Source organism: Bartonella chomelii (assembly GCF_014138465.1).
Lineage (GTDB): Bacteria > Pseudomonadota > Alphaproteobacteria > Rhizobiales > Rhizobiaceae > Bartonella > Bartonella schoenbuchensis.
The window spans coordinates 1-115,343 of sequence record NZ_JACJIR010000001.1 but is presented as its reverse complement, the minus strand read 5'-3'; the positions used below and the strand labels follow the sequence as shown (position 1 = coordinate 115,343).

Here is a 115,343-nt window from a genome sequence, read left to right as displayed (position 1 = left end):
GGCAGATACAGGCACCTTTGAAGGTATTGCTTTTGAATTTACTGAAGTTTGCTGACTATTTGCTTTCGTTTCCATACGAAGCTGAGCTTTGTTTAAAATACTAAAAAGATCTTTATTATTATCGCTCATAGCATTCAATTATCTATCTAAATTTTAAGTTATTTAAAATAAACGTTTAATCAAGATAAGTTTTATGCCCGTTTTTCATTTAAAAATCAACGCACTTAAGAAACATCAATTGTTGGACCAAAAATTTGTTCAAATGCCTGTTTTAGAGCAATGTCAACATCATGTATTGTTATAGGTAAACCTAAATCAATTAAACTTGTTACACCATAATCTGCAATTCCACATGGAACAATTCCTGAGTAGTGATCTAAGTTAGGATCAACATTAATAGCAATTCCATGAAAACTTACCCATTTACGTACACGGATACCAATAGCAGCGATTTTATCTTCACAAGAAGTGCCTTTTATTGTTTGTGGACGATCTGGTCGTGTAACCCAAACACCAATCCTATCTTCACGGCGTTCACCTTTAATATTAAATTGTGCAAGCGTTTGGATAATCCACTGTTCTAATGCACTAATAAAAGCGCGTATGTCTTGTTTTCTGCGTTTCAGATCAAGCATAACATAGGCAATACGTTGTCCTGGGCCATGATATGTAAATTCACCACCACGGCCAGCTTCATAAACAGGAAATAAATTAGGTGCTAGAAGATCCTTTTTGTTGGCACTTGTACCAGCTGTATAAAGGGGAGGATGTTCAAGAAGCCAAACTTGTTCATGTGCGGTTTTTGCAGAAATATTTTCTACGCGCTCTTGCATATAACAAAGCGCTTCAGGATATTCGACTAAACTATCACTTATTTTCCATTCAATTGGAGAGGTGGGAGAATCTGTTTTAAAATCATACGATAAATGATCACGATCAGTGCGTTTCAATTTAAATGTCATCAGAAATATTTATATTAATAAGGATTATATTTTTTGCTATTAGTAACATTGCGTAGCAAGATATGGGTTTGTTCATTAAAATCAAAATAGAAAATGAGTAATATCAATATTTTTTATATATTAGTGAAAGCATTTAATTATTTCTATCATTTTAGTTGAGTAGAAAGCCGTTAGTTAAATATAAGTAATACATTATTATGTTGAGTTTAAAGCTTGCAATTTTTAAAGTGTAGGTACAATAAATTAAAATTTGATATGGAACCAGCAAAATTACCAGCTGAATATCTTTCCAATCTTCCGTCAAAGTGTTTTTTATTACTAAACTAAAGCGTGAAAACTATATCCATCCAACGATATTTTTGTAGACCTACTTTTTTATAAAAAAATCATTACAAAAATTAGCAAACCAACTACTAGAAAAAAGATAAAAAAGAAAATAGTATTTGCTATCATTTCTTCTTTTTCAGTTTGTTTACTTTGCGCTTCAATAATTTTAGCTTTTGCTCTCATTCTAGACATAACATTGGAATTACTTCCTGTAATAACTTCAGTAATTGTGTTAACTGATTCAATGATCCCTTTTTGATAATTTCCTTCATGAAAATTAGGAAAAATAAAATTGTCAATAATGACTGCAGAAATCGCATCTGTTAGCTCTTTTTCCAAATCATATCCCACCTCAATACATACTTTGCGCTCGTTTGATGCAACAGCAAGCAATACACTATTATTGATCTTTTTTTACCAAGCTTCATGTGCGAAGCAGAGAATTGCTGTAAGTTTCGATATCGATTTCCGAAAGGGTAGGGACGGTCACAATGACAATTTGATCTCCTGTTTTTTTAGTGTAGATAGCTTTTCTGTCAGACTTTTTATCGTTGTTGTGTCAAGCAAATGAGCTATATCATTAACATTAACTTATTAAGAGAAGAAATTGGATTTTCAGTTCTTTCTAATTGTGATTGAAAAGTAAGAAATTTTGATTTGCTTTGAGATCAGGGTAGTTTTCAACAACAGCCATAAAACGTGAAAGTGCACTCAACAAATTAGCTTGGCTATTGAGGTATCGTTACATAGTTTGTGGGTTATTCAATATATCAGCATTAATGGTCATTTGCGTCGCTTTTGCACGTTTTTCCAATAACACCAGTAAGAATAGTTTGCTCATGGGATGCATAAGCTTTGACAATTTCTATGAAATTAGGGATGAGATCCGCGCGGCGCTGATATTGATTGAGAACATTACTCTATGCCGCATATGCTTTTCCTTGATTTGTTGGTATTGTATTAAATCCACAATCAGTTAAAAATGTTAATACAATGGTACTTGAAAATCATCTTAACATTTTTGTTATAGAATAAGCAGGTGAATTTAATACATCTAGTATAAATATCCCCAAAGCTATTTTTGCAAACTATGTTATATAAAGTATATTTCACTTAGGAAAAGTATTTAAAATTTTGCAGCCGATTTATATTTATGAAATAGTTTATTTGGGGCTCATTACGCATTTCAATCGTTTGAATGAATCACCAATGCATAACATAATTTACACTCGTTATTTCATAGGTTTATATGGTAGCATTTAATTCTGGCCATATTGGTCAGTTACAATTTTTAAAATGAATAATTTCATAATCCAGTTTGAAAAATAGGATAACGAATTCTATTCGCAATGCATTTTATTGCTAAAATTAATAAAACACATTGTATTATTATTATGAATTGTTGTTATATATAGTAAAATTATTGATACAAATTTGTATGAGAAAGCCAATACACAGGCTAATTATAGCAAAAATTATGGTTTAGTTTTTGGTATAAGAATCGTTTTATTGTCAGCATTTTGGGAAACTGTAATAAAATTTCCCTTCACTCACAAGTTCCTGCCTTATAATCAAATTCATTATTTCAAGTTCTATAGAACTTATTTTTTATGATTGTGTCATTTTTATTATAGCTCTTTTTGAAAAGATTATGTAATGAGGATAATGTATCATTATGTGGTTCTCAACATTATCTTCGGAGTAACTCATGAACACAAAATGTTTAATCAGCACATCCATTATCGCTCTATTTACAGCTTCTGTAGCACAGGCTGCAGATATTACGATACCTCGAGAGTCGAGGCCTGTTGTTTCACCTCCTCAAACATCAGGGCAAATTTCACCACCTGTTGAAATGAGTTCTAATTCTAATGTTCCACCAGTCATTTCTGCACCTACTTTTTCTTGGAATGGTTTCTATCTTGGAGGGCAGATTGGTGGCTTTTCAGGAAAAACAGGGATCAGTTTATACGCTAAAAAAGGTCCTGGTACGAGAGAATGGACAGCGGTTGAGAAAGACACGTTGCCTCAACTTTCCGGTTTTATGGGAGGGCTTTATGCAGGAGCCAATGTTGATCTAGGGAACAGTCTTATTCTAGGCGTTGATACGGATATTGTTTGGTCTAATAAACAGGACACAAAAATTGTTTCTAAAAAAACATTTGAAGTATTAAGCCTAGAAGGAATAGAAGAGGAAGAGCAAGTACAAGAGAGGGTAGAGCGTGATGTAATACCGCGAGAAACTGATGCTCTATCAACTCAATCTGCTCAAATAGAACAAAGAGAAAGAGTAAGGAGGAGTAGTGTTTCCTCCCATAATGAAGAATTTACTAGTCAACAACAAATGCTAACAATCTCAAGAAGTACACGTGATGGTAGGGAAACGGAGGAATTCACCCAAATAGCAGAAATTGTTAAAACGTGTAGTTATACTTTAAAACAACAATGGTCTGGTGCTACACGAATACGTATAGGTTTTGCAGTTGATCGTATTATGCCTTATGTTGCTGGCGGTATTGCTTATACACAGCTTCAAAGTATTTTTTCGCGATCACTTGAGATGGAACATCGGAAAGAAAATTTGTCTGACTTACTGGATAAAAAAATGATGGTGGGTTATACCGTTGGTGGTGGTATTGATTTTGCGATGGCTGATAATGTTATTTTACGTGCGGAATATCGTTATTCAGATTTTGGCAAGCAGAAATTTTTTAAGGACAAATTAGAACTTAGCTACCAAACCAATGATTTTCGGGTTGGTGTTGCCTATAAATTCTAATTTGTTCTACAATTCAAGTTATTTAAAAAGCTCTATCATATGATAGAGCTTTTTATTTTTATCTGTTGTTGTGCTTTTCCAAATTCAGGAATTCAGGGAAGAAGAATTATTATAATTACAACAAGAAGAGAACTGAAAGACTTTAAACTTTGACTTTATTATCTTGTCTTTAAACTTAAAAATAATAATGAAATAAAAAAATGTAAGAAGATAAAAATATATGGTGGGCAATGAGAGACTCGAACTCCCGACATCCTCGGTGTAAACGAGGCGCTCTACCAGCTGAGCTAATCGCCCAATCAATGTTTTGTCATTGAATGAAAGCTTTTTAAGGAAAATTTTATTTAAACGCAAGAATAAAAGATATTTTTATTTGATATTTTTTAAAGGATGTTAAATTTTTATTTTTTTTGAAAAAAACGCATTAAGAATGCTTGACAGAAACGAATGAACCTCTTACACCAGCTAAACAATTGGTTCGAAAGAAGTGCGCGGGTGTAGCTCAGTTGGTTAGAGTGCTGGCCTGTCACGCCGGAGGTCGCGGGTTCGAGCCCCGTCACTCGCGCCATTTTATAGTTTCTTTCCTAATTTTCTCTTGTTAGTATATACGTTTCATTCGCAAAGTACTAAATTTAGTATTGGCTATAAAATTCTTTTTAACATTTCAATTTTTTTCCTTTATTTGTATAGTTTCTGAGAATAGGGGCTTGCGTCTTTTTTCGCACTGCTGTACCTATATCAATAAGAAAAAATTGCACGGCATGCCTTTTGAAGCTGTACGAGCGGGAGTAGCGGGACAATTATGATAATTTATGTACTTATCTAGACAATATCGAATAATTACGTTACTTCAGGCACTTTATTAAAGCGGAAGAAGATGATGACTCATTTGTTGAGTTCTTACTTACCAGTGTTGATTTTTATTATTGTTTCAGCAGTTATTGCGGGGGCTCTTTTAATTACGCCTTATATTGTGGCTTATCGTGCCCCCGATCCGGAAAAATTATCAGCTTATGAGTGCGGATTTAACTCTTTTGATGACGCTCGCATGAAATTTGATATTCGGTTTTATTTGGTTTCAATTTTGTTTATTATTTTTGATCTTGAAATTGCTTTTCTTTTTCCTTGGGCTGTTTCGTTTGGCTCAATAGGTATGTTGGGTTTTTGGTCAATGATGATGTTTTTAGCAATTTTGACGATTGGATTTATATATGAGTGGAAAAAAGGGGCTCTTGAATGGGATTAATATTAAATAATCCAACAGTTATAACTCCAAAGTCTAAAGAAATGGCGGGGCTGAGTGCTGGTGAATTGGTAAGTTCTCATGATAAATTTTTTCATGATATAAATGCTGAGTTGTCTGATAAGGGTTTTTTAGTAACCTCAGCAGATGCTTTGATCACTTGGGCGCGTACTGGCTCATTGATGTGGATGAGTTTTGGTTTGGCTTGTTGTGCTGTTGAAATGATGCAGTGCTCAATGCCTCATTATGATAATGAGCGTTTTGGATATGCGCCGCGCGCTTCACCTCGTCAATCAGATGTGATGGTGGTTGCTGGTACTTTAACCAATAAAATGGCGCCTGCTTTACGTAAAGTTTATGATCAAATGCCTGAGCCGCGTTATGTGATCTCTATGGGGTCGTGTGCAAATGGTGGTGGCTATTATCACTATTCTTATTCAGTTGTGCGTGGGTGTGATCGTATAGTACCGGTAGATATTTATGTTCCAGGGTGTCCTCCGACAGCAGAGGCGTTGCTTTACGGTATATTGTTGTTGCAGAAGAAAATCCGTCGTACTGGATCTATAGAGCGATAGAGGCTTTAGGGTGATGTTTGAATCATTAAATGAGCTTTCTGCCTATTTGAAGAATCAATTAGGGGATAAATTAGAAGAAAGTGTTCTTGCATTTGGTGAATTGACGATTGTGTCACGTCTTGATGTAATTACTGATGTCTTAATGTTTGTGCGTGATGATTCTCGCTGTCAGTTTGTTAATATCACAGATATTAGCGGCGTTGATTATCCTTCTCGAGATAAACGCTTTGATGTCTCTTATCAATTATTGTCTCCTCGTCATAATTTACGCTTACGTGTTAAGGTGCGGACTGATGAAAATGTGCCGATTCCATCTGCGTGCTCAGTTTATCCTGGGGCAGAGTGGTATGAACGTGAAACGTACGATATGTATGGTATTTTATTTTCTGGTCATCCAGATTTGAGGCGTATTCTGACCGATTATGGGTTTGAAGGGCATCCTTTACGTAAAGATTTTCCGGTAACGGGGTTCGTAGAATGTCGTTATGATAATGAAGTTAAGCGAGTAATTTATGAACCTGTTGTTTTGCGGCAGGAAATGCGTAATTTTGATTTTCTTTCACCCTGGGAAGGTGCTGAATATATTTTGCCGGGTGATGAAAAGATAAACGACGAGAAATGATATTAAAACTGACAAGAATAACACTGAAACAGGCAGATTTTTAGATGATTGAATACTTTTTAGTAGGGAGGGTGTAAATGTTTGCATGTAGTAAGTCGTTATCTTGTGTTTTACGATATGGTAAACAAAATTTTATTGGCGTTCAATTGGGAGCGTGTTGTGAAAAAGCAAGGGGTTGATTGTGGCTGAGGTCAATGTCCGAAACTTTAATATTAATTTTGGTCCTCAACATCCTGCGGCGCATGGTGTTTTGCGTATGGTCCTTGAATTAGACGGTGAAGTTGTTGAACGTGTAGATCCGCATATTGGGTTATTGCACCGTGGTACTGAAAAGTTGATGGAGACAAAAACGTACCTTCAGGCGTGCCCTTATTTGGATCGTTTGGATTATGTTGCTCCTATGAATCAAGAGCATGCTTTTGTGCTTGCTATTGAAAAAATGTTGGGTATTGAGGTCCCTAAACGGGGGCAGTTAATCCGTGTTCTATTTTCTGAAATCGGACGTATTCTTAATCATTTACTTAATGTGACAACGCAAGCAATGGATGTTGGTGCTTTAACGCCACCACTTTGGGGGTTTGAGCAGCGTGAACGTTTGATGATTTTTTATGAACGTGCATGCGGTGCACGGCTTCATGCTAATTATTTTCGTCCTGGTGGTGTACATAGAGATTTGCCGGAATCTTTAATTGAAGATATTGGTAATTTTATTGATCCATTTCTTGTTGCTCTTGGTAAGCTTGATGCGCTTATAACGCCAAATCGAATTTTTAAACAGCGAAATGTAGATATTGGAGTGGTAAGTAGTGATGAGGCCTGGGCGCGTGGTTTTTCTGGGGTAATGATTCGCGGTGCCGGTGTGCCGTGGGATTTGCGTAAAAGTCAACCTTATGAATGTTATGATGAAATGGAATTTGATATTCCAGTCGGTAAAAATAGTGACTGTTATGATCGTTATCTCATTCGTATGGAAGAAATGCGTCAATCAGCAAAAATTATGCGTCAATGTGTGAATCGCTTGCTTAGTACTGAAAGAAATGGACCCGTTTCAAATTTAGATCATAAAATCGTTCCTCCAAAGCGTAATGAAATGAAAAATTCAATGGAGGCGCTTATTCACCATTTTAAACTTTACACGGAAGGGTTTCATACTCCTCCTGGCGAAGTTTATGTTGCTGTGGAAGCTCCAAAGGGTGAATTTGGTGTTTATCTTGTTTCTGATGGAACAAATAAGCCTTATCGGGTTAAATTGCGTGCTCCTGGTTTTGCTCATCTTCAAGCTATGGATTTCTTGACTCGGGGTCATATGCTTGCAGATGCAACAGCTATTTTAGGTTCAATTGATATTGTTTTTGGGGAGGTTGATCGCTAATGTCTGTACGTCGTCTTGCAGATGATGCTCACCAACCATTAGAATTTTCTTTTACAAAAGAAAATCAAGTGTGGGCGCAAAATACTATAGCAAAATACCCTGTAGGGCGTGAGCAGTCAGCTGTAATTCCCCTCTTAATGCGTGCTCAAGAGCAAGAAGGTTGGGTAACACGTGCTGCGATCGAGTATGTTGCTCAAATGCTTTCAATGGCTTATATCCGCGTTTTAGAAATTGCTACTTTCTATACTCAGTTTCAACTTAAGCCGGTTGGAACAAAAGCGCATATTCAAGTTTGTGGTACTACTCCTTGTATGTTGCGTGGTTCTGGTGAGTTAATTAAAGTTTGCCAAAAGAAAATTCATTCTGAACCTTTTGTTACTAACAAAGATGGAACTTTGTCATGGGAAGAGGTAGAGTGTCTTGGTGCTTGTGTTAATGCTCCAATGGTTATGATTTTTAAAGATACTTATGAAGATCTTACAGCGGAACGTCTTGAAGAAATTATAGATGCATTTGAGGCGGGAAAAAATTCTGATATAGCTGTAGGGCCTCAAAATGGTCGTAAATCATCGGAACCTATAAATGGTTTAACTTCTTTAGTTGATGAGAGTGAGGGGAAGAAAAAATCATCAAAACTTTCAAGAAAAAAATAATAAAAAATAAAAACAGAGTAAATAACGCTTCATTAATAGAGTGTTTATTGTTTGTTTATTTGGAAATATTTTAGTAGAAGTAACAAATCTTTTAAAAATACTGAAAAATTATTGGATTTAGGAAAATGTTGAGAACATATTCGATGTTAGAGAAAAAAGGTGGGGTATGCTAACTGATAAAGATCGCATTTTCACTAATATTTATGGTTTAAAGGATAAATCATTAAAAGGCGCTATGCTGCGTGGGCATTGGGATGGTACTAAGGCAATTGTCGAAAAAGGTCGTGACTGGATTGTTGATGAGGTAAAAAAGTCAGGTTTGCGTGGTCGTGGTGGTGCTGGTTTTCCTACTGGTATGAAGTGGTCTTTTATGCCAAAGCAAAGCGATGGTCGACCACATTATTTAGTCGTGAATGCAGATGAATCGGAACCTGGAACGTGTAAAGATCGTGACATTTTGCGCCATGATCCTCATACTTTAATTGAAGGATGTGTTATTGCTACTTTTGCAATAGGAGCAAATGTCGCTTTTATTTATATCCGTGGTGAATATATTCGTGAGCGTGAAGCGCTTCAAGCTGCGATTGATGAATGTTATGATGCTGGTTTGCTTGGTAAGAAGACCAAATGTGGGCATGTTTGCGATATTATTGTTCATCATGGTGCTGGAGCGTACATTTGTGGTGAGGAAACGGCTCTTTTAGAAAGTCTTGAAGGAAAAAAAGGGCAGCCTCGGCTTAAACCGCCGTTTCCTGCTAATATGGGGGTTTATGGTTGTCCGACAATAGTTAATAATGTGGAATCCATTGCAGTTATTCCAACAATTTTGCGTCGGGGTGCTTCATGGTTTTCATCAATCGGTCGCTCAAACAATGTTGGAACAAAATTGTTTATGATTTCTGGTCACGTCAATGCCCCTTGTACATTTGAAGAAGCTCTAGGTGTTTCTTTCCGTGAATTAATTGAAAAACACACAGGGGGTATTCGTGGTGGGTGGAATAATCTTTTAGCAGTTATTCCAGGTGGAGCTTCTTGTCCGGTTGTTCGGGGTGAAGATATGATAGACGCAATCATGGATTTTGATGGGATGCGTGATGTAGGGTCTTCTTTTGGCACAGGTGGTGTGATTGTTATGGATAAATCAACGGATATTATCAAGGCAATTTGGCGTATAGCGGCTTTTTTCAAACATGAAAGTTGTGGGCAGTGTACACCATGTCGTGAGGGTACTGGTTGGATGATGCGCCTTTTAGAGCGCATGGTTGAAGGAAGAGCTCAAAAACGTGAGATTGACCTTTTGTTTGAAGTTTCTAAACAGGTTGAAGGGCATACTATTTGTGCACTTGGTGATGCTGCAGCGTGGCCTGTGCAAGGATTAATACGCAATTTTCGCTCAGAGATTGAGCAAAGAATTGATGATTATACGCGAAACGTGGTTCAAAGCAGAAATGTTGCTTTGGAAGTAGTAGAGTGAAAATTTTATTCTAATGAATAATAAAATGTGAGTTTAGGTAAATTATCTGCGGACTGGATTAATGATGATAAGTATCAAAGTTGATGGTAAAGAGATTGAAGTTCCTGACTACTATACATTGCTTCAAGCCGCTGAAGCTGCTGGTGCTGAAGTGCCACGTTTTTGTTTTCATGAAAGTTTGTCAATTGCTGGAAATTGTCGCATGTGCTTAGTTGAGGTCAAAGGTGCTCCTCCAAAACCTCAAGCCTCTTGTGCGATGGGGGTTCGTGATTTACGACTGGGTCCTAATGGTGAAATACCTGAGATATTTACCAATACAGAGATGGTTAAAAAAGCACGTGAAGGTGTTATGGAGTTTCTCCTTATTAATCATCCGCTAGATTGTCCTGTATGTGATCAAGGTGGTGAATGTGATCTTCAAGATCAAGCAATGTTTTATGGTCGTGATTGTTCTCGTTATACGGAAAACAAGCGTGCTGTAGAAGATAAATATATCGGTCCGCTTGTAAAAACTGTTATGACACGGTGTATTCATTGCACCCGTTGTGTTCGTTTTACGACAGAAGTTGCAGGTGTTTCAGAGCTTGGTTTAATTGGTCGTGGTGAAGATGCTGAAATTACGACCTATCTTGAAAAAGCAATGACATCTGAATTACAGGGGAATGTTATTGATCTTTGTCCGGTAGGCGCTTTAACCTCAAAACCTTATGCATTTCATGCGCGTCCATGGGAATTAACTAAGACAGAATCAATTGATGTGATGGATGCGCTTGGTAGTGCCATTCGTATTGATAGTCGGGGGCGTGAAGTTATGCGAATAATACCACGTACGAATCAAGACGTAAATGAGGAGTGGATTTCTGATAAGACGCGTTTTATTTGGGATGGGCTGCGCACTCAGCGGCTTGATAAACCATATGTTCGCAAAAATGGAAAACTTCAGCCTGCAAGTTGGTCAGAAGCTTTTGCGAGTATTAAGACCGCAATATCTAAGACATCAGCAGAAAAAATTGGTGCAATTGCAGGAGATCTAGCATCTGTTGAAGAAATGTATGCGCTTAAAGTATTGCTCACTTCACTAGGGTCAAAGGTATTTGATTGTCGTCAAAGAGGTATGGCTTTGTCACCTGAGTTAGGGCGCTCAAGTTATATTTTCAATCCAACTATTGTAGGTATTGAGCAAGCTGATGCATTGCTTATTGTGGGGTCTAATCCACGTGCTGAAGCTGCTGTTTTAAATGCGCGTATTTTAAAACGTCAACGGATGGGGCAATTTCCAATTGCATTAATTGGAGAACAAGTTGATTTGCGTTATCCATATTCTTATCTTGGGGCTGGTACTGAAGCGTTAAGTGCACTCATTAGTGGAAAGAATGCGTTTTTTGATGTTCTGAAAAAAGCTAAACGCCCGCTTATTCTTATCGGGGAAGCTGCTGTTTCAGGTAAAGAGGGGTTGTCTGTTTTAAAAAATCTCGCAAAATTATCTGATGTTGTTGGTGCTCTTAATAAAGAGTGGAATGGATTTGGTGTGCTTCATAATGCTGCCTCGACTGTTGGGGGATTAGATATTGGTTTTGTTTCTAATATTGGAACTGAAAATATTGTTAAGACCTGTGAAGTTTTATTTTTACTTGGTGCAGATGAAGTGGAATTAACCCATAAAAAGGCTTTTACAATTTATATTGGTAGCCATGGTGATAATGGTGCACATGCTGCTGATGTAATTTTGCCAGCATCAGCTTATACTGAAAAATCAGGGCTTTATGTTAATACAGAAGGTCGTGTTCAAATGACGAATCGAGCCGGTTTTGCTCCGGGTGAAGCAAAGGAAGATTGGGCAATTTTGCGCGCTTTATCTGATGTTTTAGGAAAAAAGCTTCCTTTTGATTCTTTATCTCAATTAAGGCAGAATTTATTCAGTGATTTCCCACATCTTTGCGCAATTGATGATATAGCACCTGCATGTGTAAGTGATCTCAAAGCGCTCGGTTCACAATTAATTGTTCTAAGTAAGCAAACATTCGCTTCTATAATTAAGGACTTCTATTTAACAAATCCAATAGCGCGTGCTTCTGCAGTTATGGCTGAATGTTCAGCTCTTGCAAAGAGTCATGCTGCTGGATCTGTAGAGTAAGAACAGAAGGGAAAAAGAATATTATGTATGATTTCTTTATGACCGGGCTATTACCGCTGCTGATTATAGTGGGTAAGACACTTCTCCTTTTGGTTGTTCTTTTAGTTTTAATTGCTTATCTTCTTTATGCAGATAGAAAAATCTGGGCCGCTGTGCAATTGCGGCGGGGACCGAATGTTGTTGGTCCATGGGGGTTGTTTCAATCTTTTGCAGATTTAATTAAATTTGCGGTTAAAGAACCTATTATCCCTGCTGGTGCCAATAAAGGTGTTTTTCTTTTGGCTCCTTTTGTTTCTGCTATGCTTGCGTTATCAACTTGGGCTGTTGTACCTGTTAATGAGAATTGGGAAATTGCTAGTATTAATGTTGGTTTGCTTTATATCTTAGCTATTTCATCTCTTGAGGTCTATGGTGTTATCATGGGGGGGTGGGCATCAAATTCAAAATATCCTTTCTTGGGAGCTCTTCGTTCAGCAGCGCAAATGGTTTCTTATGAGGTTTCAATTGGATTTGTTCTTGTAACTGTTATCTTAGTAAGTGGTTCATTAGATCTCGCAACAATCGTTCGTGAACAAAGCAGGGGGCTTGGAATGAATCTTGGTCTACCTTTTAACAGTTTTTTGGATTGGAATTGGTTGGTTCTTTTTCCAATGTTTATTATATTTTTTATTTCTGCACTTGCTGAAACAAATCGTCCTCCTTTTGATTTAGTTGAAGCAGAATCTGAGCTTGTTGCTGGTCACATGGTTGAGTATTCCTCAACTCCTTATATGCTTTTTTTTCTTGGTGAATATGTTGCTATTGTTTTAATGTGTGCATTAACAACCATCTTGTTTTTAGGTGGTTGGTTGCCCCCTTTGGATGTTTGGTGGCTTAATTGGGTTCCAGGCGTCATTTGGTTTGTTTTGAAGGTTTGTTTTGTATTTTTTGGTTTTGCTATGGTTAAAGCATTTGTACCGCGTTATCGTTATGACCAGTTAATGCGGCTTGGTTGGAAAGTATTCCTTCCTATTTCATTGGCAATGGTTGTGATAACTGCTGCTGTCTTAAAATGTATTAGTTTTGCTTAAAGAAGGGGGTGTTTCGTATGTTAGGTCTTATTCAAGCGGCAAAATCACTGCTTTTATTAGAATTTATAAGTGCCTTTTTTCTGGCGATGCGTCAGTTTTTTTCGCCAAAACCTACGATTAATTACCCTTATGAAAAGGGTTTTGTTTCTCCACGTTTTCGTGGTGAACATGCTTTGCGTCGTTATCCGAATGGTGAGGAACGGTGTATTGCATGTAAATTATGTGAGGCAATTTGTCCTGCGCAAGCTATTACAATTGAAGCGGGACCACGATGCAATGATGGTACACGTAGAACTATTCGTTACGATATTGATATGGTTAAGTGTATTTACTGTGGTTTTTGTCAGGAAGCTTGTCCAGTTGATGCTATTGTGGAGGGGCCAAATTTTGAGTTTGCAACAGAAATGCGTGAAGAACTTTATTATGATAAAGAAAAGCTTTTAAGTAATGGAGATCGTTGGGAGAGAGAAATTGCTCGTAATATATTGATGGATGCACCTTATCGTTAGGTGTATCGTCAATAAGGAGTCGGATGATTCTATCTGGCAAATTATAGCTGGGTATGAATTTTATGCTAATTAGTGGTTATTAATCGAAGGAAATCCTATGCTAACAGGTTCAGCGGCGGTATTTTTCTATATATTTTCTTTTATCATGCTCGTGAGTGCAGTTACTGTTGTTGCTGCACGTAATTCAGTGCATTCGGTGTTGTTTTTAATCTTGGTATTTTTTAATGCAGCGGTTTTGTTTGTGCTTTTGGGAGCTGAATTTTTAGGGCTTATTTTACTTGTCGTTTATGTTGGTGCTGTAGCAGTTTTATTTTTATTTGTGGTTATGATGCTTGATGTGGACTTTGCTAAATTGAAAAGTGGAGTGCTTCGATATATTCCTGTTGGTGCCTTTATTGGTGTTGTTATTGTTGTAGAATTGATTTCTGTTTTTATTAGCAGCCACTTTTCTCCTGTTTTAAGATCTTATGTTACGCAACCGATGCCAGATTTAGCGCGGCGAACCAATACGCAAGCATTAGGGGATATTCTTTATACAGATTATATTTTCTATTTCCAAATTGCTGGAATGATTTTATTAGTTGCAATGATTGGTGCTATTGTTTTAACGCTCCGTCATAAGTCTGGTGTCAAACGACAATCAATTGCAGTGCAAGTTGCTAGAACAGCAAAAAGTGCAATTGAAATCAAACAAGTTGAATCAGGTAAGGGTATTTAGCGGGGAAACGACTATGCATATTGACATTTCTCATTATCTCACTGTTTCTGCGATAATGTTTACAATTGGCATTTTTGGTATTTTTCTAAATAGGAAGAATGTGATTATTATTCTTATGTCAATTGAGCTTATATTACTTTCAGTCAACCTTAATTTTATTGCGTTTTCAGCATTTCTTCATGATCTAGTTGGTCAAATATTTGCTTTATTTATCTTGACAGTTGCAGCCGCTGAAGCAGCAATTGGTCTAGCAATTCTTGTTGTTTTTTTCCGTAACCGCGGTTCTATCGCAGTTGAAGATGTTAATGTGATGAAAGGCTGATAATAATGTATTATGCAATTGTCTTTCTGCCACTTTTGGGCTTTTTAATTGCTGCTGTCGGCGGAAAAACTATAGGGGCTCGTGCAAGTGAAATTGTGACGTCTAGTTTCATGATAATTGTTGCTGCATTGTCATGGATAGCTTTTTTAAATATTGCTATTGGTCATGCTTCAGCGGTTAGTGTTCCGGTTTTGCACTGGGTAACTGTTGGTAGCTTAGTTTTTGATTGGGCCTTGTATATTGATACATTAACAGCCGTCATGCTTGTTGTGGTTAATAGTGTTTCAGCATTAGTGCATATTTATTCAATTGGTTATATGCATCACGATCCTTCAAGATCTCGGTTTTTTGCCTATCTTTCTTTATTCACATTTATGATGCTTATGCTGGTGACAGCTGATAACTTAATCCAAATGTTTTTTGGCTGGGAAGGTGTTGGGCTTGCATCTTATTTACTTATTGGTTTTTGGTTTCAGCGAGCTTCTGCTAATAAAGCGGCGATGAAAGCTTTTGTAGTTAACCGTGTTGGTGATTTTGGTTTTCTTCTAGGTATTTTTAGTATTTTTGTTTTGTTTCAGTCAGTTAATTTTGCATATATTTTTGCAAAGACTGCAGACAGTAGTTTTGTAGAAAATATAACATTTTTAGGTTGGCAACTTGATGGACAAACGGCAATTACTGTAACGTGTCTTCTTTTATTTATTGGTGCCATGGGTAAGTCAGCACAGTTTCTGCTGCACACATGGCTTCCTGATGCAATGGAAGGGCCAACGCCTGTATCTGCTCTCATTCACGCAGCAACAATGGTGACCGCTGGCGTTTTTATGGTTGCACGTATGTCACCAATTTTTGAACTTTCTTCAACGGCTTCCACTGTGATTATTATTGTTGGAACGATGACTGCATTTTTTGCGGCAACTGTGGGGCTTGTACAAAATGATATCAAGCGCGTTATTGCTTATTCAACATGTTCACAGCTTGGTTATATGTTTGTTGCTTTAGGTGTTGGAGCTTACGGAGCAGCTGTTTTCCATCTCTTTACACATGCTTTTTTTAAAGCTCTACTGTTTCTCGGTGCAGGCTCTGTAATTCACGCAGTATCTGATGAGCAAGATATGCGAAAGATGGGGGGGCTGCGTAAACATATAAAAGCAACTTATTGGATGATGATTATAGGAACTATTTCATTAACAGGTGTTGGAATACCTGGTACACTTTTTGGTACAGCTGGTTTTTTCTCAAAGGATGCAATTATAGAATCCGCTTTTGCGTCACATAGTGTTGTCTCAGAATACGCTTTTTGGCTTCTTGTTTTGTCTGCTTTACTAACGAGTTTTTATTCATGGCGGCTTATATTTATGACATTTCATGGTAAGCCACGTGCAACTGTTGATGTTATGCATCATGTTCATGAATCGCCTCCGGTTATGTTGATTCCTCTGTTTGTTTTGTCTGTTGGGGCATTATTTGCAGGTATGGTTTTTCAGCCTTATTTTTTTGGTGATTTGTATGATACTTTTTGGAAAGGTGCATTGTTCACAAGCAACCACAACCATATTCTTCATGAAGCACACAGTGTACTAAATTGGGTAAAATGGTCACCATTTACAGCAATGGTTCTTGGTTTTGCTTTGGCTTGCCTGTTCTATATTTTTATTCCGTCACTTCCCAAAAAACTTTCTGAATTTATGCCTGCATTCTACCGTTTTCTTTACAATAAGTGGTATTTTGATGAGCTTTATGACCTTTTGTTTGTCCGTCCTGCTTTAAGAATTGGTTGCTTTCTTTGGAAGATAGGTGATGGTAAAATTATTGATGGCTTGGGACCAAATGGTATTGCTGCACGTATTGTTGATATTACAAACAAAATTATCCGATTGCAGACAGGTTATCTTTATCACTATGCGTTTGCGATGCTTATTGGCGTTACAGCGCTGATCACGTGGATAATGATCGGGAGTTTAAATTGATGACCGACTGGCCTATTCTTTCTACAGTTACATTTTTACCGCTTGTTGGTGTGTTTTTGATTTTATTAATCAAAGATAATACCGAAGCTGAAAAACATAATATACGCAATGTAGCATTTTTTACATCTGTCTTTGTGTTTGTTATTTCTTTAATTATTTGGGTAAAGTTTGATAACACAAATTCTGACTTCCAAATGGTCGAGAAATTCGATTGGTTAGGTGGTGGCATTAGCTATTATATGGGTGTTGATGGCATTTCTATCCTTTTTGTCGTCCTTTCAGCTTTTTTATTGCCATTCTGCATTTTGGCAAGTTGGGAGAATATTAAAGACAGATTAAAAGCTTATATGATTGCTTTTCTTCTCCTTGAAGTTGCAATCATTGGAGTTTTCTGTGCCCTTGACGCAATGCTATTTTATGTTTTTTTTGAAGGTAGTCTCATTCCAATGTTTATTATTATTGGTGTTTGGGGTGGGGCGCGCCGTGTTTATGCAAGTATGAAGTTTTTCCTGTATACTTTGCTTGGTTCAGTACTCATGTTAGTTGCTATTATGGCTATGTATTGGGAAGCGGGAACACTTGATATACCGACTTTATTGACCTATCAATTTTCTACACATATGCAGATGTGGTTATGGCTTGCGTTTTTTGCCTCTTTTGCAGTTAAAATGCCAATGTGGCCAGTCCACACATGGTTACCTGATGCACACGTAGAAGCGCCAACAGCAGGCTCTGTTATTTTGGCTGGAGTGCTACTCAAGTTGGGTGGTTATGGTTTTCTTCGTTTTTCTTTACCAATGTTTCCCATCGCTTCAGCTGATTTTGCTCCTTTAGTTTTTGTGTTATCGCTTATTGCAATTATCTATACATCGTTAGTTGCGCTTGTTCAAAATGATATAAAAAAGCTTATTGCCTATTCGTCAATAGCTCATATGGGTTACGTAACAATGGGTATTTTTGCTATTAATGAGCAAGGTATTCAAGGTGCTATTTATCAGATGTTATCACATGGGATTGTTTCTGCCGCTTTGTTTCTTTGTGTTGGAGTTATATATGATCGCTTGCACACGCGTGAAATTTCGGCTTTTGGTGGTTTAGTAAATAATATGCCCAAATATGCGGTTGTATTCTTGATCTTTACTATGGCGAATGTCGGTTTACCTGGAAGCTCAGGGTTTTTAGGTGAATTTTTAACTTTAATAGGTGTCTTTCAAATTAGTAAATTAGTTGCAGTTTTTGCTACAACTGGTGTTATATTATCTGCCGCTTATGCACTTTATCTTTATCGACGTATGATTTTTGGCCCCTTAGATAAGGAGGGTCTGAAAGTGCTCCATGATCTCTCTCTAAGAGAGAAGATTATCCTTTATCCAATGGTTGTTCTTACAATATTTTTTGGTGTCTATCCAATGCCGATTCTTAAAACGACGGCGTTTACAGTAGAAACCCTTATTAACCAGCTGCACTAAATAAGAAATAAATACTCATGCAAACTGATATAATAGCTCAATTAATATTAATTTTTCCAGAAATTTTGATGGCACTGGGGGGCATGGTGCTCCTTTTAATCGGTGTTTATTCCGGTGCACGTTCATATTTAACTATCACTGGTTTAGCAATTGCTCTACTTGTTGCAACTATTATTACTATGGTCGTCTTTCCGCAAAATGGCGTTTTCTATACAAATACGCTCATTATTGATTCCTTTAGCCGCTATATGAAAGTTTTGACTCTTGTCGGTGCACTTTTTGCTCTCATTATGTCCGTTGGTTTTGCATGTGCTCAGAAATTTGATATATTTGAGTTTCCTATATTAGTCCTTTTTGCGACTTTGGGTATGATGTTAATGATTTCAGCTGGGAATACGCTGTCTCTTTACATGGGGTTAGAATTACAATCCTTAGCTCTATATGTTCTTGCTGCAATCAATCGCGACAATATAAAATCTTCTGAAGCGGGTATAAAATATTTTGTTTTAGGTGCATTGTCTTCAGGGTTTCTACTTTATGGTATTTCATTGCTTTATGGTTTTACTGCTCAAATTGGTTTTCGCGAAATTGCTTTTACTTTAAATAATGAAGCTTTACAGCTAGGTATTATTTTAGGCATTGTTTTTATTCTAGCTGGTTTAGCTTTCAAAATTTCTGCAGTTCCATTTCATATGTGGACACCTGATGTTTATGAAGGAGCACCAACACCTATTACAGCATTTTTTTCTTGTGCTCCTAAAATTGCAGCAATGGCATTAATTATCCGTATCATTATTGTTACCTTTATTCCATTAGGCAGTTCTGATGGTTCTATGCCTGCATGGCAGCAGATATTAATTTTCATGGCAATTGCGTCAATGATACTAGGTGCATTTGCTGCAATTGGCCAAAGTAACATTAAGCGTTTAATGGCTTACTCATCCATCAGTCATATGGGATATGCACTTGTTGGTTTAGCTGCTGGAAGTATGCTTGGGGTAAAAGGTGTTATTCTTTATATGACCATTTATCTTGGCATGACTCTTGGTTCATTTGCATTTATTCTTGGAATGCGATCCGGTGACGGAAATGTTGAAAATATTTATGACCTTGCAGGATTGGTGAAAACTAATCCATTTATGGCTATTACGATGACGATACAGCTTTTTTCTTTAGCAAGTATACCTCCTATGGCTGGTTTTTTTGGTAAATGGTATACATTTTCTGCAGCTGTTCATGCAGGTCTTACTCCACTTGCTGTCATCGGCATGGTTGCTTCTGTTATTGGTGCTTTTTACTATTTACGGATTATTAAAATTATGTGGTTTGACGCTGTTAAAGATAATTTTATTGTTTTATCAAGCGAACTTAAGCTTTGTCTTGGGCTTTCTACATTATTTATTTTATTTTATGTATTTTTCGGAATTTGGTTTGCTGAATTTGCAGAAAAAGCAGCAATATCATTATTTTAATAAGCATGGTTTATGCGTTATCAGATTTTGCTTTAAAACAAGGGTATGTTCTTGAAGCATATGAAAGTGTAGATTCGACAAATCTTATTGCACAACAAAAAGCAAATGCTGGTCATCGTGGTTATCTTTGGATTGTTGCGGAAAAACAAACGCAAGGAAGAGCTAGAAGAGGTAGGACATGGTATAGCCCGAAAGGGAATTTGTATTCTAGCCTTTTATTAATTGATGATATTGTTTGCCAAACTGCTTCTCAACTTAGTTTTGTTGCTGGAGTAAGTATAGTAGAAGCTATAAGGCACTTTATAAAAGATAAAGAAGATAGCATTGTTAGTTTAAAATGGCCAAATGATATTCTACTTAAAGGGATTAAAAGCTCTGGAATCTTACTTGAGCTGTTTACATTAACCCCACAAAAATATGCATTGGTTATTGGTATCGGTGTGAATGTAAAACATCATTTTAAAGATGCACCATATTTAACGTCAAGTATAAAGAATGTTGGATTAGATATTGATAAAGAAGAATTATTTATGGTTTTAACGAAATGTTTTGCTGAAAATTATCTTCTTTGGAAGCAGTCGGAGGGGAGCAGTATAATCCATAAGAAATGGCTTTTATATTCAGCTCATCTTGGACAGCCTATCAAAATAATCAATGGTGAAAAACTTACTGAAGGTATTTTTGATGGTCTTGATCATGATTTTAACTGCATTGTCAAACAAAAAGACGGTCAGAAAGCAATTATAACCGCTGGAGATGTTTATTTTGGTTTAGCTGCTTCTCTTAATACAAATCATTATTAACGTATAAATTTTATTTCACCATGAGATTATCTTAATAGTTTAGGAGATATTTATGGTTTCTACCAATGAAAATGAATTGGTTTTTCTGCCTTTGGGAGGGGTAGGGGAAATAGGAATGAATTTGGCTGCTTATGGATTTGGTCCAAAGGATTGCCGGGAATGGCTGCTTGTCGATATGGGGGTCAGTTTTGCTGGCCCTGAATTACCAGGAGCAAATCTTATTTTACCAGATATTCATTTTCTGGAAAATGAAAAACATAATGTGCGTGGTCTTGTTTTGACACATGCTCACGAAGACCACTATGGTGCTGTCCTTGATTTATGGCCAAAACTTCAGGTTCCGCTTTATTGCAGCCCTTTTACAGCAGGGTTATTGGAAAGTAAAAAGAAATCAAATTTCAAATTTCACAAAATTCCATTAAATATTTTTCAAGCTGGTGATTGCTTTCAAATCGGTCCATTTACAATTGAAGCTATTGCTGTCAATCATTCAATTCCAGAAGCTGTTTCTTTGGCAATTACAACATCTTTAGGAAATGTGATCCATACTGGAGATTGGAAAATTGACCATACACCTTCACTTGGACCCGTGACAGATGAAAAAAGATTACGGATTTTAGGAAACAAAGGTATTTTAGCATTAGTATGTGATTCCACTAATGCCCTTCAAGATGGTATATCGCCATCGGAACAACAAGTTAGGGATAGTCTTTCTGAAATTATTTTAAAAGCTGAAGGCCGCGTTGTTATTGCAACTTTTTCATCGAATATTGGTAGAATACGTTCAATTGCTCTTGCAGCAGAATCTGCTGGGCGCCAAGTTCTTTTGGTGGGGCGTTCTATAAAACGTAGTGTTAGTGTGGCACAAGAACTTGGTTATTTGAATAATTTAGCACCGTTTATAACGGAAGATGATTATAGTCACACTCCACGAAAAAACATGGTTTTGGTAGTAACAGGAAGTCAAGGTGAGCCGTGTTCTGCTTTAGCAAAGCTTTCACGAAATGAAATGAGAAATATTGCACTTTCTCCTGGTGATACAATTATTTATTCATCACGTAGTATTCCGGGAAATGAAAAAGCTATTTTTGAGATACAAAATCGTTTCATTGATCAGGGAATTAAAGTAATTACAAATAATGATGCTCTTGTTCATGTTTCAGGCCATCCCCGCCGTTTAGAACTTCTACAAATGTATGATTGGGTAAAACCGCAAATACTTGTTCCTGTGCATGGTGAGGCTGCACACCTTGTGGCTCAAGCAGCTTTAGCACGTGAGGCTAATATCAAAACTATTGCTGAAATTAGAAATGGCGATATGCTACGTCTTGCTCCCAAACCAATAGAGATCGTTGAGAAAGTACCTGTTGGTCAAATTTATAAAGATGGTTACCTGATTGGTAGTGAAGATGAAGTAGGGATTAATGAACGTCGCAAATTAAGTTATGTTGGTTATGTTGCAATTTCTCTCCACATGAATAGTAAGCATGATTTACTTGATGATATTGGTTTTACAGCATTTGGATTGCCTAAAAACGATGGAAAAGGGAAATCATTAAAGGATATTCTTCTAACTGTTGTAGAAAATACTATTAATAATATTCCACAGATTAAAAGAAAAGATAATGAACTTATTCAAGAAGCAACACGTCGGGCTGTCAGAGCAGCTGTTAATGAAATTTGGGGAAAAAAACCTGTCTGTACAATTTTCTTACATCGCTCAAAATAAAAATTGCTCTTACAATTATTTCTTTTTAGTTAAATTAAGAAAAAAGAATTACTAGGTTAGCTTTATTACTAATACGTATCTACATTTTACTGAGGGTAAGTAACCTAAAAAATATATCAAATAAAACTTTTATAATATACTGGTTTGTTATATTTGTAAGCTTTCAGAATACAGCTATGATTAATGCATAACATTATTTGAACTGCTCCAATTTGATGAGCTTAATCAGGAGTTAATAATTTCAATGCGTCTTTCTCAATATTTCATACCTATTTTAAAAGAAAATCCTAAAGAAGCAGAAATTGTTTCACATCGACTTATGTTGCGTGCAGGCATGATTCGTCAACAAACAGCAGGGATTTATTCTTGGTTGCCATTAGGTAAAAAAGTACTTGATAAAGTTTGTACGATTATTCGTGAAGAACAAAAACAAGCTGGTGCTTTAGAAATATTAATGCCTACGATTCAATCTGTGGATCTTTGGCATGAAAGTGGTCGCTATGACGATTACGGTTTTGAAATGTTACGTATTAAAGATCGCCAAGAACGTGATTTGCTTTATGGCCCAACTAATGAAGAAATAGTAACAGATATTTTTCGTTCATATGTTCGTTCTTATAAGGATCTTCCTCTCAATCTTTATCAAATTCAATGGAAATTTCGTGATGAGATCCGTCCGCGTTTTGGTGTGATGCGTTCACGAGAGTTTTTAATGAAAGACGCATATTCTTTCGATCTTGATTATGAAAGTGCAAAAATATCCTATAATCGTATGTTTGTTGCTTATTTACGCACTTTTTCTCGCATGGGATTGAAAGTAATCCCGACGCGCGCTGATACAGGCCCGATTGGTGGCGAACGTAGCCATGAATTTACCATTCTAGCTGAAACAGGTGAAAGTGCTATATTCTGTGATAAACAATTTCTTGACATTAATACTCCACTTTTTTCAATTGATTTTACTGATAAAACTGTTTTAGCTGATATCGTTAAACAGTGGACAACTTTTTATGCTGCAACGGAGGAAATGCATAATGAGGAAGAGTGGAATAAAATTCCTGAATCCAATCAGCTTTCAGCACGTGGCATTGAAGTAGGGCATATTTTCTACTTTGGCACTAAATATTCTGTACCAATGGAAGCAAAAGTAATGGGGAAAGACGGAAAAGAACACCCGGTTTTTATGGGATCCTATGGAATTGGTCCCTCACGTCTTGTTGCAGCAGCAATTGAAGCTTCTCATGATGAAAATGGTATCATTTGGCCAAAACCAATAGCACCATTTGATTTTGGTATCATCAACATGAAACCAGACGATAAAAAATGTAACCATATGTGCGAAACTCTTTATCAAGGACTTATACGTGCTGGCTTTGACCCATTGTTAGATGACAGAAATGAACGCCCTGGTGTGAAATTTGCGATAATGGATTTGATCGGCTTACCAACACAAATAATTGTTGGGCCCAAAAGTGCTGCGCAAAATGAGGTTGAAATTAAAGATAGAAAAACAGGTGTTAAAGAATCTCTAACAATTGAATCAGTACTTAACCGACTTTCTACAACTTAGATGGGCAATGTTATGAATGGTTTGAGAAGAAAATGGTTTTCATCTTATGAATGGATGATTTCATTTCGTTACATGATTCCTAATAAAAAACATATGTTTACATCTGTTGTTTCAATCATTTCTTTAATTGGGATTATGCTAGGGGTTTTTGCCTTAGTTGTTGTTATGGCAGTAATGAATGGTTTTCGCACAGAACTTCTTAATCGCATTCTCGGCATGAATGGACATCTTATCGTTCAAACGACTGATTCTGGCTTTTCCGATTATAATACCTTTATTTCTTATTTGGAATCCATAGACGGTGTAAATTCTGCTTTGCCTGTTGTTGAAGGGCAAGCACTTGTTCAGGGTGATATTGGTGGGGGGACTGGTGCTTTGATTCGTGGTATGCGCCAAGAAGATTTAGAGAAGCTTAAAATAGTATCTCAAAATATTAAATCAGGTACACTTGCTCATTTTGAAGAAGAAGAGGGCATCGCAATCGGAAGTGGTCTGGCAGAAAAATTAGGGCTAACAATTGGAAGTGATCTGCGTATTATTACACCAGATGGTGATGTAACACCTTTTGGCGTTATGCCACGTATTAAAGCTTATAAAATAATTGCTATTTTTGAAGTGGGTATGTCTGAATATGACTCAATATTTGTTTTTATGCCTCTTTTTGAGGCGCAAGCATTTTTCAATCTAGGGCAGAAAATTCAATCAATAGAGTTATTTCTTAATGATCCTGATACTGTTGATCAAATAAAGCAGGTAATAGAAAAAGAGATGGATCAACAAGTTTACTTAATTGATTGGCGTATGCGCAATCAGGCTTTCTTTTCAGCTTTACAGATTGAACGTAACGTCATGTTTTTTATTCTTTCTCTTATTATCCTTGTTGCTGCTTTAAATATTATTTCTGGGCTAATTATGCTTGTGAAAGATAAAAACCACGATATTGCAATTTTACGTACTATGGGAGCACACCAGAGTGCAATCATGCGCATATTCATCTCTACTGGCATGATGATTGGGTGTATTGGAACAATATTGGGGTTAATTTTAGGTATCATAGCTGCCACAAATATCAATTATATTCAGGATTTTGTATCTTGGCTTTTCAATGTTGATGTTTTTAATCCTCAACTTTATTTTTTAACAAAATTGCCAGCACGCATTGAATGGGGACAAACTGCTATAGTAGCTGTGATGGCTTTACTTTTATCGTTTTTTGCAACACTCATTCCGGCGTGGCAAGCTTCTAAGTTAGATCCTGTACAAGCTTTGAGGTATGAGTAATGTCCGTTGTTTTAGAACTTGTCGAGATTGAGCGACGTTTTTTTGATAACGACAAACCTTTAATTATTTTAGACAAAGCTAATTTTATTCTTAATCGCGGAGAGCTTGTAGCACTTGTTGCACCATCTGGTGCTGGAAAATCAACACTTCTTCATATTGCTGGGTTACTGGAAAAACCAACAGCTGGTGATGTTTTGTTGCATGGTGTTTCTTGTGCAAAATGCTCTGATAGTGAACGAACAGCTATGAGACGAAAAAATATCGGTTTTGTTTATCAATTTCACCATTTGTTACCAGAGTTCACAGCTTTAGAAAATGTAATGATACCCCAAATGATAGCAGGGTTAAAAAAATCGACTGCAGAAAATCGCGCACTTAAATTATTAACATACCTTCGGGTTTCTCACCGTGCCAGACATCGTCCATCAGAATTATCAGGCGGCGAACAACAGCGTGTCGCTATTGCCCGTGCCATAGCAAATGCTCCTTGTGTACTGTTAGCTGATGAACCTACAGGAAATCTTGATCCTGTAACTTCAGTTTATGTATTTCAGGCTTTATCAGCCCTTGTTCGTCAATCTGGGCTTGCTGCTCTTATTGCAACACATAATTACAGTTTGGCTAAGTTGATGCATCGTCGAATTACAATAAAAGAGAGAAAAATTATTGAACTTCCTTAAAAATACAGTACACCGTTTATTATAGAAAATTAATACTATAGCTGTATGTCTATATTCACCTATTGAAGAGTTTTTATGACAAATTTTGTAATTGATAAAAATCAATTAAATGCACGGCGTCGGCGATTGATTTTTCGGGCGTGGCATAGAGGCATTCGTGAAATGGATTTAATTTTAGGGCAATATGTTGATTCGCATATCATTGAGATGAGTGATGAAACAATCTCTGAACTTGAATATATTATGTCTTTTGAAGATCGCGATTTACTTATGTGGATTACCGGGGAAATTCCTACACCATCTGAGGTAGATAGCCCGCTTTTTCGTGACATTGCAAATTATCGTATTTGCGCAAATTTTAATTGATCAAAATGTCCATATTTCAAAAAATTATTCTTCCTAAAGATATGCAAGATTTAATGATTCTTGATGGCATTATTGATGGGTTTGAATCTTTTGTACTTGCTCAATTAAGCTCAGAAATTGCTCAAGATAAGCCACTTGTTTACATTGTTCGTGATGGAACAAAGATTTCCCATGTACAACAAGTTTTAAATTTTATTGAGCCCAATTTACCTGTTCTTCAGTTTCCTGCATGGGATTGTTTGCCTTATGATCGTGTGTCGCCTGGAATAGCCATTACTGCGCGACGTCTTTTAACTTTGGCACATATATCACATTTGCATAAAAATCCACGTTCCGCGATTATATTGACAACAGCTAATGCAATTATTCAGAAATTACCGCCTCGTGCCATAATTGATGATCAGATTATTCATACGAAGATTGGTCAATGTGTTAATATGGATAATCTAATCCATTATTTAGAGCGTAGTGGTTTTGAACGCGTTGCGATTGTGCACGATGTTGGTGAATTTGCTATCAGAGGAGGAATTATTGATATTTTTTCTCCTAGTGATAGTGAGCCTTTGCGTCTTGATTTTTTTGGTGATACTTTAGAGACTATTCGCGTATTTGATCCAATTACGCAACGTACAACAGGCAATAAAACTGAATTTTTTTTACAGCCAATGAGTGAGGTTATCCTCACGCCTGAGCGGATCAATCTATTTAAAAATAATTATATTCGTACACTTAGTGTATCACAAAGAAATGATATGCTTTATGAAGCCATTTCTCAAGGGCGGCGTTTTGCTGGTATGGAACATTGGTTGCCGCTTTTTTATGAGAATCTCGATAATTTCTTTGATTATTGTGGTGACGTACCTATTGTTTTTGAGCACCTTATAGAAGAAGTGCTAACTGAGCGCTATCGTCTTATTGAAGATTTTTATAATGTTCGTAAAGAGCAAGAAAACAATGAAGAAAGTAATGCTTCCTATCATCCAATAGAGCCTAACCTACTTTATCTGGCACCAGAACAAGTTTTAACACGTGCACAACAATCGGGGCAACGTATTGATTTTATACCCTTCAATGTTCCACAAACCTCTGGACAGACAGTTATTCATACAAATGTTGCACCGGGATATGATTTTGTAAAAGAACGTAATGCGCAGGAAAAAAATGTTTTTGCAAATGTGGTTGATTATATTCTTTCACTACAATCAGCTGGCAAGAAGGTACTCTTAGCCTGCTGGAGTGAAGGATCTATGAATCGCTTGTTGCAGATTCTTGATGAATACGGATTAAAAAAAATAGAAATTGCAAAGTCATTACAAGCTGTAAAAGCAACATCACATGATCAGGTATCGGCAGCTATCATAGCAATCGAGCATGGTTTTGAAATTGACGATTTTGTTATTATAGCCGAACAGGATATCCTTGGTGATCGATTAATAAGGTCATCAAAACGGCGCAAGCATAATACGCATTTTATCTCTGAAATTGCTACACTAAATTCTGGTGACATTGTTGTGCATGTTGATCATGGTATTGGACAGTTTATCGGTCTTAAAACCATCATGACAGCTGGAATTTTACGCGATTGTCTTGAAATCAATTATGCTGAAGGTGATCGATTATTTTTACCTGTTGAAAATATCGAACTTTTATCACGTTATGGATCAGAAGATACAGATGTAACATTAGACAAGTTAGGTGGTGTTGCTTGGCAAACACGTAAAGCGCGACTAAAAAAACATTTATTGAAAATTGCTGGCCAATTGATCCGTATAGCTGCAGAACGCGCCACACGCTCTGCACCTGCGTTAAGTCCACCAATTGGATTGTTTGATGAATTTGTTGCATGCTTTCCTTATGAAGAAACAGAAGATCAGATAGATGCAATTGATGCAGTTTTAGGTGATTTAGCAGCAGGAAAACCTATGGATCGCCTAATATGTGGTGATGTTGGTTTTGGCAAAACAGAAGTTGCTATTCGAAGTGCTTTTGTTGCTGCATTAAATGGTTATCAAGTTGCTGTTGTTGTGCCTACAACTTTGCTTTCACGGCAACATTACAAGACCTTTATCTCACGTTTTCAAGGGTTACCTGTTAAAATTGGTCATGTTTCAAGGCTTGTAAAAGCTAAAGAATTAGCGCAAGTCAAAAAAGATATTTCAAATGGCACAATTGATATTGCCATTGGGACGCACGCCTTACTTAGTGAATCAATTAATTTTTCACGGTTGGGGCTTCTTATCATTGATGAAGAGCAACATTTTGGTGTTAAGCACAAAGAACGCTTAAAAGAAATTAAAAGTGATATTCATGTTCTCACACTTTCAGCCACTCCCATACCACGAACTTTAGGACTTGCTTTATCAGGATTACGTGAACTTTCATTAATAGCAACTCCACCCATTGGTAGAACACCGGTTCGGACTTTTATTTCACCTTTCGATGCAGTTGTTATACGCGAGGTATTGCTTCGTGAATATTATCGGGGCGGACAGAGTTTTTATGTTTGCCCTCGTATTTCTGATCTTCCCTATGTAGAAGAATATCTCAAAACACACGTACCTGAACTTAAATTTGCCGTGGCTCATGGTCAAATGCCAGTTACACAATTTGATGATATTATGAATGCATTTTATGATAGGCAATATGATGTACTGCTTTCAACAACCATCATTGAATCAGGTCTCGATATTCCAACAGCAAATACATTAATTGTGCACCGTGCTGACATGTTCGGTCTTTCTTCGCTTTACCAGTTGCGTGGCAGAGTAGGGCGTTCAAAACAACGCGCTTATGCACTTTTTACTTTTCCTGCTGGTAAAATTTTAACGCCTACTGCTGATCGCCGTTTTAAAGTCTTGCAATCTCTCGACACATTGGGTGCAGGTTTCCAATTAGCTAGTTATGATATGGACATTCGTGGTTCAGGTAATTTTTTAGGAGAAGAGCAATCAGGGCACGTTAAAGAAGTTGGATTCGAGCTCTATCAAAAAATGCTTGAAGAAGCAGTTGCTGAATTAAAGGATGGCAAACACAATGAAGATAGTCAATGGTCACCCCAAATTTCACTTGGTATAACAGCAATAATACCAGAAAGTTTTGTGCCTGATTTATCACTACGTATGAGTCTTTACCGCCGTTTAGTAGAACTTGATGATTTGCAACAAATCAATCAATTAGGCGCTGAATTGGTGGATCGTTTTGGTTCTCTTCCAACTGAAGTTCAACATCTTCTTAAGATTGTTTATATTAAAGCATTATGTAAAAAAGCGCATGTAGAAAAATTGGATGCTGGCCCAAAGGGCGTTGTTGTGCAGTTTCGTAATAATTATTTTGAAAACAGTGCTGGCCTTATTAAATGGATTGGAGAACAAGGCTCTCTGGCAAAAATCCGACCAGATCAAAGTATTATTTTTATTCGTGATTGGCCAACAGCTGATGAAAGACTCTCAGGTGCAGAAACGATTATGACACAACTTGCAACACTGACAGAACAATGTCCTGCTTAGCAATTTTGGTATTTACTAGCTTTTTTAAGAACCATAACCATGATTATTTTGTGGCGCAAATTCTATAAAAATTCGCTTTTCACTCTTTCATACAAATATTTTTGATTCACGATAAAGGCACAAAGTCTTTTACCAATATCTTATAGTGTGTTTGCGTAATAATATTATTTTTAAGTTTATAAAAATCGTATTCACACTGCATTTTATAGCTTGAAAAACTGCTGTAAAAATATTCTATATCTAGAATATTTCATTTTCCCTCGAAATAACATGAAATAATGTTGTTATATTCATTGTGTATACTTTCTCATGATTTATATGTCCGTTCCTAGACACTACAAGTAAATACCAATTGTGTGAGGCACTATTTTTATAAACTAGCAACTAAATCTGATATTCTCCTTTAAAGGCGATTATATGCATTAGGATTTATAAAGATTTTTATTTTCTATAACTTGTCTCACTATGTACCCGATAAGGTATATTATTATATTGAAATTGTGATCAAAACAGCAGACAGCCCAAAATACTCTGAACAATAAAATCTTTTTTTAAGCGTTGTAATTTAAATGGAATTATGAACAAAGGAAATTAAAAAAAACAATTATAAAATTGTTTTCATTTGTTTTTCTTTTATTCACGCCACCAAGTTGGAAGATAATACCCATACAAGGATGTATAAATAGGATGTTTAATGTATGACCAACGTGCCACTCGTTGTTCAGGCAAATGGTATAACGGTATATAATAGTTACCAGAAATAAGAACTCTATCTAAAGCACGCACTGCTGCAATGAAATCAGTATCTGAGCGTGCATTGAGCATTGCGGTTATCATTGCATCTATAGCAGGATCAGCTGTTCCCGCAAAATTAAAACTTCCTTTCAAATTTCTAGAAGCAGAGCCCCAGCGGTTTATTTGTTCATTGCCTGGTGACAGAGAATTTTTTAATTTTGCAATAATCATATCATAATCAAATATACTTAAACGATTTTGATATTGGGTATCATCGACGGTTCTTATCTCAATATTAATACCAAAACGTGATAGTATACTTTGAAATGCAAGGGCAATTTTTTCTTCATCAAGTGTTTGAGTCATGATCTCAAATTGAAAAGGCAAACCATTCGGAGCAATAACCTTGTTATTTTTTCTGGTAAAACCTGATTCTTGCAAAAGTTTCCAAGCTGTTTGCATGATAAGTCGATCCATACCTGAACCATCTGTTTTAAGAAGACGCCAGCTTCCATCCATCACTTCGGGAAGAACTGTATTAAAATAAGGAGCTAAGAGCTTTTTTTCTTCTTCGCTTGCTGGCTTTCCTACAGATGAAAGTATAGATCCTGCCCAATAACCTTCTGTTCTGGTATAGATATTACTAAAAAGATGGCGATTGACCCATTCAAAATCGAAAAGCATTGATAATGCTTGTCGTACCTTTTTATCTTTAAAAATAGTGCGACGGGTATTAAAAACAAAACCAATAGTATCAGCAGGTGTTCCTTTTGAAAAAGATTCTTTAATAACGCGTCCCTCGCGAACAGCCGGAAAATTATAAGCAAGCTGCCAACGATTTGGATTAGAAGATCCTTCAATAAAGATATCAACAATACCTTTTTTAAAAGCTTCAAAGTGCGCTGTTTCATTTCGAAAATATTCGATTTGAATAATCTCAAAGTTATGCAACCCTTTATTAACAGGAAGATCTTTTCCCCAATAATTGGGATCACGTTTATAGATAATGCGTTCACCAGGATCAGCATGTTCAATAACATAAGGACCACTTCCTGGAATTTTACTTAAACCGTTTTTTTCAAAATCATCAACATTAATAGCATGTTTGGGTAATACTGGCATTACACTTGCTAAAATAAGTGGAAACTCACGATCCTGTGATTGTGGAAAGCGCATCCTTATACAATGATTATTAATTACCTCAATAGATTCTATACGCTTCATGTACCGATCAAACGGAGGTCTTCCTTTGTCTTTAAGAAGATTAACCGTAAATAAAACATCTTCAATTGTTATGAGCTTCCCATCTGAAAAATGTGCTTTTGGATTGATAAAAAAAGTAATCTCTGTGCGTTCGTCATTTAATTCAACTTTTTCTGCTAGAAGAGGATAAAGTGTAAAAGATTCATCACGAGAACGTACCATCATTGTTTCGTAAACAAGGCCAGAGAGTTGCTCATCAGCAAAAAGCCCTCGTGCAGTTGTGCGAAAACTACGAATAACAAAGGGATTTAAGCCATCAAATGTTCCAACAACACCATAGGTGATTTTGCCTTTATTGTTTGCATTGGGAGAAGCATAAGGAAAATATTCAAACTTATCTGGTAATTTTGGTGCTCCACGCATTGCAATACCATTTGCAATCACATCATGGCACAGAAGAAAAATTATAAAAGCAAGAGAAAATTTTAAACGATACGAACTGTAGTATAACATTTAATAATAGCGCAATAGTAATTCGTTTATGCAAAATTTAGTTTTATTCATTATGCAAAGCATTTTATGAATAAATTTTATCAAAAATAAAGCAATTGAGAAGAAAATGAACCATATAAATTGTACAAAAATTCAATCAATTATTTAATTGTTTTCTTTCTCTAGATTTTGCTTTTCTCTTTGTATATAATGAAAAACACAAAGAAGTGTTATTTTTTTGATAATTTTAATACAGTTGATTAAAAATCAACTTAATATCCTTCTATTGGGATCATCATACAAGCACATTGAAAGGATTAACTTAATTATGTCGCATAAAAATACCTATACTGCTATTTCAGTATTAGCTGGAGCCGCTACTTTTTTTCTCATGGCTTATACTCCAGCAGGTGCAGAGAATTTATCTCAAGGTTGGTACAAAGTTTGCAGTAAGCAGAATGACATTAATATTTGTAACACAATGAACAATGTTATATCAGAGACCGGTCAACCTTTGACTGCTGTTAATTTAGTTGAAGTAAAAGGACAAAAGGAAGAAAAACGTATAGGTATTCAAGTACCTACGAATCGTCTTCTACCAGAAGGTGTTCATATCCAAATTGGAAATGACTTCTCTATGAAAATTCCTTACGTTGTTTGTAATGGGGCAAGTTGTATTGCCAATGATGTTTTAAGTGACAAGTTAGTTTCTGCCATGAAAGCTGGTTCGAAAATGGTTATAACTACAACTAATATTCGGGGTGGTGCTAATCCTATCGAATTTTCTCTTAGTGGATTTAAAGCTGCATACACAGGTCCTGGTATAGATGAAAAAACTTTTGAACAAAAACAAATGAAGTTACAGCAAACTATCCAAGCAAAGCAAAAAGAAATTGAAGATCGTATGCGGGCTGAGCAAGAAAAAGCTCAGAAAAAATAATAACAAGTAATATAAAAGGTTTTAAAAGCTTTTTTATATTTTGTTTATATCTAAAAACGCTATAGAATAATTCTATAGCGTTTTTTAATTGTTTAGCTCTTAGAGAAAACTTTGCGCTTCCACCATCCAATGCGTCCAGTTTTATTCTCCCCCTCAGGCACTGAAGATGTAACAACAGGGTCGGTAGAAACTTGTTCAACAGCTTGCTTTGTTATAGGTTCCTTTTCCGATGATTCAGTTATTTGAGTTGTTTTTTTCGTAATAGCCTTTTTTCGCGTTTGACGTGTTGATTTTTTGGTATCTGTCGAGATTTCTTCAGTTATCTCATGAGTTGGTTTATTCTCTTTTTTTGTTTTAGATTTATGAATAGAGTTAGTAGTATTTTTTTCTTCAACAGGTGTTGACGTTGTCACGCTTTTATTATTTTCGGGCATTTTTTTGTCTTGAGATGCCTTTCGGGGACGTGCATTACGATTCTTCTTAGCTTTAAAAACAGCATTTTGTTGCACATTGACATGATGTTTTGCATCACTGTTTTGTTCATCAAATCCTACAGGTTCAGCAGCTGGAATAGAATATCGGCGATGTGCTGCTTTAATTTCTTCTAAAGCCTGTTTGGCAAATTCTCCGACTGGTTCAGCATAAGGAACACGAGACTGATAAAAACCGTTATTTTGATTACGCCGACCCCTACGATGCCCACGACGACGTCCACGGCGGCGGGTGTCCTCACTATTTTGAATATCATCTTTATGAGAGGATGTAGAAAAGCTGTCATGTAATTCACTTTGGCGATTTTTACGCCGGCGCCGTTGATTATTTTCAACAAGGGACTCGTCATGAGTTAATTCGCTTTCCATCAAAATTGCATCTTCGTCTTCCTCTTTATCATCATCTTCAATAGCTAATGGAGGCAAATGATCTTTTTCTGCCATGGTACCTTTGGAAATAACTAAATGCTGTGCCCCAACGCTATCATCTGCTTCAATACTAATATTAAGCTTAAAGCGCGTTTCTAAATCAACGAGAATACTGCGTTTATGATTGAGTACATAAAGTGCTATCACCGCAGATGTCCGCACAATGATATTATATTGCGAATTACTAAGAAGATATTTTTCAATTGAGCGCATAACATGCAAGGCAATTGATGATTCTGAACGTACATTTCCAGTTCCAGCACAATGAGGACAAGGCTGCATTGTACTTTCTAGAACAGATACACGAATGCGTTGACGGCTCATTTCCATAAGGCCAAAATGTGAGATACGACCAACTTGAATACGGGCACGATCATTTTTTAAACAATCTTTCAGCTTTTTTTCAACAAGCTTAATGTTACGATTTTCAAGCATATCAATGAAATCAATCACAATTAGGCCTGCTAGATCACGTAAACGCAATTGACGAGCTATTTCTTCAGCAGCTTCAAGATTGGTTTGTAGCGCTGTTTTTTCAACAGAATGCTCTTTGGTAGAACGACCAGAGTTTACATCAATAGCGACAAGTGCTTCCGTCTGATTGATAACAAGATAACCACCAGATTTTAAAGCAACTTGCGGCTGCAACATTTTATCTAGCTGAGCTTCAATATTGTTACGTGTAAAGATTGGTATATGATCACGATAAGGCTGAACAACTTTTGCATGACTTGGCATCAACATGCGCATAAAATCTTTAGCTTCACGATATCCTTTATCACCAGATACGAGAATTTCATTAATGTCTTTATTATAAAGATCGCGAATAGAGCGTTTTATTAGATTGCCTTCTTCATAAACTAAATATGGTGCGGTTGATTTAAGTGTTAAAGTACGAACAGTTTCCCATAACCGCATGAGATATTCATAATCACGTTTAATTTCGACTTTTGTTCTATTAGCTCCAGCAGTTCGTAGAATAACCCCCATACCTTTTGGAACTGCTAATTCTTTTACAATTTCTTTGAGCCGTTTGCGATCTTGTATATTGGTAATTTTTCGAGAAATACCACCACCCCGTGCCGTGTTTGGCATTAAAACTGAATAGCGGCCTGCCAATGATAAATAAGTTGTGAGTGCTGCCCCTTTATTGCCACGCTCTTCTTTGATTACTTGTACTAATAAAATTTGACGCCGTTTAATAACTTCTTGAATTTTATATTGGCGCACCGGTTTACGCTGATAAGTAGGGAGCTCTTCAAGAGCATCTTCCGCACCAACCATTTCAATATCGTCATCACAAACATTTCCATCAAGTGCTTCTTCTCCATCATCACTTGCTATTGATTCGGATATGATATTGTTTTCACTATCTACAGAAAGAACACTATGGTTTTTACTTTTTTTTGTTTTTCTTGAACCTTTTTTATTCTGTTTTATTTCCTCAACAAAATCATCTGCTTGATTTTCATCAATAGCAGCTTTCTCTTCTTCTTCAAGAAGAGCAAGACGATCAGCAATAGGAATTTGATAATAATCAGGATGAATTTCTGAAAATGTTAAAAAACCATGGCGATTGCCACCATATTCTACAAAAGCTGCTTGAAGTGATGGCTCAACACGTGTGATACGTGCGAGATAAATATTCCCCTTAAGCTGTTTTTTATGTTCTGACTCAAAGTCAAGTTCTTCAATTTTGTTGCCGTGAACAACAACAACACGCGTTTCCTCCGGATGGGAGGCATCGATAAGCATTTTGTTTGACATAAGTTAAAATCCTAAAGGCGACACGCACAACTTTATCTAAACAAGCATTATCACTACTTGCAAATATAAAAGGCTGTCTGCCGTAAAAGGGGGGTGCCGACATAACATAATGGATTTTCGTTCGCAAACACGTTACAGCGTTTACGATATTTACAATCATCAGTTCCATCTGTTTTGTATGACTCACGTTTTTACAAGTCTCCGGCAAAACAATTTTGAAAATAGTTCGGATATCCGAACCAGCGAATTTAAAATAACATAATCCTGCTTTTTAAGGTATGAAGACTTATCACCTATAAAAAGCCTAAACGCATAATATACGATAAACCTTCAAAGATAACTTAACAAAATTATTGATAATTTAAGTCAATAATAGATGGTTATATCGCTTAAAGAGCGTAAATATTCTTTTATGTTGATATCATGCTTTTGGCAAGTAACAAGTATAAATACGCACCATTATAATGCATCCATCCTCTTAGTTTGATTTTTTTTTGATAGTTGTGGTTAAAAGATTCAACATTTATGAAAAAAGGCCAACATCGATTATTGAAATAATATAACCTATATTTACAGTGTAATTTTACACAATAAAACCAACTTATTAATACAGAAAAAGTGTTTTGCTTAAATGATTAAACAATTCTCCGTCAGAATGCTGAAAGCGGTCTATTGGAATATTATTTGGTATTTTATATGCTGTTTATCCTTTTTTTTGATATTTCAAACATATATTCAAGGTGCGGATGCGTTAAAACTTATTAACCTGCGGACGATTGGTGATAATACATCTACACGTATTATTGCAGTTTTTAATGCTGAACCAAATTTTCATTTAGAAATTTCTGACAACCCCTCACGTTTGGTTATCAAGCTACCTCCTGTTGATTTTTCAACACAAAATATGCCTCCAAACAAACAAAATATACTATCAAGTATGCTATCTGATGTACATTACAGTTTTTCCGATACACAAACCTCATACATCACTCTGACAAGCAAAACCTCTTTTATTATTGAAAACAGTACAGTGCAAAAATTAGAGAATGGTTTATGGCAGGTATTGATTGATATCACCCAAAACACACAAAAAAAATTGAATGAAATTTCGACAAAACAACAAAAAGTCGACCAAAATATAAAAAAACAATCCAATCCAAAGCATTATTTTCATGTTGTACTTGATCCTGGCCATGGTGGAATTGACAGTGGTGCACAAGGCATTACTGGAATTTTAGAAAAAAATATAACATTAGCTTTTGCACGTGCATTGCAAAATGAATTAGAAAAAGACTCTGATATTAATGTGACTTTAACACGCGATTGCGATGTATTTCTAAGGTTAAGTGAAAGAGTTAAAAAAGCACAAAATTTTAATGCCGATCTTTTTATATCTATCCACGCAGATAGTATTAATATTCCTTCTCTTCGTGGCGCTACGGTCTACACTTTGTCTGATAAAGCATCTGATGCAATTGCAAAAACTTTAGCTGAAATTGAAAACAATGCAGATCTTCTTGATGGATTGCCTGCAGAAGAATCGCATGAAGTTACAGATATTTTGATTGATCTGGCTAGACGCGAAACTCATATACTTTCGCTTAATTTTGCTGATCTTATTATTTTAAATTTGTCAAATAATAATATTAATCTAATTAAAAATCCTCATAGATACGCTGATTTTCAAGTTTTAAAAGCTCCAGATGTACCTTCTGTATTGATAGAAATAGGCTATTTATCTAATAAAGAAGATGAGAAATTATTGAATAATTCTCAATGGCGGAATCAAATAGTTATTTCTCTTGCCCATTCCATTCGTCAATTTGCCCAGTATCGGAAGGAAATTATGCAGTTTCCTTAAATATTTGAAAAAGTAGAGTATTGATATTAAATTTTAACAACAAAATAATAGAGATTAATCTTGCATTTGTTTCAATTTAATAACACCTAGTAATGATAAAATTAAAATATGTTTCCTTTGATCAATTTTAAAGAAAGCGATATTCGTTTCAATGATGACTTTTTTTAGATATCTGCTTAGCTCCCTCACAGCTCTTGGATTTTTTGGAGTTATGGTATGGACAGCAATGACGAGTAGCCAAGCTGATGAACTTCCTGATTATGAGGTGCTCTCATTGTATGAACCACCTGTTATGACGCGTGTTCATGCAGCCGATGGTCGTCTTATGGCAGAATTTGCGACGAAACATCGTCTCTATTTACCAATTGAATCAATTCCAAATCTTCTTAAAGAAGCATTTATTTCAGCTGAAGATAAAAATTTTTATAACCATTTTGGTTTAGATCCCGAAGGTCTTTCTAGAGCTTTAATTAACAATATTATTAATATCGGTTCTGGTCGGCGTCCAGAAGGAGCATCAACTATTACACAACAAGTTGCTAAAAATTTCCTTTTAAATTCAGAAGCAACATTTGAACGTAAGTTAAAAGAAGCTATTCTTTCCATACGTATTGAGAAGACTTACTCTAAAGATCATATTCTTGAACTTTATCTTAATGAAATTTATCTGGGGCGTGGTACTTATGGTGTCGCTGCAGCTTCATTGACTTACTTTAATAAATCTGTCCACGAGCTTACTTTAGAAGAATGCGCTTATCTGGCAGCTCTTCCTAAGGGACCAGGAAATTATGATCCATTTAAAAATACACAACGCGCTATTGAGCGACGTAATTGGGTTATAGATCGGATGGTGGCAAATAGATATGTAACACCAGAGCAAGGTAAACAGGCTAAAGAAAAACCCTTGGGAGTAAAAGTACGTGGTAGCGATAGCTATGTTTTTGCTGCTGACTATTTTACTGAAGAAGTACGTCGTCATTTAATGCATCACTACGGTGCTACAACACTTTATGAAGGTGGTCTTTCAGTTCGTACAACACTTGATCCGCATTTACAACTTATTGCGCGGCGTGCTTTGCAAGATGGTTTAATTAAATTTGACCATTCACGAGGGTGGCGTGGAGCTTATAAACATATCGATATTACAGATGATTGGGGCATAGCACTTGCAGATATCACTGGACTAAGTGATGTACCTGAATGGAATTTAGCAGTTGTTCTGTCTTCTAGCACTGATAAAATAGAGATAGGTTTGCAGCCAAAGCGTGAAAATTCAGGTTTATTATCAAAAGAACGAGTAATTGCTGCATTATCTATAGAGCAATCAAAATGGGCATTGAATGTTATTGGCGAAAATGATCGTCGAACAACTGCTCAAAATTTATCAGATGTTCTACATATTGGTGATGTCATTTTTGTTGAAAAAATATCAAATACAGACAATGTCTATCGTTTGCAACAAATACCAAAGATTGAGGGGGCCATTGTCGCAATGGAGCCTCATACAGGACGTGTTCTTGCAATGGTTGGTGGTTTTTCCTTCTCTGAATCTGAATTTAATCGTGCAACACAAGCTTATCGCCAATCTGGTTCTGCATTTAAGCCTTTTGTTTATGCAGCAGCACTGGATAATGGGTATACACCAGCATCAGTAGTCTTGGATGGTCCTGTTGAAATTTTTCAAGGTAATGGTCAAATTTGGCGACCCAAAAACTATGGTGGTACTTTTACGGGGCCTTCAACATTGCGTTACGGTATTGAACATTCTCGTAACCTTATGACCGTACGGCTTGCTCATCATATGGGAATGCCATTGGTTGCTGAATATGCAGAGCGTTTTGGAGTTACAGATAAATTGCCACCTTATCTTTCCATGGCTCTGGGATCTGGTGAAACAACAGTTTTACGGATGGTAACAGCTTATTCAGTTATTGCAAATGGAGGGCATTCAATTAAACCTTCTTTTATAGATCGAATTCAAGATCGTTATGGAAGGACTATTTACCATCATGATGATCGTCTTTGTGAAAATTGTAATGTTCAATCATGGAATAATCAAAGTGAACCAACATTAATTGATGAACGAGAACAAGTTCTTGATCCTATGACAGCTTATCAGATTACATCAATGATGGAAGGAGTTATTCAGCGTGGAACCGCTGCACGTTTGCGTTATCTTAACCGACATATTGCTGGCAAAACAGGTACGACGAACGAATCGAAAGATGTTTGGTTTATAGGATTTACACCTGATCTTGTGGTTGGTGTTTTCATTGGCTATGACCAACCAGCTTCATTAGGACGCACTGGAACAGGAAGTTCATTGGGAGCACCTGTTTTTGGAGAATTTATGCAAGCCGCTCTGAAAGACAAACCAAATGTACCATTTAAAATACCAAAGGGTATGATTTTAATGAAAATTAACCGTAAAACCGGTATGCTCGCTACAGCTAACGATAATGATGTTATTTTGGAAGCATTCAAACCAGGAACTGGTCCTGCTGATGTATATCAGGTCATTGGTGAAACTAATGCCTTCCAAGAAGGTGTTCCCACAGTAACCACTTCTCCACAGGTTAATAAAGCCCTTCAGAATGGTTCTGGTGGATTATATTAATAAAAAGTAATTTTTTTGATATGGTAGATAACTATGAATAATGTTCAATTATTTCTATGCTGTAGCTGTAATTAGATAAGTTTATAAGAGCATAATATCCATTCTTATTGCTATAATTAATATAAAATAAAAGAATTTGTAACGAAAAAATTAAAACTAAGGGGTTAAATTGTGCGAGCAGAAATAGAAACATTGGTTGATGAAATACAGCAGGCTATTAAATTGCTAAGGAGGCATCTTTGACTGGGATCAGTCATTAAAACGTCTTGAATATCTCAATCAAAAAGCTGAAGATCCGTCACTTTGGAATGATACACAACAAGCGCAAGATATGATGCGTGAGCGTCAATGTCTTGAAGATTCAATAAATGGTATTCGATTATTTACGCAAACACTTGAAGAATGTATTGAATTAATTGCAATGGGTGAAGAAGAAAGTGATGAAGAAATTATCACTGATGCAGAAAATACAATACGTAAACTTAAAAGTGAGATAGATAAACGGCAAATTGATTTGCTTCTTTCAGGAGAAGCAGATTCAAACGATACTTATTTAGAGATTCACGCTGGGGCAGGGGGGACAGAAAGCCAAGATTGGGCTTCTATGCTTTTACGCATGTACATCCGCTGGGCTGAACAGCATAAAATGAAAGTTGAGGTATTAGAAATTCATGACGGAGAAGAAGCTGGTATAAAATCAGCTACAATTCTCGTAAAAGGGCATAATGCTTATGGTATGCTAAAAACAGAATCAGGTGTTCACCGCTTAGTACGCATTTCACCTTTTGATTCGAATGCAAGGCGTCATACTTCTTTTGCAAGTGTTTGGGTTTACTCTGTTGTTGACGATAATATTGAAATTGATATTTCAGAATCAGATATCCGTATTGATACCTACCGTGCATCAGGAGCTGGAGGACAACATGTCAACACAACAGATTCTGCGGTTCGTATTACCCATATAAAAACGGGTATTGTTGTTCAATGCCAAGTAGAGCGTTCTCAACATAAAAACAGAGCAACAGCTTGGTCCATGTTGCGCGCACGCCTTTATGAAGAAGAGCTTAAAAAGCGTGAAGCAGAAACCAATGCTATTGAGGCTTCTAAAACGGAAATTGGGTGGGGGCATCAAATTAGATCTTATGTTCTTCAACCCTATCAGCTTGTTAAAGATTTACGCACAGGTATTGAAAATACTGATCCACAAACTGTCCTTAATGGTAATTTAGATGCGTTTATAGAAGCAGCGCTTGCCCAACGTGTTTACAAACAAGCCCCCATAATTGAAGAAAAGACTGAGTGATGATACCAATCTATCATATTAAAATCTACACTAGTATTATTACTCGATCTATTAATTTTAATCTATATATCAAATCATTAATCGGTAAAACTGAATTAAATCTAGGATAATAACATTGGACTCTTATCAAGAATGTTAACTGAATTCGCAACCATTAATGAGATAATGCACGCGCAGCAGTTAAAACATTTTCGGCATGTCCAGATACATTAACTTTGCGCCATTCTTCTGCTATTTTTCCTGTTGCATCAATGAGAAAAGTGCTCCGCTCAACCCCCATATACTTACGCCCATACATACTTTTTTCAACCCAAACACCATAAGCTTCAAGTGTAATCTTTTCCTCATCTGAAACAAGGATGATATCAAGTTCATGTTTTGCTTTAAATTTATCATGTTTGCTAACATTATCTGGAGATATACCAATAATGATAACTCCTATTTTATCAAACTCTATTTTTAATCGCGTAAAATCAATTGCTTCACTTGTGCATCCGCTCGTATCATCTTTTGGATAAAAATATAAAACAACTGGCTTTCCTCGAAGATCAGAAAGACGTAATTGCCCTCCACCATCACATGGCAAATCAAAATCAGGAGCGATATCACCTTTCGTTGGTTTTGTCATTGCACTTTCTTTCTTTTTTATACAAGTATCAAATTTTAGATTACATAACACAGTAACGCTTCAATTATATACGATAGTATTATTATGTCATAATTGAAATGATAAAAATGAATTATGAGAACCTGATCACTATAAGAAGTTAAAATTTTTATGATTTAACAAAATATAAGAAATTACAAAAAGAGATTAAGAATAGAGATAGCTTATAACGGCTTAACCAAGACATGCTTCTTCTTACCAAAGGAAAGCTTAATTACTCCTATTTCACTGACATCATCTTCCACAATAAGGCGTGTTTCATCTTCCACAATTTTATCATTCACACGTACACCACCACCTTGAACATGTCGGCGTGCTTCACTGTTGGACTTGGCTAATCCTGCTTGTACTAAAAGAGAAAGCAATCCAGTACCTATTTTTAATTCTGTAGCGTTAACTTCAATAGTTGGGAGATTATCTGCAAGTGTTTTTTCTTCAAAAGTCTTACGTGCAGTTTCTGCAGCTGCATCAGCAAGAGCTTTTCCGTGTAACATAGCTGTAATTTCTGTTGCAAGAATCTTTTTTGCTTCATTAATTTCAGTGCCTTGTAAAGTGGAAAGTCTGGCAATTTCATTCATTGGCAACGTTGTATACAGTTTTAAAAACCTTATAACATCAGCATCTTCCGTGTTGCGCCAATATTGCCAAAATTGATAAGGTGAAAGCATATCTGAATTAAGCCATATTGCACCATTCAATGATTTGCCCATCTTTGCGCCAGAGGAAGTTGTGAGTAGGGGTGAGGTTAATGCATATAACTGCGGCGCTCCCAAGCGATGTCCCAATTCAATGCCGTTAATAATATTACCCCATTGATCTGAACCACCCATTTGCACACGTAATCCATAGCGCTTATTAAGTTCAACAAAATCATAAGCCTGCAAAATCATATAATTAAATTCAAGGAATGATAAAAAATTCTCACGTTCAAGTCTGAGTTTAACAGAATCAAATGATAACATACGGTTGACTGAAAAATGTTTTCCTATATCACGCAAAAATTCTAGATATTTTAAACCGCACAACCATTCAGCATTATTGACAATGCGTGCATCAGTTTTTCCGTCACCAAATGTTAAATAATTGGCAAAAACTTTTTCAATGCCAACGATGTTTTTAGCAATATCATCATGTGTTAAAAGACGCCGCGCTTCATCTTTGAAAGAGGGATCACCGATTATACCGGTTCCACCCCCCATTAAAATAATGGGGCGATGACCTGTCTTTTGTAGCCAATGAAGCATCATAATTTGAAGAAGACTTCCAGCATGAAGACTTAAAGCAGTGGGATCAAATCCAATATAAGCAGTTACAATCTCTTTTGAAAAAAGATCATCTAGGCCTTTTTCATCTGAAATTTGGTGGATAAAACCACGTTCGTTCATAATATGTAAAAACTCAGATTTAAAGGCAAACATGGATTTCTTTCCTAATAAATATTACTATCGTTTTTATAGCTGAAAGCTCATCACTATTTTTTACACATGATACGTACGTAATTCACAAAGAAACTAAAAATGTTAAGCCAATAAAGAACACATGAAAGAAACTTCAAGAAAATGACATTGATATATTTTGCTTAAACTATTTTCTGTTCATATCATTAATTGCACAACATAGTTTATTTATAAAAAAGTACACTACAAATTCAAAATACTTCTTACGAAACGCCGTTTAGCCACTAGTATGATCTTTTTTTAATACTTTCAAGAAAGTGCCAATATTTCACGTGGACAACCTGACAACTCGCCCGCAAGATGATTGTCTAAATATTGTGAACATCGTTCAATAAGTTCCTTATGACATCCACTAAAAAAGTGGTTAGCACCTTCCAGTGTTTCTTGTGTAATAGTAATGCTTTTTTGCGTCTTTAATTTATCTACAAGAGCTTGAACATCTTTGGGGGGAGCAACCTTATCGATATCCCCATGAATTATAAGGCCTGAAGAAGGGCAAGGGGCAAGAAATGAAAAATCGTAAATATTAGGTTGAGGAGCAACAGATATAAAGCTCTCAATTTCTGGTCGACGCATTAAAAGTTGCATGCCAATCCACGCACCAAACGAATATCCCGCTACCCAACAATTTTTAGAATCAGGATGCTGTGTTTGCACCCAATCAAGTGCAGCAGCAGCATCTGAAAGCTCCCCCGTTCCATAATCAAATTCGCCTTGACTGCGACCAATACCACGAAAATTAAAACGTAAAGTAATAAATCCACGCTGTTGAAACATATAAAATAAATCATAAACGATTTTATTATTCATTGTTCCACCAAACTGAGGATGAGGATGCAGAATAATTGCAATTGGTGCATTTTTTTGTTGTGAAGGCTGATAACGCCCTTCAAGACGGCCTGCAGGACCGTTAAAAATGATTTCTGGCATTCACTGCTCCTTAAGTTATAAAGAGGCTCTCATTGACCTTGATTAACTTTCATATAAAATTTATTTATATGATTTTACTTTATTAATCGTTAGATATTCTGTTTTAGATGCATTTTTCAAGAAAATTGCATTATTTTTCTTAAAATCAATTGATAAAATTACTGGTTGGGATTTAAAATGGCTGTAAAACGCCGATATTTTGATCATAATGCAACAACACCGCTTACAAAAAAAGCAAAAATAGCATTATTCGAATCTTTAGAAACATTTGGTAACCCATCATCCGTTCATGCAGAAGGTCGTGCTGCTAAAGCTTTATTGCAAAAAGCACGTCGGCAAATTGCCGATAGACTTAATGCAAATCCAAATCACGTTGTATTTACATCTGGCGCAAGTGAAGCAGCAATGACATTATTGACCCCTTTTTATAACATGGGGTATTCTAAAGTTCAATTTTCCCACCTTTATATTGGTGCAAGTGAGCATCCATCTATTGCACAAGGGGGGCGTTTTTCTAAAGAATTGATCAGTACAATTGCAGTTGATCACAATGGTTTAATCCAACAGGATAATCTAAAACTCTTACTGGCTTCTCACGATAATACAAAAGGCTTACCCCTTGTTGCTATTCAAGCAGCTAATGGTGAAACTGGTGTTGTCCAAAAAATGAAAGAGATAGCTGCTATTGTCCGAAACGCTGGAGGTATTCTTATTGTTGATTTGGTACAATATGTAGATAAAAATCCTATTGAAATCAATCAATTCGGTGGTGATTTTTTTATATTATCAGCCCATAAAATTGGTGGACCTAAAGGGATTGGGGCTTTTGTTTCATGCGGGAATCTTCTCATGCCGCAACCCCTTATTATTGCTGGTGGACAAGAAAAAGGAATGCGTGGTGGAACAGAAGCGTTACCACTTATTGCTTCTTTTGGAGCCGCGATGAGTGATCCTTTCACACAAGAAGAGGTAGAAAAATTACTTTATTTACGCGATAAATTAGAAAATGGTCTCCAACAAATTAGTAATTATGTTGAAATTTTTGGTAAAAACGTCCAGCGTTTGCCCAATACCACTTATTTTGCTGTACAAAATATAAAAGCCGAAACAATGCAAATTAGTTTTGATTTGGCAGGATTTGCTGTATCGGCAGGTTCTGCTTGCTCTTCAGGAAAAGTAAAACAAAGTAAAATCTTAGAAGCAATGGGGTACCACATTCCAAACGGTGCAATCCGTGTTTCAACAGGGCGTTGCACAACTTCTGAAGATATCGATGATTTTTTATTGGTCTTTTCTCAAATAATAAGTAATAGTAAAAAATAAAATTTGTCATTAAAAAAAATAAAGCTAATTTTAAAGCTTGATTGAAATTTTCCTCTTTTGCATATAATTTAAAGACTGAAGTACTCGCTTTGGTCTTGTAAAAATAAGATCTTTAATCACCGGTCCTTAACACCGGCAAGAATGGAGAAAACTGATGCCGGCAGTACAAGAGACGATACGCCAGGTACGTGAGATAGACGTTGATCAATATAAATACGGCTTTAAAACCAATATTAAAACGGATAAAGCACCAAAAGGCTTAAATGAAGATATCATCCGATTCATTTCTGCAAAAAAAAATGAACCTGAATGGATGCTAGCTTGGCGTTTACAAGCTTTTCATCGTTGGACTACAATGGAAGAACCTCAGTGGGCGCGTGTTGAATATCCTAAAATTAATTTTCAAGAATTTTATTATTATGCTGCTCCTAAAAATCATACGGGACCAAAATCTTTAGATGAAGTTGATCCTGAGTTATTAGCAACATATGAAAAACTTGGTATTCCTCTTAAAGAGCAAGAAATCTTGGCAGGAGTAAGAAAACAAGCTGATCGCTCTCCTCTTAATGATAATATTTATGGATCAGGACAAGTGGCCGTTGATGCAGTCTTTGACTCTGTTTCTATTGTGACGACATTTAAAAAAGAATTAGCACGTGCCGGTGTCATTTTTTGTTCTATTTCAGAAGCAATTATTGAACATCCTGCCTTTATTAAAGAATATCTAGGAACAGTTGTACCAACTGGTGATAATTATTATGCTGCTTTAAATTCTGCTGTCTTCACAGATGGTTCATTTGTTTACATTCCTAAAGGGGTTCGTTGCCCTATGGAGCTTTCAACCTATTTTAGGATTAATGAACGCAATACAGGTCAATTTGAACGAACATTGATTATTGCAGATGAAGATTCTTATGTTTCTTATCTTGAAGGATGTACAGCACCTCAACGTGATGAAAATCAGCTTCACGCTGCTGTTGTTGAACTTGTTGCACTTAAAAATGCAGAAATTAAATATTCTACAGTACAAAATTGGTACCCCGGTGATAAAGAAGGGAAGGGGGGTATTTATAATTTTGTAACTAAACGTGGAGATTGTCGGGGAGACAATTCCAAAATTTCATGGACACAGGTTGAAACTGGTTCCGCAATTACTTGGAAGTATCCGTCTTGTTTGTTACGTGGTGACAATTCACGTGGAGAATTTTATTCTATTGCTGTTGCAAATGGTTATCAACAAATCGATTCTGGTACTAAAATGATCCATTTGGGTCAAAATACATCAAGTCGTATTATTTCTAAAGGTATTTCTGCCGGTTTTTCAAACAATACTTACCGAGGGCAAGTCACGGCACATAAAAAAGCGCAAAATGCACGTAATTTTACTCAATGCGATAGTTTATTAATTGGGAACAATTGCGGTGCTCATACAGTGCCTTATATTGAAGCAAAAAATGCAACGGCTCACTTTGAACATGAAGCAACAACATCAAAAATCTCTGATGATCAGCTTTTTTATGTGATGCAGAGGGGAATTCCTGAAGAAGAAGCTATCGCATTAATTGTTAATGGTTTTGTAAAAGAAGTCATTCAGAAACTTCCTATGGAATTTGCTGTTGAAGCGCAAAAGCTCATCGCTATCAGCCTTGAAGGTAGTGTAGGCTAATTCGTGTATTTGGTAAATTTGATGAAAGTTAGATTATAAAACAGCAAGACCAGGATTAAATTATGTTAGAAATAAAAAATTTGCATGCTCGTATTGTTGGGGCCAATACAGAAATTATTCGCGGTTTAAACTTAACTGTTCAAAACGGTGAAGTTGCAGCCATTATGGGACAAAATGGAGCAGGAAAATCTACTTTATCATATGTACTTGCTGGTCATAATGATTATGAAGTGACAGAAGGCGATATTCTTTATAATGGACAATCTATTTTAGAAATGGATCCAGCAGAACGTGCAGTGTATGGTATTTTTTTAGCATTTCAATATCCAATGGAAATACCTGGTGTTGCAACAATGGAATTTTTAAAAGTTGCAATAAACTCTCAGCGTAAAGCTCGTGGTAATGAAGAGCTTAAAATTCCTGAATTTATTAAACGTATAAAAGAAATTGCTTCTAAGCTTGAAATAGATATGGCCATGCTTAAACGCCCATTGAATGTTGGCTTTTCCGGTGGAGAAAAAAAACGAGCTGAAATTCTTCAAATGGCTCTCCTTGAACCCACTCTTTGTATTCTAGATGAAACGGATTCTGGTTTAGACATTGATGCACTAAAAATTGTTGCCAATGGCGTTAATAAACTTCGCAATTTAGAGCGCTCATTTTTGGTTATTACTCACTATCAGCGTTTGCTTGATTATATTGTTCCAGATACAGTACATGTCCTTTATCAAGGCCGTATTATTAAAAGTGGAGATAAAACACTAGCACTTTATCTAGAACAAAATGGATATGCTGACATTATCAGTAAAACAGCCTGAGGCCATTGAATATGAGTATAGACTCACAGCAAGAATTGATAGCTATCGAAAAGGATATTATCAATAAATTTATCCAACGTATGGATCATTTGCCTGGCAATAGGGCAGTGCAAACAATACGTAAGCAGGCCATTGAATTATTTCAAAAAACAGGGCTTCCTTCCCGTAAAATTGAAAACTGGCATTACACTAATCTACGTACTTTATTAAAATCTATTAGTGACTTTTCAGAAATAAATAATGAGCAACTGATCGATGCATTACTTTCAGAAAATATTGTTTTTTCTATTGAAAACGGCAAAATACGTACATTATCACAAATAGCAGGTGTCATAGTAGAAAGTCTTGCAGATGCATTGAAAGAAAATCATGCACAAATAAATAAAGTCACGACAGATAAAGATTTTATTGCACAATTAAATACAGCTTTTGTTACAGATGGTTGGCTTTTTCAGATTCCTGAAAATACAAAATTAGATAATCCAATTGAATTGCAAAATATTCAAATGGGTGGGCAATCACATATTTTTTCAGAAATTAAAATTGGCAAAAATAGTCAAGCTACGATCATTGAGCGCCAAATTGGTGGCAATAAAGATACTTTTGCCAGCTCGATATTTTCATTACATGCTGCAGAATATAGTAATGTTACGTGGATTCTTATCCGAGATAGGGGCTTTGATTCTACACAATTTAGTCGATTTCACGCAGTGCTTGATAAAAATGCTCAATTATCGCTTTACGTGGTTAATATAGGTAGCCAGCTTAACCGCCAAGAAATTGACATTGAATTGCAAGGGCAAGAATCTAATTTTCAACTACGGGCAATAAATTTATTATCTAGGCAAACACACAGTGATCTTACAATGACTGTTCGTCATGTTGAAGAAAAATCAACTTCTACGGAAATTATACGTAATGTTGTTACAGATAAGGCGTATGGTGCTTTCCAAGGAATGATACATGTTGCACAAAAAGCCCAGAATACAGATGCACGCATGGCTTGTAATAGCCTTATTCTTTCTGATGATGCACAATTTAATGCAAAGCCTGAACTAGAAATTTTTGCTGATAATGTTACATGTGGTCATGGCGCGACAGTTGCTAAAATCAATCATGAATATCTTTTTTATCTGATGGCACGTGGTATCCCTCTTAAAATCGCTCGTGAGCTTTTAGTTAAAGGATTTATTTCTGAATTAATTGATGACATCGAGCAAGATAACATTCAAGCTATTTTGGGTGATATCATTGGTGAGTGGTTAAAAAAGAATATTTAAGGCATAAAAATGGAAAATTACAAACAAACATTGAATTATAATGTAGAAGCAATTCGATGTGATTTTCCTATTTTACAATGTGATGTTTACGGTAAACGATTGGCTTATTTGGATAGTGGGGCATCTGCTCAAAAGCCTCAATCAGTTTTTAATGCAATGAATAATCTCTATCAGTGCCATTACGCTAATGTGCATCGAGGAATGCATTTTTTATCAAATATGGCAACACAAGCTTATGAAAATGCTCGTGAAACAGTTCGCGCTTTTTTAAATGCTCAATCAGCTCAAGAAATTGTTTTTACGAAAAGTGCGACAGAAGCTATTAATACTGTAGCCTACGGTTGGGGTATGCCTAAACTGAGTGAAGGTGATGAAATTGTTCTCACAATTATGGAGCATCATTCAAATATTATTCCTTGGCATTTTATCCGTGAACAGAAAGGTGTTAAACTTATTTTTGTGCCAGTTGATGAAAATGGCATTTTACACATTGAAGAGTTCCAAAAAGCTTTAAGTGATAAAACACGGCTTGTTGCGATTACCCATATGTCCAACATATTAGGGACTGTTCCTCCCATCAAAGAAATGATTAAGCTAGCGCACCAAAATGCTATTCCTGTACTTATTGATGGTTCTCAAGGAGCTGTACATTTAACGGTTGATATGCAAGATCTTGATTGTGATTGGTATGTTTTTACTGGTCATAAGATCTATGGCCCTACGGGTATTGGTGTTCTTTATGGCAAAAAATGTCGGCTAGAAGAAATGCACCCTTTTCAGGGAGGAGGGGAAATGATTAACGAAGTAACAATTGATAAAGTTTCTTATAATAATCCTCCATATCGTTTTGAAGCTGGCACTCCTCCTATAGTGGAAGCTATTGGGTTAGCAGCTGCTATTGATTATATACAAGAGAAGGATAGAAACGCGATTTACGCGCATGAAATGGCACTTTCAACCTATGCACATGAAGGGCTTGAAACCGTTAAATCATTACACATTTATGGCTGTTCTCCAAATAAAGGTGCTATTATATCTTTTCAAATTGAAGGTATTCACGCACATGATATCGCGATGTTTATTGATCGGCAGGGGGTTGCCATACGTGCAGGAACACATTGCGCACAACCTTTATTGCAGCATTTTGGTTTAACATCTACTTGTCGTGCGTCATTAGCTATGTATAATAACCATGAGGATATTGATCAATTAGTTGAAGCATTGGAAAAAGCAAGGAAATTTTTTAATGGTTAAACCAATTGAAGCATGTCACTCTAGTGAATCTGTTGACATAAAAAATGAAGAAGAAAAAGCTTGTATATCAACAATTCCAAAAGCTGAAATTGAGCGTATGACAGATGATATCATCTCTGCTCTTAAAACGATTTACGATCCAGAAATACCTGCTAATATCTATGACCTAGGGCTAATTTATCGCGTTGATATTGAAGACGATCGTTCAGTAAAAATCGAAATGACACTCACTGCACCTGGTTGCCCTGTAGCAGGTGAAATGCCAGGGTGGGTAGAAAATGCTGTAAATGCAGTTGAAGGTGTTTCATATGTTGAAGTGATTATGACATTTGATCCACCATGGACACCCGATTGTATGTCAGAAGAAGCACAAGTCGCTACTGGATGGTACTAAAAATGCCACCTTCTTAAAATATAAAAAAAGATGGCATTTTTTCCCTTAATTTACCTTTAAAAGAAATGAATAAATGCCATCTTTATAATTTCACCCATATTTCTTTTAAAAGAAATATGACAGAAAGCTAAAATGAGAACATTGTAATTATTTTATAACACCACACGCTAAACGCGCACCACCAGCACCTACTGATGAAAAAGTGTCTTCTCCTATGTGTATCATCAACGAACGGTTTCTAATTTCAGTAAGTTTTTTAATACGTGGAGCAAGAACACTCATGGTTGCTCGACCTTGCGCGTCAACATAAAGCATGGGCAAATCACCAAGATGGCCATTTATATTGTAAGGTCCAAGATGTTTGTTGGTATTTTGTGGATCATAGTGCCCTCCTGCAGCGCCACCAATTACACCATCTTTCAGATCACATGAAGGATACATATGTACGTGAAAACCGTGAAAACCTTCTGGCAATGAAGACAAATCTGGTATAAAAATCAAACCATATTCATTTTCTTGAATTGTAACCTTACCAATAGACTTCTTCAGATCGTTTTCTTCCAGCCTATAAATTGTTACTTGAATCGATTCTGCTAAAGCAAAAATGCTAGAATATAAAAGCATGAGTAATGTTAATAAGGGAAAGACTTTATTCATAGAGCACCTTTCACATCTAATTTAAATTAAACAAAAAGTTTTCTTTTTAATAATCTAACGTATTAATTGCCCCGCTCATATTCCACCTGTTACAATATTTTTATAATTTTGTAAATTTTGTGACAAAATTTTTTCTGATGTGAAATCAATACGTTACTATGTATCTTTATTAGCCCTTAATTTTAAGTACCTTCTGAGCATACTATAAAATATCTTCATACACTTCTAAGCTCATCTGTATCAGTAATTGAAATCTGCTAAAAGCTAATAGTCAATCTTAATTTCCTGCCTTATAATCAAATTTATTATTTCAAGTTCTATAGAACTTATTTTTTATGATTGTGTCATTTTTATTATAGCTCTTTTTGAAAAGATTATGTAATGAGGATAATGTATCATTATGTGGTTCTCAACATTATCTTCGGAGTAACTCATGAACACAAAATGTTTAATCAGCACATCCATTATCGCTCTATTTACAGCTTCTGTAGCACAGGCTGCAGATATTACGATACCTCGAGAGTCGAGGCCTGTTGTTTCACCTCCTCAAACATCAGGGCAAATTTCACCACCTGTTGAAATGAGTTCTAATTCTAATGTTCCACCAGTCATTTCTGCACCTACTTTTTCTTGGAATGGTTTCTATCTTGGAGGGCAGATTGGTGGCTTTTCAGGAAAAACAGGGATCAGTTTATACGCTAAAAAAGGTCCTGGTACGAGAGAATGGACAGCGGTTGAGAAAGACACGTTGCCTCAACTTTCCGGTTTTATGGGAGGGCTTTATGCAGGAGCCAATGTTGATCTAGGGAACAGTCTTATTCTAGGCGTTGATACGGATATTGTTTGGTCTAATAAACAGGATACAAAAATTATTGCTAAAAGAAAATTTGAAGAATTAGAGCTAGAAGAAATAGAAGAGGTAGAAGAAATAGAAGAAAGACCAGACACAGAAAGTGAAAGGCATAAATTATATAGACATGCATCTACGTCGCGGTCGGAAGTTGTAAATTACCACGCATCTAGTACAAGCAGTGCAGCAAAGCAAGGAGTTTCATCTTCTAAAGAGAGGGAGGCGTTAAAAATACAACGAACACAGAGGAGTAGTGATCGTTCATCATCTAGCCAATTATCATCTCAACCAAATGAGATGCAGAGAAGAGAGACACAGTCTAACAGAGATTCTGAATCTCAAATTTTAAGATCTCCAAGGTCTGTAGAAGTACAGTCAAATGCTCTACAAGCGCAAACGCAGAATCTACAACACCAAGTAACACAACAGCAAGGATTAGAAACCAGATCTTCAGTTTCAGAATATTCACATAGCAATAGGTCAGCTTTGCCTGCAAGGCATATAAGGGAAACAGAGCAAGTAGATGAAATAGCGGAAGTTACTAAAATTTATAGTAGCACTTTAAAACAAAAATGGTCGGGTGCTACACGAGTACGTATAGGTTTTACAGCTGATCGTATTGTGCCTTATATTGCTGGCGGTATTGCTTATGCGCAGCTTCAAAGTATTTTTTCACGATCAATTGAGATAGAAAGTCGAGAAATAACTTCTTCTAGCTTATCGGATAAAAAAATAATGGTAGGTTATACTCTTGGTGGTGGTGTTGATTTTGCGATGGCTGACAATGTTATTTTACGTGCGGAATATCGCTATTCAGATTTTGGTAAACAGAAATTTGCTAGGGATAAATTAGAATTTGATTACCAAACTAATGATTTTCGGGTTGGTGTCGCTTATAAATTCTAATTTATTTAGGACTTTAATCATTTTAAAAGCTCTATCTACGGTATACGGTAGAGCTTTTATTTTTACCCGTTGTTTGTGGTTTCTTGGATTAGGGGAGGGGAATAATTATAGTTGTACTTATAAAAATTGCTTAGATTCTAACTTTAGTTATCTTACTCACATAACCGTAAAAAATAAATACATTATAAGTTGTGCAAACCTTAGTGGCGGAGGGGGTGGGATTCGAACCCACGGTACAGTCTCCTGCACGCCGGTTTTCAAGACCGGTGCCTTAAACCGCTCGACCACCCCTCCAAAAAACATACTTTTTTAATAAGGTACTTTTTACAAGCTTCTCCAAAAAGGTCAATCACTTAAATACGATTTTAAGCATTTTAAGTTAATGCTTAAAGCTCAATTAATTTTAACTACTAAGCCATATACTTTTCTATAAAGCATTTCAATTAAAACTAACAATTCCACTGCCTTTATTTTATGGTTTGGTATTATAATGAAAAATTAAAATTACCAGTTATTCATAAAACTAAAAACTATACCGATAATAGCACCTATTATTAACCCTATCATTGCACCAATTAGGATACCAACAGAAAGCGCTATACCTATACCCATTACAATGATTGGGCCAAACCCTGGCAGGGCAATATAACCGTAAACTGCAAGAATTGTTGCAATTGCCCCTGAAATACTACCATTTAAACTTCCAATGAGTGCAGATTTTTTAATAAAATGATAAATTTGCTTTAAAGAAATTCTCCCATGGTTATTTGGGTTAATTTCGTTATAAATTTTAAAACCAATCATATTTTTTTCTTTCACTTTGGACGCTAACTACCCCAGAATAATCGATCGATATGAGAAAATTACAATTTTTAAATTCTACTAAAGCACGCCAAATACCCTTGTCATCTAAATATAATTGTTTAATATTTTGAAAGCCATTTTTTATGAGGCGATTTCTAATTTGCGAAGCAGTAAATGAATTTTGGCCTGCTTTAGTGACTTTTTGAATAAAAACATACTCTGGCGTTTTATAATAAGGGTCATAGAAAATCTTATATGGTGAAGCTATAACTACAGATGAAATGCAAATCATTATTGCAAAAAAAGTAATTAATCTAAAATTTTTACCTAATTTCATCCTGTCACCATTTATTTAAACGATGTTTTTCTATTCTGCGCACATAATTAACCCTTGTATTACTGACAAGTTCCAATCCATGTTGAATTTGATATTTATGCTTAAAGGAATATAGGGTTTTTAAAGTTTAAATTACTTTACTACCCAAACTACTTTTCTTTTTTTATTATCTTGGTTGCACAATTACACGAGCGCCAATTTTAAATAATTTGTATTTTTGTCTATTTTTTCAAATGATAATTTTATAGCAATTTATATTAGCAAGTGATCGATAAAAAAGATAATGTATAAAACAAGTTACCATGCACTATTATTTTAACATGGTTTATAACGCAGTAAGATTTCTTTTAATTGTGGTTCATTAACGCGTTTTACCGCTTCTGATACTGTAACCCACTCATACATACGCTGACTTTGTTCTGGCCATTTTTTTTCTTGATAAGAATAAAGTACAGCAAAAACATAGACACAGAACTTACCGTTTTTTTCCACTGGTAAATCTAATTTTTCATATTCATATGTGCCGATAGGAAATGTTTCAACAACACCTCGCACTCCAGCTTCTTCAAAAGCTTCTTGCAGTACAGCCTGTGAAAAAGACTTCTTTGGAATTGGCCATCCTTTCGGTATAATCCACCGACCAGATCCTCGGCTGGTAATAAGGAGAAATTCAAGATTTCCATTTTTTATGCGATAAACTAATGCACCAACTTGTAAAAAACGTGCATCATCTACTAAAATATATTTACTATGAGCTATATCAGCGCCGTTCATTTCTTCTTATCATACCAGCGTAGTTATTTGAGAATTAATTGTAAAAATTTATATTATTGCTTTTAATCCATCACCAGGATGCATTCCTTCTCGCATCAATAAATTACGTAACGGTGAGAAATTACGTAATAATTCGAGCCCAACGCTTCGTACAATATGAACAGGAAACATATTGGAAAGTAAAGTATGATTAAGTGTATGAACAAATCCGCTGCGAATAAATACATCAGATTTACGGCGCCGGTTATATTGTGCAATAATTGTTTTAAAATTAGAATTGGATATCTGGTTAGGTAAAATATCAACCAAAGTTTGAACATCACGAAACCCTAAATTAAATCCCTGTGCCCCAATAGGGGGAAAAACATGAGCTGCTTCACCTACTAAAATTGTTCTGTTTGCAGCAAAACAATGAGGGATAAGACCCCAAAGAGGGCACGTTTGAATCGCCGTTTTTACTGTTACTTCACCAAGCATTGATTGCATCTGACCTTCAATCACTTTTGCTATTGTCTTTGGTTGCATATCCAATAACTCTTTGGCGCGTGAGGGATTAGTAACCCACACAAGACTAGATGTATTTCCTGGTAACGGAACCTGTGTAAAAGGACCATCCTCTGTATGAAATTCAGTTGATATATTTTGATGAGGTAACTTATGTGCAAAATTTAAAATAAGTGCTGTCTGCGGATAATTCCATTGTTTAACTCCAATTCCAGCAGCCGCTCGCGTTGGAGAATGACAACCGTCAGCTGCAACAACAAACGATGCTTGAATAACTCTGCCATCCGAAAGAGTAATATTTACATGATCTTGTTCATGATGAAGGGATTTTGCTAAAGAAAAAAATCTTATAATACCTGATGTGTGCTCAATGGCATCCATTAAAGCATTGTTCAGTTTTAAATTGGGAATATTATAACCAAAAGCCTTTTTACCAATTTCAGAAGAACAAAAATTTACAGTAGGAGCACGTACAACCCTAGACGTTGCATCAACGATTCTCATTAAAGATAAAGCTGCAGCATGAGATTTGACAGTTTCCCAAATATTTAATCTTTGAAGCGCATGAATCGCCGGCATCATAAGAGCAGTTGTTCGTAATTCATCTACACGAGTAGGGGGGCCAATGAGAAAAACAGTGTAACCTTTATGCGCAAGACTAAGTGCTGCTAACATACCAACAGGACCTGCACCAATAACAGCTACATCTCTATATTCATTTTTTTCAAAAATCACAACAACTTAAATCTTTCTAATTTACTAATTACTTTAATGATTTTAAATAAGGAATTTCTTTTCTTATTACATAATGTAATAAATTTTGCGATACAAAAAAGTGGTAATCTTGTACTCTTTTTACAGATTAGTCATACAACATAAAGAGAAAAATGATACACAGATAAAACGAACAAAGCTTAAAAAGTGAGGATAGAAAAACATTGAGACGTAAATTAACAAGAAAAATCAAAACCAACACTGATCGATTGCGATCCAAAACAGTAACAATGCCACAAGCAAGGGCTTTTTCTGTTCATTTGCTAACAGCTTCAGGTTCGTTTTTAGCATTCCTTTCTTTAATAGCTGCATCTAAAAAAGAATGGATTGCTATGTTTTATTGGCTTGGACTTGCACTTCTCGTTGATGGTATTGATGGGCCAATAGCACGTAAACTTAATGTAAAATCTATACTTCCAACATGGTCTGGTGAACTGCTAGATAACATTATTGATTACGTGACTTATGTTTTAATTCCAGCCTTTGCGCTTTATCAAAGCGGTTTTATGGGGGCAGGGTTATCATTCTTATTAAGCGCTATTATCGTCATTTCATCAGCCATTTATTATGCAGATACTGGAATGAAAACTAAAGAAAATTTCTTTAAAGGATTTCCTGTTGTTTGGAACATGATGATTTTCACACTTTTTGTAGTGCGACCTGAGGAATGGATTGCCTTCGTTATCATTTTCCTATCAGCAATTTTATCTTTTTTACCAATTTATTTTATACACCCAATAAGAGTTATTCGCTTACGTATGCTTAATCTTTCAGTTTTTCTTGCGTGGTGTTCATTTGGTATTGCTGCATTTTTTTATCAACTTGACGCTCCACATTGGATTAAAATAGGAATCTCGATCACCGGTATTTATATTTATTGTATTGGTGCCATCATGCAATTATTTCCTACATTAGGTGCACAAAAGAGTGATCCAAAATTAAATTGTGATTAAACTTTCATTTAATGAATAAAAAAAGTTTGAGAAAGGGATGCAACCAGAATATCTTAAAATCGCATAATATATATTATGGAACTTTTTAGACTAACAGTAACAAAAAGAAACTAAAATAATTAATTTGACCTATAATCTGTGGTAAATCCTGTTCCATCATATTTTAAATGACTTCAATATAATATAGCAGGAAAATAACCTATAATTTTACTGATAATAAGTTGAAATAAGAATGCTTATCAGAGGATTTTAATGCTTGAATAAATAACTTAAAAATACAAGAAATAATTTAAGTTATTGATTTTATTGATATTTGGTGATCCCGACAGGATTCGAACCTGTGACCCACGGCTTAGAAGGCCGTTGCTCTATCCAGCTGAGCTACGGGACCAATTGATGATTACCTTTTAAAAACATTTTTTTGTTAGTGCGTCCAAGATTGTTGCCGATCACTACGAAAATTATCAGAATAAGAGATAGCACGCCGAAAAGAAGGCTTACATGAATTTTCTACACGATAAGGAATAGAATTTTTGAGAGCAAAAGCAATGGCTTCTTCTTTCATTTTAAACCGGATTTTTATCTGACTATTTATATCTGATGTCGCTGTATATCCCATAAGAGGTTCAAGCATTTTTGCTTTCTCCGGCTCATACTGCAGAACCCAAAAACCACTATTAGCCTTGCCCGACTGCATTGATGTTTTCGCCGGACTATAAATACGTGCAACCATATTCTTTCCCTTTAGACGACACAACGCTTAAATAACAACACTGTATGCTATTCAATGAATCCATTTTTACATCAAATAAAACATATGGTCGGAGCGATAGGATTCGAACCTACGACCCCCTGATCCCAAATCAGGTGCGCTACCAGACTGCGCTACGCTCCGCGATTTATATTTGATGTCCCTTCCCTAAAATTTTCACAACAGAAGTGCAAGTGTAAAACACATTTTTTTAAAATTTTGTTCTCTTTTTTTATGGATAATAGCTTTTTTCAAACATTTCTTATCGCCAATGACATATTATAAACAGAAAAAAATGATATTTTTTAAAAAAGCTTAGACTGCACACATTAAAAAATTCCATACGTAATTTTCTTTAACGAATCTTATTATTTTATCCATAGAATGCCGAGACTAATGTAATTTAAATACAAATAATTTGAACACAATAAAAACTACCCCCCTATTTTTGCATTTATAAACAATCCCACTCAATAAAGTTTACAGCTTACTGATAACAGACCAATATACAATTAAAATAAATGTTTTGCAGTACTCAAACTACAAAAAAATCCTTACAAAAGGAAAACAAATCGCCTCCTCATCCCCTTTTTATATGAAATAGTTAGATTCTTAACTTTTCAAAATTAACCAATGATGCATTTTACTGTTTACACAAACATTATCAGTTAAATAAAAGCAGAAAATTTAGCGACTTCTCTCCTGTTTATGTACTTCAAGACCAATAGCAAAACCATATATTTTTATTAAACAACTAACGACAAAACTCAAAATATATTTATTGCATTTGCGTATTAATGACTTCACAAATAACAGCACGTGTTATTTTGCTTTTCCTTTGCAATGCTAATTTGTCAACAGAATCAATAACACATCTTAATGCAAATAAAGAACGTTCACAACGACTTACAAGATAGTGGATAATATCTGAATGAACAGTAATCTGGCGGTCTGAAAAAAGTTTAAATGCAATAGCCGTTAACAATGCATCATCAGGTTGATCAATCTCAACCAACATAACTGAATTAAGACGACTTTTTAGATCATTTAGCCTTAAATCCCATGTAGATGGTAATGTGCGAGCAGTCATCAATAAAGTAGCTTGACCTTGACGCACATTGAGATTTGCCTGCTTAATACTATTAATCAAATGAAAAAGTCCAGTTTCATTAATTTTTCCCGTATCAATATCCTCAATTAAAAGTGATCTACCTGAAGAAGCTGCAGTAATTACTTGGTCAATTTCATCACGATGAACAATTAAAGCATTAGCTTTTTGTACCCACACGCTAGAAAAATGCGTTTTTCCAGATCCTTCTTTTCCAACCAAAACAGCAATAGGTAATACCCAATTTGGCCAATGATCAACCAACTGAAAAGCCATACGATTACTATCTGTAACCACCAAATCATCTCGCCGAAAAACCGACTCATAAGAAAAGTCTAAAGGTAATTGTGTTTCATGTTCATTCATTCTACTGACCCCGAATTCCCACTTTGTGAATACATTTGAGAATTAAGATAAGTATGAAGAGCAAAACGAACCAAAACACCAATGGCAGCAGAAGCAGGAACAGCAACCAACATGCCCGTGAAACCAAATAACGAACCAAAAGCAAAAAGTGCAAACATCAACCATACCGGATGAAGCCCCACTGATGAGCCTACAAGCTTTGGTTGAAGAATATAACCTTCAATAAATTGGCCAATAAAAAAAACAACCATAACAATAACAATCCGGCCCCAATTATCGGGATAAAACTGGACCCATGCAACACCACCAGATAAAATAAACCCACTCATTGTACCAATATAAGGGATAAAACTGATGAGGCCAACAAACATACCAATTAAAAGACCAAAATTAAGCCCCGTAATAGTTAGGCCAATAGCATAATACCCCCCCAATATTAAACAAACCGTTCCTTGCCCACGAACAAAGCCTGCAATGGCTCTATCCATTTCGTAAAAAATACTGCGGACAGTTTCAAGATGATCTCGTGGTATCCAAGAATCAACGGCTTCAACCATACGCTGCCAATCCAGTAACATATAAAATGCTACAACAGGTGCTACCACAAGCAGACTGATAATATTAACAATGGATTTTCCTGATCTTAAAAGTGAATTTAAAAGAGACGTAATAAAATCAGAGCTTTGCCCCAAAAGAACTTTAATATCGGTTTGTAATTCATTTGGATCACTACCAAAATAACGCCCTATCCAATCAAAATTAGATTCTGTCAAAAAATTTTGAATGCGACTAACATAAATTGGTAAACCACTACTCACAAATTGTTGTATTTGCCAACTGACAATAGGAATTAAAATTGTTAAAGCGGCAACAAAAACAACAACAATAAATAAGGTAATTAAAATCGTACCAAAAACACGACGAATACCAACTTTTTCAAGCAATTGTACAATCGGATTAAGAAAATAAGCCAACACAATCCCTGCTACAAAAGGAAGTAAAACTGATCCAAAAACAAACATAAAGATTACAAAAAAAATCAATGTTCCAAGCCAGAAAAAAACTTGTTTTTTCATACTGTTTGGTAAAGGAACTTGGGCATAAGCTGGAACATAAGAAGTATAACGGCCTTGAAGGCTACTTTCTTTGATTTTCTCTTTCATTGACTGTAAATTAGGGTTATTATGACTATCTGATATTTTATTCATCGATATCCTCAAAAAATCCTTTACAAAAGATTATGCAACTTCTTTCATTTAGGTTCAAGGTAAACAATCATTTATTTCTGGATGTTAAATATTAAATTTCTTGCAGAGATAGTGCTATCATGGCATTGCGTAAACAACATTAAAATTGATTTTTCATAAAGAAGGCTCCAATGAGCAACAAAAACCCAACAAATAATAAACCTAATAACCTTACTTATGCAGCAGCTGGTGTTGATATTGATATGGGTAACACCATGATAGAAAATATCAAACCCTATATACGCTCAACAAAACGAGTAGGTGCAGATGCAGAAATCGGCGGTTTTGGTGGCTTATTTGACTTACAAGCAGCAGGCTTTACAGACCCCATTCTTGTGGCAGCTAATGATGGTGTGGGTACAAAACTAAAAATTGCTATTGAAATAGGTATTCATAATACTGTTGGTATTGATCTTGTAGCCATGTGCGTTAATGACTTAATTGTCCAAGGTGCTGAACCTCTTTTTTTCTTAGATTATTTTGCAACTGGAAAGCTTGATGCTACACAAGGTGCTGAAATTGTTTCAGGCATTGCAATAGGATGTCAGCAAGCAAACGCTGCTCTTATTGGAGGAGAAACTGCAGAAATGCCTGGAATGTACGCAAACGGAGATTATGACTTAGCAGGTTTTGCTGTAGGAGCTGTTGAACGCAATTCATTGTTGCCTTCAAAAGATCTTACAGAAGGTGATGTTATTTTAGGCCTTAGTTCATCTGGTGTTCATTCTAATGGTTTTTCTCTCGTCAGGCAGATCGTTAAACAAAGTGGTTTAAAATGGAATGACCTTGCCCCCTTTAACCCTAAAATGAACCTTGGGGAAGCACTTCTCACACCAACTCGCATTTACGTCAAATCACTATTGCCAATTATACAAAATTATAAAGGGATTAAAGCTCTTGCCCATATAACAGGTGGTGGCTTTCCAGAAAACATTCCACGCATCCTCCCCCCTTCCCTTTGTGCTGAAATTAATCTTTCTGCTATTAATGTGCCGCCAGTATTTTCATGGATTGCCAAAAAAGGTGAAATACAAGAAACAGAAATGCTACGAACATTCAATTGTGGCATTGGTATGGTTATTATTGTAGCACAAAACTCAGTTGAAGCTATTACACAAGAACTCAAATCACGAGGAGAAATAGTTACTTCACTTGGTATTTTAACAAAATACCAAAATAAAAGAATTGCTTATAAAGGTGCTCTTCACTTATGAAAAAAAAAGTAATTATTTTTATTTCCGGCAATGGTTCTAATATGGTTTCCCTTGCCAAAGAAAGCAAACAAGCTAATTATCCTGCTGAAATCATTGCAGTCATTTGCGACAAATCCCATGCTGCTGGTATTGAAAAGGCACGTGCTAATGGCTTGCCTACTCATATTGTAGATCGTAAAAATTACTCAACTAAAGAAGCCCATGAAGAATCTATTCTTACTATTTTAGCCCAATATCAACCAGATATTATTTGCTTAGCTGGCTATATGCGGCTTATTTCACCGCATTTCATAAAACCCTATAAAGGACGGATCCTTAACATTCACCCTTCCCTTTTGCCTTCATTTAAAGGTTTAAATACCCATGAAAGAGTTTTGCAAGCAGGTGTTAAAATTACTGGTTGCACAGTTCACCTTGTTACAGAAGCAATGGATGAAGGAAAGATTCTTGCTCAAGCTGCTGTTCCAGTGTGCCCTAATGACACTCCTGAAATGTTAGCGCAAAGAGTTCTTCAAGTTGAGCATAAACTCTACCCGCAAGCCTTAAAAGCATTCATTGAAGGTAATGATAACGATAAAATAATAGATTATCAACAGCAGATTTTATCATTTTAAAACAATCTCTTATGTTAAATATTTCTTTTAAATTCACTGATCTATTTTCTAGATTAATGAGTACAAATTTTGATATAAAAACTTATTATCTTCATTAATATTTTTGCGAATATTTTTACTGTGCTAACGTTTCTTTAACGGCTAAAGCTAGCTGTTTGAGTGTAAACGGCTTAGATAAAAATCCGAAAACAGCATCTTTTGAAAGATTTTTAGTAAAAGCATCTTTTGTATACCCTGAAACAAAAATAAACTTGATCTCAGGATATTTTTTACGCACTTCCTTGAGCAAAGTCGGCCCATCCATTTCTGGCATAACTACATCGGAAACAATAATATCAACAGCACCTTTATTTTCTTCAAGTACAGCAAGCGCTTCTACTCCACTTGCAGCTTCTAAAACAGTATATCCTCTCATTTGAAGAGCTTTTACTCCGCCCATTCTAACAGCGTCTTCATCTTCAACCAATAAAACAGTCGCAAAACCTGTTAAGTCTGTATTTTTTTCCTGCTCTTCTACTTTTTCAATTTGTGGAGAAATCTCATTGCTGACATCAGAAATATAACGAGGTAGAAAAATATGAAATGTCGTTCCTTTTCCCTCCTGGCTATCACAATAAATATAACCACCTGTTTGCTTGACAATGCCATAAACCATTGATAACCCAAGCCCCGTTCCTTTACCAACTTCTTTTGTTGTAAAAAACGGCTCAAACATTTTTTCTTGTACAAAAGCAGATATACCTTCTCCTGTATCTGAAATGGTCAATTGTACATATTCACCACTCACAAAGCCAACATAATTAAATTCAGTACTTTGTTGTTTCGTAATATTGTTTGTTTTAATTGTTATCAAGCCTCCATTCGGCATAGCATCACGCGCATTAATTATTAAATTCATAATAACACGCTGAAAAGAAGCTTGATCAACTTTAACGCTCCACAGATCTCTTCCATGAATAATTTTCAACTGGATATTATTTCCTAAAAGAGACAAAATAAGATTGCGAATATCGGATAAAAGTTCTGTAAAATCAACTTTTTCAGGTTTAAGTGTTTGCTTTCTAGAAAAAGCTAATAATTGCTGCACAAGTGCAGCGGCACGATTAGCATTATTTTTGATATTGATAAGATCAGCATGCGCTGGATCAGAACTGCGGTGCGTGTTTAAAAGAAGATCGCACGACATTAAAATTGCTGTTAAAACATTATTAAAATCATGAGCAATACCACCAGCTAACTGCCCGACGGCTTGCATCTTTTGATTTTGTACCATTTTATCTTCAAGTGTTTTTTGTTCTGTCGTTTCTATGACAGACACAATCACCAAATCTTCTAATGCATCATTATGATATTGTACCAGAGGCATAAGATGAAGATTAAAATGACGCTCTTTTTTATTTTCTAATACTATGTCTATTGAAATTGGATCATTCTTATTTTTTGCAATCTTCTCAAATGCGTGCTCTAGCTGAGCACAACCCTGGTGAGGTATAATATCATAAAAATTGATAGTTTTGCCAGAACATTCCATCAATAATAAAAAAGAGTTATTGATATGAATAAACTGCCCTTTCTGGTCAACTACAGCTATTGCAAAAGGACTTGCATCAAAATACTCTATCAATGCATTCGACAATTTTAATTGATAATCGCTTTCTCTTTTTTGTATTGATTGCGGCGTCATAACAATGCGATAGACAGTATCATCTTCTAGGAGAGAAGAGATACACATAAAACAATTCAATATTTTCTTATCACCAGTTTGTGAAGTTAAAAACAAAGAAAACGTATAAGGTGTAGCACGATTTAAATTGTAATGTTCGTGACTTTGTAAACAAATATCACTCCACACACTATTAACTTCAGAAGCATTAAAGAACTGATCAAAACTATATTGACCAACAGTAAAATTTGCCAAATCGATCGAAAACCATTCGGCAAAAACTGCATTTGCATAGATAATAACTCCTTGTGCATTAACAGATAAAAATCCAACAGGAGCTTGATCTAAATGATTGATAGCTTCTTGAAGATTCAAACAAAAAGTTTCACGGCATTCTTCTAAATGTGAAATATCAGTGATACGCCAAAATAAAAACTTTTTTCTCCATTGTAGTATTGGTTGAACAGAAATATTATACCATACGATGTTTTTCTGAATAGAATGAATAAAAATTGACCGATCTATCTTTAATGTTTCTTGAGCTGAAAGATTGTTAAATGCCGCAACTTTCAAGCGATATAAAAGTGCGCTAGCACCTGGAAGATCAGCAATAACTGCATAACAAGAAGCCTCAGGTTTATAAGTAAAAATTTTCTGATAATTCTGATTAGAGTAATAAACAAAACCTGATAAATCAGATATTACAATTGCATCATCTATCTCATCAAAGACACTAAAATCTAAGCTCTTATGCAATGACCCAATATCATATCTCAAAACACCCATTCCTATCAAAAAAAGCGCAGCAATGCCTATAATCGCTAAAACTAAAAAAGATATCAAAGAAGCCTGATGAAAATAGCTTTGCGGATAAAAAATGCCAAAAAACCCGACAATGAGCAAAAAAATTACAATAAAAAAAAGCCCCCAGACCATAGCTCCCCACCGCATGGAAGGAGGTAATAATTTGTCCATGCCATTAAAACCTTTGTTCATCTCTATCTGTCTCGATTGTAGATGCTTCATGAAGCTTATAAAATATCTTCAAACAATCACTATTATGAAGGATATGCTTAATTTCTCTATTATACATAATATAAGTATATTTGCTCAATGGAAATCACTCAACACTTCACATTTTATTGAACTTCTTAAAATGATTTATAAACTTACATAATAAAAAATAATGATTTCATTATGAAATAAGGAAAAAATAGTATGAATATTTGGCTATCAAACTATATAGGAACATCTGCAGCAAATATAATTACAAGCCTCGTGTTTCTTATAATAATAATTGCAGCAATTGTTGTAGTTATAATGCTTTTGCGCTATTTGAATAAAGGAGGATTTAATTTCAACAGAAAAAAGCACCCATTACGATTAATCATATCTGACACAATCGCTATTGATCGTACACGCCGCCTTGTTCTAATACGTCGCGATGATGTAGAGCATTTAATTCTCATCGGTGGAACAACAGATACTGTTATAGAGTCTAATATTGTTAAAACACAAACTGCATACGAAAATTATAACAGAGCACAAAGAGATACACAGCCAACATCAAAAATGGCAGAAACTAATCTCAATGCTACCTTTACTGAACAAACCTCTTTATCCAGCAGTACAATAAAACCTACACAAGATAATATCTCCTCCCCCTCCTCTGAAAATAAACAGTTAAAAGATTCAGCACTCACAGCTGAAATTGAAGAACGGCAAGAACCATCTTTCTTTATTCCTACTCCCAAATAAAGTACTTTATTTTCTGATATTGAGTATTTTGCTTTTTGATCGTAAATTGATTTTAATCATCACGATAGACCTTTTCTCGTCGTTCGTGGCGTTCTTGTGCTTCTAATGATAAAACTGCAATTGGTCGTGCCTCAAGACGTTTTATACTAATAGGTTCACCAGTTTCTTCACAAAACCCATAAGTACCATTATCAATACGCTCCAAAGCTGCATCTATTTTTGCAATGAGCTTTCTCTGGCGAGCACGAGCACGCAATTCAATTGCACGATCAGTTTCATAAGATGCCCGATCAGTCAAATCAGATTGATTAGCATTTTCTTTTTGCAAACTCTCTAAAGTTTCACGGGTTTCCTTTAATATATCGCATTTCCAAGAAATTAATTTAGCACGAAAATATGCCTTTTGCCGCTCATTCATAAAAGGCTCATCTTCACTAGGACGATACTGACCGCTAACAACTTTATTCATGCCATAAAACTCCACATATGGTATGTGTGGTCTATATATTGTATACGCAAAATCAACACAAGTGTAAAACATATTTCTATAAAAATAAGAATATCTTGAATTCATTATTCAAATTTTTTAGCTCATTTTTTGTATAATATTTTGAAATTTCATAATATTTTTATTTAAAGAAGTTTTATAAATTCTTTTATTTCAGCATAAACTATAAAATCTGCCATATTAATTCTAGAAAATAATTTTCTTAATTGAATGTAAAAAAAATCTGCAGAAATAAAAGGATAGTTTTTTGGTTTTTCATTATCTTCAAAAATGAAACTTCAACCGTTTTTAAACCATTAAAGATTGAGCACAAAATTTTGTAATCTCTGCTCTGGCAGTTAAGTCTCATTCCCTTTTCAAAAGCAAATAAAAAAATTTTCACAAACAACGCACATAAGAACGTGAATTGCAGTAATGGGTATATTAACCCGCCTTTCCTTTAGCAAGATTAAGGCTAAATGACCTTACAAAATTTGATACACTTTATTTATTCATACAAAAATCAAACACTAATATAATACAAAAACTTGAACACCATATAAAGCATTAATTGTTTTTATATGAAACTTCTATAACAAGGAGCTAGTGTAGAAGATATTGAACACCCTATATTATTTGACATAAAATAATAGCAACACGAAATTAGCATCTATCCTATGTATAATTCATATTTTTATTTACTAGTTTTGATAAAAATTATGAAATAAAATTCTTCATTCGGTCTCCACTACCTGGTAAGACCCGACAAAAGCGCACCTGAAATATAAAAGCGCGTTGCTTATTTTTTTGGAAAAAATACCCTTAAAAACCTATTATACCTGATTAAACGATAACTGTTATATCAATATTTTTTCAACTCACAAAAACAAAACATTCTTAAAGAAGAATCAAGTTGCATAAATATATATAAATCATAGCGTAAAAATCAGTAATAGCAGTATTTCTAATTTAAATTAGCCAAAATCATATTGTTATTGTGATTAAAAAATAAAACTCCTTAAGTTTTATATTAACATTTTTAAATAGAATATTGATATATATAATTATTTTTTTACAATTGATAGAAAATCTAAGGCTAATTATTAAAAATTTAGGCATGAAAAACATGCAAAGCAAAACTTACCCAATAACAAAGCAGAAATTATAAAGATAAAACATGATAGTCACGATTAAAATACATTAAAGCGTCTTTTTCTTGATTACGGTTTATCGCAACAACTTCACCAATCAAAATATAATGAGTCGCATGTTGGTGCCAACAAATCAAACGGCAGTCAAATGAAGCCAAGGCACCTGATAAGCTAGGTGCACCAGTCTGTAAAACATTCCATTGAGCTGTATTAAAGCGTTCAGTTTGTGTAAAACCACAGCGTCCAGAAAAAACTTCTGACAATGAACGATGTTTTCCTGCTAAGCTATTGACACAAAAATTTCCATTTTCCATAAACAGCTTATTTTCAGGATTATGCCGCATTAAGCAAACAAGAAGCATCGGAGGATCATCTGATAAAGAACAACAAGCTGAAACTGTTACTCCACGCTTTCCTTTAGCACCATTTGTCGTTACAATATGTACTGCCCCTGCCAGACAACTCATAGTATCCCGATATTCTTGTGAAGAAACCGTAGCAACTTGTTGAAATTTGGGCATTAAATCTTTTGTATGATTTTGCATATTTTTCACTTAGATAGCTCTCAAAATTTCAATGGATATTTCAATAAATTGATTTATTACATATTCTTATTCTTTTATATCATATATGAGCAACAAAAATGTATATTTTATCACACAATATTATACGCTAAAAAGGGCTCACTCAGGAGATCTTAATGCCCCGTCCCCATTTCATTTCACCCTCACTCTTGGCTGCTGATTTTTCTAAACTCGGTCAGGAAATATCAGATGTTGTTGATGCTGGTGCAGACTGGCTTCACCTTGATATTATGGATGGCCACTTTGTTCCTAATATCACCTTTGGCCCTGATGTCGTCAAAGCATTACGCCCACTAACTAAAGCAATATTTGATGTTCACCTCATGATAGCACCTGTAGATCCTTATCTTGAAGCCTTTGCGCAAGCTGGCGCAGATATTATAACCATTCACGCTGAAGCAGGTCCTCATATTCATCGTTCACTGCAAACAATTAAAGCAATGGGAAAAAAGGCTGGAGTTTCAATCAACCCAAGCACGCCAGAACACGTGCTGGAGTATTTGCTTGATCAATTAGATCTCATTCTTATTATGACTGTCAATCCAGGTTTTGGTGGACAAAACTTCATCCCAGAAATGAAAAATAAAATCGAACGAGTAAAAAATATGATTGCCAATCGACCTATTGATCTTGAAGTTGATGGTGGCATTACAGTTGATACAATTGGAATAGCTGCAAAAGCTGGTGCAAATGCATTTGTTGCAGGATCTGCAATTTATAAAAATGGTAACAAAGATCTTTATAAAACACGCATTAACGCACTGCGCCAAGCAGCAAAACTCTCACAATAAGGAAAAAATCATGATCGAGCGTTATTCTCGCCCTGAAATGGTAGCAATTTGGTCACCAGAAACTAAATACCGTATTTGGTTTGAAATTGAAGCACATGCTTGTGACGCGTTAGCTCAACTTGGTGTTATTCCAGAAAAATCAGCTAAAATCATTTGGGAAAAAGGTGCAGCAGCTGAATTTGATATTAATCGTATTAATGAAATTGAAGCAACTACAAAGCATGATGTTATAGCATTTTTAACCCACTTAGCTGAATTTATTGGGCCAGAATCTCGTTTTATTCATCAAGGCATGACATCATCAGATGTTTTAGATACAGCATTCAATGTTCAATTAATGCGCGCTAGCGATATTTTGTTGAGAGATATAAATCAACTTCTTGAAGTGCTAAAAAAACGTGCTTTTGAACATAAAGAGACAATTACTATTGGGCGTAGTCATGGCATTCACGCCGAGCCTACAACATTTGGAGCTAAACTTGCCCTTGCATATGCTGAATTTCTCCGTTGTCACAAACGTTTGCTTGCTGCACGAGAAGAAATTGCCACTTGTGCTATTTCAGGAGCTGTTGGCACTTTTGCGAATATTGATCCCCGCGTTGAAGAACATGTAGCACAAGCATTAGGTATGCGTGTCGAACCTGTTTCTACCCAAGTAATACCACGTGATCGTCATGCTATGTTCTTTGCAACACTTGGAGTCATTGCTTCATCTATTGAAAGGTTAGCTATAGAAATACGTCATCTGCATAGAACAGAAGTTCTTGAAGTAGAAGAATATTTCTCACCTGGGCAAAAAGGTTCATCTGCTATGCCTCATAAACGTAATCCAGTTTTAACAGAAAATTTAACTGGACTGGCACGTATAGTGCGCGCATTTGCAGTGCCTGCTATGGAAAATGTTGCGCTTTGGCATGAACGTGACATTTCACATTCATCTGTTGAACGTTATATTGGCCCTGATGCTACTATTACGCTTGATTTTGCTCTTTCTCGATTAACGTCTGTGATTGAAAATTTAATCGTTTATCCAGAAAATATGCAAAAAAATCTCAATAAATTCCGTGGTCTTATTCATTCACAACGTGTGCTTTTAGCGCTTACACAAGCTGGTATAAGTCGTGAAAATGCTTATCACATTGTTCAACGAAACGCGATGAAAGTTTGGGAACAAGGAAAAGATTTTTTAGAAGAATTGTTAAAAGATGAAGATGTCACAAAAGCTTTAAATGAAGCAGATCTTCGCGAAAAATTTGACCTTGCTTACCATACTAAACATGTTGATACAATTTTTAGACGTGTGTTTGGATAATAGTAACAACTGTAAAAAATAAAAGTCTTTTGTTTTTGCTAGCTCAAAGCACGTTTTCATAAAGAAAGACATTCATGAAAGCAAATCAACTCGATATTCTTATTGTTCCCGGCTATAAAGGATCTGGTCCGGATCATTGGCAAACACGTTGGGAACAAAAATTATCTACTGCTCGGCGCGTTCAACAAGCCCATTGGTCAAAACCCGTGTGCGAAGAATGGATTAATGAAGTAAAAAATGCTATCACACAAGCCAATAAACCTGTTGTTATTATTGCTCACTCATTGGGAGTGCCAACAGTTATTCACGCAATTGCTCAAAATGCACAAAAAGTTTGTGGTGCTTTCTTTGTTGCCCCACCAGATGTAGAAAATGAAGAAATACGCCCCAAACATCTAATGACATTTGGTCCATATCATCGCAAGAAACTCCCCTTCCCTTCAGTGGTTATTGCGAGTCGCAATGATCAATTTTGCCAATTCTCAGTAGCAGAAAATCTTGCAAAAGACTGGAATGCGCTTTTTGTTGATGCTGGGCAGTCCGGACATATTAATGTGGAATCTGGCCATGGTCCTTGGCCTGAAGGACTTATAATTTTCTCCCATTTTCTTGCAAAGCTTTAAAGGTAATATGAATTATTCTCAGAATAATACATTTTATATTACTTTACCCAATATTACTTAACACATACCCTATAAGAAGCTTAAATATTTTTGCCTGCACTGATTCATGCTGAAAAACATAAAAATATTCACTTTGCCTGATTGCATTAATGTTTTTGCCAGACTATAAAAGTTTAAATCTCATTTAATATGCCTTAAATAATAAAATTGTAGTAAACATTATAGCAATTCATTGAGAATTGTTGCTAATTAAGATACTATTTTTATCAACAATATTAAGATTTTTCAACGAATAGAGAATTATGATGAATCGTCGTCACCGCATTTATGAAGGTAAGGCCAAAATCCTATATGAAGGGCCTGAACCGGGTACCTATATTCAATTTTTTAAAGATGATGCAACTGCATTTAATGCAAAAAAACATGAAATCATTGATGGTAAAGGAGTCTTAAACAACCGTATTTCAGAGTATATTTTTACCCAACTTGGTCGTTTAGGTATCCCAACACACTTTATCAAACGGATCAATATGCGTGAACAGCTTATCAAAGCAGTCGAAATTATTCCGCTAGAAGTTGTTGTACGTAATGTCGCTGCAGGTTCCCTTTCTAAACGCTTAGGGCTAGAAGAAGGAACAGTTCTTCCACAATCTATTATCGAATTTTACTATAAAAACGATTCTCTTGATGATCCAATGGTAACGGAAGAACATATTACTGCTTTTGGGTGGTCTGCTCCGCAAGAAATAGAAGAAATTATGCAACTTTCAATTCGCATTAACGATTTTCTCTCTGGGCTTTTTGCAGGCGTTGGTATTCAATTGATTGATTTCAAAATAGAATTTGGTCGTTTATGGGAAGGTGAAACGATGCGTATCGTCCTTGCTGATGAAATTTCACCTGATTCTGCTCGTTTATGGGATATTCAAACACGAGAAAAAATGGATAAAGATCGTTTTCGTCGTGACATGGGTGGGCTTATTAATGCTTATCAAGATGTTGCAAAGCGTCTTGGTATTATGAATGAAAATGACCCTCAACGACCAAGTGGTCCAGTTTTAGTCAAATGAGAAACAAAGTAATGCAATATAGCCTTGCTTTAAAAAAAGAGCTATTCTTTTAAAAAATGCTTTAAATAACAGGAAATAAAAATGAAAGCACGCGTTATAGTTACCTTAAAAAGCAGCGTTCTTGACCCTCAAGGAGAAGCAATCACTAGTGCTTTAAATAGTTTAGCTTTTACCGATATTCAATCTATTCGCCAAGGAAAAGTGTTTGATATCATTCTCGATAATATACCCGCTGAAATAGCAAAACAAAAACTTGAACAAATGTGTGAACAATTGCTTGTAAATACTGTCATTGAAAATTACACTATAGAATTTCTTTGATCGGGTCACTCGATGAAAACTGCTATTATTCAATTACCTGGATTAAATCGCGATCAAGATATGATTGCGGCATTATATCACATAACAGGCATTCAACCTCTCAAGATTTGGCAAACGGAAACAACAATTCCAGAGGTCGATATGATTGTTATCCCTGGTGGTTTTTCCTATGGTGACTATTTAAGATGTGGCGCTATTGGCGCGCGAATGCCAGTTATGCAAGCTGTGCGTGAAAAAGCACAAAAAGGTGTCATGATTATGGGGGTATGCAATGGTTTTCAAATTTTGCTAGAATCCGGATTGCTACCAGGCGCTTTAATGCGCAATGCTTCATTGAAATTTGTTTGTCGTGAAATAAAACTTGAAGTCGCTAATGCTGATACAAAATTTTCTCGATGCTACTCTAAAGGACAAATTATTCGCTGCCCTGTTGCCCATCACGATGGAAATTACTTCGTTGATGATGATACATTGAAACAAATGGAAGACAATAAGCAAATTGTTTTCCGTTATGCTGAAAATACAAATCCCAATGGTTCAATTAATGATATTGCCGGTATTGTCAATAAAACTGGCAATGTTCTTGGTATAATGCCTCATCCTGAAAATTTCATTGAAACTGCGCATGGTGGTGATGATGGCCGCTTATTGTTTCAAAGTGTTTTAGAATCGAAAAATTAATGTATGAAGTGAACCTTACTAAGCAAATTTCTACACTTACAATAATGAAATATATTATTCCAAATACACATCAGGTGTGTTTAGAAAGCTCAAAGTTTCATTATAAATTTGGTCCTTCTTTTAAATTTTATGCTTATTATTCAAGCTCAAATCACTTTCGTATTTTAATCGCGCTTTATAATTTTTTAAAAAATTTGACCCCTGAGTTTGTTAAAGCACAACTAACTAAAGCCTTAACTTATAATCCTTTAATAGCTTCATTATCAAATAATGAAATTACCAATACATCAAACAACTGGATTAAAAGTGATAATACATATTAAAATCTGATCAATATAACGGAAATACTAATGAACTTTCGCAATAACATTGCCATTACACCAGAATTAATCGCACAACATGGCTTAAAACCCGATGAATACCAACGTATTTTAGAGTTAATCGGGAGAGAACCAACACTAACTGAGCTTGGAATTTTTTCTGCAATGTGGAACGAGCATTGTTCATATAAATCTTCTAAAAAATGGCTCAAAACTTTACCGACAAAAGGAAAGTGTGTCATTCAAGGTCCTGGTGAAAATGCTGGCGTTGTTGATATAGGCAACAATCAATGTGTGGTTTTCAAAATGGAAAGTCATAACCATCCCTCTTACATTGAACCTTATCAAGGTGCAGCAACAGGCGTTGGCGGCATTTTACGTGATGTTTTTACAATGGGTGCTCGCCCTGTCGCAAGTATGAATGCATTACGATTTGGATCTCCTGATCATCCCCGAACGCGTTATCTGGTTTCAGGTGTTGTTTCTGGAATTGGTGGTTATGGCAACGCTTTTGGTGTCCCTACTGTTGGTGGAGAAGTCAATTTTGACAAGCGTTATAATGGCAATATTCTTGTTAACGCTTTCGCAGCTGGTATAGCAAAAACAGATTCCATTTTTTATTCCAAAGCGCAAGGTGTAGGACTTCCTATTGTTTATCTTGGTGCCAAGACAGGACGTGACGGTGTTGGTGGAGCTACAATGGCTTCTGCTGAATTTGACGATACAATCAATGAAAAACGCCCGACTGTTCAAGTGGGTGATCCTTTTACTGAAAAATGCCTACTTGAAGCTTGCTTAGAATTAATGGCATTAGGAGCCGTCATTGGTATTCAAGATATGGGTGCAGCAGGGTTAACATGCTCTGCAGTTGAAATGGGTGCAAAAGGAGATTTAGGAATAGAGCTAAATCTTGATAACGTACCTGTCCGTGAAGAAAATATGACAGCCTATGAAATGATGCTTTCTGAAAGTCAAGAACGTATGCTTATGGTTCTTAAACCAGAACTTGAAAAGCAAGCATCTGAGATTTTTAATAAATGGGGACTTCATTTTGCTATCATTGGAAAAACAACGAATGATTTACGTTTTCGCGTATTACACCAAGGGCAAGAAGTGGCTAATCTACCAATTAAAGAACTTGGAGATGAAGCCCCAGCTTATGATCGCCCTTGGATAGAGCACGCTAAAAAGCCAATTCTTAAAGTAGAAGAAGTTAAAAAAGTCGAAAATCTCGGTGATGCACTGCTTACCTTACTAAATTCTGCCAATCAAAGTTCACGGCGATGGGTTTATGAACAGTATGATACAATTATCCAGAGTAACAGCCTCACTCGCCCAGGGGGTGATGCAGGTGTTATCCGCATAGACAGTAGCGACAAACGTGCTCTTGCTTTTTCCTCTGATGTAACACCTCGCTATTGTGAAGCCGACCCTTATGAAGGGGGGAAACAAGCTGTTGCAGAATGTTGGCGCAATATTAATACCACAGGTGCAACACCACTAGCTGCTACTGATAATCTCAATTTTGGCAATCCTGAAAAACCTGAAGTTATGGGGCAGCTAGTTTTTGCCATTAAAGGTATAGGTGAAGCTTGTAGGGTACTTGATTTTCCAATCGTTTCAGGAAATGTTTCCCTTTATAACGAAACCAATGGAGAAGAAATTCTTCCTACACCTACAATCGCTGGTGTTGGTATTCTTAATGATTGGTCAAAAATGGCTACAATAAATAATATGCAAGACGGAGATATTATAGTCTTAATTGGGCCTTGTGGCTCACATTTAGGACAATCAATCTACGCACGTGATATTTTAAATATTGAGTCTGGCGCACCACCTTATGTGGATTTACAGCTTGAAAAAAAGAATGGTCAGTTTGTTCGCGAGGTTATTAATTGTGGTTTTGTTCACGCTGCTCATGATATTTCCGATGGAGGATTGGCCATTGCTCTTGCAGAAATGGTAATTAAAGCAAATAAAGGAATTAAAGCAAAATTAAGCAATAAATTGCCACATCATGCTGAACTTTTCGGTGAAGACCAAGGGCGTTACCTGTTGGCAGTTAATCCCAATAAATTTAATGACCTTAAAACACTTGCTCAAACAAACGAAGTTTCTTTAATGGAGCTTGGTACAGTTGAAGGCAATGCACTTGACATACAAGATGTACTAACACTTCCAGTATCTGAACTGACACAAGCTTATGAAAGCTGGTTTCCAGAGTTTATGGGTGATAAATAATGATTTATTTCCATTGGTTATATAAAAATAACAAATAAATAGAGGAGAATAACTCATGGCAATGAATGCTCATGCAATTGAAACTCTTATTCGTGAAGGCATCCCCGATGCAAAAGTAACAATCCATGATCTTGCAGGAGACGGTGAACATTACGCTGCAGAAGTTATTTCAGAAAGTTTTCGGGGTAAAAGCCGTGTTCAGCAGCATAAAATGGTTTATGATGCTCTTAAAGGTAATATGGGAAGTGCTCTTCACGCTTTAGCACTTCAAACAAGTGTACCTAATAAATAATCTAAAAATTTCTTCTTGCATTCATTTTGTTAATACGATTTAAAATAAGACCAATACAACTGTAATTTTCCTAAAATGTTAGCCAATATAAGGAATAAAAATGACTACTGCTTATGATTTTATTGATAATGAAATTAAAACAAACGATGTCGTTTTATTCATGAAAGGAACACCTAATGCTCCGCAATGCGGATTTTCTGGGCAAGTTGTTCAAATTCTTGACTATTTAGGGTTACACTATAAAGGAATTAATGTTTTAACTTCTGATGAATTGCGTCAGGGAATAAAAGATTATTCAAATTGGCCAACAATTCCACAACTCTATATCAAAGGTGAATTTATTGGTGGTTGTGACATTATTAAAGAAATGTTTCAAAGTGACGAGTTACAAAAACTACTCAAAGAAAAAGACATTATCTTTAATATATCATAGAATTAACTTTAATTTTATTCAGCCTCTTAAGTGAACTGCTATTTAAGTCAGAGTTTTTTTATTTTAAAGGGTGTATATGTCGTATTCGGTTGACGAACAAAAGCATATAGATGCAATCAAAAAAAGAATTGGATATAAAGAATTTGTCATTATCATTGCAGCACTGATGGCAATTAATTCTATAGCCATTGATATTATGCTGCCAGCTATGCCTAATATTTTAAATAGCTTTAATATTATTAACGAAAATGATCAGCATTATATCATTTCTTGTTATCTTATCAGCTTTGGTGTCACACAAATATTTTTTGGCCCAATAAGTGACCGTTTCGGGCGGCGTAACCTTGTTCTCATGGGCCTTACCCTTTATTCATTAACAGCACTTGGTTGTGCATATGTAACAAGTTTCCCCTTGTTACTTATTCTACGTATTTTGCAAGGCATTGGGGGTGCTGCAATGCGTGTGCTTACAATCTCCATGGTACGAGATCTCTACAGCGGTCGAGAAATGGCAGAAGTTATGTCCATAGTCATGATGGTTTTTCTCATTGCAACAATGCTTGGACCAATAATAGGACAGACGATTTTATTTCTTGAACATTGGCAACTTATTTTTATATTCATGGCATTTGTTGGTTTTGGGTTGATGATTTGGATTTACTTGCGCTTACCTGAAACTCTCCATACACAACGTTCTCTTTCTTTTTCTTCTATTAAAGACGGTTTATGCCTTGTCCTTACCAACCGGACTGCACTTTGTTACACGCTTGCTACCTCCATTATGTTAGGTTGTATCTTTATTGCTGTTAACACATCGCAACAAATATATGAAGGAATCTATAACTTGGGAGTTTTATTCCCTGTAGCTTTTGCAGCCAGTGCTGCATTTCAAGCAGTATCAGCTTTCTTAAATTCTCGACTTGTTCATCGTCTTGGAATGCGATGCATCGGTCATAGTATGCTTCTACTATTTTGTACCATTTCATGTGTCTGGTTTATCGCATCAATTTTAACAGGTGGTATTATTTCTTTTTCTTTTTACATGATATTGTATTCTATACTAATGTTTACGTGCGGTGGTATTATGGCTAATTTTAATACACTTGCTCTCGAACCTTTAGGAAAAATTGCTGGAACAGCAGCTTCTGTATCTGGTTTTCTTCAAACATCCATTGCTACAGGTCTCGGTTTCTTCATTGCACAACGCTTCGATGAAACAATGATCCCCAATTCGGCAGGATTTTTCTTTCTCAGTCTTATCGCTATTTTTCTTGTAATATGTGCTGAGCGTGGAAGTCTTTTTAAACATCACTCTAAATAGATGTAACTCTCAAAGGGATTTTGTAATAATCCCTTTGAATTACTATTGCCGATAAAAGAGCCTAAAGCCTATTGCAAGTGCACTTTAAGCCAATAATTTATATGCTACCATCATATTAATTAGAAAATTTTCCCGATTTTGGAAATCCTTTTGGAACCAAGCGTCCCACTCCAGCACGTGTTCCCATCCACTCAATAAGCTCATCAGACTGGCGATTAAAACTGCGTTCAGCTGTATCTTGCCAACTTAAACCTTCTGACAAATTAAAGGTTTTGGCATCAACAACACCACCATCTTTGTAACGTTGCAAACGAACACCTTTACCACGGCTCATTTCTGGTATTTGCTCTATAGCAAAGATAAGCATTTTGCGGTTTTCTCCAACCACTGCGACATAATCACCATTTACCGGAACGCAAAGTTTTACTTTATCAGGAGACTTCACATGCATAATCTGCTTTCCTTTTCGCGTATTGGCAATCACTTCATTTTCAGAAACAATAAAACCATTTCCATAAGCTGAAACCAAAAGCCGCTTTTCTTGCGCATTATGTACAAAGGCTGTTAAAATATCGTGTTCACCATCCATATCCACTAAAATACGAATTGGTTCACCGTGCCCTCTTCCTCCAGGCAAAACATTTGCACCAATAGTAAAAAATTTTCCACCAGTACTTACCACAACAATTTTATCTGTAGTAAATGCTGGTAATGCTAATTTTAAGCAATCTCCCTCTTTAAAAGAAAGCATTTTGTAATCACTCAAATGGCCCTTTAAAGCTCGCATCCAACCTTTTTCAGAAATAATAATAGTTACCGGTTCTCTTTCAATCATTGCTTGTTGAATATCATTAACATCGTGCTTTGGAGCATCCTCAAACGTTGTACGTCTTTTGCCTAAAATAGTTTCAGGCCCAAAAATCTTCCGAACTTTTGTGATTTCATCTGAAATCATTTTCCACTGTTTTATATTGGAGGCTAATAGGGCTTGCAATTGCGCTTCTTCAGTCTTAAGAGAGTCAAATTCTTTACGAATTTCAAACTCTTCAAGTTTCCGTAAAGAACGCAGCCGCATATTAAGAATAGCTTCAGCCTGATTATCCGTTAATTTAAAATGTTCGATTAATTCTTTTTTGGGTTCATCTTCTTCACGAAGAATTTTGATCACCTCATCAAGATTCAAATACGCAATAAGATATCCATTAAGAATTTCCAATCGACGATTAATCTCATTAAGTCGATAACTTGAGCGACGAACAAGCACCTCTTTACGGTGTTCAAGCCATTGCTGTAAACTTTCGCGTAAAGAAAGAACATTAGGTACTTTACCTAAAGTCAAAACATTGAGATTAAGAGGAAATCTCACCTCAAAATCAGTCAACTTAAAAAGTGACTCCATTAAGAGCTCAGCATCAACTGTACGATTTTTGGGAACAAGGACAATACGGATATCTTCTGCAGATTCATCATGAATGTCTTCAAGCATTGGCAAGCGCCGTGCAAGTAATAATTCTGCCGTTTTTTCAATAAGACGTGATTTTTGTACTTGATACGGAATTTCAGTAACAACAATGACATAAGAACCACGGCTACTTTGTTCTTGATGCCAACGTGAACGCAACCGAAATAATCCACGCCCTGTACGATATGATTCTTCAATACTCTTTTTAGGCTCAACTAAAATGCCACCTGTTGGAAAATCAGGTCCAAGTACAAACTTATTTAAATCCTCATTGCTTGCATTGGGCTGAGCAATCAAATGCAATGCCGCATCACATAATTCAGCAACATTATGTGGTGGAATAGATGTCGCCATACCAACAGCAATACCTGATGAACCATTGGCTAAAAGATTAGGAAAAGCACCTGGTAAAACAACAGGCTCTTCATCTTCCTCATTATAAGTCAAACGAAAATCAATGGAGTCTTCATTAATCCCTTCAAGTAACAATGCTGCAACTTCAGTCATACGTGCTTCTGTATAACGCATGGCTGCAGCATTATCACCGTCAATATTACCAAAATTGCCCTGCCCATCAACTAATGGGTAACGAACAGCAAAATCCTGAGCTAAGCGTACTAATGCATCATAAATAGACGCATCACCATGAGGATGAAATTTACCCATTACATCACCCACAATCCGCGCACATTTAGCATAAGACTGTCCAGGATTAAGCTTTAACAAACGCATCGCATGGATAATACGCCGATGTACTGGTTTTAACCCATCTCGTACATCAGGTAATGCACGGTGCGTAATGGTAGAAAGCGCATAGGCCAAATAGCGTTCCTGCAAAGCAGAACACAATTCTACTGGCTCAATACATTCTTTATCAAAAGGCTGACTCATTTTAACTGACATAATACGTGAATAGAAATTTCCAAAATAAAAAATAAGTATGCCATAAGGCCTATTAAATGCAAATTTTTAGTACCTGAACATTTTACAAAAACTATATTATGTAAATAACCATTGTGAGTAAAAAATAATGAGGAAATAGATTAATACTGAAAATTTAGAAAAGAATGTTTACTATTTATTTTATCAGCCGATAGGAGAAAGTGAAGTATTACCCCATAAAGCTCATTTTTATCATTTTTAAATACAATCTTTAATAAATTTAGCATCAAAATAACAACTAATTTTATCAATCACTTTTGGCAGTACGAACAATTCGAATTCCTAAATCAGACAACTGTAGGGCAGAAACTTCAGATGGAGCACTCATCAAAAGGTCAAGCGCTTGTTGATTCATAGGAAATAAAGAAATTTCACGTAAATTTTTCACACCTTGCAAAAGCATTACGATACGATCAATACCAGCAGCCATACCACCATGAGGTGGAGCGCCATAATGAAATGCACGATAAAGACCACCAAAACGTTCTTCGACTACCTCTTCAGAAAGACCTGCAAGCTTAAAAATCTTCAACATCATTTCTGGTGAATGATTACGAATTCCACCTGATGCAATCTCATAACCATTGCAAACAAGATCATACTGAAAAGCTTTGATAGTGAGAGGATCTTGACAATCAATAGCCTCTTTTCCACCTTGAGGCATTGAAAAAGGATTATGTGCAAAATCAAGCTTTTTCTCATCCTCATTCCATTCAAAAAATGGGAAATCAACAATCCATGCTAAAGAAAAACATTTATGATCGATAAGATCTAATTCCTCTCCTACTCGTGTACGCGCAGCACCAGCGAAAGACGCAAATTTTTTCGGATTTCCTGCAACAAAAAAGCAAGCATCACCACTTTCAAGCCCAAGTTGCGCACGAATAGCTTCAGTTCTCTGCTCACCAATATTTTTAGCGATAGGACCAGCTCCCTCAAAGACTCCATTTTCTTGACGCCAAAAAATATAGCCAAGACCGGGCTGCCCCTCACCTTGCGCCCATGCATTCATACGATCACAAAAAGAACGGCTACCCCCTGTTTTAGCGGGAATAGCCCATACCTGCGCATGTTTATCATTCGCTAAAATCTGAGCAAAAACCTTAAAACCAGAATCATAAAAATGTTGAGAAACACTTTCCATAATAATTGGATTGCGTAAATCAGGTTTATCTGAACCATATTTCTGGATTGCTTCATCGTATGAAATACGAGGGAAACTTTGTGTAACACACTTTTCATCGGCAAACTCTTCAAAAACAGAACGTATAATAGGCTCCATCGTTGTAAGAACATCTTCCTGCTCAACAAAACTCATTTCAACATCTAATTGATAAAACTCACCCGGCAAACGATCTGCACGTGGATCTTCATCTCTAAAACATGGAGCTATTTGAAAATAACGATCAAAACCAGAAACCATTAATAATTGTTTATACTGCTGAGGTGCTTGAGGCAGTGCATAAAATTTTCCTTGATGTATACGACTTGGAACCAAAAAATCGCGTGCCCCTTCTGGTGATGATGCCGTTAAAAGTGGCGTCGTAAATTCTGTAAAGGCACAATTTTGCATGTGCTTTCTTATGGAAGCAATAATTTCAGTGCGACGCATTATATTCTTGTGCATAGTTGTTCGACGCAAATCAAGAAAACGATATTTCAATCGAATATCTTCTGGGTAATCAGGTTCGCCAAAAACTGGTAGAGGAAGTTCATCAGATTTTGAAAGAATTTCCACCTCACTTGCAAAAACTTCAACCTCACCCGTTGGCAAAGTGGCATTAATAACCTCATCAGCACGTGCACGCACTTCCCCATCCACACGAATAACTGATTCAGCACGCACCTTCTCAACAGTTTTAAAAGCAGGTGAATGAGGATCAACAACAATCTGTGTGATTCCAAAATGATCTCGTAAATCAATAAAAAGAATTCCGCCATGGTCACGAACACGATAAACCCACCCTGAAAGACGGACTTGTATTCCTACATCGCATTTACGAAGCGCGGCGCAATTATGACTGCGATAACGGTGCATAGTTTTCTGCCTTTAAATTTTAAATTGTTTCATACGCGTTACAAACGATTTTTGGCAGCTACTTGTCAAGACACCCCCCAAAAAACCTAGAAAAAAAACACAATAAAAGACAATTTTAACCTACTTATGCTATAATGGAGTGATGAAAGTTATTACACAGACAACAGAACTTGAAATTGCAATTGCCGCTTTGAGTAATTCTGATTTTGTAACCGTAGATACTGAATTTATCCGCGAAACAACCTTCTGGCCTCAACTGTGCTTGATTCAGCTTGCATCTCCAAATGTTACAATGCTTATTGACCCAATGGTACCGGATATTGATCTACAATCATTTTTTGACCTGATGGTAGATGAAAAAATTGTTAAAGTTTTTCACGCTGCACGCCAAGATATAGAAACTATTTATCATCTCGGGGGAATCATCCCCTACCCTCTATTTGATACACAAATAGCAGGATCAATTTGTGGATTTGGTGATTCTATCTCCTATGATCAAATTGTACAACGCTGCACTGGACATCATCTTGATAAATCATCTCGCTTTACAGACTGGAGCCACCGCCCCCTTTCTGAAAAACAATTGCTCTATGCACTTGCTGACGTAACTTATTTAAGAGACGTTTATCTTTCATTGAAAAAGAAATTAGAAAAAAACAAACGAACCCATTGGATGGATGATGAACTTGAGATTCTTTTAACGCCAACAACTTACGATATACCAGAAGAAGACGCATGGAAAAAAGTGAAAGGAAAAGTTAAAGCCCCTCGTGAACTGGCTGTGTTACAAAAAGTCGCTGCTTGGCGTGAACGTGAAGCACGCAAGCATAATGTTCCACGTCGTCATATTATGAAAGACGAATGCCTTATTGAACTTGCAATTCAACAACCAAAAGATGAACTTGAACTAAAACGTTTACGCAGCCTAAAGAAAAGCGGGTATCACCCATCAATAACACAAGCATTAATCAAAGCTATCCACGAAAGTTTTGAAGTTGATATTGCTTCTTTACCTGACCTTCCCAAGCATAATCCTATTCATGATAAAACAGCTGCTGCAATTGATCTGCTTAAAGTATTATTAAAACTCGTTGCAAATGAAAATGACATTGCTCCTAAGATTATCGCAACTTCCAATGATTTAGAAAAAATCGCTCATGGTGGTACAACGGAAAATATCCCTGCTATGAATGGTTGGCGTTATGAAATATTTGGTCAAAAAGCAGAACAAATGCTAAAAGGCCAGCTAGCATTTTATTTTCATAATGGAGAAATAACAATTAAGCAGCTTTAACTTACAAAAGATATTTCTATAGAGAGATACACATTAAATATACAATAAATCTGAATGTGTTGTTATTTCAGAAAATAATAGATTCTCAATTCATCTATAAAGAATCATGAAATTTCAAACGTCAGAGGTAATTTTGTTATCTTTGATAATTGTTTTAATCGTCCCAAAGGCCGCTCACCTATTAAATCAGCATGACATATTGGAACATGTAATATAACGTGATCTTGTTTTTTCTGCCATAATAGATCAGGTAAAATCCCTGTAGTAAAAGCACTAAAAAGATTTGCAATACGCATAACCCCCCCAAGGATACGTGCCTTTTCAACCATATCACGAGTCGCTAATTTAAGAACATCTGGAATTTCTTTATCGGCAAATAAACCTGCATTACGAAAAAAAATAGCTAATGCAGCATAAATGCGCCCCTCATGAGAAATTCCTGGGTAGGATCCTAACGCTATTTGATTAGCTGCCTCATTACCTCGATAATCTGGATGTATACGCCAACCAATATCAGAAAGAAGGCAAGAAGCTTTACGATAACGATATTCATCTTCAGTTTCTAAAATTCCAAAAGCTTCAAATGCATTTGTCGTAAAATCAATGAGTTCATCTGCCTGCTTTGGTGAGCGTGCTCGTAAAATAGCCATTTCTTGACAGGCTGCAATTAAAGGATCAGAAATGCGAACTTCTTCTAATAATTGTGAATAGAGAAAACCTTCACGAACCCCAGCCCCAGAAAAAACTATTTTTTTAAAACCCATATATTGAATAAGTTCAATAAGGACGACTGCTCCATAAGCTAAAAGTTGACGACGATTCTTTGAAATAGCTGAAATACCTTTCAAATTATCAATATTATCACTAGCTACAAGGTGCAGAAAATCCTTCATCTCAAGTGCATCAGCTTCATAACCGTGTACAACAGGTAACAAGTAATGTTTAGCGGCCATATGAAGTTTTGCCAGATTACGCCACGTACCTCCTACTGCATAAAAATAATGTGGCGTACTTTTATGCATAAAAGAAGCTTCATAAAGTTTCTCATGAGCAATCTTTGCTGCTGCTGCAATATTGTTATTAGACATATATTGCAACCGCAAACTACCCAATGGTAGCGTTATTCCTTCACCTAAGTTAGAATCATAGATATTAATAAGCTCAAGACTTCCACCACCAAGATCACCAGAAACACCATTTGGCCGATAAAAGGTGGAAATAACTCCATAAGCTGAATAAACTGCCTCTTCATTTCCTGAAAGAACGCATATCCTATTGTGTAAGATCTTTTCAGCATCCTGAATAAAAGTTACCCCATTTCTTGCTTCTCGCACTGCTGCTGTTGCTAAAGCATGAATTTCATCTACACCAATCTGTTGGCAAAGTGCACGAAATCGTTTCAATGTGTGCAATACCATTTCAGTTGATTTTTTTTCTAAAAAGCCAGTTTTTGCAACACCTTGACCAAGACCACAAAGAATTTTTTCATTAAATAAAACCGTCGGCGAGCGTACAAGACCTTCATAGACAACAAGTCGAACAGAATTGGAACCAATATCGACCACAGCAATGGGTTTACACCCTTTTAGTCGACCTTGAGCATTTATATATGTCATTGATATTTCAGTCTTTATCTGTCTTTTTTTTCTGCCGACGCAACGTCATTAAATGTAAAGCAGAAGATTTAAAAGATTTGCCCCCCTCAGAAAGACTTGTATTGGTCATAAAATACTCCTGCGCATTAAATAGTTTTTCACCTTTTAATGGTGTTATACGTTTTGATGTTCCATCGCTCAATATATCAAAGCTTTGTTGGTTATCAATAATATTAGCCAACATAATTTGTGAAAGAATTTGTTGACGAACTGCCTTGTTAAAAACCGGAACCAACACTTCAATACGATGATCAAGATTACGTGTCATCATATCGGCTGAACCAAAATAAACTATGGTATTTTCACTCGGCAAATCTTCACCATTACCGAAACAAAAAATACGGCTATGTTCAAGAAACCGCCCTATTATTGATTTTACACGAATATTATTCGAAATGCCTGGAATACCAGGTCTTAAACAACATATACTACGAACAATCAGATCAATCTGTACACCAGCTTGACTAGCGCGATATAAAGCATCAATAATTTCAGGATCAACTAACGAATTTACTTTCATCCAAATAGTAGCAGGTTGCCCCTGTTGCGCATTGACAATTTCCTCTTCAATATGTTCAAGAATACGATTGCGCAATGTTAATGGAGAAAAAGCAATTTTCATTGCTTCTTTTGGTTGTTTATATTGAGTAATATAATCAAAAAGCAATGTAATATCATGACCAATGCCATCATCAGTGGTAAAAAAAGAAAGATCAGTATAAATTTTAGCAGTAATTGGATGATAATTGCCTGTGCCAAGATGCACATAAAAGCGAAGACGATTCTCTTCACGCCTCATTACTAAAGACATTTTAGCATGTGTTTTGAGTTCAATAAAACCAAAAACAACTTTAACACCCGCATGTTCAAGATCACGTGCCCAGCGAATATTTGCCTCTTCATCAAAACGCGCTTTAAGTTCTACCAAAGCGGTTACTGATTTACCTTGTTTGGCAGCATCAATCAAAGCACCAATAATCGGGCTATCCTTTGACGTGCGATAAAGAGTTTGCTTGATCTCAACAACATCAGGATCTTGAGCAGCTTGACGTAAAAAATGCACAACAAAACTAAATGATTCATAAGGATGATGAATAATAATATCACTTTCACGAATAGCTGCAAAACAATCACCATTATGTTTGCGAACACGTTCAGGAAAGTGAGGATTATAAGGAATAAATTTCAAATCATCACGTGGGATAGAAGCAATTTCTGATATCATATCAAGTGCCAACAATCCATTTAGAGTACTGACACAATTATCAGAAACTGAAAGTTCACTTGTTATAAATTGACGTAAATCTTCAGGTATTTTAACATCAAATTCAATTCGAATGATTTGCCCACGACGACGCCTTTTAAGTGCAGTTTCAAAAAGATGGACGAGATCTTCAGCCTCTTCTTCCACCTCTATATCACTATCACGGATAATTCTAAATATACCTTTTCCTTTAACTTCATAATCAGGAAATAAATGGCTAACAAAAAGGCTAATAATATCTTCAAACGCGATAAAACGAAAACTATTCTTCTCTTGAGGAAGTAAAATAAAACGTTTCAAATCAGCCGGCATACACAATAATGCCGTCACAGGGTGTTGATCAACATGGTGCAACAATTGGAATACAATAGAGAGCCCTAAATTAGGAATAAATGGAAAAGAGCAAGCAGAATCAATAAATGAAGGCGTTAAAATAGGAAGAATCGTGTTTAAAAAATGCTTTTCAAGCCACAATCTTTCAAGTTTTGAAAGACTATCGGAGTGAATAATTTCAATATTACTCTGTTTTAATTCATGACGTAAAACACAAAATTTCTGTTGCTGATTAGTTTGCAGATACGAAATCTCAGTTAATATAAAATCAAGTTGCTCCTGTGGGGTTCGTCCATCTGCACTGCGTTCTACAATCCCTGCACAAATTTGACCAACAAGGCCAGCAACACGGACCATAAAAAACTCATCAAGATTAGTTGCTGAAATTGCAAGAAAACGTAGACGCTCTAATAAAGGATGCTTCGGATTAGCAGCCTCCATTACCACACGATTATTAAATTCTAGCCACGAAAATTCTCGATTAATAAATCGTGCTGGATCTTGCATCGTTATATTTTGAGTAGCAATCTGATCCGTTATCGTCTGTTTCATATCCCTCAGATAATCTGTCTTTACATTAATTAAAAATAATTGGAAGAATTTTTATTTGCAAATTGTCTTAAAAAGCATTTTGCATTATAGTGTACTTAATTACAAACTAATAAAGTTAACGTGTGATTTAAAATATTTGATCTCAATCATGTCTTATCAGACAATTTAGCTGGAGGCTTTTACACAATGTCTGACCACAACATTCTCCATTTCCAAAATGACCGTGGATATAAAATAATTGAAATTGGTGTAAAAGAATTCATGTGTGTAGGTGCTACAGAACCATTTGACCATCCTCATATCTTTATCGATATGGGAGCAGATGATGAAAAAATTTGTCCCTATTGTTCAACGCTTTACCGTTATAATCATTCATTGCCATTCAATCAAACAAATCCAACAGGGTGCATATATCACATAGATAACCCGCTATAACTTCTAATATAATATACAATGGCTATCATTGATCAACCGCCAATCATTATCGGGGCGGGAATTGCTGGTTTAAGCTCTGCTTTAGCACTTGCCCAAAAGGGAATTGCAAGTACTCTTATTGAAAAATGTAAACAACTCGATAGTGTAGGCGCTGGCATTCAGCTTACCCCAAATGCAACGCGCATTCTTGCCCGCTGGGGAGTTTTAAAACAATTAATCGAATTAGGTCTTGAACCACATTTTCTTGAGCTAAAAGACGGTATATCGTTAAAAACGCATTTCCATGTTGATCTTATCAATTTATCTGAAAAACGTTGGAAAGCCCCTTACATCACGATTCATCGAGCTGATTTGCAGAAAGTTCTATATAATGCTGTTCTTAAAAACTCTCTTATCACATGTAAACTAGGTGAAAATATTGTATCATCTACTCACACTACAACCCACAGCATTAATATAGAAACTATAAAAACAGAAGAATTAACTAAAATACAACAACACCAATTTTATTCTACATCACTTCTTATCGGGTGCGATGGCGTTTGGTCTAAGTTACGCCAACTTGCCCCTTTCCATGAAAAAGCAGATTTTAGTGGTTTAATCGCTTGGCGTGCAACAGCGACATTTGAAAGTCTTTCCCCAAATTTTCGTTCTTTATTGCAAAATATAAAGACAATTACTGCCTGGATGGGACCTAAAAATCATCTTGTTGTCTATCCCATTCAATCTGCAAAAATTTTTAACTTCGTAGCTATCACTCATGGAGACAATGCACAAAAAGAATGGAATCAAAAAGGAGATAAAGAAAAACTCAAAGCTCTCTTTAGTAATTGGAATCCCAAAATCCTCGAACTCTTTGATCATATTGACACTTGGAATTATTGGCCACTATTTCAAATGAATCATGATCGTTTTGTAGGTTCAAAACAGCAAGTATTTGTTGGTGACTGTGCGCATGCAGCCTTGCCTTTTGCAGCACAAGGTGCTGCTATGGCGATAGAAGATGCAGCCACATTAGCAGAAGTGCTTTCAATTAGTGACCTTTCACTCATTGAGGCTATTTCACTTTATGAAAAAATACGCAAACCTCGCGTTACAGCCATAAAAAAACGTGGAGATTTTAATAAACTAGTTTACCATGCAACCGGTCCTTTAGCAGTTGCACGTAACTTTATAATGAAAATTCGTTCATCAGAGAACATTATATCTAGCCTAGATTGGCTTTATAGTTATGATGCCATGAATCTGGCAAAAAATAACATTTAAAAACGGTATAGTAAAAAACTACAAAATCTACACTCTAAATAACAGTCACTTCACTGTTGATTTAACTCAACTCTACATCAATCACACCATGAATTGCTTTTATAGCATTTGCTGCCTGTAAATTTACCTTGTATCGCTTTGAAAGCATAACTTCAACTTCCCGTACCCCATTTTCTTGAATCAGAATAAATGCCACCTCTCCATTGCCACCGGGCTTTAAATACTGCTCAATTTGTGGAAGAATGTCTGCTGTTTTTATAAAAAGGCGCATTGTTTTACGATCCCGTATTGATTCTTTTTCTAAGGACTGAATAGTTTCAATACGTAAACCAATTCCTTCAGAGCGATCTTCTGCAATCACTGTAACAATAAAAGATTTTCCCGGTTCTAACATATCCTCGTAAATAGAAAGCCCCTCAGAAAATATAACTGCCTCATAGTGCCCACTTGTATCAGAAAACTGAATAACCCCCATTTTTTTACCAGATTTTGTTTTGCGAATTTGCTTTGCCACAATGGTTCCAGCAAGCCGAGCAGCAGTCGCCCCTTTTTTTACTGCATCAGAAAAATCACTCCAAATTTGAACGCGTTTTTTTGTAAGAATAGTTTGATACTCATCCAAAGGATGAGCAGAAAAATAAAAACCTATTACCTGAAATTCGTGATGAAGTTTTTCAGCCAAAGACCACGGAGATGCTTGCGATAAAATCAAAGGCTCTTTCGGCCCACCCATCATTCCAAATATATCAGTCTGTCCACTAGAATTATTATCAATAATACGAATAGCGCGTGCATTAAGAGTTCCAAGACTTGCCAGTAAAACCTCACGTGCAACTTGAAAACAATCAAGAGCACCTGCATAAATCAAACTTTCCATCGCACGTTTATTAACAATACGAGGATCAATACGCTCACAAAAATCTTCCAGATCTTTAAAAGGCTTATCTCCCCGGCAAGCGACAATATGGTCAACTACTAAATCCCCAATACCTTTAATAGCAGCAAGGGAATAATAAATACACTTTTCTCCTATTTCAAAAACACGACACGATGTTTGCACACAAGGTGCAATAACTTCAATTCCCAGCCTTAATGCCTCACGTCGAAAATCATTCAACTTATCCGTATTTGTCATGTCACATGTCATGGAAGCAGCTAAAAATTCAACTGGGTGGTGTGCTTTCATATAAGCTGTTTGATATGAAACAATTGCATAAGCAGCAGCATGCGATTTATTAAAACCATAATCTGCAAATTTTGCTAAAAGGTCGAAAATAATATTAGCTTGATCTTTATCAATACCACCATCAACAGCACCCCTTACAAAACGTGTACGCTGTTTTTGCATTTCCTTATGGATCTTTTTACCCATAGCGCGGCGTAATAAATCTGCTTCTCCAAGAGAATAACCAGAAAGTACCTGTGCAATTTGCATAACCTGTTCTTGATAAACAATAACACCTTGTGTCTCTTTAACCAGATGATCTATTTTAGGGTGAATAGAAGTAATTTCCTCTTTTCCATGTTTGCGTGCATTATATGTTGGAATATTTTCCATTGGACCAGGACGATAAAGCGCCACAAGTGCAATAATATCCTCAATGCGGTCCGGCTTCATCCCAATAAGCGCCTTACGCATACCAGAACTTTCAACTTGAAATACACCAACTGTTTCACCACGTGCTAACATAGTATAAGTCGTTTCATCATTAAGAGAAATATGCGACAAATCTATCTTTACACCTTTTCGTGCAACAAAATCCGTGGCCATTTTTAAAACAGTCAGCGTTTTCAAACCAAGAAAATCAAATTTTACCAAACCAGCTTGCTCAACGCATTTCATGTTAAATTGGGTAACTGGCATATCAGAACGTGGATCGCGATACATTGGTACAAGCTCTGACAATGGCCGATCGCCGATAACAATTCCTGCAGCGTGGGTTGATGCATGGCGGTAAAGCCCTTCAAGCTGAAGTGCTATATCCAACATGCGCCCAATGACAGGATTCTTTTTCTTTTCTTCCTTAAATTTAGGTTCATCTCGAATAGCCACTGCCAACTCAATATTACTGCCAGGCATAGAAGGAACTAATTTGGTAAGATAATCAACCTGACGATAAGGTACTTCCAAAACACGTCCGACATCACGTAACACCGCACGTGCCTGTAATTTACCAAATGTAATAATTTGAGCTACTTGATCACGACCATATTTTTCTTGAACGTATTGAATAACCTCTTCCCGCCGATCTTGACAAAAATCGATATCAAAATCTGGCATAGAAATACGATCTGGATTGAGAAAACGCTCAAACAAGAGAGAAAAGCGCAAAGGATCAACATCAGTGATAGTCAAAGCATAAGCAACAAGTGAACCAGCACCAGAACCACGCCCTGGGCCAACAGGAATACCATGACCTTTTGCCCATTTTATAAAATCCGAAACAATAAGAAAATAGCCAGGAAACTGCATACGTGTGATAACTGAAATTTCATAATCCAGTCGTTGCTCATAATCTTCAACTATATAACCTTCAGCCAAACCAATTGTTTCAAGGCGCATTTTTAAACCAGCTTTAGCCTGATTTAATAATTCCTTAGCTTCGTCTTCTAAAGCAGAATCTGGATCTACAGAGCGTTCTGTAAAACGGGGTAAAATAGGCTTTCGAGTTGGTACAAAAGTATGGCAACGTAACGCAATTTCAACGCTATTTTCTAAAGCTTCTGGAAGATCAGAAAATAATGAAACCATTTCATCTTGTGATTTTAAATAATGATCTGGAGTCACACGCCTGCGATTTGAATTAGAGACAATCTGCCCCTCTGCCACGGCCATCAATGCATCATGAGCCTCATACCCTTCTTTATTTAGAAAAAAAGCCTCATTGGTTGCAACAAGAGGAATTTCATGTTCATAAGCTAATTCAACAAGTGCGGCTTCAACTTTCCGATCGTAAGAACTATGTCGTTGTAATTCAACATAAAGACGATCGCTAAAAATTTGCTTCAAATAAGTTAAATGCTCAATAGCTCGTTCTTTTTTATTTTCGACTAAAGCCAAATTAATGGGGCCATTCCACCCCCCAGTTAAAGCAATAATTCCTTCATTTTGTGATAATAGCCAATCAGCCTTAATATGAGGAGGATCCGTATCACGCTTATCAAGATAAGCGCGACTAACAAGGCTAATCAAATGAGCATAGCCTGCTTCGCTAGCAGCAAACAAAACGATAGAAGCAAAATCAGAAGGGTTGCGTGGTTTGATTAAACGTGGATCACAATTTTCATGTTCAAAATCAATCGCAAGCTGACAACCAATAATAGGTTGCACACCATCTGTAAAACAATACTGAGAAAACTCTAAAGCACCAAACAAATTATTCGTATCTGTAATAGCTATTGCTGGTGCATGATCAGAAATTGCATGCTGAATAATTTGCCTGATTTTCAAAGCCCCTTCAAGAAGGGAATAAGCTGAATGAACCCTCAAATGAATAAAGCGAGGAGGAGAATTTTTACTGTTTAGTATTTTGCTTTTTTTGGCTGGCATTTTCATAATTTCCCATCACAACATAAATGCCAAATTGCAACTATTATTTGTTTCATAATAAAAAGTACTCTAGTTCCCCCTATATTCAATCTATAATTTTAGCATTATCGTATTCTGGAAAGTACTCCAATTCTCTTCATATCATATATAATATTACTGATATTAGCTACCATTCTTGCACTGTTCTTACCACATTTGTTAATTTAATTTTTTATTCTTGTTATCCAAGGCTTAAAATTTAAAATAATGCAATTTATTCTCATAAACTGAGTAATTTATCCCCAAAAAGCTCCTCTAAAGTACTAGAAAAAATAAAAAGAGCAGGCTAAATTTCCTTATGTATTCAAACCTCTTTAATCTTCTTTCAACCTCTATCCGCACTCTTCCAGGAGTGAACCAAAAAGTATATCCCTTACTGGCTAAAGTTTTAAACGTCAATCTCTCACAACATGAACCGACTATAATTGACCTGCTTCAACTGATGCCTCATTCCGTTATAGACCGAAGAATGCGGCCCGATATAGCTTTTGCACCAGAAGGAAAAATCGTTACTCTTGAAATCATCATCGATCAACACCGACCACCACTAAATAGTAACAACCGATCACCTTATCGTGTTATTGGTTATGATAAAACAGGAAGCATAAATTTAGTGTTTTTTCACGCTCAACGTTCTTGGCTAGAAAGACAGCTCCCTGAAGGAAAAAAAGTAATTGTATCAGGTAAAGTGGAACGGTTTAATGGGCAGCTTTCAATAGTTCACCCTGATCACATAGCCCCTAGTGAACAATTAAACCAAATGCCACTCATTGAACCTATCTATCCTTCTACCGCAGGGCTATCAGCAAGAGCACTAAAACGCGCAATGCAAGGTGCTCTTGAGCGTATTCCTCTTTTGCCAGAATGGATAGAGGAAAACCTTAAAAAACAGCAACAATTTCCTTCTTTTTCTGATGCTTTGCATCGTATTCATGCACCGACAGACCTTAATGATTTGGCTTTAAAAAGTGCAGCACGTCAACGCCTTGCCTATGATGAACTTCTTGCTGGTCAATTAGCTCTTGGTCTTGTACGTTTAAAAACAAAATCTCTTTTAGGTGCCTCTCGTCCACCAACAGGCGTTTATACAGAAAAACTGCTTGAAGCCTTACCCTTTCAACTGACAAATGCACAAAAACAAGCAATACAAGATATTGCAAGTGATTTAGCTTCACCTGAACCTATGTTAAGACTCCTCCAAGGTGATGTAGGAACAGGAAAAACCGTAGTTGCACTAATGGCAATGGCACAAATTGCCGAAAATTCAGGTCAGTCAGCTCTAATGGCACCCACAGAAGTGCTTGCACGACAACATTTCACTATGATTACTCCTCTTGCTGAAAAAATTGGTTTAAAAACAGTTCTTTTAACTGGACGAGAAAAAGGGAAATCACGCGTAAATATTCTTAGCGATATATTGTCAGGGAAAACCTCTATTATCATCGGCACCCACGCCTTGATACAAAAGAATGTTACTTATAATAACCTTGCTTTAACCATTATTGATGAGCAGCACCGTTTTGGTGTAAACCAACGTCTTGCCCTTACAGCAAAAGGTCATAAACCTGATATATTAGTGATGACAGCCACCCCTATTCCACGCACACTGGTATTAACAACCTTTGGTGACATGGATGTATCAAAAATTACAGAAAAACCAATTGGACGAAAACCAATCACTACAGCAACTCTCCCTTTAGAGCGGATTGATGAACTTATAGAGCGAATTGCAGTTGCGTTAGAAAAAGGAGAAAAACTTTATTGGATCTGTCCCCTAGTAGAAGAATCAGAAAACTTTCAACTCACTTCGATTGAAAACCGTTTTGCCATTCTCCATAAACGATTTGGTGCATGTGTTGGTATGATACATGGAAAAATGTCTACCACTAAAAAAAATGCAGCAATAGCGTCTTTTAAATCTGGAGAAATATGTATTTTAGTTGCAACTACAGTTATTGAAGTAGGAGTAGATATTCCTGATGCTTCAATCATCATAATCGAACATGCAGAGCATTTTGGTCTTTCACAATTACACCAATTGCGTGGACGCGTTGGACGAGGAGAAAAAAAATCTTCTTGTATTTTACTATATAAAGCTCCCCTTACAAAAACAGCTGCAATGCGTCTTAATATCATACGTAACACAGAAGATGGTTTTAAAATTGCTGAAGAAGACCTGCGTTTGCGAGGAGAAGGTGAGCTTTTAGGAACACGACAATCTGGTATGCCTGAGTTCCACATAGCAAATCTTACAACACACCATAAACTTTTGTTAATGGCAAGAAAGGATGCATGTTTATTCTTGCAACACGATTCTGATCTTTCCTCAGAACGGGGACAAGCTTTACGCTTACTTCTCTACCTTTTTAGACATGATGATGCCATTCAGCTTTTACGTTCAGGTTAACTTTTAAAAGCGTATTTATAAACAAAATTATCCAAAATTCTATTGCTAAACAAAGTTTTAATCACCCTAATAAGAGTGCTTTGCAAAAAATTGTATGTGAACCAAATGAATATCTGAGTTTTAAAACTTCTACTTTGTATAAGTTATTAGAAAACAAATATATTATTTTCTCACATCTCTTAAAAGAAACTATCCTATTCTTTCTTATTAACTCAAACAGTAAATTGATAAATATTGTTTTTACAGTAAAAAAGACTTCAATTAGACAATAAAATGCTTTCTTTAATAATGAATACCAATTCTAATTTTTACATATTGATTTCTAGCTTTAATTATTTTCTACGCCTCCTAAAGACATAAAACTATTTTTTATTCAACTGTTACTGATTTGGCTAAATTACGAGGTTGATCAACGTCTGTTCCCAATAAAACAGCTGTGTGATAAGCGATTAACTGAATAGGTAAAGTATAAATAATAGGTGCAATAAATTCTGGAATCTCTGGCAAAATAATAGTCGATGAAGAACTAAAACGTGTAGCCTCCATTCCTCTTTTATCCGTTATCAAAATAATACGGCCATTGCGGGCTGCCACTTCTTGCATATTAGAAAAAGTCTTTTCAAACCATTTATCATAAGGTGCAATAACAATAACTGGTATTGTTTTATCAACCAATGCAATCGGTCCATGCTTCAATTCACCCGCTGCATAACCTTCAGCGTGAATATAAGAAAGTTCTTTTAATTTGAGTGCTCCCTCCAAAGCAATCGGATAAGAAGTACCACGCCCAAGATAGAGAACACCTTTTGCATTCACTAAATCACGACAAATGTACTCAATTGTGTTCTCAAGTTTTAAAACCTCATTTAAAATTCGTGGTATCTCTGCTAACTGTTGAACCAACCGCTGTTCTACCGTTTCTAAAAGGCATCCACGTTGCTTAGCTGCACACAAAGCCATTGAAGCAAGTGTTGATAATTGACAGATAAAAGCTTTCGTTGAAGCAACACCAATTTCTGGACCAGCTAATGTCGGTAAAACAAAATCAGCTTCCCTTGCCATTGTTGATTGCTCAACATTTACAACTGTCGCTGTTTTTACACCGCAATCCCTACAGTAACGTAAAGATGCTAATGTATCCGCTGTTTCACCGGATTGAGAAACAAATACCGACAATGCATCAGTTGTCATAGGTGGTTCCCGATAACGAAATTCAGAAGCCACATCATTATCAACACTTAAAGCAGCAAGACTTTCAAACCAATAACGTGCAACTAAGGTTGAATAATAAGCAGTTCCACAACTTGCAAATAATAATCGGTTAACATTTCTCCAATCAATTGAGTTTTCAAGTGGGCGAACTTTATAATTTCCAAGATCAAGATAACGCGCTAAATTATGAGAAATAACATCAGGTTGTTCAAATATTTCTTTGTGCATAAAATGACGATGACTACCTTTGGAAACAAACAAAGTGCCGTCACACAATGTTGTAATGGGGCGCTCTGTCTGCTGATCGTCTGCATTATAAATTGTTACCCCCTCACGTGTAAGAACAGCCAAATCCCCATCTTCCATATAGCTTATACGATTTGTAAATGAAGCTAAAGCAATTGCATCTGATCCTACAAAAAATTCATCCTTACCATAGCCAATCGCTAAAGGGGGGCCAGAACGAACAGCAATTATCAGATTATCTTCACCTTCAAAAATAAGAGCAATCGCAAAAGCACCCTTTAATTTTTTCCAACTTGTGTATGTTGCTTCCTTCGGAGAAAGACCACCTTTTAACGCACGAGTAATTAAATGAGCAATAACTTCTGTATCAGTTTCCGTTTCAAAAATATAACCATCTTCGACGAGTTCTTTTCGCAATTCTACAAAATTTTCAATAATACCATTGTGCACAATTGCAAGCCGATCGGTCATATGGGGATGAGCATTGCGTTCTACAGGGACGCCATGTGTAGCCCAACGTGTATGGCCAATTCCCAAATTACCTTTTAAAGGTGTGTTTTTTAGTTTTTCTTCTAAATGAGCCAACTTACCTTCGGCTCGAATACGATGAAGGTGCCCATTAAATACTGTTGCTAAACCAGATGAATCATAACCCCTGTATTCAAGACGTCTCAAACCATCAACCAGATAGAATGCAACAGGTTTATTTCCAACAATTCCGATAATTCCGCACATTAGAAAGCTCCAATCTACATCCTTAAGTTTATAACAGTCCCATAAACAATTAGACTAACCCCATTCAAAATTTTAAGCGACCATATGAAATAGAATATGCTATGATCATAAAAAAGGATAAATTTTTATTATAATTGCTTAAGCCACCATAAAACAAAAAAAGAAATTGAAATATTTACTTTTTTTGTTCGTTTATTGATAAACGTGTACGCAATTTTGTTGCACGATTTTCTTTTATTACCTGCCGTGCACGCCCCAAAGCTAGACTGTTTATAGGAACATCTTCAGTGATAACACTTCCTGAAGCGATATAGGAATCTTTTCCGATAATCAATGGAGCAACAAGTGCTGAATTAGATCCAATAAAAACATTGTCATCAATCATAGTTTTATATTTATGAAAGCCATCATAATTACACGTAATCGTACCAGCTCCGATATTAGTATGTGAGCCAATTTCTGCATCACCAATATAACTCAAATGGTTAATTTTAGCAGCCTCCCCCACCTTTGCTTGTTTAATTTCACAAAAATTCCCAATCTTAACTGATCGTGCTAACTCTGTCCCAGGGCGTAAACGTGCATAAGGACCAATTTGCGTATCTGCACCAACAAAAGCCCCTTCTAAATAACTAAATGCGCGAATAACTGCACCAGATTGTACCTTAACCCCTGGTCCAAAATAAACATTTGGCTCAATCAAAACACCTGGTTCAATTTCTGTATCATAAGAAAAATAAACACTTTCTGGCTTCAATATTGTCACACCAGATAACATGAAATCACGTGCTTTACGTTTCTGCCATAAAGTATCAACTTCAGAAAGTTCAAAACAGTTATTAACTCCTATAACATTATCAAAAGGTACTTCAATGACTCGAATATCTAGCCCTTCACGTGATGCAATAGAAACAACATCTGTTAAATAATATTCTTGCTGCGCATTATTATTACTAATTTTATCCAAGAGAGAAAGCGCATGCTTTCCATTAATAGCCATTATTCCGCCATTACAAAAAGAATTCTTTTTCTCTTCATCACTTGCATCTTTTTCTTCTACAATAGCTATAAATTTACCATTTTTTTCGATAAGGCGGCCATATCCCGTTGGATCAGGAGCATAAAAACCAGCCACAACAACATCTGCTCCCATAGCAAGAGGAGCGCGAATCCGTGTCAATGAAGTATGCTCAATCAAAGGAGTATCACCAAAGATAATTAGAACATCATCTATTCCTTTTTGTAAAGCTAGTCGAGCAGATAAAACAGCATGAGCAGTTCCTAAACGCTCCTTTTGTTCAAAAATCATGACATCTTTTACACATGATTGAACAACTTTAGTAACATCTTTTCCACCAGCACCAACGACAACTGCTAATTGTGAAAAACCTGCCAATTCTACTTGTTTTACCACATGGCATATAAGTGGTAACCCTGCCACCTTATGAAGTACTTTGGGGAGAAACGACTTCATACGCGTTCCCTCCCCTGCCGCAAGAACAATAGAAAGACAACTTCTAATCATAAAACACACAAAAATTAACGAAAAAAGCTAAACCAACGAGAAATATCCTGCCAACTGATAGCTTCAACATTGCTCAGTAAAGGATAATTTTCCAAAAGCCAAAATGAAAAGTTCTGAATATAGCCCGTCAAAAATAAAATACCTGTGATAACTAGAAAAATACCAATAATTTTTTCAACTTTTCCTAAATGAACACGAAAAGCTCCCAAAAACTTCATAAAACTGCTTGAAAATAAAGCTGCCAATACAAAAGGAACTGCGAGACCTAACGAATAAAATCCTAAAAGGATAGCCCCCTCACCTACAGTTTCTTTTGTTCCTGCAAGCGTTATAATAGGCCCTAAGATTGGGCCAATACATGGTGTCCAACCAAATGCGAAAGCTAAACCTATAACATAAGCCCCCAAAGGCCCAGTAGGAATTTTACGCGTCTGAAAACGTGCCTCCCGAGATAACAAGTTAATTTTAAAAACATGCAAAAAATTTAAACCAAAAATGATGATAATAATTCCAGCAGCAATAGCAAACCAATCACGATAATAACCTATAAATTTGCCAATTGTACTTGCACTTGCCCCCAAAGCAACAAAAACAGTTGTAAACCCAAGCACAAAAGCAAAAACAGAAGATAAAAGTGCCAAGCGTACAGATGTGTTTCCATTCTCCTTTTCTGAACGAAAATCGTCAACACTAATACCAGCCATATAGCATAAATAAGGAGGAACTAACGGCAAAACACACGGTGATAAAAAAGATAATGCACCGGCAAAAAACACACTCAATATTGAAAATTCTAAAACCAAAATTTTATACCTATTCTCAATTACAGTTTATATTCACAAATGATGATCAATTTATCGCTTCATCAAATTTCTGTATATTTTGTGTATCTGCTATAACATTTATATCTTCATCTCGACCAGAAACTACTGAAAAAACTTTTTGATAAATTTGATCTTTATTTTTAGCAATTGCAATATAATCACCTTCAGCCAATACAAGCGAAACATAAGCCCCAACCGTTTCATAAACAATATCACCAGACTCATTAGTAATCGACCAACTTGTATCTGCCAACGCCTCTCCTCCTTCTTGACGGACCAACTTTAATACAATCTGAGCTGCTTGATGTTGAAAGGTTACCTCAATAATTTTGCCCGCATCCACTTGGATATCCGAACGTGTTATGGCATTAACCGAACCATAATGAGAAACAACATGGTAATGACCTGTTTTTAAACGTACAATCGATTGAGGTTTCACATTCGACAAAATCACGCCCATATCATCATTTTCCTCTGCATCTTTATAGATAGTAAAATATAATTCCTTTTCGTTAACCGTACCATTAAGGAGTGTGCTGTTAAAAACAATACCACCAGCATTAAGATTAAAATTTTTGACGAACTCTTGTCCATTTTTTAAATTTACCTGATCTACCATACTTGCATGGCCAAATGAAACATGTACAAGATAACTGCCCTCTTCTAAATCAAAATGTGCAGTGCCACCTTCAAAAGTCGCAATCAATGGTAATTTATTATCAATTCCCAAGATAGGTGTATAAACACGCCATACTAATCCTTTTGTAATATTCTCGCTGTTACGAGTTAATCGAGCATTGAGTGTTAGTTTAGCCTGAGAATGCTCCTGTTCATGATTTTCAGAATGTGTAATGGAAGTTATCGGTTGCTCTTGTTGATAGTTTTGAAGCTCTTTTTCTTCAGAAAATGCACTATCATTCCAAATCAACAAAACAGGTATTATAGCTAACCGTAAAGTCTGACGTAATATTTTTGTAAATATGCTCATCTCTACATTGTTGACCAAAGCAACAATCTTTTCAAGAAGCAATGTCAGAGAATCATTATTCTAAATTGAAAAACTAACACCACAACCACATGATGAGGCAGCATTGGGATTATGTATTTGAAAAGATTGCTCCATGAGATTGTCAACAAAATCAATTTCTGCCCCTTTCATGAAAGGAAGAGAGAGTGAATCAATTAATATAACCGCTCCATCTTTTTTTATAACGAGATCATCTTCTCTACTTTCAGAAACTAAATCATATTTATATGAAAAACCTGAACACCCACCACCTTCAACAGAAATTCGTAACGCTATTTTATCGGGTTTACTTGAAAGTATCTGTGCAATCCGTTTAGCAGCAAAATCTGATATTTTTACACTCATTTTTACACACCCTTGCATTAAACTGTTGAGAAAGCGTATCCTAAACAGATAAAAGCTTGTTAATAACAAATTGATTTTAAATTTAAGGTGAGAATGGATAACTTGCAATGGATAATAATACCAATTTCAATTACCAATCTCGGGCAATATATAGCACAAATCCACAAAGAAGCCGTGGTAGATTATTTAATGAAGCTATAAGTACCATACGTACACCTTTTCAACGAGATAGGGATCGTATTATTCACTCTAATGCATTTCGACGTCTTAAACATAAAACCCAAGTGTTTATTGCCGACGAAAGTGATCATTATCGCACTCGCCTTACCCATTCGATCGAAGTTTCCCAAATCGCGCGTACATTAGCTCGTGCATTATATCTTGATGAAGATCTTGCCGAAGCCATCGCTCTTGTGCACGACTTTGGGCATACGCCTTTTGGGCATGCAGGGGAAGATGCTCTTAATGAAGCAATGGCACCTTATGGCGGTTTTGATCATAACGCACAAGCATTACGCATTGTTACAAAGCTTGAACATCGTTACGCAAACTTTGATGGATTAAATCTCACCTGGGAAACACTTGAAGGACTTGTGAAACATAATGGACCTCTTTTAGGCCCTCATTCTTCCAATAAAAATGTCCCTATTGATATTTTGCAATATAATGCACAACAAGATCTTGAACTTGACTGTTTTGCTGGATTAGAAGCGCAATGTGCTGCTATTGCCGATGACATTGCTTACAATGCTCATGATATTGATGATGGTTTACGCGCACATTTTTTAACAATTAATCAATTTGAAAATATTTCGTTAACCGCTTCATTATTACACGATATTGAACAAGAATACCCACAGCTTGACCAAACTCGGCGTGGTTACGAACTGGTACGCAGACAAATAACAGTCATGGTTGAGGATGTTATCGAACAATCACAAAAAAACTTAACACTCATAAAACCTGAAAGTGTAAACGACATTCACCAAGCAGGACAAACTATTGTTACTTTTTCTCCCACAATGGCCATTCAAGAAAAACAGTTAAAGGATTTTTTATTTCAAAATCTTTATTATCATGACCAAGTCCTCACGCGTCGAAATGCAGCAAAACAGGTTATACAAAAATTATTTGATTGTTATTATAAAAATCCAGAACTCATGCCTGAAAACTGGTGCAACAAAATAGCTCATTTAACAAATCAGGAATTGGCACGTCTCATTGCTGATTTTTTATCAGGTATGACAGACCACTATGCATTGCGTGAATACCGCCGACTATTTGACCATACAGATGATTTCGTTTAATTAATTTCGAATACAATATGGAATTAGAATATGAATATCTTTAAAAGTTTCGAAAAAAAAATTAAAAAATTAATCGAATTATCTGATATAAAAGAAAAAAATAGAGAAACTTTAGATCTATCAAAAGTTACTGTTGACCCCCCACGAGATCCTTCGCACGGTCATCTATCAACCAATGCAGCTATGGTGCTTGCAAAATCTGTTGGACTTAATCCACGCATACTCGCAGAAAAAATCATAGAACTTCTAAAAAATGATCAGTCTATTGAATGCATTAATGTTGCTGGTCCTGGGTTTATTAATATCAAACTGACAAAATCATTTTGGCAAGACGTATTAAAATCAATGATTGAAGCAGGTATAACCTATGGTCGCAGCCAAATAGGACAGGGTAAACGAGTCAATGTTGAGTATGTCTCTGCAAATCCAACAGGTCCAATGCACGTTGGACATTGCAGAGGTGCCGTTATTGGAGATGTTCTTTCTAATTTGCTTCAATTTGTTGGCTACAATGTCACTAAAGAATATTACATTAATGATGCTGGTGGACAAGTTGAAGTACTAGCGCATTCTGTTTTGTTGCGCTACCGCCAAGCACTTGGGCAAACAATCAATGAAATTCCAGAAGGGCTATATCCTGGTGAGTATCTGATACCATTAGGGCAATCACTTGCTCAAGAATTTGGTGACCAATTACTTACTATAGATAAAGCCGAAGCTTTATCTATAGTAAAAGAGCGTGCAATTGATGCAATGATGGCTATGATTCGCGATGATTTATCTGCCTTGAACATTCAGCATGACGTTTTTTTTTCCGAACGAATGCTTTATGCTGATAATGCGCAAGCCATTCGCAGCGCAATCAATGACCTCACTTTAAATGGTTATATCTATAAAGGTATACTCTCTCCACCAAAAGGGAAAGTCATAGAAGATTGGGAACCACACGAGCAAACCTTGTTCCGTTCAACTGATGTCGGTGATGATCAAGACCGTGTTCTAATTAAATCTGATGGTTCCTATACTTATTTTGCCGCTGACATTGCTTATTTTCGTGATAAATTTAATCGCCATTTTGACGAGATGATTTATATTCTAGGTGCAGATCACGCCGGATACGTGAAACGATTAGAAGCAGTGGCAAAAGCAATTTCTGGAGATAAAGCCAAACTGGCTGTTTTCTTATGCCAATTAGTAAAACTCTTTCGTAATGGTCAACCTGTACGTATGTCTAAAAGAGAGGGATCGTTTGTCACCCTGCGCGATGTTGTAGAAGAAGTTGGTTGTGATCCAGTGCGTTTTATGATGCTTTATCGTAAATGTGAAGCACCTCTTGATTTTGACTTCACAAGAGTGACAGAACAATCAAAAGATAATCCTATTTTTTATGTGCAATATGCAAGTGCACGTTGTCACTCAGTTTTTCGTCAAGCACAAGAAAGCCTGCATATTGACAACCTTTCAAGCAATATAATGATTCCTTATCTTGACAAATTAATAGATGATAGCGAAATATCATTAATACGTAAACTTGCTGAATATCCACGTATTATTGAACAAGCTGTAACTCATAAAGAGCCGCACCGACTAGCGTTTTATCTTTATGATCTTGCTTCAAACTTTCATGGACATTGGAATAAAGGTAATGATAATCCTGATTTACGCTTTACAAAACTTGAAGATAAAGAATTGTCCTTGGCTAGATTAGGTTTGATTCAAGCTGTCATTAATATTTTATCATCAGGACTTCAAATTGTAGGAATAAAAGCATCAACAGAAATGCGTTGAAAAAGTCCTACAAAGCTATAAAATGGATTTTTTATTAAAAATGTTTTTTGTATACTTCTTTTATAAAGATGCATTTTTTTGATTGAAAGAAAAGATTTTATAATTCCAAATATAATAAATCTAAATTAACAAACTTACTGCATTCAAACGCAGATCATCATGTGAGAAAACTTATGAGCGATAATAATCGCAAAAATTTGCAAGAAGAAAAACAAAATCATGAACAGCATGATTTTGTGGAAGAGTTTACGCAAATTTTCAATTCAAACACACAAAATAGAAATCAAAATTCTCATCATACTCACTCTTCGTTAGAATCTGATTATTCTATACCTCAAACTCCATTCCAAAATGATGATCTTGACCTTCCCTTTTTAGAAGACAATTTTGAAAATAATTCAGTGGGTGATTTGCCATTTGACAGTCAAGATGAGCAATGGAATTTACAATCAAACGTTAACAATCCAACTTCAATGGATACAGCTGCCCCTGCTCCCAATCACTCAGAAAAAAATAGTTCTTTTTCTGAAGGAATGCATTCTTATTCTCCCCATAATGATGAAGAACAAATCTTAGAAGCACTTTCCCCATTACCCATTCAGAAGAATGAAGGCCTACAAGATAAAACGGCACCAACTAATATTGATCCTTTTTTTGAAACAGATGATTTTAACGCAAATTTAGAAAATTTTTTTCTTGATGAGATAGACGAACAAAATAAAAATACAGTCACTAAAAAAGCATATGAAGAAACTGAAGCTTTTTTACAAACAAATGCGCAACAGCCCATAACTAACAATACACAATCGAACTATGATGACAAGCAAAGCGCTTATCACACACCTGTAAATTCTCCTTATGAGACGCAGGCTAATCAACAGAATTTGGGTAATAATCATTATGATGGTGGATTCTTAAAACAAGAAGATGAAACTGCGAAAATTGCAGAATATAAAGATGCGCAAACCCAATATTCCCAAAACAATATAAATACTACTGAGGATATTTCTCATCAAAACAGTACGAGTGAAATTTGGAACAATCAAAATAATTTAAGTGACACACAAGCCTTATCAGAACCTTTTAATACCACACAAACAGAAAATTTTTTTGTAGATGAGCATTCTCATAATAACAATCCTCCTCCAGAGGTTGATACTTATAAATTTGCAGACGAAATCGTAGAAAAAACTGAACCCATTATGGCTTCGAAAATTCTCTATGAAGCCCCCAAACATGATGTACCTACTGATGGTCTTCAAAAAGAATTCTCTGAAGTATTCAATGTAGGAAATGTCTCTTCAGAAGATTTTTTACAGCAGCATCAAGATGACTTTTTCAATGAAATTTTTCATCATACTAAGCAAGATCCAGAAGAAAGCTCACCTCTAAACACCTTGCAACAGAGTGCTAACCATTCTTCTGTTGAAAACAAAGAACAACCTTTCCCTCCTCCTTCCAATAGTTCGCAACATAAATCTGCAGACGAAGTGCCCACCCATGTATTGGCAACTGCATATTCGAGAAATTTTATCAGAAAAAGTTTTATTAGAGGTGTTATTCTTTTTGCTCTAATTGCAATTAGTATTTTTAGCTATTTTCGCTTTATATCACCAAGTGAAAATGAAAGCCCACTCATTATCCATGCTGATAACACACCTTTTAAAGTCAAGCCAGAAACAACTGAAACTGAAAATAACGTTACTCATGATTTAAAAATTTACAATCAAAAAAATAGTAAAGACGAAACACAAGAAAGTGCACAACAACCTCTTGTTGACAGTTCTGAAACGCCTGAAAATTTAACAGTATTAAATGAGAAGGCACCTGAAAATGAGGAAGCACCTGAAAATACCTCTTCTGCTTCTTCTCATGATGAACCTAATATTGAAGATGCAATTACAGAAGCTCTCGACCATACTGTACCAACACGAGAGGTTCAAACTGTTATTGTAAAAGCAGATGGTACAATGGTACTTGCTCCAGCGCATCAGACAAATGAAAAACCAGCAGATCAGTCTACAGAACCTACTAATCAATCTGAAGCAATTAATCAATCTGTTGATCAACCTCAAGATGACTCTGTAGATTCCGTGCAATCGCCCGATATCAACAATAATCAAGCAGAAGATGATACTGCAACAAATATTGACACAATTATCGCGGAAAGTGCTTCTATCCCTGATGATGGAAATTTCTTTACTCCTGATGAAAGTCCTTCTATTCCTAATTCTGAAAAGAAAACTAAAGCTTCATTCATACCAGTGCCTTTATCTGTAAAACCTAATCCAACTGCACAAACACACAGTGATGATCGTTCAAATCTACCGGCACAAGTAACGACACAAAACTCAGAAAATTACTATGTACAACTTGCATCGCACCCAACGTCTGAATTAGCTGAAAATTCTTTGAGAAAATTAAAATCCAAATTCGGGTCTCTTATTGGTGAGCGTCCTTTCAATATTCAATCTACTTCTATACCAGAAAAAGGGACCTATTATCGTGTGCGTATTCAAACTCAAAATCGTAATGAAGCTATAAATCTCTGCGAAAATATCAAAATCTCTGGCGGAAATTGCTTTGTCACACGCTAAATAATATAGTAACAGCTAAAAAACTGTTGCTATGTTTTACTTATTTTTTCTTAATTCAATTCTATAGCATTACCTTATAAAAACGCGTTCTTGTGATTTTGTAAAAAATTCAAAAGTAAAAACAAGAAAATAATAAACACAAAAATAGCCAAAAGCCTTTATTAAGTAAAATACGTATTTTTATTTTCCGTTCGTTTTTACAGTTCCACACGTTTCTCACATATGTGAATGAGTTTAATTACTCATTGTGAATTCTTCTCTTTATTTTCCCTAATTTTAAATCATTCAAATGATGTACATACATATAGTTATTCAGATTTTTATTTCAGAAGAACAATGAATATTTACAAAAGTTTTTTAGTCTCTCAACATATTCTTAAAGTAAAACTCTGACAATACAGTCGAAAATATTTAAGAATAATCTCACACCTGCAATAAAAACATTGACACTAAGAAATTGCTAATCATAATGTTGTAATTGAAATGTCTTGTTATCTTCTCAGTAAAAATATATAAAAATAAAACATAATCTCAGAAGGTTTCATTTATGACTTCTTTTACATCATCTCTTCCATTTAAAATAGAAAAGCATCCGTCACCTTTATCAAACGAAAAACGAGAAGAAATTCTAAAAAATCCTGGCTTTGGTCAATTTTTTACAGATCATATGGGGATTATTCAATGGAATGAAGAAAAAGGTTGGCACAATGCCACTATTTCTCAGTACAAATCTCTAGAGATTAATCCTGCCAGTACCGTTTTGCACTATGCTCAAGGAATTTTTGAAGGCTTGAAAGCATACCGTGCAAAAGATGAACGTATTTTATTATTTCGTCCTGATGCTAACGCGCAACGTTTTGCAGAATCTGCCAAACGATTAGCTATGCCTGAACTACCAAAAGATATCTTTTTAGATGCTATTAATCAATTGGTGAAAATTGATCAAAAGTGGGTTTCTGACCATCCAAATGCTAGCCTCTATTTACGCCCATTCATGTTTGGTAATGAAAGCTTCTTAAAAGTCCGTCCTTCCCGAGAGTATATTTTTTGCATTATAGCATCTCCAGTTGAGTCATATTTCACAGGAGAAAAAACCGTTAGTGTATGGCTTGAAACAGAATATAGCCGTGCTGGTCCAGGTGGTACGGGAGCTGCTAAATGTAGTGGAAATTATGCAGCAGGCTTACTTGCACAAAATAACGCAATTAAAAATAATTGTAGTCAAGTGCTGTTCCTTGATATGGTTGAACATAAATGGATTGAAGAGCTTGGTGGTATGAATATTTGCTTTATTATGGCAAATAATACTCTTGTAACACCTGCATTAAATGGCACCATTCTTTCAGGAATAACGCGTGATTCAATTTTGAAATTAGCGCAACAAATGAATCTAACAATAGAAGAGCGTCCTTATTCCTTTGAATCTCTGAAAGAAGACGCACAAAATGGTAAACTTAAAGAAGTTTTTGCCTGTGGTACTGCTGCTGTTATCACATCAATTGGACGATTTAAATATAAAGGGGGAGAATTTGCCATTGGGGATGAAACAATTGGTGAGATTACAGCAAAACTTCACGCACAACTAATTGGTATTCAAAAAGGAAATATAGAAGATAAAAATGGCTGGGTGCACCTTGTTCAACTCACTTAAAAACTCATAAAAACTAAAGAATATCTTTAAAATTCATTCTTAAACTTTATAAGAATTAACTTCTAAAAGGCTTCTTTTGTTTTTTAAAAACAACAGCTTAAAAAAATAAAAAAATCAGCTAAATTTTGATTGGGTTTTGTGCTGTGTCTTAATATTACGAATTGTGCCCGTACATGAACGCATCACAATAGTTTCTGTCTGAATATAATTGCGTGTAAACTTAACACCAGAAAGCATATTACCATCAGTCACGCCTGTTGCAGCAAACAAGACATCACCCTTTGCCATTTCCTCCATTGTATAAGCTTTATTTGGATCACTAATTCCCATTTTGGCAGCGCGTGCAATCTTTTCTTCTGTATCAAGTTTTAAACGCCCTTGCATTTGCCCACCAATGCAACGCAAAGCCGCTGCAGCTAACACCCCTTCTGGTGCTCCACCAATACCCATGTAAATATCAATACCCGTTTCATCTGGATCAGTTGTATGAATAACACCAGCAACATCACCATCACCAATCAAACGGATCGATGCACCAGTTGCACGTACTTTACTAATCAGTTCTGTGTGGCGAGGCCGATCCATAATGCAGACAGTAATTTGATCAACAGCCACTCCCTTAGCCTTTGCAAGAGCATAAATATTATCTGCAGGTTCAGCATCTATATCCACCAAACCCTTCGGATAGCCAGGACCAATAGCAATTTTTTGCATATAAACATCCGGGGCATAAAGCAAATTACCTTTTTCAGCAATCGCAATTACTGCAAGCGAATTAGCTAAATTTTTAGCGCAAATTGTCGTTCCCTCAAGTGGATCAAGTGCAATATCAACTTCTGGCCCAGTGCGAAGCCCTACCTTTTCTCCAATATAAAGCATAGGAGCTTCATCGCGTTCACCTTCACCAATCACAACCGTACCATCAATAGGTAAACGATTAAGCTCCTGACGCATTGCATCCACAGCAGCTTGATCAGCTGCTTTTTCATCACCACGCCCTCGTAAACGTGCAGCTGCTACAGCAGCACATTCAGTCACACGGACTAATTCAAGCGTTAAAATACGATCAAGTCCATTTAAAATATTATGAGTTACTTTGGGCATATAAAAATCCTACCAGATTGGTATTATATTAGCTAATAACATTAGCATTCACTATCAAATGTTAACAATAAAACTTTTTCGTAAAAATAAAAGCCTTCTACAAAAAAATAATCAACTTTCCCCTTTATCATCATAAAATAAATAGGATCATATAAAATAAATCTCCGTAATTTTATGTCATACGTTCGATACGAATGAATCGAGATCTTGCAACAAGGTGACCATCTTCTGCAATTCTTGCAAGCGCCTGTTGTATGTTTGTCTCTGTTGTTTCATGCGTAACTAAAATAATTGTTTTTGTTCCCCCAATTTGACCTTCTACAAAAGATCTCTGAACAATGGACTCCAATGAAATGTCGTAATCAGCCATATGCTTTGCAACCGTCGCAAAAACACCAGCGCGATCATGAACACTCAAACGAATAAAGTAACCACCTGCATGGGTAGCAATGCATGCTTTTTTATAAGGAGTAAGCGCTAATGTTGGCCGTCCCAAAACAGATCCACACTGAAAACCAGGACGTGCTTTTGCTATGTCAGCTAAATCCCCGATAACTGCTGAAGCTGTTGCCGCCCCTCCAGCACCAGGACCAGAAAATAGTAACTCACCCAATAAATCACTTTGAATGGCAAGTGCATTAGTGACATCATGAATTTGTGCAATTACCGATGATGTGGGTACCATTGCCGGATGAACACGTTGCTCAATTCCCGTATCAGTTTTTAACGCAACCCCTAAAAGTTTAATACGATAACCCAATTCATCAGCTGCGCGGATATCAACTTGCGAGATATTGCTAATCCCTTCAACATAAACATCATCCAATGAAATGACAGTTCCAAACGCCAAACTTGTTAATAAAGCTAATTTATGAGCGGTATCGTGACCTTCAATATCAAAAATCGGATCAGCCTCAGCATAACCAAGTTTTTGCGCGTCTGCCAAGCAATCTTTAAATGAGAGACCTTCAGTAAACATGCGCGTTAATATATAATTACAGGTTCCATTAAGAATCCCATAAATTCGTGACACATGATTACTGGAAAGAGATTCTCTCATCACTTTGATAACAGGAATTCCACCCGCGACAGCAGCTTCAAAATTAAGAAAAACGCCTTTTTCTTCTGCATGAGTAGCAAGTGCTACTCCATGTCGGGCTAACAGCGCTTTATTGGCAGTAACAACATGATGTCCTGCCTTAAGAGCCGCCTCAACTGAAGCATGCGCAACATTTAATTCACCACCAATCAATTCAACAAAAACATCAATTTCATTAGAAGAAGCCATTTGCACAGGTGAATCGAACCATTTAACATGACTCAAATCAATTCCACGATCACGGTCCTTATCACGTGCACTAACAGCAACAACTTCTATGGGACGTCTGCAATGACAAGCTAAAGTATTTGCTTTTTCGCGTAAAATTCGAACAACTGAAGCGCCAACCGTTCCAAGGCCTCCAATTCCAACCCTCAAAGCTTCCGCCATTATTTAAACTGCCTGCTAATTTCTTATCTTTATTGAAAATATTTGAAATAACACTTGCTTTTGATGCAAATCGTACTCATTCACAACGAATACACTACGTACTTATTACACTCCCACTTTTAAAATGACAACAACATCTGCTTATTTAGTCAAACATTCAAAAATTATAAGGAATACAAAATTTGCATTTTTAAAGAATAAACTTAAAAACTATAACTTGCATGGGTATATAAATGCTGCAAAATTTAAGTAAGGTCACGCATGTTAAAGCAGTTGTTATTTTCTATATCCAGCAGTTCCCCCCCTCACCTACCCATTCTAATACTGCAAAGACTTTAGAGCTTAATATAAATTCAACGTTTATATACTGCGTTTAAACATCTGAAAGCTTGAAATTGATAAATAAATTATCCTCAAAATAAAACGCTGTATTTAAATAATTACCGATTTCCGTTTCATGCAGTCTGATACAACGTTTTTCAATTTCATAACGCAATATTCTCTTATTTTTCAATTAAATTCAATGAATCTGCGATTTGTGTCTAAAAAAACAGCTTTCATATGACATGCATCATTTCTTAGTTAATTAATAAGAAGCTGTCATTATGTTTTGTCAAATTGTTTCTTAACTACCAAACGCTACCGATTTTCATCATTCCTCATTTGTTTACCAAAAGTGGAAATAATAAAATATCATTTGGTTATTATCGTTACTAGCGTTAAGATTTTTTACCAACTTTTATAATTATTTCGTAGATTTTCTCATTTAATGTTGTGCGGAATCATGTGAATTGCATCAACATATATATTTAAACTAATCCAATAAAATGCGTTTTTTGTAAAAAAATCACTCATAGGGGTTGCGAAGTAAAAAGATCCTCTCTATAAGCCTCATCACTGGTTTGCGCCCATCGTCTAGCGGTTAGGACATCGCCCTTTCACGGCGGAAACAGGGGTTCGATTCCCCTTGGGCGTACCAGTTATTAATAAAATCAATAGGTTATTGTAAAAGTAAGGGAATTTGTACTTATTGATTCTATTAAGCTTTTTTATACCCTATCCCGCACCTTTTTGAAGTTTTTTATCGCTTATTCCTACCCATTTTTCCTAGATATTAAATCAGATTCGTAGGCATGATACTTGACTTTTATTGTTATGGTTCGTATAGTTATAGTATACGATAGGAAATGGTAATGGCAATTGTAAGTTTCAAGCATAAAGGCTTAAAATTATTTTATACGACGGGCTCCACAAAAGCTATTCAAGCAGCTCACGCAAAAAAGTTACGTATTATCTTAACGGCTTTAACAAGTGCTACATGCCCTGAAATGCTGAAAGCACCTGCTTTTAAAATGCACTCTCTTAAAGGTGAATTTACGGGTTACTATTCCATATGGGTTAACGGCAATTGGCGCATTACCTTTCGTTTTATCGGAACAGATGTTGAACTTGTTGATTATCAAGATTACCATTGATGAAAGGAAGTAAAAAATGATGCATAACCCCGCACATCCAGGTGAAGTTCTAAAAATAGCCTTTTTGGAAGAAATGGAGATAACAATACAAAAATTAGCCGACCATCTCCATGTGACAAGAGCTTCTCTATCAAGAGTTATTAATGGGCACGCTTCTATGAGCACCGAGCTTGCAGTTAAACTAGAATTAGCTGGTTTTAGTAAAGCGAAATTTTGGTTAGATATGCAAACAAATTATAATTTATGGCAAACAATGCAACGGGCACAACCACCTATTCGTCCTCTGGTTTCTGATACTACTCAAACGCCATTTTGATTCATCATTGATTTTTATGGCTCTTGGTTTGTTTTTAAAACTATGGTTTATAACGCTAACCTTTTTGAAGTTTTTTGATTGATTCCAGAGCTAATCTTTTGCGGTCAGCTGTCTTTGTATAAAGAGATGCCATTTCATCATCAGTCCATCCAAAAATCGCTTTAAGTTGTGAAACCGTAGCACCAGCATTGGCAGCTCTTGTTGCGGCTAATTTTCTCAAACCGTGGGCTGATTTTTTTATTCCCGCTTCATTACAAGCGTCTCTAAACAAGTTACCAAAAGTTTCTTTGGTTAGTTTTTTTTCCCCTTTCCCACAAATGAATGTTTCATCACCAATAGGACCCGTTTCAAGTGTTTTCGTTAATTCGGGTAAAATGGGAAGAAAAACATCTGTCTGAAATTTGCTTTTTTCTGTTTTTAAATGAATAATATTATCTTTAACATCCTTCCAACCGATGCGTACAACATCTCCCCGTCGTAAGCCTGTGTAGAGAAGAACATCAAGCCATACACGTTCATGTGTACCAAGAGGCCATTGTTGATAATATTTATTGATATCTTCTTCTGTCCAAGCAGGGAAACCATCCTTGTTTTTAAGAGATGGTCTTTTAACCCCTGCAGCAGGATTATCTTCCAAAAGCCCTTGTTCAATTGCCCATTTAAAAAGCCCATTAACTGCTTTTAGAAAATTCTGAGCATTTGCTGGTGTTTCCTTGCGTCTTTCAACACCAGCTATAATATGCGACTTTTTAATTGCTTTGTACGGAATATCTCCTATGGCATCTGATACTTTCATTAAAATGAGTTCTTTTTGTCTTTTCGTAGCATGAGCTAGGTTATGCCAGGTGAGGCTATTAAAATATTGTTTTAGAAGCCATATGAAACTACCTTCAACCAGTTTACCAGGTTTAGATTTAGGGAGCTTGTATCCTTGTAACTCAGAAAGAGCATCTTTATAATCGTCGACAAATTCTTGTGTACCATAGACTCCATGCACTCTACGCCTTGGACCATGACTAATGCGAACATACCATATAGTTTTACCATGGCGTGTAATTTCCTTGACAAGATGAGGTGGCCGTTGTTTAGGCATGACAGGACCTTACATACCAATGTCATAATCAAAATCATCCTTTGAGAGATCTAGTAATCTGTCTGGATGGGTAGCTGTATTTGGTACGGTGATGTCAGGTTTAAGATAAATTAAGAGCTCACCAGTTGGTTTGATTTCCATTAACTCGCAACCTTGCTTTTTAGCCTCTCGTAAAGCCCGAGCAATGGCTGGCTGTGTTATAGTAGGGTGGCGATGAGCCATGTTGAATTTCCTTAATTTTGAGTGCACTTCACCTGTTGTGTGAAGCACACATGTGTTGAAAAGGGTGTGTTTTGATTGATTTTTAGATGTGTTGAGAAGAAATGGTTGTTGCTGTTCTTTTAAAGTCAGCAATTTCGGCATTAGCAAAGCCGTGAATCTCTTCTTGAGTACGGATCTGTTTTTGGAGTAGAGTACTCAGGCATTTTAATCCTTTGGATGTAATTTTTGCACTAGGAACGCTCTTTTTTCTTCCACTGGTGGTTTGAATGGTTTTTGGTACATAACCCATCAATCCTTCATCTATTTTGACATAGTAAGGTACCAAACTTTTATCAGTGCGACGATGAATCCAACGATGATTAAGCAAACAGCTCGTTAAATCCTCAAGGCGCATACCTAACTTTTCTGCTGCATCATTTATATCAATCAGATCATCAGATTGTTCTAAATGTTCAAGTTTTTCTGTCTTTGGGGTTAACTGAGCAATGATATGATCTTTGCGTTCACTTTCATTTTTTAAGTATGTAAAAAAATCTAACATGACCTGAGGATTTGAGTAGTCAATTTGAGAAAGTGTCATTTGTTTTGCTTTTCGTTCGCATTCAATGAAATATTGACGTGCTTGCTTTCCCTTTTCATTGCGCTCAATCATAGCAAGTTCTTTTGCCATGTCTAAAGTAAGGTAGTATTCCATGCTTGGATGAGCGTTTTGTTTTGATTTTACTAAAACTTGAATAAAACTCACAAAGTCCTTATTTTCTAGAAAACCATACTCTTTAATACGGTTTTTAATCCAATCGTTAAAATTGAAATTAACTTCCAAAAACGTATACAATTCATGTGCATTAACTGTTTGTATGGTTTCTTGATTAATTGTGTGGTTCCAAATAGCGATAGGCGTTTCCATTATTAGACCCTCCGATAATTCATGTTTAAAACATCACAAGGACGCAAACGGTGTTGCTCTTCATAAGTACCGTAGACTTCATCAGCATATTTCTGCTTTTCTA

At 35.9% G+C, this 115,343-nt stretch carries 90 protein-coding genes, 6 tRNA genes and 2 pseudogenes (1 of these 98 running past the window's edge); 59 read left to right on the top strand and 39 right to left on the bottom strand.

Annotated elements, in window-relative coordinates; genetic code table 11:
- The 4 genes and pseudogenes from parE to GGR10_RS00480 all read right to left on the bottom strand — a co-directional run.
- Positions 1–129, bottom strand: the 5' portion of a protein-coding gene (parE, locus tag GGR10_RS00495; protein WP_182479441.1) for a DNA topoisomerase IV subunit B. The gene continues 1,950 nt to the left of window position 1, outside the view; only the first 129 of its 2,079 coding nucleotides appear in the window; the start codon lies at positions 127–129; its stop codon lies beyond the left edge, outside the window.
- Positions 130–224: 95 nt separating this feature from the next.
- Entirely contained in the window at positions 225–962 is a 738-nt protein-coding gene (gene lipB / locus GGR10_RS00490; protein ID WP_182479440.1) for a lipoyl(octanoyl) transferase LipB, read from the bottom strand.
- Positions 963–1,291: 329 nt separating this feature from the next.
- Positions 1,292–1,874 (bottom strand): annotated as a pseudogene (locus tag GGR10_RS00485) (TPM domain-containing protein); the annotation flags it as partial.
- A 17-nt stretch (positions 1,875–1,891) separates the two neighbouring features.
- A pseudogene (locus GGR10_RS00480) lies at positions 1,892–2,284 on the bottom strand (LemA family protein); the annotation flags it as partial.
- Between the two features lie 713 nt (positions 2,285–2,997).
- Here GGR10_RS00480 and GGR10_RS00475 point away from each other — a divergent pair.
- Complete coding sequence (locus GGR10_RS00475) at positions 2,998–4,068, top strand: porin (protein ID WP_182479439.1); 1,071 nt, start codon at positions 2,998–3,000, stop codon at positions 4,066–4,068.
- A gap of 221 nt (positions 4,069–4,289) precedes the next feature.
- Here the strand turns inward: GGR10_RS00475 and GGR10_RS00470 are convergent.
- A tRNA-Val gene (locus GGR10_RS00470) sits at positions 4,290–4,365 on the bottom strand.
- A 194-nt stretch (positions 4,366–4,559) separates the two neighbouring features.
- Here GGR10_RS00470 and GGR10_RS00465 point away from each other — a divergent pair.
- From GGR10_RS00465 to mfd, 22 genes are all read left to right on the top strand, one after another.
- A tRNA-Asp gene (locus GGR10_RS00465) sits at positions 4,560–4,636 on the top strand.
- Positions 4,637–4,948: 312 nt separating this feature from the next.
- The gene (locus GGR10_RS00460) at positions 4,949–5,314 is read left to right on the top strand and encodes an NADH-quinone oxidoreductase subunit A (protein ID WP_078664058.1); all 366 of its coding nucleotides are present in this window, start codon (positions 4,949–4,951) and stop codon (positions 5,312–5,314) included.
- The gene (locus tag GGR10_RS00455; protein WP_182479438.1) at positions 5,305–5,886 is read left to right on the top strand and encodes a NuoB/complex I 20 kDa subunit family protein; all 582 of its coding nucleotides are present in this window, start codon (positions 5,305–5,307) and stop codon (positions 5,884–5,886) included. Before GGR10_RS00460 ends, GGR10_RS00455 begins: the two co-directional genes overlap by 10 nt.
- A 13-nt stretch (positions 5,887–5,899) precedes the next feature.
- Complete coding sequence (locus GGR10_RS00450) at positions 5,900–6,508, top strand: NADH-quinone oxidoreductase subunit C (RefSeq protein WP_182479733.1); 609 nt, start codon at positions 5,900–5,902, stop codon at positions 6,506–6,508.
- A 181-nt stretch (positions 6,509–6,689) separates the two neighbouring features.
- Positions 6,690–7,880, top strand: coding sequence for an NADH-quinone oxidoreductase subunit D (locus GGR10_RS00445; protein ID WP_182479437.1), 1,191 nt, complete (start codon positions 6,690–6,692; stop codon positions 7,878–7,880).
- Positions 7,880–8,533 carry an NADH-quinone oxidoreductase subunit NuoE gene (gene nuoE, locus GGR10_RS00440; RefSeq protein ID WP_182479436.1) on the top strand — a complete coding sequence of 218 codons (654 nt, stop codon included), beginning with the start codon at positions 7,880–7,882 and terminating at the stop codon, positions 8,531–8,533. The genes GGR10_RS00445 and nuoE overlap by 1 nt, the downstream gene beginning before the upstream one ends.
- A gap of 166 nt (positions 8,534–8,699) precedes the next feature.
- The gene (gene nuoF, locus GGR10_RS00435; RefSeq protein WP_182479435.1) at positions 8,700–10,007 is read left to right on the top strand and encodes an NADH-quinone oxidoreductase subunit NuoF; all 1,308 of its coding nucleotides are present in this window, start codon (positions 8,700–8,702) and stop codon (positions 10,005–10,007) included.
- Between the two features lie 64 nt (positions 10,008–10,071).
- Positions 10,072–12,141, top strand: a complete 2,070-nt coding sequence (gene nuoG, locus GGR10_RS00430; RefSeq protein ID WP_182479732.1) for an NADH-quinone oxidoreductase subunit NuoG — start codon at positions 10,072–10,074, stop codon at positions 12,139–12,141.
- A 23-nt stretch (positions 12,142–12,164) separates the two neighbouring features.
- Positions 12,165–13,211 (top strand): NADH-quinone oxidoreductase subunit NuoH, encoded by a 1,047-nt coding sequence (gene nuoH, locus GGR10_RS00425; RefSeq protein ID WP_182479434.1) that lies wholly within the window; start codon positions 12,165–12,167, stop codon positions 13,209–13,211.
- Between the two features lie 17 nt (positions 13,212–13,228).
- Complete coding sequence (nuoI, locus tag GGR10_RS00420; RefSeq protein ID WP_182479433.1) at positions 13,229–13,720, top strand: NADH-quinone oxidoreductase subunit NuoI; 492 nt, start codon at positions 13,229–13,231, stop codon at positions 13,718–13,720.
- A 97-nt stretch (positions 13,721–13,817) separates the two neighbouring features.
- The gene (locus GGR10_RS00415; RefSeq protein WP_182479432.1) at positions 13,818–14,438 is read left to right on the top strand and encodes an NADH-quinone oxidoreductase subunit J; all 621 of its coding nucleotides are present in this window, start codon (positions 13,818–13,820) and stop codon (positions 14,436–14,438) included.
- Between the two features lie 13 nt (positions 14,439–14,451).
- Positions 14,452–14,760 carry an NADH-quinone oxidoreductase subunit NuoK gene (gene nuoK, locus GGR10_RS00410; RefSeq protein ID WP_010703771.1) on the top strand — a complete coding sequence of 103 codons (309 nt, stop codon included), beginning with the start codon at positions 14,452–14,454 and terminating at the stop codon, positions 14,758–14,760.
- Between the two features lie 5 nt (positions 14,761–14,765).
- Entirely contained in the window at positions 14,766–16,730 is a 1,965-nt protein-coding gene (gene nuoL, locus GGR10_RS00405) for an NADH-quinone oxidoreductase subunit L (RefSeq protein ID WP_182479431.1), read from the top strand.
- Complete coding sequence (locus tag GGR10_RS00400) at positions 16,730–18,199, top strand: NADH-quinone oxidoreductase subunit M (protein ID WP_182479430.1); 1,470 nt, start codon at positions 16,730–16,732, stop codon at positions 18,197–18,199. Before nuoL ends, GGR10_RS00400 begins: the two co-directional genes overlap by 1 nt.
- A gap of 17 nt (positions 18,200–18,216) precedes the next feature.
- Positions 18,217–19,671: an NADH-quinone oxidoreductase subunit NuoN gene (nuoN, locus tag GGR10_RS00395; protein WP_182479429.1), complete on the top strand. Its 1,455-nt coding sequence runs from the start codon at positions 18,217–18,219 to the stop codon at positions 19,669–19,671.
- Positions 19,671–20,474: a biotin--[acetyl-CoA-carboxylase] ligase gene (locus GGR10_RS00390; protein WP_182479731.1), complete on the top strand. Its 804-nt coding sequence runs from the start codon at positions 19,671–19,673 to the stop codon at positions 20,472–20,474. Before nuoN ends, GGR10_RS00390 begins: the two co-directional genes overlap by 1 nt.
- A 52-nt stretch (positions 20,475–20,526) precedes the next feature.
- Positions 20,527–22,203, top strand: a complete 1,677-nt coding sequence (locus GGR10_RS00385) for a ribonuclease J (protein ID WP_182479428.1) — start codon at positions 20,527–20,529, stop codon at positions 22,201–22,203.
- A gap of 244 nt (positions 22,204–22,447) precedes the next feature.
- Positions 22,448–23,773: a proline--tRNA ligase gene (gene proS, locus GGR10_RS00380; RefSeq protein WP_182479427.1), complete on the top strand. Its 1,326-nt coding sequence runs from the start codon at positions 22,448–22,450 to the stop codon at positions 23,771–23,773.
- A gap of 12 nt (positions 23,774–23,785) precedes the next feature.
- On the top strand, positions 23,786–25,054 hold the full coding sequence (locus GGR10_RS00375; protein ID WP_182479426.1) for a lipoprotein-releasing ABC transporter permease subunit: 1,269 nt from the start codon (positions 23,786–23,788) through the stop codon (positions 25,052–25,054).
- Entirely contained in the window at positions 25,054–25,734 is a 681-nt protein-coding gene (locus GGR10_RS00370) for an ABC transporter ATP-binding protein (RefSeq protein WP_010703779.1), read from the top strand. The genes GGR10_RS00375 and GGR10_RS00370 overlap by 1 nt, the downstream gene beginning before the upstream one ends.
- Positions 25,735–25,809: 75 nt before the next feature.
- Positions 25,810–26,100, top strand: coding sequence for an FAD assembly factor SdhE (locus tag GGR10_RS00365; RefSeq protein ID WP_010703780.1), 291 nt, complete (start codon positions 25,810–25,812; stop codon positions 26,098–26,100).
- Between the two features lie 5 nt (positions 26,101–26,105).
- Entirely contained in the window at positions 26,106–29,606 is a 3,501-nt protein-coding gene (gene mfd, locus GGR10_RS00360; protein WP_182479425.1) for a transcription-repair coupling factor, read from the top strand.
- Positions 29,607–30,239: 633 nt separating this feature from the next.
- On the opposite strand, the gene GGR10_RS00355 is transcribed toward mfd, so the two are convergent.
- Positions 30,240–32,057: an extracellular solute-binding protein gene (locus GGR10_RS00355; RefSeq protein ID WP_182479424.1), complete on the bottom strand. Its 1,818-nt coding sequence runs from the start codon at positions 32,055–32,057 to the stop codon at positions 30,240–30,242.
- Between the two features lie 307 nt (positions 32,058–32,364).
- On the opposite strand from GGR10_RS00355, the gene GGR10_RS00350 reads away from it, so the two are divergent.
- On the top strand, positions 32,365–32,976 hold the full coding sequence (locus GGR10_RS00350) for an invasion associated locus B family protein (protein WP_182479423.1): 612 nt from the start codon (positions 32,365–32,367) through the stop codon (positions 32,974–32,976).
- Between the two features lie 92 nt (positions 32,977–33,068).
- Here the strand turns inward: GGR10_RS00350 and GGR10_RS00345 are convergent, their stop codons facing one another.
- Entirely contained in the window at positions 33,069–35,663 is a 2,595-nt protein-coding gene (locus GGR10_RS00345) for a ribonuclease E/G (RefSeq protein WP_182479422.1), read from the bottom strand.
- A gap of 631 nt (positions 35,664–36,294) precedes the next feature.
- On the opposite strand from GGR10_RS00345, the gene GGR10_RS00340 reads away from it, so the two are divergent.
- The 3 genes from GGR10_RS00340 (at position 36,295) to prfB (ending at position 41,444) form a co-directional block, all read left to right on the top strand.
- The gene (locus GGR10_RS00340; protein WP_182479421.1) at positions 36,295–37,524 is read left to right on the top strand and encodes an N-acetylmuramoyl-L-alanine amidase family protein; all 1,230 of its coding nucleotides are present in this window, start codon (positions 36,295–36,297) and stop codon (positions 37,522–37,524) included.
- Positions 37,525–37,735: 211 nt separating this feature from the next.
- Positions 37,736–40,141 carry a penicillin-binding protein 1A gene (locus GGR10_RS00335; RefSeq protein WP_339379941.1) on the top strand — a complete coding sequence of 802 codons (2,406 nt, stop codon included), beginning with the start codon at positions 37,736–37,738 and terminating at the stop codon, positions 40,139–40,141.
- A 171-nt stretch (positions 40,142–40,312) separates the two neighbouring features.
- Positions 40,313–41,444 (top strand): peptide chain release factor 2 gene (gene prfB / locus GGR10_RS00330; RefSeq protein ID WP_182479419.1). Its coding sequence is split into 2 segments (ribosomal slippage): positions 40,313–40,381 and positions 40,383–41,444, totalling 1,131 coding nucleotides; the frame shifts between segments, so codons are not numbered across the junction.
- A gap of 154 nt (positions 41,445–41,598) precedes the next feature.
- Here prfB and GGR10_RS00325 read toward each other — a convergent pair.
- The 3 genes from GGR10_RS00325 to GGR10_RS00315 form a co-directional block, all read right to left on the bottom strand.
- Complete coding sequence (locus GGR10_RS00325; protein WP_182479418.1) at positions 41,599–42,072, bottom strand: peroxiredoxin; 474 nt, start codon at positions 42,070–42,072, stop codon at positions 41,599–41,601.
- Between the two features lie 203 nt (positions 42,073–42,275).
- The gene (gene tyrS, locus GGR10_RS00320) at positions 42,276–43,529 is read right to left on the bottom strand and encodes a tyrosine--tRNA ligase (RefSeq protein ID WP_182479417.1); all 1,254 of its coding nucleotides are present in this window, start codon (positions 43,527–43,529) and stop codon (positions 42,276–42,278) included.
- A gap of 288 nt (positions 43,530–43,817) precedes the next feature.
- On the bottom strand, positions 43,818–44,498 hold the full coding sequence (locus GGR10_RS00315; RefSeq protein WP_010703790.1) for an alpha/beta hydrolase: 681 nt from the start codon (positions 44,496–44,498) through the stop codon (positions 43,818–43,820).
- 177 nt (positions 44,499–44,675) lie between these two features.
- Between GGR10_RS00315 and GGR10_RS00310 the strand changes: the two genes are divergently transcribed.
- From GGR10_RS00310 to GGR10_RS00285, 6 genes are all read left to right on the top strand, one after another.
- On the top strand, positions 44,676–45,821 hold the full coding sequence (locus tag GGR10_RS00310; protein WP_182479416.1) for a cysteine desulfurase family protein: 1,146 nt from the start codon (positions 44,676–44,678) through the stop codon (positions 45,819–45,821).
- A 154-nt stretch (positions 45,822–45,975) separates the two neighbouring features.
- Positions 45,976–47,487: a Fe-S cluster assembly protein SufB gene (gene sufB / locus GGR10_RS00305; RefSeq protein ID WP_182479415.1), complete on the top strand. Its 1,512-nt coding sequence runs from the start codon at positions 45,976–45,978 to the stop codon at positions 47,485–47,487.
- A gap of 62 nt (positions 47,488–47,549) precedes the next feature.
- A complete protein-coding gene (gene sufC / locus GGR10_RS00300) occupies positions 47,550–48,305 on the top strand; it encodes a Fe-S cluster assembly ATPase SufC (protein WP_010703793.1) in 756 nt (251 codons plus the stop codon).
- A gap of 11 nt (positions 48,306–48,316) precedes the next feature.
- Positions 48,317–49,585, top strand: coding sequence for a Fe-S cluster assembly protein SufD (gene sufD / locus GGR10_RS00295; protein ID WP_182479414.1), 1,269 nt, complete (start codon positions 48,317–48,319; stop codon positions 49,583–49,585).
- Between the two features lie 9 nt (positions 49,586–49,594).
- Positions 49,595–50,839 carry an aminotransferase class V-fold PLP-dependent enzyme gene (locus GGR10_RS00290; protein WP_182479413.1) on the top strand — a complete coding sequence of 415 codons (1,245 nt, stop codon included), beginning with the start codon at positions 49,595–49,597 and terminating at the stop codon, positions 50,837–50,839.
- A complete protein-coding gene (locus GGR10_RS00285) occupies positions 50,832–51,233 on the top strand; it encodes an SUF system Fe-S cluster assembly protein (protein ID WP_182479412.1) in 402 nt (133 codons plus the stop codon). Before GGR10_RS00290 ends, GGR10_RS00285 begins: the two co-directional genes overlap by 8 nt.
- Before the next feature lie 147 nt (positions 51,234–51,380).
- On the opposite strand, the gene GGR10_RS00280 is transcribed toward GGR10_RS00285, so the two are convergent.
- Positions 51,381–51,890 carry a superoxide dismutase family protein gene (locus GGR10_RS00280; protein WP_182479411.1) on the bottom strand — a complete coding sequence of 170 codons (510 nt, stop codon included), beginning with the start codon at positions 51,888–51,890 and terminating at the stop codon, positions 51,381–51,383.
- 433 nt (positions 51,891–52,323) lie between these two features.
- Here GGR10_RS00280 and GGR10_RS06805 point away from each other — a divergent pair, with 433 nt between their 5' ends.
- Positions 52,324–53,646, top strand: coding sequence for an outer membrane protein (locus tag GGR10_RS06805; RefSeq protein ID WP_246316817.1), 1,323 nt, complete (start codon positions 52,324–52,326; stop codon positions 53,644–53,646).
- Between the two features lie 204 nt (positions 53,647–53,850).
- Here GGR10_RS06805 and GGR10_RS00265 read toward each other — a convergent pair.
- The 5 genes from GGR10_RS00265 to GGR10_RS00245 all read right to left on the bottom strand — a co-directional run bounded on the left by GGR10_RS00265 (position 53,851) and on the right by GGR10_RS00245 (position 56,800).
- A tRNA-Ser gene (locus GGR10_RS00265) sits at positions 53,851–53,940 on the bottom strand.
- A gap of 210 nt (positions 53,941–54,150) precedes the next feature.
- Positions 54,151–54,450, bottom strand: coding sequence for a hypothetical protein (locus GGR10_RS00260; RefSeq protein WP_210268743.1), 300 nt, complete (start codon positions 54,448–54,450; stop codon positions 54,151–54,153).
- Entirely contained in the window at positions 54,437–54,787 is a 351-nt protein-coding gene (locus tag GGR10_RS00255; protein WP_182479409.1) for a hypothetical protein, read from the bottom strand. The genes GGR10_RS00260 and GGR10_RS00255 overlap by 14 nt, the downstream gene beginning before the upstream one ends.
- Positions 54,788–55,102: 315 nt before the next feature.
- Complete coding sequence (locus GGR10_RS00250) at positions 55,103–55,561, bottom strand: NUDIX hydrolase (protein WP_182479408.1); 459 nt, start codon at positions 55,559–55,561, stop codon at positions 55,103–55,105.
- Between the two features lie 48 nt (positions 55,562–55,609).
- Entirely contained in the window at positions 55,610–56,800 is a 1,191-nt protein-coding gene (locus GGR10_RS00245) for a UbiH/UbiF family hydroxylase (protein WP_182479407.1), read from the bottom strand.
- A 203-nt stretch (positions 56,801–57,003) separates the two neighbouring features.
- On the opposite strand from GGR10_RS00245, the gene pcsA reads away from it, so the two are divergent.
- Positions 57,004–57,792, top strand: a complete 789-nt coding sequence (pcsA, locus tag GGR10_RS00240; RefSeq protein WP_182479406.1) for a phosphatidylcholine synthase — start codon at positions 57,004–57,006, stop codon at positions 57,790–57,792.
- A gap of 314 nt (positions 57,793–58,106) precedes the next feature.
- Here the strand turns inward: pcsA and GGR10_RS00235 are convergent.
- The 5 genes from GGR10_RS00235 to GGR10_RS00215 all read right to left on the bottom strand — a co-directional run bounded on the left by GGR10_RS00235 (position 58,107) and on the right by GGR10_RS00215 (position 61,225).
- Positions 58,107–58,183 (bottom strand) — tRNA-Arg (locus tag GGR10_RS00235).
- A gap of 33 nt (positions 58,184–58,216) precedes the next feature.
- On the bottom strand, positions 58,217–58,525 hold the full coding sequence (locus GGR10_RS00230; protein ID WP_182479405.1) for an ETC complex I subunit: 309 nt from the start codon (positions 58,523–58,525) through the stop codon (positions 58,217–58,219).
- Positions 58,526–58,610: 85 nt separating this feature from the next.
- A tRNA-Pro gene (locus GGR10_RS00225) sits at positions 58,611–58,687 on the bottom strand.
- Between the two features lie 634 nt (positions 58,688–59,321).
- A complete protein-coding gene (gene hdaA / locus GGR10_RS00220) occupies positions 59,322–60,017 on the bottom strand; it encodes a DnaA regulatory inactivator HdaA (protein WP_182479404.1) in 696 nt (231 codons plus the stop codon).
- Positions 60,014–61,225, bottom strand: coding sequence for an AI-2E family transporter (locus GGR10_RS00215; RefSeq protein WP_182479403.1), 1,212 nt, complete (start codon positions 61,223–61,225; stop codon positions 60,014–60,016). Before GGR10_RS00215 ends, hdaA begins: the two co-directional genes overlap by 4 nt.
- Before the next feature lie 170 nt (positions 61,226–61,395).
- Between GGR10_RS00215 and purM the strand changes: the two genes are divergently transcribed.
- Both purM and purN read left to right on the top strand, forming a co-directional pair.
- Positions 61,396–62,478, top strand: a complete 1,083-nt coding sequence (purM, locus tag GGR10_RS00210) for a phosphoribosylformylglycinamidine cyclo-ligase (RefSeq protein ID WP_182479402.1) — start codon at positions 61,396–61,398, stop codon at positions 62,476–62,478.
- Positions 62,475–63,092 (top strand): phosphoribosylglycinamide formyltransferase, encoded by a 618-nt coding sequence (gene purN, locus GGR10_RS00205; RefSeq protein WP_182479401.1) that lies wholly within the window; start codon positions 62,475–62,477, stop codon positions 63,090–63,092. Before purM ends, purN begins: the two co-directional genes overlap by 4 nt.
- A 115-nt stretch (positions 63,093–63,207) precedes the next feature.
- On the opposite strand, the gene GGR10_RS00200 is transcribed toward purN, so the two are convergent.
- Positions 63,208–65,751: a response regulator gene (locus tag GGR10_RS00200; RefSeq protein ID WP_182479400.1), complete on the bottom strand. Its 2,544-nt coding sequence runs from the start codon at positions 65,749–65,751 to the stop codon at positions 63,208–63,210.
- A 222-nt stretch (positions 65,752–65,973) separates the two neighbouring features.
- On the opposite strand from GGR10_RS00200, the gene GGR10_RS00195 reads away from it, so the two are divergent.
- Positions 65,974–66,513, top strand: a complete 540-nt coding sequence (locus tag GGR10_RS00195; RefSeq protein WP_182479399.1) for a flagellar biosynthetic protein FliO — start codon at positions 65,974–65,976, stop codon at positions 66,511–66,513.
- A 52-nt stretch (positions 66,514–66,565) separates the two neighbouring features.
- Here the strand turns inward: GGR10_RS00195 and dksA are convergent, their stop codons facing one another.
- Positions 66,566–66,982 carry an RNA polymerase-binding protein DksA gene (dksA, locus tag GGR10_RS00190; RefSeq protein ID WP_010703810.1) on the bottom strand — a complete coding sequence of 139 codons (417 nt, stop codon included), beginning with the start codon at positions 66,980–66,982 and terminating at the stop codon, positions 66,566–66,568.
- A 1,180-nt stretch (positions 66,983–68,162) separates the two neighbouring features.
- Positions 68,163–68,696 (bottom strand): flavin reductase family protein, encoded by a 534-nt coding sequence (locus GGR10_RS00185; RefSeq protein WP_034990078.1) that lies wholly within the window; start codon positions 68,694–68,696, stop codon positions 68,163–68,165.
- Between the two features lie 155 nt (positions 68,697–68,851).
- Between GGR10_RS00185 and rpe the strand changes: the two genes are divergently transcribed.
- The 10 genes from rpe (at position 68,852) to GGR10_RS00135 (ending at position 78,140) form a co-directional block, all read left to right on the top strand.
- Positions 68,852–69,526, top strand: a complete 675-nt coding sequence (gene rpe, locus GGR10_RS00180) for a ribulose-phosphate 3-epimerase (RefSeq protein WP_182479398.1) — start codon at positions 68,852–68,854, stop codon at positions 69,524–69,526.
- A gap of 10 nt (positions 69,527–69,536) precedes the next feature.
- On the top strand, positions 69,537–70,838 hold the full coding sequence (gene purB / locus GGR10_RS00175) for an adenylosuccinate lyase (RefSeq protein ID WP_182479397.1): 1,302 nt from the start codon (positions 69,537–69,539) through the stop codon (positions 70,836–70,838).
- Positions 70,839–70,912: 74 nt separating this feature from the next.
- A complete protein-coding gene (locus GGR10_RS00170; RefSeq protein WP_182479396.1) occupies positions 70,913–71,461 on the top strand; it encodes an RBBP9/YdeN family alpha/beta hydrolase in 549 nt (182 codons plus the stop codon).
- A 305-nt stretch (positions 71,462–71,766) separates the two neighbouring features.
- Positions 71,767–72,531 (top strand): phosphoribosylaminoimidazolesuccinocarboxamide synthase, encoded by a 765-nt coding sequence (purC, locus tag GGR10_RS00165; RefSeq protein ID WP_182479729.1) that lies wholly within the window; start codon positions 71,767–71,769, stop codon positions 72,529–72,531.
- Between the two features lie 81 nt (positions 72,532–72,612).
- On the top strand, positions 72,613–72,852 hold the full coding sequence (purS, locus tag GGR10_RS00160; protein ID WP_182479395.1) for a phosphoribosylformylglycinamidine synthase subunit PurS: 240 nt from the start codon (positions 72,613–72,615) through the stop codon (positions 72,850–72,852).
- Positions 72,853–72,864: 12 nt separating this feature from the next.
- On the top strand, positions 72,865–73,533 hold the full coding sequence (gene purQ / locus GGR10_RS00155; RefSeq protein ID WP_182479394.1) for a phosphoribosylformylglycinamidine synthase subunit PurQ: 669 nt from the start codon (positions 72,865–72,867) through the stop codon (positions 73,531–73,533).
- 350 nt (positions 73,534–73,883) lie between these two features.
- Positions 73,884–76,094: a phosphoribosylformylglycinamidine synthase subunit PurL gene (gene purL / locus GGR10_RS00150; RefSeq protein WP_182479393.1), complete on the top strand. Its 2,211-nt coding sequence runs from the start codon at positions 73,884–73,886 to the stop codon at positions 76,092–76,094.
- A 55-nt stretch (positions 76,095–76,149) separates the two neighbouring features.
- Complete coding sequence (locus GGR10_RS00145; protein ID WP_010703820.1) at positions 76,150–76,386, top strand: BolA/IbaG family iron-sulfur metabolism protein; 237 nt, start codon at positions 76,150–76,152, stop codon at positions 76,384–76,386.
- Positions 76,387–76,486: 100 nt separating this feature from the next.
- Positions 76,487–76,819, top strand: coding sequence for a Grx4 family monothiol glutaredoxin (grxD, locus tag GGR10_RS00140; protein WP_010703821.1), 333 nt, complete (start codon positions 76,487–76,489; stop codon positions 76,817–76,819).
- A 76-nt stretch (positions 76,820–76,895) separates the two neighbouring features.
- Positions 76,896–78,140, top strand: a complete 1,245-nt coding sequence (locus GGR10_RS00135; protein WP_182479392.1) for a multidrug effflux MFS transporter — start codon at positions 76,896–76,898, stop codon at positions 78,138–78,140.
- Positions 78,141–78,255: 115 nt separating this feature from the next.
- Here the strand turns inward: GGR10_RS00135 and parC are convergent, their stop codons facing one another.
- Complete coding sequence (parC, locus tag GGR10_RS00130; protein ID WP_182479391.1) at positions 78,256–80,505, bottom strand: DNA topoisomerase IV subunit A; 2,250 nt, start codon at positions 80,503–80,505, stop codon at positions 78,256–78,258.
- 286 nt (positions 80,506–80,791) lie between these two features.
- On the bottom strand, positions 80,792–82,582 hold the full coding sequence (aspS, locus tag GGR10_RS00125; protein ID WP_182479390.1) for an aspartate--tRNA ligase: 1,791 nt from the start codon (positions 82,580–82,582) through the stop codon (positions 80,792–80,794).
- A gap of 139 nt (positions 82,583–82,721) precedes the next feature.
- Here aspS and rnd point away from each other — a divergent pair, with 139 nt between their 5' ends.
- Positions 82,722–83,876 carry a ribonuclease D gene (rnd, locus tag GGR10_RS00120; RefSeq protein ID WP_182479389.1) on the top strand — a complete coding sequence of 385 codons (1,155 nt, stop codon included), beginning with the start codon at positions 82,722–82,724 and terminating at the stop codon, positions 83,874–83,876.
- Between the two features lie 104 nt (positions 83,877–83,980).
- On the opposite strand, the gene ppx is transcribed toward rnd, so the two are convergent.
- Positions 83,981–85,492 carry an exopolyphosphatase gene (gene ppx, locus GGR10_RS00115; protein ID WP_182479388.1) on the bottom strand — a complete coding sequence of 504 codons (1,512 nt, stop codon included), beginning with the start codon at positions 85,490–85,492 and terminating at the stop codon, positions 83,981–83,983.
- 7 nt (positions 85,493–85,499) lie between these two features.
- Positions 85,500–87,680, bottom strand: coding sequence for an RNA degradosome polyphosphate kinase (locus GGR10_RS00110; protein WP_182479387.1), 2,181 nt, complete (start codon positions 87,678–87,680; stop codon positions 85,500–85,502).
- Between the two features lie 186 nt (positions 87,681–87,866).
- Here GGR10_RS00110 and GGR10_RS00105 point away from each other — a divergent pair, with 186 nt between their 5' ends.
- The gene (locus tag GGR10_RS00105; protein ID WP_010703828.1) at positions 87,867–88,115 is read left to right on the top strand and encodes a zinc-finger domain-containing protein; all 249 of its coding nucleotides are present in this window, start codon (positions 87,867–87,869) and stop codon (positions 88,113–88,115) included.
- 27 nt (positions 88,116–88,142) lie between these two features.
- Positions 88,143–89,381 (top strand): FAD-binding protein, encoded by a 1,239-nt coding sequence (locus tag GGR10_RS00100; RefSeq protein ID WP_182479728.1) that lies wholly within the window; start codon positions 88,143–88,145, stop codon positions 89,379–89,381.
- Positions 89,382–89,442: 61 nt separating this feature from the next.
- Here GGR10_RS00100 and dnaE read toward each other — a convergent pair whose 3' ends face one another.
- Complete coding sequence (gene dnaE, locus GGR10_RS00095) at positions 89,443–92,931, bottom strand: DNA polymerase III subunit alpha (RefSeq protein ID WP_182479386.1); 3,489 nt, start codon at positions 92,929–92,931, stop codon at positions 89,443–89,445.
- 337 nt (positions 92,932–93,268) lie between these two features.
- Here dnaE and recG point away from each other — a divergent pair, with 337 nt between their 5' ends.
- The gene (gene recG, locus GGR10_RS00090; RefSeq protein WP_182479385.1) at positions 93,269–95,377 is read left to right on the top strand and encodes an ATP-dependent DNA helicase RecG; all 2,109 of its coding nucleotides are present in this window, start codon (positions 93,269–93,271) and stop codon (positions 95,375–95,377) included.
- A 369-nt stretch (positions 95,378–95,746) separates the two neighbouring features.
- On the opposite strand, the gene glmS is transcribed toward recG, so the two are convergent.
- The 5 genes from glmS to GGR10_RS00065 all read right to left on the bottom strand — a co-directional run bounded on the left by glmS (position 95,747) and on the right by GGR10_RS00065 (position 101,291).
- The gene (glmS, locus tag GGR10_RS00085) at positions 95,747–97,570 is read right to left on the bottom strand and encodes a glutamine--fructose-6-phosphate transaminase (isomerizing) (protein ID WP_182479384.1); all 1,824 of its coding nucleotides are present in this window, start codon (positions 97,568–97,570) and stop codon (positions 95,747–95,749) included.
- Positions 97,571–97,745: 175 nt separating this feature from the next.
- Positions 97,746–99,095, bottom strand: coding sequence for a bifunctional UDP-N-acetylglucosamine diphosphorylase/glucosamine-1-phosphate N-acetyltransferase GlmU (gene glmU / locus GGR10_RS00080; protein ID WP_182479383.1), 1,350 nt, complete (start codon positions 99,093–99,095; stop codon positions 97,746–97,748).
- A 14-nt stretch (positions 99,096–99,109) separates the two neighbouring features.
- The gene (locus tag GGR10_RS00075; protein WP_182479382.1) at positions 99,110–99,898 is read right to left on the bottom strand and encodes a cytochrome c biogenesis CcdA family protein; all 789 of its coding nucleotides are present in this window, start codon (positions 99,896–99,898) and stop codon (positions 99,110–99,112) included.
- 46 nt (positions 99,899–99,944) lie between these two features.
- A complete protein-coding gene (locus tag GGR10_RS00070) occupies positions 99,945–100,949 on the bottom strand; it encodes a carboxypeptidase regulatory-like domain-containing protein (protein WP_182479381.1) in 1,005 nt (334 codons plus the stop codon).
- Between the two features lie 18 nt (positions 100,950–100,967).
- Positions 100,968–101,291 (bottom strand): HesB/IscA family protein, encoded by a 324-nt coding sequence (locus GGR10_RS00065; protein ID WP_010703836.1) that lies wholly within the window; start codon positions 101,289–101,291, stop codon positions 100,968–100,970.
- A 107-nt stretch (positions 101,292–101,398) separates the two neighbouring features.
- On the opposite strand from GGR10_RS00065, the gene GGR10_RS00060 reads away from it, so the two are divergent.
- From GGR10_RS00060 to GGR10_RS00045, 4 genes are all read left to right on the top strand, one after another.
- Positions 101,399–102,598 carry a deoxyguanosinetriphosphate triphosphohydrolase gene (locus GGR10_RS00060; RefSeq protein WP_182479380.1) on the top strand — a complete coding sequence of 400 codons (1,200 nt, stop codon included), beginning with the start codon at positions 101,399–101,401 and terminating at the stop codon, positions 102,596–102,598.
- A 30-nt stretch (positions 102,599–102,628) separates the two neighbouring features.
- Entirely contained in the window at positions 102,629–104,386 is a 1,758-nt protein-coding gene (gene argS, locus GGR10_RS00055) for an arginine--tRNA ligase (protein ID WP_182479379.1), read from the top strand.
- A 173-nt stretch (positions 104,387–104,559) separates the two neighbouring features.
- The gene (locus tag GGR10_RS00050) at positions 104,560–106,983 is read left to right on the top strand and encodes an SPOR domain-containing protein (protein ID WP_182479378.1); all 2,424 of its coding nucleotides are present in this window, start codon (positions 104,560–104,562) and stop codon (positions 106,981–106,983) included.
- Positions 106,984–107,530: 547 nt separating this feature from the next.
- Positions 107,531–108,634 carry a branched-chain amino acid aminotransferase gene (locus GGR10_RS00045; protein ID WP_182479377.1) on the top strand — a complete coding sequence of 368 codons (1,104 nt, stop codon included), beginning with the start codon at positions 107,531–107,533 and terminating at the stop codon, positions 108,632–108,634.
- 114 nt (positions 108,635–108,748) lie between these two features.
- Here the strand turns inward: GGR10_RS00045 and glpX are convergent, their stop codons facing one another.
- Both glpX and GGR10_RS00035 read right to left on the bottom strand, forming a co-directional pair.
- On the bottom strand, positions 108,749–109,738 hold the full coding sequence (gene glpX, locus GGR10_RS00040) for a class II fructose-bisphosphatase (protein ID WP_182479376.1): 990 nt from the start codon (positions 109,736–109,738) through the stop codon (positions 108,749–108,751).
- A 172-nt stretch (positions 109,739–109,910) separates the two neighbouring features.
- Positions 109,911–111,227, bottom strand: a complete 1,317-nt coding sequence (locus GGR10_RS00035) for a homoserine dehydrogenase (protein WP_182479375.1) — start codon at positions 111,225–111,227, stop codon at positions 109,911–109,913.
- 904 nt (positions 111,228–112,131) lie between these two features.
- Here GGR10_RS00035 and GGR10_RS00030 point away from each other — a divergent pair.
- The 3 genes from GGR10_RS00030 to GGR10_RS00020 all read left to right on the top strand — a co-directional run bounded on the left by GGR10_RS00030 (position 112,132) and on the right by GGR10_RS00020 (position 113,018).
- Positions 112,132–112,206 (top strand) — tRNA-Glu (locus tag GGR10_RS00030).
- Between the two features lie 214 nt (positions 112,207–112,420).
- Positions 112,421–112,702, top strand: coding sequence for a type II toxin-antitoxin system RelE/ParE family toxin (locus GGR10_RS00025; protein WP_182479374.1), 282 nt, complete (start codon positions 112,421–112,423; stop codon positions 112,700–112,702).
- 16 nt (positions 112,703–112,718) lie between these two features.
- Entirely contained in the window at positions 112,719–113,018 is a 300-nt protein-coding gene (locus tag GGR10_RS00020; protein WP_182479373.1) for a HigA family addiction module antitoxin, read from the top strand.
- A 55-nt stretch (positions 113,019–113,073) separates the two neighbouring features.
- On the opposite strand, the gene GGR10_RS00015 is transcribed toward GGR10_RS00020, so the two are convergent.
- The 3 genes from GGR10_RS00015 to GGR10_RS00005 all read right to left on the bottom strand — a co-directional run bounded on the left by GGR10_RS00015 (position 113,074) and on the right by GGR10_RS00005 (position 115,240).
- Positions 113,074–114,111: a tyrosine-type recombinase/integrase gene (locus GGR10_RS00015; protein ID WP_182479372.1), complete on the bottom strand. Its 1,038-nt coding sequence runs from the start codon at positions 114,109–114,111 to the stop codon at positions 113,074–113,076.
- A 9-nt stretch (positions 114,112–114,120) separates the two neighbouring features.
- On the bottom strand, positions 114,121–114,333 hold the full coding sequence (locus tag GGR10_RS00010) for a hypothetical protein (protein ID WP_182479371.1): 213 nt from the start codon (positions 114,331–114,333) through the stop codon (positions 114,121–114,123).
- 82 nt (positions 114,334–114,415) lie between these two features.
- On the bottom strand, positions 114,416–115,240 hold the full coding sequence (locus GGR10_RS00005; RefSeq protein ID WP_182479370.1) for an antA/AntB antirepressor family protein: 825 nt from the start codon (positions 115,238–115,240) through the stop codon (positions 114,416–114,418).
- Between the last annotated feature and the right edge of the window lie 103 nt (positions 115,241–115,343).

What these genes read in the sequence shown, in the direction of transcription:
- lipB (WP_182479440.1), bottom strand. Translation starts at nt 962, where the DNA reads ATGACATTTAAATTGAAACGCACTGATCGTGATCATTTATCGTATGAT.
- GGR10_RS00475 (WP_182479439.1), top strand. Translation starts at nt 2,998, where the DNA reads ATGAACACAAAATGTTTAATCAGCACATCCATTATCGCTCTATTTACA.
- GGR10_RS00460 (WP_078664058.1), top strand. Translation starts at nt 4,949, where the DNA reads ATGACTCATTTGTTGAGTTCTTACTTACCAGTGTTGATTTTTATTATT.
- GGR10_RS00455 (WP_182479438.1), top strand. Translation starts at nt 5,305, where the DNA reads ATGGGATTAATATTAAATAATCCAACAGTTATAACTCCAAAGTCTAAA.
- GGR10_RS00450 (WP_182479733.1), top strand. Translation starts at nt 5,900, where the DNA reads ATGTTTGAATCATTAAATGAGCTTTCTGCCTATTTGAAGAATCAATTA.
- nuoE (WP_182479436.1), top strand. Translation starts at nt 7,880, where the DNA reads ATGTCTGTACGTCGTCTTGCAGATGATGCTCACCAACCATTAGAATTT.
- nuoF (WP_182479435.1), top strand. Translation starts at nt 8,700, where the DNA reads ATGCTAACTGATAAAGATCGCATTTTCACTAATATTTATGGTTTAAAG.
- nuoG (WP_182479732.1), top strand. Translation starts at nt 10,072, where the DNA reads ATGATAAGTATCAAAGTTGATGGTAAAGAGATTGAAGTTCCTGACTAC.
- nuoH (WP_182479434.1), top strand. Translation starts at nt 12,165, where the DNA reads ATGTATGATTTCTTTATGACCGGGCTATTACCGCTGCTGATTATAGTG.
- nuoI (WP_182479433.1), top strand. Translation starts at nt 13,229, where the DNA reads ATGTTAGGTCTTATTCAAGCGGCAAAATCACTGCTTTTATTAGAATTT.
- GGR10_RS00415 (WP_182479432.1), top strand. Translation starts at nt 13,818, where the DNA reads ATGCTAACAGGTTCAGCGGCGGTATTTTTCTATATATTTTCTTTTATC.
- nuoK (WP_010703771.1), top strand. Translation starts at nt 14,452, where the DNA reads ATGCATATTGACATTTCTCATTATCTCACTGTTTCTGCGATAATGTTT.
- nuoL (WP_182479431.1), top strand. Translation starts at nt 14,766, where the DNA reads ATGTATTATGCAATTGTCTTTCTGCCACTTTTGGGCTTTTTAATTGCT.
- GGR10_RS00400 (WP_182479430.1), top strand. Translation starts at nt 16,730, where the DNA reads ATGACCGACTGGCCTATTCTTTCTACAGTTACATTTTTACCGCTTGTT.
- nuoN (WP_182479429.1), top strand. Translation starts at nt 18,217, where the DNA reads ATGCAAACTGATATAATAGCTCAATTAATATTAATTTTTCCAGAAATT.
- GGR10_RS00385 (WP_182479428.1), top strand. Translation starts at nt 20,527, where the DNA reads ATGGTTTCTACCAATGAAAATGAATTGGTTTTTCTGCCTTTGGGAGGG.
- proS (WP_182479427.1), top strand. Translation starts at nt 22,448, where the DNA reads ATGCGTCTTTCTCAATATTTCATACCTATTTTAAAAGAAAATCCTAAA.
- GGR10_RS00375 (WP_182479426.1), top strand. Translation starts at nt 23,786, where the DNA reads ATGAATGGTTTGAGAAGAAAATGGTTTTCATCTTATGAATGGATGATT.
- GGR10_RS00370 (WP_010703779.1), top strand. Translation starts at nt 25,054, where the DNA reads ATGTCCGTTGTTTTAGAACTTGTCGAGATTGAGCGACGTTTTTTTGAT.
- GGR10_RS00365 (WP_010703780.1), top strand. Translation starts at nt 25,810, where the DNA reads ATGACAAATTTTGTAATTGATAAAAATCAATTAAATGCACGGCGTCGG.
- mfd (WP_182479425.1), top strand. Translation starts at nt 26,106, where the DNA reads ATGTCCATATTTCAAAAAATTATTCTTCCTAAAGATATGCAAGATTTA.
- GGR10_RS00355 (WP_182479424.1), bottom strand. Translation starts at nt 32,057, where the DNA reads ATGTTATACTACAGTTCGTATCGTTTAAAATTTTCTCTTGCTTTTATA.
- GGR10_RS00350 (WP_182479423.1), top strand. Translation starts at nt 32,365, where the DNA reads ATGTCGCATAAAAATACCTATACTGCTATTTCAGTATTAGCTGGAGCC.
- GGR10_RS00345 (WP_182479422.1), bottom strand. Translation starts at nt 35,663, where the DNA reads ATGTCAAACAAAATGCTTATCGATGCCTCCCATCCGGAGGAAACGCGT.
- GGR10_RS00340 (WP_182479421.1), top strand. Translation starts at nt 36,295, where the DNA reads ATGATTAAACAATTCTCCGTCAGAATGCTGAAAGCGGTCTATTGGAAT.
- GGR10_RS00335 (WP_339379941.1), top strand. Translation starts at nt 37,736, where the DNA reads ATGGTATGGACAGCAATGACGAGTAGCCAAGCTGATGAACTTCCTGAT.
- GGR10_RS00325 (WP_182479418.1), bottom strand. Translation starts at nt 42,072, where the DNA reads ATGACAAAACCAACGAAAGGTGATATCGCTCCTGATTTTGATTTGCCA.
- tyrS (WP_182479417.1), bottom strand. Translation starts at nt 43,529, where the DNA reads ATGTTTGCCTTTAAATCTGAGTTTTTACATATTATGAACGAACGTGGT.
- GGR10_RS00315 (WP_010703790.1), bottom strand. Translation starts at nt 44,498, where the DNA reads ATGCCAGAAATCATTTTTAACGGTCCTGCAGGCCGTCTTGAAGGGCGT.
- GGR10_RS00310 (WP_182479416.1), top strand. Translation starts at nt 44,676, where the DNA reads ATGGCTGTAAAACGCCGATATTTTGATCATAATGCAACAACACCGCTT.
- sufB (WP_182479415.1), top strand. Translation starts at nt 45,976, where the DNA reads ATGCCGGCAGTACAAGAGACGATACGCCAGGTACGTGAGATAGACGTT.
- sufC (WP_010703793.1), top strand. Translation starts at nt 47,550, where the DNA reads ATGTTAGAAATAAAAAATTTGCATGCTCGTATTGTTGGGGCCAATACA.
- sufD (WP_182479414.1), top strand. Translation starts at nt 48,317, where the DNA reads ATGAGTATAGACTCACAGCAAGAATTGATAGCTATCGAAAAGGATATT.
- GGR10_RS00290 (WP_182479413.1), top strand. Translation starts at nt 49,595, where the DNA reads ATGGAAAATTACAAACAAACATTGAATTATAATGTAGAAGCAATTCGA.
- GGR10_RS00285 (WP_182479412.1), top strand. Translation starts at nt 50,832, where the DNA reads ATGGTTAAACCAATTGAAGCATGTCACTCTAGTGAATCTGTTGACATA.
- GGR10_RS00280 (WP_182479411.1), bottom strand. Translation starts at nt 51,890, where the DNA reads ATGAATAAAGTCTTTCCCTTATTAACATTACTCATGCTTTTATATTCT.
- GGR10_RS06805 (WP_246316817.1), top strand. Translation starts at nt 52,324, where the DNA reads ATGAACACAAAATGTTTAATCAGCACATCCATTATCGCTCTATTTACA.
- GGR10_RS00260 (WP_210268743.1), bottom strand. Translation starts at nt 54,450, where the DNA reads ATGATTGGTTTTAAAATTTATAACGAAATTAACCCAAATAACCATGGG.
- GGR10_RS00255 (WP_182479409.1), bottom strand. Translation starts at nt 54,787, where the DNA reads ATGAAATTAGGTAAAAATTTTAGATTAATTACTTTTTTTGCAATAATG.
- GGR10_RS00250 (WP_182479408.1), bottom strand. Translation starts at nt 55,561, where the DNA reads ATGAACGGCGCTGATATAGCTCATAGTAAATATATTTTAGTAGATGAT.
- GGR10_RS00230 (WP_182479405.1), bottom strand. Translation starts at nt 58,525, where the DNA reads ATGGTTGCACGTATTTATAGTCCGGCGAAAACATCAATGCAGTCGGGC.
- hdaA (WP_182479404.1), bottom strand. Translation starts at nt 60,017, where the DNA reads ATGAATGAACATGAAACACAATTACCTTTAGACTTTTCTTATGAGTCG.
- GGR10_RS00215 (WP_182479403.1), bottom strand. Translation starts at nt 61,225, where the DNA reads ATGAATAAAATATCAGATAGTCATAATAACCCTAATTTACAGTCAATG.
- purM (WP_182479402.1), top strand. Translation starts at nt 61,396, where the DNA reads ATGAGCAACAAAAACCCAACAAATAATAAACCTAATAACCTTACTTAT.
- purN (WP_182479401.1), top strand. Translation starts at nt 62,475, where the DNA reads ATGAAAAAAAAAGTAATTATTTTTATTTCCGGCAATGGTTCTAATATG.
- GGR10_RS00200 (WP_182479400.1), bottom strand. Translation starts at nt 65,751, where the DNA reads ATGAACAAAGGTTTTAATGGCATGGACAAATTATTACCTCCTTCCATG.
- GGR10_RS00195 (WP_182479399.1), top strand. Translation starts at nt 65,974, where the DNA reads ATGAATATTTGGCTATCAAACTATATAGGAACATCTGCAGCAAATATA.
- dksA (WP_010703810.1), bottom strand. Translation starts at nt 66,982, where the DNA reads ATGAATAAAGTTGTTAGCGGTCAGTATCGTCCTAGTGAAGATGAGCCT.
- GGR10_RS00185 (WP_034990078.1), bottom strand. Translation starts at nt 68,696, where the DNA reads ATGCAAAATCATACAAAAGATTTAATGCCCAAATTTCAACAAGTTGCT.
- rpe (WP_182479398.1), top strand. Translation starts at nt 68,852, where the DNA reads ATGCCCCGTCCCCATTTCATTTCACCCTCACTCTTGGCTGCTGATTTT.
- purB (WP_182479397.1), top strand. Translation starts at nt 69,537, where the DNA reads ATGATCGAGCGTTATTCTCGCCCTGAAATGGTAGCAATTTGGTCACCA.
- GGR10_RS00170 (WP_182479396.1), top strand. Translation starts at nt 70,913, where the DNA reads ATGAAAGCAAATCAACTCGATATTCTTATTGTTCCCGGCTATAAAGGA.
- purC (WP_182479729.1), top strand. Translation starts at nt 71,767, where the DNA reads ATGAATCGTCGTCACCGCATTTATGAAGGTAAGGCCAAAATCCTATAT.
- purS (WP_182479395.1), top strand. Translation starts at nt 72,613, where the DNA reads ATGAAAGCACGCGTTATAGTTACCTTAAAAAGCAGCGTTCTTGACCCT.
- purQ (WP_182479394.1), top strand. Translation starts at nt 72,865, where the DNA reads ATGAAAACTGCTATTATTCAATTACCTGGATTAAATCGCGATCAAGAT.
- purL (WP_182479393.1), top strand. Translation starts at nt 73,884, where the DNA reads ATGAACTTTCGCAATAACATTGCCATTACACCAGAATTAATCGCACAA.
- GGR10_RS00145 (WP_010703820.1), top strand. Translation starts at nt 76,150, where the DNA reads ATGGCAATGAATGCTCATGCAATTGAAACTCTTATTCGTGAAGGCATC.
- grxD (WP_010703821.1), top strand. Translation starts at nt 76,487, where the DNA reads ATGACTACTGCTTATGATTTTATTGATAATGAAATTAAAACAAACGAT.
- GGR10_RS00135 (WP_182479392.1), top strand. Translation starts at nt 76,896, where the DNA reads ATGTCGTATTCGGTTGACGAACAAAAGCATATAGATGCAATCAAAAAA.
- parC (WP_182479391.1), bottom strand. Translation starts at nt 80,505, where the DNA reads ATGTCAGTTAAAATGAGTCAGCCTTTTGATAAAGAATGTATTGAGCCA.
- aspS (WP_182479390.1), bottom strand. Translation starts at nt 82,582, where the DNA reads ATGCACCGTTATCGCAGTCATAATTGCGCCGCGCTTCGTAAATGCGAT.
- ppx (WP_182479388.1), bottom strand. Translation starts at nt 85,492, where the DNA reads ATGACATATATAAATGCTCAAGGTCGACTAAAAGGGTGTAAACCCATT.
- GGR10_RS00110 (WP_182479387.1), bottom strand. Translation starts at nt 87,680, where the DNA reads ATGAAACAGACGATAACGGATCAGATTGCTACTCAAAATATAACGATG.
- GGR10_RS00105 (WP_010703828.1), top strand. Translation starts at nt 87,867, where the DNA reads ATGTCTGACCACAACATTCTCCATTTCCAAAATGACCGTGGATATAAA.
- dnaE (WP_182479386.1), bottom strand. Translation starts at nt 92,931, where the DNA reads ATGCCAGCCAAAAAAAGCAAAATACTAAACAGTAAAAATTCTCCTCCT.
- recG (WP_182479385.1), top strand. Translation starts at nt 93,269, where the DNA reads ATGTATTCAAACCTCTTTAATCTTCTTTCAACCTCTATCCGCACTCTT.
- glmS (WP_182479384.1), bottom strand. Translation starts at nt 97,570, where the DNA reads ATGTGCGGAATTATCGGAATTGTTGGAAATAAACCTGTTGCATTCTAT.
- glmU (WP_182479383.1), bottom strand. Translation starts at nt 99,095, where the DNA reads ATGATTAGAAGTTGTCTTTCTATTGTTCTTGCGGCAGGGGAGGGAACG.
- GGR10_RS00065 (WP_010703836.1), bottom strand. Translation starts at nt 101,291, where the DNA reads ATGAGTGTAAAAATATCAGATTTTGCTGCTAAACGGATTGCACAGATA.
- GGR10_RS00060 (WP_182479380.1), top strand. Translation starts at nt 101,399, where the DNA reads ATGGATAATAATACCAATTTCAATTACCAATCTCGGGCAATATATAGC.
- argS (WP_182479379.1), top strand. Translation starts at nt 102,629, where the DNA reads ATGAATATCTTTAAAAGTTTCGAAAAAAAAATTAAAAAATTAATCGAA.
- GGR10_RS00050 (WP_182479378.1), top strand. Translation starts at nt 104,560, where the DNA reads ATGAGCGATAATAATCGCAAAAATTTGCAAGAAGAAAAACAAAATCAT.
- GGR10_RS00045 (WP_182479377.1), top strand. Translation starts at nt 107,531, where the DNA reads ATGACTTCTTTTACATCATCTCTTCCATTTAAAATAGAAAAGCATCCG.
- glpX (WP_182479376.1), bottom strand. Translation starts at nt 109,738, where the DNA reads ATGCCCAAAGTAACTCATAATATTTTAAATGGACTTGATCGTATTTTA.
- GGR10_RS00035 (WP_182479375.1), bottom strand. Translation starts at nt 111,227, where the DNA reads ATGGCGGAAGCTTTGAGGGTTGGAATTGGAGGCCTTGGAACGGTTGGC.
- GGR10_RS00025 (WP_182479374.1), top strand. Translation starts at nt 112,421, where the DNA reads ATGGCAATTGTAAGTTTCAAGCATAAAGGCTTAAAATTATTTTATACG.
- GGR10_RS00020 (WP_182479373.1), top strand. Translation starts at nt 112,719, where the DNA reads ATGATGCATAACCCCGCACATCCAGGTGAAGTTCTAAAAATAGCCTTT.
- GGR10_RS00015 (WP_182479372.1), bottom strand. Translation starts at nt 114,111, where the DNA reads ATGCCTAAACAACGGCCACCTCATCTTGTCAAGGAAATTACACGCCAT.
- GGR10_RS00010 (WP_182479371.1), bottom strand. Translation starts at nt 114,333, where the DNA reads ATGGCTCATCGCCACCCTACTATAACACAGCCAGCCATTGCTCGGGCT.
- GGR10_RS00005 (WP_182479370.1), bottom strand. Translation starts at nt 115,240, where the DNA reads ATGGAAACGCCTATCGCTATTTGGAACCACACAATTAATCAAGAAACC.